The organism is Pseudomonas kairouanensis (genome assembly GCF_004682055.1).
Taxonomy (GTDB): Bacteria; Pseudomonadota; Gammaproteobacteria; order Pseudomonadales; family Pseudomonadaceae; genus Aquipseudomonas; species Aquipseudomonas kairouanensis.
Window position 1 is genome coordinate 1 of the sequence record NZ_QUZU01000016.1, and the last position, 112,744, is coordinate 112,744.

The 112,744-nt window shown below is 60.4% G+C and carries 110 protein-coding genes and 2 pseudogenes (1 of these 112 cut by a window edge); 56 read left to right on the top strand and 56 right to left on the bottom strand.

Translation table 11 applies throughout. The features are described from left to right. Positions 1-161: 161 nt before the first annotated feature. The 8 genes from fliM to fliF form a co-directional block, all read right to left on the bottom strand. Positions 162-1,217, bottom strand: a complete 1,056-nt coding sequence (fliM, locus tag DYL59_RS14480) for a flagellar motor switch protein FliM (protein WP_135289811.1) — start codon at positions 1,215-1,217, stop codon at positions 162-164. A 3-nt stretch (positions 1,218-1,220) separates the two neighbouring features. Then, on the bottom strand, positions 1,221-1,682 hold the full coding sequence (gene fliL, locus DYL59_RS14485; RefSeq protein ID WP_135289812.1) for a flagellar basal body-associated protein FliL: 462 nt from the start codon (positions 1,680-1,682) through the stop codon (positions 1,221-1,223). Between the two features lie 123 nt (positions 1,683-1,805). Further along, positions 1,806-2,975 (bottom strand): flagellar hook-length control protein FliK, encoded by a 1,170-nt coding sequence (locus tag DYL59_RS14490; RefSeq protein ID WP_135289813.1) that lies wholly within the window; start codon positions 2,973-2,975, stop codon positions 1,806-1,808. A gap of 8 nt (positions 2,976-2,983) precedes the next feature. After that, entirely contained in the window at positions 2,984-3,454 is a 471-nt protein-coding gene (gene fliJ, locus DYL59_RS14495; RefSeq protein WP_135289814.1) for a flagellar export protein FliJ, read from the bottom strand. A gap of 19 nt (positions 3,455-3,473) precedes the next feature. Next, positions 3,474-4,790, bottom strand: a complete 1,317-nt coding sequence (gene fliI / locus DYL59_RS14500; RefSeq protein WP_238340688.1) for a flagellar protein export ATPase FliI — start codon at positions 4,788-4,790, stop codon at positions 3,474-3,476. A 26-nt stretch (positions 4,791-4,816) separates the two neighbouring features. Then, on the bottom strand, positions 4,817-5,494 hold the full coding sequence (locus DYL59_RS14505) for a flagellar assembly protein FliH (protein ID WP_135289816.1): 678 nt from the start codon (positions 5,492-5,494) through the stop codon (positions 4,817-4,819). Next, positions 5,487-6,485, bottom strand: coding sequence for a flagellar motor switch protein FliG (fliG, locus tag DYL59_RS14510; RefSeq protein ID WP_135289817.1), 999 nt, complete (start codon positions 6,483-6,485; stop codon positions 5,487-5,489). The genes DYL59_RS14505 and fliG overlap by 8 nt, the downstream gene beginning before the upstream one ends. After that, complete coding sequence (gene fliF / locus DYL59_RS14515; protein ID WP_135289818.1) at positions 6,475-8,187, bottom strand: flagellar basal-body MS-ring/collar protein FliF; 1,713 nt, start codon at positions 8,185-8,187, stop codon at positions 6,475-6,477. The genes fliG and fliF overlap by 11 nt, the downstream gene beginning before the upstream one ends. A gap of 198 nt (positions 8,188-8,385) precedes the next feature. On the opposite strand from fliF, the gene fliE reads away from it, so the two are divergent. The 13 genes from fliE (at position 8,386) to DYL59_RS14580 (ending at position 20,468) form a co-directional block, all read left to right on the top strand. Next, complete coding sequence (gene fliE / locus DYL59_RS14520) at positions 8,386-8,700, top strand: flagellar hook-basal body complex protein FliE (protein ID WP_135289819.1); 315 nt, start codon at positions 8,386-8,388, stop codon at positions 8,698-8,700. Positions 8,701-8,769: 69 nt separating this feature from the next. Beyond that, on the top strand, positions 8,770-10,176 hold the full coding sequence (gene fliD / locus DYL59_RS14525) for a flagellar filament capping protein FliD (protein WP_135289820.1): 1,407 nt from the start codon (positions 8,770-8,772) through the stop codon (positions 10,174-10,176). 22 nt (positions 10,177-10,198) lie between these two features. Next, positions 10,199-10,600, top strand: coding sequence for a flagellar export chaperone FliS (fliS, locus tag DYL59_RS14530; protein ID WP_135289821.1), 402 nt, complete (start codon positions 10,199-10,201; stop codon positions 10,598-10,600). 2 nt (positions 10,601-10,602) lie between these two features. Then, positions 10,603-10,974: a flagellar protein FliT gene (locus tag DYL59_RS14535; RefSeq protein ID WP_135289822.1), complete on the top strand. Its 372-nt coding sequence runs from the start codon at positions 10,603-10,605 to the stop codon at positions 10,972-10,974. A 330-nt stretch (positions 10,975-11,304) separates the two neighbouring features. Next, the gene (gene flhD, locus DYL59_RS14540; protein WP_135289823.1) at positions 11,305-11,640 is read left to right on the top strand and encodes a flagellar transcriptional regulator FlhD; all 336 of its coding nucleotides are present in this window, start codon (positions 11,305-11,307) and stop codon (positions 11,638-11,640) included. 3 nt (positions 11,641-11,643) lie between these two features. Then, a complete protein-coding gene (gene flhC / locus DYL59_RS14545) occupies positions 11,644-12,195 on the top strand; it encodes a flagellar transcriptional regulator FlhC (RefSeq protein WP_101272902.1) in 552 nt (183 codons plus the stop codon). Positions 12,196-12,423: 228 nt separating this feature from the next. After that, a complete protein-coding gene (gene motA / locus DYL59_RS14550; protein WP_135289824.1) occupies positions 12,424-13,281 on the top strand; it encodes a flagellar motor stator protein MotA in 858 nt (285 codons plus the stop codon). Continuing rightward, entirely contained in the window at positions 13,278-14,138 is an 861-nt protein-coding gene (gene motB, locus DYL59_RS14555; RefSeq protein WP_135289825.1) for a flagellar motor protein MotB, read from the top strand. The genes motA and motB overlap by 4 nt, the downstream gene beginning before the upstream one ends. A gap of 62 nt (positions 14,139-14,200) precedes the next feature. After that, positions 14,201-15,370 carry a flagellar biosynthesis protein FlhB gene (flhB, locus tag DYL59_RS14560; RefSeq protein WP_135289826.1) on the top strand — a complete coding sequence of 390 codons (1,170 nt, stop codon included), beginning with the start codon at positions 14,201-14,203 and terminating at the stop codon, positions 15,368-15,370. Then, positions 15,367-17,463 carry a flagellar biosynthesis protein FlhA gene (gene flhA, locus DYL59_RS14565; protein ID WP_135289827.1) on the top strand — a complete coding sequence of 699 codons (2,097 nt, stop codon included), beginning with the start codon at positions 15,367-15,369 and terminating at the stop codon, positions 17,461-17,463. The genes flhB and flhA overlap by 4 nt, the downstream gene beginning before the upstream one ends. Beyond that, entirely contained in the window at positions 17,460-19,172 is a 1,713-nt protein-coding gene (locus tag DYL59_RS14570; RefSeq protein WP_135289828.1) for a flagellar biosynthesis protein FlhF, read from the top strand. The genes flhA and DYL59_RS14570 overlap by 4 nt, the downstream gene beginning before the upstream one ends. Next, a complete protein-coding gene (locus DYL59_RS14575; RefSeq protein ID WP_135289829.1) occupies positions 19,165-19,572 on the top strand; it encodes a hypothetical protein in 408 nt (135 codons plus the stop codon). Before DYL59_RS14570 ends, DYL59_RS14575 begins: the two co-directional genes overlap by 8 nt. 203 nt (positions 19,573-19,775) lie before the next feature. After that, positions 19,776-20,468, top strand: a complete 693-nt coding sequence (locus DYL59_RS14580) for an RNA polymerase sigma factor FliA (protein ID WP_122512439.1) — start codon at positions 19,776-19,778, stop codon at positions 20,466-20,468. A 140-nt stretch (positions 20,469-20,608) separates the two neighbouring features. Here DYL59_RS14580 and DYL59_RS14585 read toward each other — a convergent pair whose 3' ends face one another. Together DYL59_RS14585 and DYL59_RS14590 are read right to left on the bottom strand one after the other, a co-directional pair. After that, positions 20,609-23,914 (bottom strand): O-linked N-acetylglucosamine transferase, SPINDLY family protein, encoded by a 3,306-nt coding sequence (locus DYL59_RS14585; RefSeq protein WP_135289830.1) that lies wholly within the window; start codon positions 23,912-23,914, stop codon positions 20,609-20,611. Between the two features lie 279 nt (positions 23,915-24,193). Further along, entirely contained in the window at positions 24,194-25,246 is a 1,053-nt protein-coding gene (locus tag DYL59_RS14590) for a flagellin N-terminal helical domain-containing protein (RefSeq protein ID WP_135289831.1), read from the bottom strand. A gap of 241 nt (positions 25,247-25,487) precedes the next feature. Here DYL59_RS14590 and DYL59_RS14595 point away from each other — a divergent pair, with 241 nt between their 5' ends. The 3 genes from DYL59_RS14595 to DYL59_RS14605 all read left to right on the top strand — a co-directional run bounded on the left by DYL59_RS14595 (position 25,488) and on the right by DYL59_RS14605 (position 27,466). Further along, complete coding sequence (locus DYL59_RS14595; protein ID WP_135289832.1) at positions 25,488-26,303, top strand: motility protein A; 816 nt, start codon at positions 25,488-25,490, stop codon at positions 26,301-26,303. Next, positions 26,300-27,064: an OmpA/MotB family protein gene (locus tag DYL59_RS14600; protein ID WP_135289833.1), complete on the top strand. Its 765-nt coding sequence runs from the start codon at positions 26,300-26,302 to the stop codon at positions 27,062-27,064. The genes DYL59_RS14595 and DYL59_RS14600 overlap by 4 nt, the downstream gene beginning before the upstream one ends. A 72-nt stretch (positions 27,065-27,136) precedes the next feature. Then, on the top strand, positions 27,137-27,466 hold the full coding sequence (locus tag DYL59_RS14605; RefSeq protein ID WP_135289834.1) for a hypothetical protein: 330 nt from the start codon (positions 27,137-27,139) through the stop codon (positions 27,464-27,466). On the opposite strand, the gene DYL59_RS14610 is transcribed toward DYL59_RS14605, so the two are convergent. Continuing rightward, entirely contained in the window at positions 27,428-28,063 is a 636-nt protein-coding gene (locus DYL59_RS14610; protein WP_135289835.1) for a LysE/ArgO family amino acid transporter, read from the bottom strand. The genes DYL59_RS14605 and DYL59_RS14610 overlap by 39 nt on opposite strands. A 151-nt stretch (positions 28,064-28,214) precedes the next feature. Here DYL59_RS14610 and DYL59_RS14615 point away from each other — a divergent pair, with 151 nt between their 5' ends. Continuing rightward, a complete protein-coding gene (locus DYL59_RS14615; protein ID WP_135289836.1) occupies positions 28,215-28,895 on the top strand; it encodes an NBR1-Ig-like domain-containing protein in 681 nt (226 codons plus the stop codon). Between the two features lie 6 nt (positions 28,896-28,901). Here DYL59_RS14615 and DYL59_RS14620 read toward each other — a convergent pair whose 3' ends face one another. Then, complete coding sequence (locus DYL59_RS14620; protein ID WP_135289837.1) at positions 28,902-29,537, bottom strand: LysE family translocator; 636 nt, start codon at positions 29,535-29,537, stop codon at positions 28,902-28,904. Between the two features lie 127 nt (positions 29,538-29,664). Here DYL59_RS14620 and DYL59_RS14625 point away from each other — a divergent pair, with 127 nt between their 5' ends. Continuing rightward, on the top strand, positions 29,665-30,036 hold the full coding sequence (locus tag DYL59_RS14625; protein ID WP_135289838.1) for a PH domain-containing protein: 372 nt from the start codon (positions 29,665-29,667) through the stop codon (positions 30,034-30,036). A 150-nt stretch (positions 30,037-30,186) separates the two neighbouring features. Here DYL59_RS14625 and DYL59_RS14630 read toward each other — a convergent pair whose 3' ends face one another. Then, positions 30,187-30,486, bottom strand: a complete 300-nt coding sequence (locus DYL59_RS14630; RefSeq protein WP_135289839.1) for a DUF3077 domain-containing protein — start codon at positions 30,484-30,486, stop codon at positions 30,187-30,189. Positions 30,487-31,148: 662 nt separating this feature from the next. On the opposite strand from DYL59_RS14630, the gene DYL59_RS14635 reads away from it, so the two are divergent. Genes DYL59_RS14635 through DYL59_RS14645 form a run of 3 tightly spaced genes read left to right on the top strand, consistent with a single transcriptional unit; the run spans position 31,149 to position 34,511 of the window. Beyond that, the gene (locus DYL59_RS14635) at positions 31,149-32,291 is read left to right on the top strand and encodes a PP2C family protein-serine/threonine phosphatase (protein WP_135289840.1); all 1,143 of its coding nucleotides are present in this window, start codon (positions 31,149-31,151) and stop codon (positions 32,289-32,291) included. Between the two features lie 22 nt (positions 32,292-32,313). Next, positions 32,314-33,381, top strand: coding sequence for a protein kinase domain-containing protein (locus DYL59_RS14640; protein ID WP_135289841.1), 1,068 nt, complete (start codon positions 32,314-32,316; stop codon positions 33,379-33,381). Beyond that, entirely contained in the window at positions 33,378-34,511 is a 1,134-nt protein-coding gene (locus DYL59_RS14645) for a protein kinase domain-containing protein (protein ID WP_135289911.1), read from the top strand. The genes DYL59_RS14640 and DYL59_RS14645 overlap by 4 nt, the downstream gene beginning before the upstream one ends. 91 nt (positions 34,512-34,602) lie before the next feature. On the opposite strand, the gene DYL59_RS14650 is transcribed toward DYL59_RS14645, so the two are convergent. Beyond that, complete coding sequence (locus tag DYL59_RS14650; protein ID WP_135289842.1) at positions 34,603-34,836, bottom strand: hypothetical protein; 234 nt, start codon at positions 34,834-34,836, stop codon at positions 34,603-34,605. A 399-nt stretch (positions 34,837-35,235) separates the two neighbouring features. Here DYL59_RS14650 and DYL59_RS14655 point away from each other — a divergent pair, with 399 nt between their 5' ends. Genes DYL59_RS14655 through DYL59_RS14665 form a run of 3 tightly spaced genes read left to right on the top strand, consistent with a single transcriptional unit; the run spans position 35,236 to position 37,115 of the window. Next, on the top strand, positions 35,236-36,372 hold the full coding sequence (locus DYL59_RS14655; protein ID WP_135289843.1) for a colicin E3/pyocin S6 family cytotoxin: 1,137 nt from the start codon (positions 35,236-35,238) through the stop codon (positions 36,370-36,372). After that, positions 36,369-36,593, top strand: coding sequence for a hypothetical protein (locus DYL59_RS14660; RefSeq protein ID WP_135289844.1), 225 nt, complete (start codon positions 36,369-36,371; stop codon positions 36,591-36,593). The genes DYL59_RS14655 and DYL59_RS14660 overlap by 4 nt, the downstream gene beginning before the upstream one ends. Before the next feature lie 54 nt (positions 36,594-36,647). After that, positions 36,648-37,115: a hypothetical protein gene (locus DYL59_RS14665; RefSeq protein ID WP_135289845.1), complete on the top strand. Its 468-nt coding sequence runs from the start codon at positions 36,648-36,650 to the stop codon at positions 37,113-37,115. Between the two features lie 96 nt (positions 37,116-37,211). On the opposite strand, the gene DYL59_RS14670 is transcribed toward DYL59_RS14665, so the two are convergent. Both DYL59_RS14670 and DYL59_RS14675 read right to left on the bottom strand, forming a co-directional pair. Continuing rightward, positions 37,212-37,781 (bottom strand): hypothetical protein, encoded by a 570-nt coding sequence (locus DYL59_RS14670; protein ID WP_135289846.1) that lies wholly within the window; start codon positions 37,779-37,781, stop codon positions 37,212-37,214. Between the two features lie 193 nt (positions 37,782-37,974). Beyond that, on the bottom strand, positions 37,975-38,349 hold the full coding sequence (locus DYL59_RS14675) for a c-type cytochrome (protein WP_135289847.1): 375 nt from the start codon (positions 38,347-38,349) through the stop codon (positions 37,975-37,977). Positions 38,350-38,730: 381 nt separating this feature from the next. Here DYL59_RS14675 and DYL59_RS14685 point away from each other — a divergent pair, with 381 nt between their 5' ends. The 8 genes from DYL59_RS14685 (at position 38,731) to DYL59_RS14720 (ending at position 47,812) form a co-directional block, all read left to right on the top strand. Then, positions 38,731-39,111: a response regulator gene (locus tag DYL59_RS14685; protein WP_135289848.1), complete on the top strand. Its 381-nt coding sequence runs from the start codon at positions 38,731-38,733 to the stop codon at positions 39,109-39,111. Between the two features lie 195 nt (positions 39,112-39,306). Beyond that, positions 39,307-39,900, top strand: coding sequence for a biliverdin-producing heme oxygenase (locus DYL59_RS14690; protein WP_135289849.1), 594 nt, complete (start codon positions 39,307-39,309; stop codon positions 39,898-39,900). After that, the gene (locus DYL59_RS14695; RefSeq protein ID WP_135289850.1) at positions 39,897-42,140 is read left to right on the top strand and encodes an ATP-binding protein; all 2,244 of its coding nucleotides are present in this window, start codon (positions 39,897-39,899) and stop codon (positions 42,138-42,140) included. Before DYL59_RS14690 ends, DYL59_RS14695 begins: the two co-directional genes overlap by 4 nt. A 122-nt stretch (positions 42,141-42,262) precedes the next feature. Beyond that, positions 42,263-42,460, top strand: coding sequence for a hypothetical protein (locus tag DYL59_RS14700; protein WP_135289851.1), 198 nt, complete (start codon positions 42,263-42,265; stop codon positions 42,458-42,460). 110 nt (positions 42,461-42,570) lie between these two features. Beyond that, on the top strand, positions 42,571-44,454 hold the full coding sequence (locus tag DYL59_RS14705; protein WP_135289852.1) for an alkaline phosphatase D family protein: 1,884 nt from the start codon (positions 42,571-42,573) through the stop codon (positions 44,452-44,454). A 137-nt stretch (positions 44,455-44,591) separates the two neighbouring features. Then, on the top strand, positions 44,592-45,605 hold the full coding sequence (locus tag DYL59_RS14710) for a sensor domain-containing diguanylate cyclase (RefSeq protein ID WP_135289853.1): 1,014 nt from the start codon (positions 44,592-44,594) through the stop codon (positions 45,603-45,605). Positions 45,606-45,737: 132 nt separating this feature from the next. Beyond that, entirely contained in the window at positions 45,738-46,991 is a 1,254-nt protein-coding gene (locus DYL59_RS14715; RefSeq protein WP_135289854.1) for a 2-aminoadipate transaminase, read from the top strand. A 116-nt stretch (positions 46,992-47,107) separates the two neighbouring features. After that, entirely contained in the window at positions 47,108-47,812 is a 705-nt protein-coding gene (locus tag DYL59_RS14720; protein WP_135289855.1) for a hypothetical protein, read from the top strand. A gap of 73 nt (positions 47,813-47,885) precedes the next feature. On the opposite strand, the gene ptaA is transcribed toward DYL59_RS14720, so the two are convergent. The 8 genes from ptaA to hmpA form a co-directional block, all read right to left on the bottom strand. After that, on the bottom strand, positions 47,886-48,980 hold the full coding sequence (gene ptaA / locus DYL59_RS14725; protein ID WP_135289856.1) for a pyoverdine biosynthesis transaminase PtaA: 1,095 nt from the start codon (positions 48,978-48,980) through the stop codon (positions 47,886-47,888). Positions 48,981-49,126: 146 nt separating this feature from the next. Further along, positions 49,127-50,014, bottom strand: a complete 888-nt coding sequence (gene cyoE / locus DYL59_RS14730) for a heme o synthase (protein WP_135289857.1) — start codon at positions 50,012-50,014, stop codon at positions 49,127-49,129. An 11-nt stretch (positions 50,015-50,025) separates the two neighbouring features. Beyond that, the gene (cyoD, locus tag DYL59_RS14735; RefSeq protein ID WP_010206434.1) at positions 50,026-50,367 is read right to left on the bottom strand and encodes a cytochrome o ubiquinol oxidase subunit IV; all 342 of its coding nucleotides are present in this window, start codon (positions 50,365-50,367) and stop codon (positions 50,026-50,028) included. After that, positions 50,367-50,993: a cytochrome o ubiquinol oxidase subunit III gene (locus DYL59_RS14740; RefSeq protein ID WP_010206435.1), complete on the bottom strand. Its 627-nt coding sequence runs from the start codon at positions 50,991-50,993 to the stop codon at positions 50,367-50,369. The genes cyoD and DYL59_RS14740 overlap by 1 nt, the downstream gene beginning before the upstream one ends. Positions 50,994-50,996: 3 nt before the next feature. Continuing rightward, a complete protein-coding gene (gene cyoB / locus DYL59_RS14745) occupies positions 50,997-53,015 on the bottom strand; it encodes a cytochrome o ubiquinol oxidase subunit I (protein ID WP_135289858.1) in 2,019 nt (672 codons plus the stop codon). Between the two features lie 3 nt (positions 53,016-53,018). After that, positions 53,019-53,960: a ubiquinol oxidase subunit II gene (gene cyoA / locus DYL59_RS14750; RefSeq protein WP_135289859.1), complete on the bottom strand. Its 942-nt coding sequence runs from the start codon at positions 53,958-53,960 to the stop codon at positions 53,019-53,021. 791 nt (positions 53,961-54,751) lie between these two features. Beyond that, complete coding sequence (locus DYL59_RS14760) at positions 54,752-55,258, bottom strand: disulfide bond formation protein B (protein WP_135289860.1); 507 nt, start codon at positions 55,256-55,258, stop codon at positions 54,752-54,754. A gap of 212 nt (positions 55,259-55,470) precedes the next feature. After that, positions 55,471-56,652, bottom strand: coding sequence for an NO-inducible flavohemoprotein (gene hmpA / locus DYL59_RS14765; protein WP_135289861.1), 1,182 nt, complete (start codon positions 56,650-56,652; stop codon positions 55,471-55,473). Between the two features lie 147 nt (positions 56,653-56,799). On the opposite strand from hmpA, the gene norR reads away from it, so the two are divergent. Then, a complete protein-coding gene (norR, locus tag DYL59_RS14770) occupies positions 56,800-58,323 on the top strand; it encodes a nitric oxide reductase transcriptional regulator NorR (RefSeq protein WP_135289862.1) in 1,524 nt (507 codons plus the stop codon). A gap of 21 nt (positions 58,324-58,344) precedes the next feature. On the opposite strand, the gene DYL59_RS14775 is transcribed toward norR, so the two are convergent. Beyond that, positions 58,345-59,247 carry a DMT family transporter gene (locus DYL59_RS14775; protein ID WP_135289863.1) on the bottom strand — a complete coding sequence of 301 codons (903 nt, stop codon included), beginning with the start codon at positions 59,245-59,247 and terminating at the stop codon, positions 58,345-58,347. Between the two features lie 138 nt (positions 59,248-59,385). Here DYL59_RS14775 and DYL59_RS14780 point away from each other — a divergent pair, with 138 nt between their 5' ends. Further along, positions 59,386-60,261 carry a helix-turn-helix domain-containing protein gene (locus DYL59_RS14780; protein ID WP_135289864.1) on the top strand — a complete coding sequence of 292 codons (876 nt, stop codon included), beginning with the start codon at positions 59,386-59,388 and terminating at the stop codon, positions 60,259-60,261. Here DYL59_RS14780 and DYL59_RS14785 read toward each other — a convergent pair. The 8 genes from DYL59_RS14785 to DYL59_RS14820 form a co-directional block, all read right to left on the bottom strand. After that, the gene (locus tag DYL59_RS14785) at positions 60,258-62,750 is read right to left on the bottom strand and encodes a LuxR C-terminal-related transcriptional regulator (RefSeq protein ID WP_135289865.1); all 2,493 of its coding nucleotides are present in this window, start codon (positions 62,748-62,750) and stop codon (positions 60,258-60,260) included. The genes DYL59_RS14780 and DYL59_RS14785 overlap by 4 nt on opposite strands. Before the next feature lie 239 nt (positions 62,751-62,989). After that, positions 62,990-64,348, bottom strand: a complete 1,359-nt coding sequence (locus DYL59_RS14790) for a DUF1329 domain-containing protein (protein WP_135289866.1) — start codon at positions 64,346-64,348, stop codon at positions 62,990-62,992. Between the two features lie 26 nt (positions 64,349-64,374). Continuing rightward, entirely contained in the window at positions 64,375-66,165 is a 1,791-nt protein-coding gene (locus DYL59_RS14795; RefSeq protein ID WP_135289867.1) for a DUF1302 domain-containing protein, read from the bottom strand. Positions 66,166-66,648: 483 nt separating this feature from the next. Then, positions 66,649-67,560 carry an SDR family oxidoreductase gene (locus DYL59_RS14800; RefSeq protein ID WP_135289868.1) on the bottom strand — a complete coding sequence of 304 codons (912 nt, stop codon included), beginning with the start codon at positions 67,558-67,560 and terminating at the stop codon, positions 66,649-66,651. A 256-nt stretch (positions 67,561-67,816) separates the two neighbouring features. Continuing rightward, positions 67,817-68,719: an alpha/beta fold hydrolase gene (locus tag DYL59_RS14805; protein WP_135289869.1), complete on the bottom strand. Its 903-nt coding sequence runs from the start codon at positions 68,717-68,719 to the stop codon at positions 67,817-67,819. Then, entirely contained in the window at positions 68,719-69,501 is a 783-nt protein-coding gene (locus tag DYL59_RS14810) for a class II aldolase/adducin family protein (RefSeq protein WP_135289870.1), read from the bottom strand. Before DYL59_RS14810 ends, DYL59_RS14805 begins: the two co-directional genes overlap by 1 nt. A 150-nt stretch (positions 69,502-69,651) precedes the next feature. Beyond that, on the bottom strand, positions 69,652-70,338 hold the full coding sequence (locus DYL59_RS14815) for an LrgB family protein (protein ID WP_135289871.1): 687 nt from the start codon (positions 70,336-70,338) through the stop codon (positions 69,652-69,654). Continuing rightward, entirely contained in the window at positions 70,328-70,699 is a 372-nt protein-coding gene (locus DYL59_RS14820; RefSeq protein ID WP_135289872.1) for a CidA/LrgA family protein, read from the bottom strand. Before DYL59_RS14820 ends, DYL59_RS14815 begins: the two co-directional genes overlap by 11 nt. Before the next feature lie 97 nt (positions 70,700-70,796). On the opposite strand from DYL59_RS14820, the gene DYL59_RS14825 reads away from it, so the two are divergent. Next, positions 70,797-71,693 carry a LysR family transcriptional regulator gene (locus DYL59_RS14825; RefSeq protein ID WP_135289873.1) on the top strand — a complete coding sequence of 299 codons (897 nt, stop codon included), beginning with the start codon at positions 70,797-70,799 and terminating at the stop codon, positions 71,691-71,693. On the opposite strand, the gene DYL59_RS14830 is transcribed toward DYL59_RS14825, so the two are convergent. Next, complete coding sequence (locus DYL59_RS14830) at positions 71,674-72,129, bottom strand: flavodoxin (RefSeq protein WP_135289874.1); 456 nt, start codon at positions 72,127-72,129, stop codon at positions 71,674-71,676. The genes DYL59_RS14825 and DYL59_RS14830 overlap by 20 nt on opposite strands. Positions 72,130-72,270: 141 nt before the next feature. Here DYL59_RS14830 and DYL59_RS14835 point away from each other — a divergent pair, with 141 nt between their 5' ends. Beyond that, a complete protein-coding gene (locus DYL59_RS14835; RefSeq protein WP_135289875.1) occupies positions 72,271-72,738 on the top strand; it encodes a PAS domain-containing protein in 468 nt (155 codons plus the stop codon). 58 nt (positions 72,739-72,796) lie between these two features. Then, on the top strand, positions 72,797-73,402 hold the full coding sequence (locus tag DYL59_RS14840; protein ID WP_135289876.1) for a hypothetical protein: 606 nt from the start codon (positions 72,797-72,799) through the stop codon (positions 73,400-73,402). Positions 73,403-73,404: 2 nt separating this feature from the next. On the opposite strand, the gene DYL59_RS14845 is transcribed toward DYL59_RS14840, so the two are convergent. Next, a complete protein-coding gene (locus DYL59_RS14845; protein ID WP_135289877.1) occupies positions 73,405-74,352 on the bottom strand; it encodes a MerR family transcriptional regulator in 948 nt (315 codons plus the stop codon). A 212-nt stretch (positions 74,353-74,564) separates the two neighbouring features. On the opposite strand from DYL59_RS14845, the gene DYL59_RS14850 reads away from it, so the two are divergent. Genes DYL59_RS14850 through DYL59_RS14875 form a run of 6 tightly spaced genes read left to right on the top strand, consistent with a single transcriptional unit; the run spans position 74,565 to position 77,501 of the window. Continuing rightward, positions 74,565-75,125, top strand: coding sequence for an antibiotic biosynthesis monooxygenase (locus DYL59_RS14850; RefSeq protein ID WP_135289878.1), 561 nt, complete (start codon positions 74,565-74,567; stop codon positions 75,123-75,125). Between the two features lie 56 nt (positions 75,126-75,181). After that, entirely contained in the window at positions 75,182-75,892 is a 711-nt protein-coding gene (gene folM / locus DYL59_RS14855) for a dihydromonapterin reductase (protein ID WP_135289879.1), read from the top strand. A 20-nt stretch (positions 75,893-75,912) separates the two neighbouring features. After that, positions 75,913-76,473, top strand: coding sequence for a GTP cyclohydrolase I FolE (gene folE / locus DYL59_RS14860; protein ID WP_135289880.1), 561 nt, complete (start codon positions 75,913-75,915; stop codon positions 76,471-76,473). A gap of 2 nt (positions 76,474-76,475) precedes the next feature. Next, entirely contained in the window at positions 76,476-76,847 is a 372-nt protein-coding gene (gene folX / locus DYL59_RS14865; protein ID WP_046026786.1) for a dihydroneopterin triphosphate 2'-epimerase, read from the top strand. Between the two features lie 23 nt (positions 76,848-76,870). Next, positions 76,871-77,167, top strand: a complete 297-nt coding sequence (locus DYL59_RS14870; protein ID WP_065908484.1) for a DUF1244 domain-containing protein — start codon at positions 76,871-76,873, stop codon at positions 77,165-77,167. Further along, entirely contained in the window at positions 77,160-77,501 is a 342-nt protein-coding gene (locus DYL59_RS14875; RefSeq protein WP_135289881.1) for a HopJ type III effector protein, read from the top strand. The genes DYL59_RS14870 and DYL59_RS14875 overlap by 8 nt, the downstream gene beginning before the upstream one ends. A gap of 182 nt (positions 77,502-77,683) precedes the next feature. Here the strand turns inward: DYL59_RS14875 and trxB are convergent, their stop codons facing one another. Further along, a complete protein-coding gene (trxB, locus tag DYL59_RS14880) occupies positions 77,684-78,646 on the bottom strand; it encodes a thioredoxin-disulfide reductase (protein ID WP_135289882.1) in 963 nt (320 codons plus the stop codon). Positions 78,647-78,774: 128 nt separating this feature from the next. After that, the gene (locus DYL59_RS31385; protein WP_167496682.1) at positions 78,775-78,930 is read right to left on the bottom strand and encodes a hypothetical protein; all 156 of its coding nucleotides are present in this window, start codon (positions 78,928-78,930) and stop codon (positions 78,775-78,777) included. Here DYL59_RS31385 and cysZ point away from each other — a divergent pair. Beyond that, positions 78,929-79,678 (top strand): sulfate transporter CysZ, encoded by a 750-nt coding sequence (gene cysZ, locus DYL59_RS14890; protein ID WP_135289883.1) that lies wholly within the window; start codon positions 78,929-78,931, stop codon positions 79,676-79,678. The genes DYL59_RS31385 and cysZ overlap by 2 nt on opposite strands. 54 nt (positions 79,679-79,732) lie before the next feature. Further along, on the top strand, positions 79,733-80,935 hold the full coding sequence (locus DYL59_RS14895; RefSeq protein WP_135289884.1) for a glycosyltransferase family 4 protein: 1,203 nt from the start codon (positions 79,733-79,735) through the stop codon (positions 80,933-80,935). Here DYL59_RS14895 and DYL59_RS14900 read toward each other — a convergent pair. Then, the gene (locus tag DYL59_RS14900) at positions 80,904-82,007 is read right to left on the bottom strand and encodes an NADH:flavin oxidoreductase (RefSeq protein WP_135289885.1); all 1,104 of its coding nucleotides are present in this window, start codon (positions 82,005-82,007) and stop codon (positions 80,904-80,906) included. The genes DYL59_RS14895 and DYL59_RS14900 overlap by 32 nt on opposite strands. Before the next feature lie 104 nt (positions 82,008-82,111). On the opposite strand from DYL59_RS14900, the pseudogene DYL59_RS31670 reads away from it, so the two are divergent. Then, a pseudogene (locus DYL59_RS31670) lies at positions 82,112-82,216 on the top strand (outer membrane lipoprotein carrier protein LolA); the annotation flags it as partial. Positions 82,217-82,227: 11 nt separating this feature from the next. On the opposite strand, the gene DYL59_RS14905 reads toward DYL59_RS31670, so the two are convergent. From DYL59_RS14905 to rplU, 6 genes are all read right to left on the bottom strand, one after another. Then, positions 82,228-82,710 carry a glutathione peroxidase gene (locus DYL59_RS14905; protein ID WP_135289886.1) on the bottom strand — a complete coding sequence of 161 codons (483 nt, stop codon included), beginning with the start codon at positions 82,708-82,710 and terminating at the stop codon, positions 82,228-82,230. A gap of 101 nt (positions 82,711-82,811) precedes the next feature. Beyond that, positions 82,812-83,276: a CreA family protein gene (locus tag DYL59_RS14910; protein ID WP_034100556.1), complete on the bottom strand. Its 465-nt coding sequence runs from the start codon at positions 83,274-83,276 to the stop codon at positions 82,812-82,814. A gap of 14 nt (positions 83,277-83,290) precedes the next feature. Continuing rightward, complete coding sequence (gene proB / locus DYL59_RS14915; RefSeq protein WP_135289912.1) at positions 83,291-84,409, bottom strand: glutamate 5-kinase; 1,119 nt, start codon at positions 84,407-84,409, stop codon at positions 83,291-83,293. Positions 84,410-84,520: 111 nt separating this feature from the next. Beyond that, positions 84,521-85,744 (bottom strand): Obg family GTPase CgtA, encoded by a 1,224-nt coding sequence (cgtA, locus tag DYL59_RS14920; RefSeq protein ID WP_017735024.1) that lies wholly within the window; start codon positions 85,742-85,744, stop codon positions 84,521-84,523. 193 nt (positions 85,745-85,937) lie between these two features. Further along, entirely contained in the window at positions 85,938-86,195 is a 258-nt protein-coding gene (rpmA, locus tag DYL59_RS14925; RefSeq protein ID WP_003176049.1) for a 50S ribosomal protein L27, read from the bottom strand. Between the two features lie 34 nt (positions 86,196-86,229). Continuing rightward, positions 86,230-86,544, bottom strand: a complete 315-nt coding sequence (gene rplU, locus DYL59_RS14930) for a 50S ribosomal protein L21 (RefSeq protein WP_007950961.1) — start codon at positions 86,542-86,544, stop codon at positions 86,230-86,232. 239 nt (positions 86,545-86,783) lie between these two features. Between rplU and DYL59_RS14935 the strand changes: the two genes are divergently transcribed. From DYL59_RS14935 to DYL59_RS14945, 3 genes are all read left to right on the top strand, one after another. Continuing rightward, a complete protein-coding gene (locus DYL59_RS14935) occupies positions 86,784-87,752 on the top strand; it encodes a polyprenyl synthetase family protein (protein ID WP_032885595.1) in 969 nt (322 codons plus the stop codon). Positions 87,753-87,960: 208 nt separating this feature from the next. After that, positions 87,961-88,302, top strand: coding sequence for a zinc ribbon domain-containing protein YjdM (locus DYL59_RS14940; protein WP_017254008.1), 342 nt, complete (start codon positions 87,961-87,963; stop codon positions 88,300-88,302). A gap of 157 nt (positions 88,303-88,459) precedes the next feature. Continuing rightward, positions 88,460-88,717, top strand: a complete 258-nt coding sequence (locus DYL59_RS14945; protein ID WP_003194088.1) for a PA4570 family protein — start codon at positions 88,460-88,462, stop codon at positions 88,715-88,717. 135 nt (positions 88,718-88,852) lie between these two features. Here DYL59_RS14945 and DYL59_RS14950 read toward each other — a convergent pair whose 3' ends face one another. After that, complete coding sequence (locus DYL59_RS14950) at positions 88,853-89,470, bottom strand: BamJ family beta-barrel-assembly machinery protein (RefSeq protein ID WP_135289887.1); 618 nt, start codon at positions 89,468-89,470, stop codon at positions 88,853-88,855. Between the two features lie 181 nt (positions 89,471-89,651). Here DYL59_RS14950 and DYL59_RS14955 point away from each other — a divergent pair, with 181 nt between their 5' ends. From DYL59_RS14955 to DYL59_RS32100, 3 genes and pseudogenes are all read left to right on the top strand, one after another. Continuing rightward, positions 89,652-95,345, top strand: coding sequence for a membrane-targeted effector domain-containing toxin (locus DYL59_RS14955; protein ID WP_135289888.1), 5,694 nt, complete (start codon positions 89,652-89,654; stop codon positions 95,343-95,345). Between the two features lie 300 nt (positions 95,346-95,645). After that, positions 95,646-96,575, top strand: a pseudogene (locus DYL59_RS32095) (methyl-accepting chemotaxis protein); the annotation flags it as partial. Continuing rightward, entirely contained in the window at positions 96,567-97,430 is an 864-nt protein-coding gene (locus DYL59_RS32100) for a methyl-accepting chemotaxis protein (RefSeq protein WP_475513845.1), read from the top strand. The pseudogene DYL59_RS32095 and the gene DYL59_RS32100, both read left to right, overlap by 9 nt. A 102-nt stretch (positions 97,431-97,532) precedes the next feature. Here DYL59_RS32100 and DYL59_RS14965 read toward each other — a convergent pair whose 3' ends face one another. The 4 genes from DYL59_RS14965 to DYL59_RS14980 are packed head-to-tail and all read right to left on the bottom strand — an operon-like array spanning position 97,533 to position 101,633. Beyond that, the gene (locus DYL59_RS14965; RefSeq protein ID WP_135289890.1) at positions 97,533-97,901 is read right to left on the bottom strand and encodes a glyoxalase superfamily protein; all 369 of its coding nucleotides are present in this window, start codon (positions 97,899-97,901) and stop codon (positions 97,533-97,535) included. 30 nt (positions 97,902-97,931) lie between these two features. Next, positions 97,932-99,395 (bottom strand): N-acyl-D-amino-acid deacylase family protein, encoded by a 1,464-nt coding sequence (locus DYL59_RS14970; protein ID WP_135289891.1) that lies wholly within the window; start codon positions 99,393-99,395, stop codon positions 97,932-97,934. A 1-nt stretch (position 99,396) separates the two neighbouring features. Further along, a complete protein-coding gene (locus DYL59_RS14975) occupies positions 99,397-100,257 on the bottom strand; it encodes a MurR/RpiR family transcriptional regulator (protein ID WP_135289892.1) in 861 nt (286 codons plus the stop codon). Positions 100,258-100,283: 26 nt separating this feature from the next. Next, positions 100,284-101,633 carry a GntT/GntP/DsdX family permease gene (locus DYL59_RS14980; protein ID WP_238340687.1) on the bottom strand — a complete coding sequence of 450 codons (1,350 nt, stop codon included), beginning with the start codon at positions 101,631-101,633 and terminating at the stop codon, positions 100,284-100,286. Positions 101,634-101,881: 248 nt separating this feature from the next. Between DYL59_RS14980 and DYL59_RS14985 the strand changes: the two genes are divergently transcribed. Continuing rightward, positions 101,882-102,262 (top strand): lysozyme inhibitor LprI family protein, encoded by a 381-nt coding sequence (locus DYL59_RS14985; RefSeq protein ID WP_135289894.1) that lies wholly within the window; start codon positions 101,882-101,884, stop codon positions 102,260-102,262. Here the strand turns inward: DYL59_RS14985 and DYL59_RS14990 are convergent, their stop codons facing one another. The 5 genes from DYL59_RS14990 to DYL59_RS15010 all read right to left on the bottom strand — a co-directional run bounded on the left by DYL59_RS14990 (position 102,263) and on the right by DYL59_RS15010 (position 107,297). Beyond that, positions 102,263-103,708: a SulP family inorganic anion transporter gene (locus tag DYL59_RS14990; protein WP_135289895.1), complete on the bottom strand. Its 1,446-nt coding sequence runs from the start codon at positions 103,706-103,708 to the stop codon at positions 102,263-102,265. It abuts the gene before it with no gap. 192 nt (positions 103,709-103,900) lie between these two features. Further along, positions 103,901-104,794, bottom strand: a complete 894-nt coding sequence (locus DYL59_RS14995; protein ID WP_135289896.1) for an NAD-dependent epimerase/dehydratase family protein — start codon at positions 104,792-104,794, stop codon at positions 103,901-103,903. Between the two features lie 103 nt (positions 104,795-104,897). After that, positions 104,898-105,794: a LysR family transcriptional regulator gene (locus DYL59_RS15000; protein ID WP_135289897.1), complete on the bottom strand. Its 897-nt coding sequence runs from the start codon at positions 105,792-105,794 to the stop codon at positions 104,898-104,900. Positions 105,795-105,824: 30 nt separating this feature from the next. Continuing rightward, positions 105,825-106,415 (bottom strand): NADPH:quinone oxidoreductase MdaB, encoded by a 591-nt coding sequence (mdaB, locus tag DYL59_RS15005; RefSeq protein WP_135289898.1) that lies wholly within the window; start codon positions 106,413-106,415, stop codon positions 105,825-105,827. Between the two features lie 117 nt (positions 106,416-106,532). Beyond that, a complete protein-coding gene (locus DYL59_RS15010) occupies positions 106,533-107,297 on the bottom strand; it encodes a sulfite exporter TauE/SafE family protein (protein WP_135289899.1) in 765 nt (254 codons plus the stop codon). Positions 107,298-107,485: 188 nt separating this feature from the next. Here DYL59_RS15010 and DYL59_RS15015 point away from each other — a divergent pair, with 188 nt between their 5' ends. The 3 genes from DYL59_RS15015 (at position 107,486) to DYL59_RS15025 (ending at position 110,345) form a co-directional block, all read left to right on the top strand. Beyond that, entirely contained in the window at positions 107,486-108,403 is a 918-nt protein-coding gene (locus DYL59_RS15015) for a LysR family transcriptional regulator (protein ID WP_135289900.1), read from the top strand. A 74-nt stretch (positions 108,404-108,477) separates the two neighbouring features. Beyond that, positions 108,478-109,878 carry an amino acid permease gene (locus DYL59_RS15020; protein WP_135289901.1) on the top strand — a complete coding sequence of 467 codons (1,401 nt, stop codon included), beginning with the start codon at positions 108,478-108,480 and terminating at the stop codon, positions 109,876-109,878. A gap of 122 nt (positions 109,879-110,000) precedes the next feature. After that, positions 110,001-110,345, top strand: a complete 345-nt coding sequence (locus DYL59_RS15025; RefSeq protein ID WP_010206533.1) for a cupin domain-containing protein — start codon at positions 110,001-110,003, stop codon at positions 110,343-110,345. Between the two features lie 99 nt (positions 110,346-110,444). Here DYL59_RS15025 and mmsB read toward each other — a convergent pair whose 3' ends face one another. Together mmsB and DYL59_RS15035 are read right to left on the bottom strand one after the other, a co-directional pair. Next, positions 110,445-111,329: a 3-hydroxyisobutyrate dehydrogenase gene (gene mmsB, locus DYL59_RS15030; RefSeq protein ID WP_135289902.1), complete on the bottom strand. Its 885-nt coding sequence runs from the start codon at positions 111,327-111,329 to the stop codon at positions 110,445-110,447. Between the two features lie 15 nt (positions 111,330-111,344). Beyond that, positions 111,345-112,744, bottom strand: partial view of a CoA-acylating methylmalonate-semialdehyde dehydrogenase gene (locus DYL59_RS15035; RefSeq protein ID WP_135289903.1) — the 3' portion only. Its footprint extends 118 nt past the window's final position; 1,400 of the gene's 1,518 nt are visible here — the last part of the coding sequence; its start codon lies beyond the right edge, outside the window; it ends in the stop codon at positions 111,345-111,347.

Below are 112,744 nucleotides of genomic sequence, written 5' to 3' on the forward strand. Positions count from 1 at the left end.
GCTTGAACAGGCTGGCGCCCACGCTCGGCGCCGGGGCTTCAGCCGCCTCTTGTTCGGCCAGGGCGATGGCCCAGGGGTCGTCGTCCGCGCCTTCGGCAATCGTCTGTTCGGCCAGGGCGTCGGCCCATTCGTCCGGCGCTTCGGGCGGAGTGGTGTTTGAATCAGTCATGGTCGGATTCCTTGGCAGTGGACACGTGGCCCTTCACGAATCGGCTGGTAGAAGAGGAAGAAAGGCTCAGGGAGTGATCGACCAGGTCCTTCACAAGTAACGCGCGCAGGCCGTTCTGGCTGCCGTATTCACAGGTCATGACCGGCACGCCATCGACCCGCGCATTGATGATGTCGGGCAGTTCGATGGGCAACACATCGCCCACCTTGAGCGCCATGACCTGCCCCACACGGGCATCCATTTCGACAAAGTCGGCGATCAGTTCAATTTCCGAATGGGTGATCTCGCCGGCCATGCGCTTGTTCCAGTTGCGCTCTTCTTCCGGGTTGGTGTCGGTGAGCGGGCCGTTGAGCAACTGGCGCATCGGCTCGATCATCAAATACGGGATCACGATGTTGAAATCGCTGGAGAGGTTGCCCACCTCCAGGTGGAACGTGGCGTTGACCACGATTTCATTGGGGGAGCTGGTGATGTTGGCGAACTTGGCCTGCATCTCCGAGCGCAGGTATTCGATCTCCAGCGGGTACACCGACTTCCAGGCGTCCTTGTAGGCGTCCACCGACAGGCCCAGCAAACGGCGGATGATGCGCTGCTCGGTGTGGGTGAATTCGCGGCCTTCGGACTTGGTGACAAAGCGCCCGTCGCCGCCGAACAGGTTGTCCACCACCATGAACACCACCGCCGGCGGGAACACCACCAGCGCCGTGCCCCGCAGCGGTTTCATCGCCAGCAGGTTGATGTTGGTGGGCATTGGCATGTGCATCGAGAATTCGCTGTAGCTCTGGTAGCGCACGCTCTTGACGGTGATGTCGATGCTGCGCCGGATCAGGTTGAACAGCGCCATGCGAAAGTAACGGGCAAAGCGTTCGTTGATGATGTCCAGGGCGTGCAAACGCTCGTGGATCACCCGGTGCTGGGTCGCCGGGTCGTAGGGGCGTACCCGTGAAGCGTCCAGGGTACCGGCCTCTTCGTGGGCGGCGTCGGTTTCGTCGCTGCCGCGAAGCAGCATGTCGATCTCGTCCTGGGAGAGCAAATCGTCGATGGCCATGGGTTACTGCACGATAAAGTCGGTGTACAGCACGCGCAGCACCGAGGGTTCAGGCTGCTGCGGCGCCAGGGGCTGCTTGAGGGTGTCCAGGATGCGCGCGGCAAGCGCCGCCTTGCCCTGGGGGGTGATCACCTGAGTGGTGTTTTGCCCGCTGAGCAGGGTCAGCAACTGGCTGCGTACCTGGGGCATGTAGGCCTGCAGTTGGGTCTGGGTCGCGTCGTCGGCCACTTCCAGGGCAAAGCCTACGTAGAGCAGGCTGGGCTCATCGCGCTCGTTCACCAGGTTGACGGTCATCGGGGCGATGGTGACCAGCCGTGGCGCCTGGGGCTTGGGCTGGGCTTTCACCGGTTCATCGGCATGCACGTTCTGGCTGATGTACACGTAGGTGCCAGCGCTACTGCCCGCGACGACGACCAGCGCCAGCAGCAGAATCAAGAGCCAGGGGGTTTTGCGGGGGGTGGTCATTGGCGAAAACCATCGAATAGAGGAAAGCGGTTAGGCAGGGCTCAAGTATGAACACCGCCCTGCCCCGCCCATGGCGCGATAAGACCAGGCTAACGGCGGTATCTCGCTGTTTTGATTTGGGATTCAGACGTACAGGTCAATCGCTGAGCCGCTCAGCACCACCTGCTGGACGGGTGCCGGCTCGGTGCGCCTTACCGGCGCGCTTGCCGACTGAGGTTGCGGATCACGCTGGGGCTGCTGGCGCGAAGACTGATCGCTCACCGACGCCTGCCCCAGCGCGATGCCCTGGCTGGCCAAGGCTTCGCGCAATTGCGGCAACGCCTGCTCCACTGCCGTCCGCACCGACGCATGGGCCACTTGGAACTGGGCCTGGGTGGTGCCGTCGTTCAGGTTGAGGCTGATGGACAACGGCCCTAGCTCGGCGGGGTGCAGGCGCAGGTCCACCTGTTGATCACCACGGGTGACCATACCGACCATCTGTTGGCCCAAGTCCGCCGCCCAATCGGTGCTGCCGATGGCGGCGGTGAGGACCAGGCTGCTGTTCGCCACGCTGTTGGTTGCGACGGTGCTCGCCGGGGCGAACGACGCGGGCGCAAGGTTGAAGACTGTTTGTGGGTCCGGCTGGCTATTGGACTGGCTATCCGGCTGCCTGTCATCGGTTTGCGCCTGCACCGCTGGGATGCTGTCGGCGACACTGGCAACCAATGTCGGCAGGGCATCGGGCAGGTCCACAGGGTCGGCGGTGTCGTCAGGTTCGTCATCAGCCACAGGCAGGCTTTGGCTGTGCACCGGTGTGCTGCTGACCACGGGAGCAGGGTCCGCCGCAGCAACACTGACCGGCACCGGCACGTTGACCGGAATCGGCGGCACCACGATCACCGCTGCGGCATCCAACTGGCCGGCGCTTTCGATGAGGGCCATGCGCTGGCGGATATCGTCCAGGCTGCTGTCGGCTTTGGTGGTCGGTTTGGGTTCTTCAACCTCGGATGCCGGCTCAGCAGGCAGCACACTTACAACCTCCTCCACCGCCACCGTTTGCGGCTCAGCCACTGGCAACGGTTGCACGGTTACCGGCGCAGGTGTTGCCACCGGTTCAGGCGCGACGGCCACCTCCGGCACCACCGCAACCACCGGTAGCGGCTGCGCCACCGGCAATGGCTCCGGCGCGGCGCTGGTCACTTGGCTCAACACCGCCGAAAACGATTGCTCGGGCGTCGTCGCGGTGTCGGTGGTGGCAGTACTGGCCTGCACCGGTGCGGCAGCCTGAGGCACTAACGTCGCGAGAATATCCATGGTGTTCCTTAGAGGCCGCTGTCGAGGGAGGAAGGAAACGTCGCCGTGCGACGGCGTAACTGGCTGGCCATTTCATCGGACTGGCGTTGCTCCACCCGCCCGAGACGCACCTGTTCCTGCTGGGCACGTCGGTCCAGCAAGGCCTCGATCGAGCTGACCTTGCGCCACTGCGCCATCCAGGTGAGCTGGTGGTGGGCCACTTGTTTGCGGTGGCGCTCCAGGCTTTTTTGCGCCCGTTCTACCGCCTCTTCCAGCGACTGCAAAAAGCCCCGGTAATTAGTGAGTGCCGAGGGGCTCATGCCGTCCTTGGCCAGTTCCAGTTGCAGGTTCTGGCGGTACTCCTGCTGGTACTGGTCCAGAGTGCGCAACTGGTTGATCACCTGCTGTTCAGCCGTGCGGCTTTGGGCCAGGGCACGGGCCGCGACGTCGCGGGCCTTGGCGGCGATTTCGATCAACAGGTGCAGGGATTGGTTAGCCATCGATGCTTACTCGAAAAGGTCAGTTGCCGGGGAACAACAGGTTGAGGCCATGCAGGGTTTCATCGACGCTGGCGCGGTCGTCGATGCGCTGTTGCAGGAAGCGCTCGATATGCGGGTACAAGCCCACCGCCCGGTCCAGTTGCAGGTCATGGCCCTGGGAATAGGCGCCAACGCTGATCAAGTCGCGGTTGCGCTGGTAGCGGGACAGCGCCTGCTTGAGTTGGTTGGCCTTGCGCTGCTGGGCATCGCTGGCAATAGCGGTCATGGCCCGGCTGATGGACGCCTCAATGTCGATGGCCGGGTAGTGCCCGCTTTCGGCCAGGTGGCGCGACAGCACGATGTGCCCGTCGAGGATCGCCCGCGCCGAGTCGGCAATCGGGTCCTGTTGGTCGTCGCCTTCGCTGAGCACCGTATAGAACGCGGTGATCGAGCCACCGCCGGGCGGGCCATTGCCGGTGCGCTCCACCAGCTTGGGCAGCTTGGCGAACACCGACGGCGGGTAGCCTTTGGTGGCCGGCGGCTCGCCCACCGCCAAGGCGATTTCCCGTTGGGCCATGGCGTAGCGGGTCAGGGAGTCCATGATCAGCAACACGTCCTTGCCCTGCTCGCGAAAATCCTCGGCCACCCGCGTGGCGTACAGCGCGCCTTGCAAGCGTTGCAGCGGCGACGTATCGGCAGGCGCTGCGACCACCACCGAACGGCGCAGGCCCTCTTCGCCGAGGATGTTGTCGATAAAGTCCTGCACCTCGCGGCCCCGCTCGCCGATCAGCCCCACCACGATCACATCGGCCTGGGTGTAGCGGGCCATCATGCCCAGCAGTACCGACTTGCCCACCCCGGACCCGGCAAACAGGCCCAGGCGCTGGCCGCGCCCCACACACAGCAAGGCATTGATGGCGCGGATGCCCACGTCGATCTGCCGATCAATTGGCGCTCGCTTGAGGGGGTTGAGCGGCTGGGTATGCAGCCCAGCGTGATGGGCGCCCGGCAGCGGGCCTCGCCCGTCCAACGGCTGGCCGCCGCTGTCGAGCACACGACCGAGCAACCCCATGCCGAGGGGAAAGCTGCGATTACCATCGCCCTCGGCGGCGGCAAATACCCGTGCGCCCGGTTGCAGGCCGTGGATTTCCACCAAGGGCATCAGGTACAGGGTCTCACCGGCAAAACCGACCACTTCGGCTTCGGCAAACACATCGGTGAGTTCAATCCGGCAGGCCGCCCCCAGCGGCAGGCGCAGGCCCACCGCTTCGAGCACCATGCCGGTGGCGCGGGTGATGCGCCCGCTGCGCAGGTGCGGCGCGATCTGCAACGGCTTGCCCTGGCAGGCGTCCAACACCCGGCTCCACCGAGCGATATGCGGGTTCACGGCAATTCATCCAGGGCGCGCTCGACGTTGCGCGTGAGCAGGCCCAAACGTGACGGCCGCGTGGCGTCCAGCTCACCGCTGGCGCTGGCCACCCGGCAACCGCCGGGCAGCATCGCGGTGTCGGCCTGCAACACCCAGCCCGCTGCTTCGACCTGTTCGCCGAGGCTGTCCTGCACGCGCTGCAAATCCTCGGGGTTGAGCCAAAGTTTGGGTTTGCCGGTGAGTTCCAGGTCGCTGTCGAGCATGCCCTGCACCAGCACCAGCACTTGTTCGGGCTGGGCGCTCAGTGCGTCGCCAGCCAATTGCCGCGCGGCGTCCAAGGCAATACGTACCAGTTGGTGGGCGATGTGCTGGTCCATTGTCTTGAGCGCATCGTCAAAGTTGCGACACAGCGTCAGCAAGGGTTGCAGGGCTTGCACCCGCTGCTGCTGCAACTCCACCGCAGCGGCCTGGCGCCCTTCGTCCAGGCCCTGTGCATAACCTTGTTCCACACCTTGGGCATGCCCGAGTTGCTGGGCCTCGGCGATGGTTTTCTCGCGCAGCACCTGCATTTCCAGCTTGTGCTGGAAGGCTTGCTTGCGCAGGCGCTCGCGGTGGGTGGTCTGGGGGTCGTCGTTGGGCGTGGCCGGGCTGCCCAACGGGTCCATCTGCCAAGGCTGCCAGCGGTCAGACATAGGTGTCGTTACCGCGTGCCGTCACGATATCGCCGCTGTCGGACAAGCGTCGCACCACCGCCAGGATGGCCTTCTGCTCGGTTTCGATCTGCGACATACGGATCGGCCCACGCGCTTCCATGTCTTCGCGGAACAACTGCCCGGCACGCTGGGACATGTTGTGCAGGAAGCGTTCGAGCAACGCCGGCGGCGAGCCCTTGAGGGCGATGGCCAGGGAGTTTTGATCCACCTGCTGCAACAGGGTCTGGATGCCACGGTCGTCCACGTCGATCAGGTTTTCGAACAGGAACATTTCGTCGAGGATCTTCTGCGCCAGGTCGTCGCTGTGTTCGCGCACGGTGCCGATGGCCAGTTCTTCGTGGGCCGAACTCATCAGGTTGAGGATCTCGGCCGCCGTGCGTACGCCACCCATTTTGCTGCGCTTGAGGCTTTGGCCGTCGAGCATCACACCGAGCACTTCGGTCAGTTCCTGCAAGGCCACCGGCTGTACGCCGCTGAAGGTGGCGATACGCAGGATGATGTCGTTGCGCAGGCGGTCGGGCAGCAATTGCAGGATGTCCGAGGCCTGGTGCCGCTCCAGGTGCACCAGGATGGTGGCGATGATCTGCGGGTGTTCGTCGCGGATCATCTCGGCCACCATTGAGGCTTCCATCAGGTTGAGCTTATCGATGCCCGAACCGGTGTTGGTGTTCTCCAGGATGTCGTCGATCAGGCTGGCGGCGCGTTCGCTGCCCAGGGCCTTGGTGAGCACGGCGCGGATATGGTCGCTGGTCTGGATATTGATGGCCGCGTATTGGTCGGTCTCGTCCATGAACTCTTCCAGCACCAGGCGCATTTCTTCATGGGACACCTGGCTCAGGCGCGCCATTTCCATGCTGATGGCTTCTACATCGCTGCTGGGCAAGAACTTGAACACTTCCGCCGCGCTGTCGGCGTCCAACGACAGCAGCAAGATCGCACTGCGGCGCGAGCCGGTCATTTTACTGGTCATTTTTTTTCATCCATCCGCGCACGATCATGGCCACCAGACGCGGGTCTTCGGCGGCAATCTGTTGCAGGCTCTGCATGTTCTGCTCATACACCGCCGACTTGCGCGGCAAGGTGTGCGGCGTGTTATCGCCACCGGCAACGACCATGGCGGTACTGGTGCTGGTCGGCACCAGCGCGGTGCCTGGCTCGGCAGTGGCCGCGAGCATTTGCGCCTGGTGCTGGGCATTGCGTTTTTGCATCGGGCGCAGTACCCACCACCACAGTGCCAGCGCGGCAAAGGCCACCAGCAGGTAACGCAGGCCACTGCTCAGCAGGTTGTAGGCCTCGGGAGTTTTCCACCATGGCTGTTCGGTGACCGAAAGGTCTTCGGTCACGAACGGGCTGTTGATCACTTGCAAGGCATCGCCACGGCTTTCGGTGAAGCCCATGGCCTGGCGCACCAGGTTGTTGATGTTGTCCAGCTCTTCCTTGCTCAGCGGCTCGGTGCTCGCGACGCCGTCCTTGAGCACGCTGCGGTAGTTGACCACGACGGCGGTGGTGAGGCGTTGGATCGTGCCCAGGCTCGACTTGACGTGCTCGACGTTGCGGTCGACCTCGTAGTTGATCATGTGCTCGCTTTGGGTGGCGCTCTTGGCGGCTTTGGTGTCAGCGGCAGCGGGAGCAGCGCCAGCTGGCGTCGGCGCATTGGCCTTGGTCGGCGCAGGCGTATTGGGTGGCGAGTTGGTCAGCGCACCCGGTACGCCTCGGCCGGCGTCGTCGCCTTGCACGACGTGTTCGGAGGTTTGCTTGCTGCGCACGGCCGCTGTGTTCGCATCCTGGTTGGGCGCGTAGCGTTCGGCGGTACTTTCACGGGTAGAAAAATCCACCTGGGCGACCACCTGGGCATGCACGTTCTGGCTGCCGAGCAACGGCGTGAGGATGTCTTCGATGCGGCGCTGATAGGAGCGCTCGATCTCATGCACGTAGTCCAGATGCGTGCCGTCCGGGCCGTTGCTGTCGCCTTGGACCTGGGACAACAGGCGGCCGTTCTGATCGACCACGGTCACCGCATCCACGCTCAGTTCCGGCACGCTGGAGGTGACCAGGTGCACAATCGCGCTGGCCTGGCTTTGCCCCAGCTCACGGCCGGGTTGCAGGGTGAGCACCACCGAAGCACGGGCGGCTTCACGGTCGCGCACAAACACCGATTGCTTGGCCATCACCAGATGCACCCGCGCCTTGGCCACCGGGCCCAGGGACTCGATGGTGCGCGCCAACTCGCCTTCCAGGCCGCGCTGGTAGTTGAGGTGTTCAGCAAACTGGCTGACGCCGAAGGCCTGTTTATCGAGCAATTCAAAGCCGACGCTGCCGCCTTTGGGCAAGCCCTGTTCGGCCAGCTGCAGGCGCAGGGCGCTCATTTTTTCACCGGGCACCAGGATGGTGTTGCCGCCTTCGCTCAGGCGATAAGGAATGGCGCGCTTGTCCAGCTCGCCAATGATTTGCCCGCCGTCCGCCTCGCTCAGGCCGGAAAACAACACGCGGTATTCCGGTTCACGCGCCCACAGCAACAACGCCACCACCACCGCAATCACGGTGGCGGCGGCCAGCAGCAAGGGCAACAGGGGCTGGTTGCGAAACAACGTGGTCAACGCCTCCAACGGCTTGACCTTGGCGGGAGGAGCCAGATTCTTTTGCGCGCCTTTGGCCAGGACTGCGGTACTCACGAACACCTCGATGGCGAGGGTAGGGCCTGTACAAAAGACATTGCAGCGTCCGGTAACTGTAGTAAGGGCTTCATTCTGGCGAAAATGCCCAAAGCCAAACTCCGGAAAAGCCACCGCTTTTGTGCTCAATTGGGCGAATGTGCAGGCTGGCCCCCTTGGTAATCTGCTGGCCTGATCGCTGCCTATGAGGCCTGCACCATGAATTCATCCGCCCTCACCAACGCCCTGCAACAACTGTCGCTGCTGGCCGAACAGGCCGAAGGCGCGAGCAGCCAGCGCATGGCCCCGGCCACCGGGTTTGCCGGCGAATTGCAGTCGTCGTTGCAGCGCATCAACCAGTTGCAACAGACCGCCACGCGCCAGTCCAACGCGTTCCAGGCGGGCAGCGAGTCAGTGTCGTTGAGCGATGTGATGGCCGACTCGCAAAAAGCCAGCGTGGCCTTCCAGATGGGCGTGCAGGTGCGCAACCGCCTGCTCACGGCCTACAAAGACGTGATGGCGATGCAGGTTTAAAAAAGCCCTAAAGACGGGCTGCTCGTTTGCCGATGTTCGGTTCAAGCGCACAAACCAGGACAGGCACACATGGCAACCACTACCTCCAGCACGTCGACGGCAACCATCACTTCCCTTGGGGTCGGCTCCGGCCTTGACCTGGACAGCATCCTGACCAGCCTGGAGGAATCCAAGGAAGCCAGCCTGCTGACCCCCATCACCAACCAGGAAACCTCGGTCAACGCCGAGATCACCGCCTACGGCACCCTGACCAGCGCCCTGACCAAGTTGCAAACCGCTGCCGAAGCCCTGGCCGATTCGAGCCTGTACGATTCGCTGACCACCAGCCTGTCCGGCAGCGGTGTCACGGCCGCCACCACCAGCGACGCGGTGGCCGGCACCTATAAGCTGGAAGTGACCCAACTGGCCCAGGCCCAAAGCCTCACCACCGATGGCGTGGCCAGCAAAACCACGGCCCTGGGCACCGGCACCCTGACCCTGCAAGTGGGTTCCGAAGACGCGGTGTCGATCACCCTGACCAGCAGCAACAACACCCTGGAAGGCATTCGCACCGCTATCAATGCCTCCGGCGCCGGGGTCACTGCGTCCATCGTCAACGACGGCAGCGGCACGCCGTATCGCCTGGTACTCACCTCGGACAGCACCGGCACCGCGTCGGAAATGACCGTGAGCTACACCAGCGACGACAGCACCGACGCGGCCTCCAGCCTGTTTGGCTACGACGGCAGCACCGGCAACATGACCCAGACGGTAGAAGCCCTCGACGCCGAGCTGACCATCAACGGTATTTCCATCACCAGCCAGACCAACACCGTCGAAGACGCACTGCAAGGCATCACCCTGAACCTGAGCGCAACCGGCAGCGCGCAAACCCTGACGATTTCCCAGGATACCGACGCCATCTACGACGCCGTTTCGGCATTCGTCACGGCCTACAACAGCTACGTGTCCACCGTGGATACCTTGACCTCTTATGACGCGGACGCTGATACCGCAGGCGAATTGCTGGGCGACTCGACCACCCGACGCATCAGCACCAAGCTGAGCAGCGACCTGTACAGCGCCGTCGGCAGTGGCACCTTCAGCTACCTGTCGCAACTGGGCATTTCCCTGGAAGTGGACGGTACGTTGCTGATCGACGAAGACACCCTGACCAGCGCCATCACCGACAACATCGACGCCGTGTCGGAGTTCTTCACTGGCACCGATGGCACGTCCGGTTTTATCGGCCAGATAACGACCGACCTCGACACCTACCTGGACGAAGACGACGGCCTGATCGTCGCGCGCACGGACAGCCTGGCCACCAAGCTGGAACAGTTGGAAGACCGTTACGAGGAAAAGCAGGCATTGATCGACTCCGAGATGGCGCGCTGGACCGAACAATTCACCCAGCTCGACACCTTGATTTCGTCGCTCAATTCCACGGCCGACTACCTGACCACCCAGTTCGATGCACTCAACAGCAGCGATTGAAGAACCACGCGGAGCACACTCAATGAATGCCTATCGGGACGCGAACGCCTACGCCAAGGTCGGCGTGGAAAGCGGCATCTTGGCGGCCTCCCCCCACCAACGCATCGTGATGCTGTTCGACAGCTACCAGGCGTCGATCCGCATTGCACGCCTGCACCTGCAGGCTGGCCGCATTGGCGAAAAAGGCCAGGCCATTACCAAGGCAATCAACATTGTGAGCCAGGGTTTAAGGGCCTCGTTGAATCTTGAACAAGGAGGTGAAATTGCCGTGCAACTGGACCAACTCTACGACTACATCGTGCGCTTGCTGCTGCGCGCGAACCTGAACAACGACGACACAGCACTGACTACGGCCGCCGCGTTGCTGGAAAATGTCGCCGCCGCCTGGCTGGCCATTGGATCGCACACCGAGGAAGAGCGGTAGCCATGATGCAATCACAACTGATCGCCGCTTACGAACAATTGCTCGAACAATCCCAGCGTCTGCTCGAATGCGCCAAGCAAGCGGATTGGGATGGGATCTTCGCGTTAAAGTCCCAAGGCCTGATCGACGCGGCTTACTTGCGCCGCGCACAAGACCAAGTTGATCTGGATGCAAATGGCCAACAATACAAACTTGAACTACTTAGCCAGATACTGGCCCTGGAAGAGCAAGTAAATTCGTTCTTGCATGCGCGACAAAATGACCTGGGCGAGTTGATGCAGATCAATCGCAAGAAGAGCAATTTGAATAACGCCTACCGCGCATCTTCGAATCAAGTGATACCAATAAGCCATTATTTGTATCGAAAGAAATAACAAGCACCTACACGCTGTCTCTACGCACGACACATTAGTGTGAAAATATCTTTGAGGTACGATAAATCACTGAAAACAGACAAGAAATAACACCCCTCAGTCTGTTATCGTACGGCGTTCTTGATACTTTAGAAAAAATTAAAAATCTCGGTATTCACGACCAGCTAGCGGATGGTCGGGAGCATGAATAACCGAATAACGCTACAAACAGGCACTCGTTGTACAACCCTAAACGCCTGACTTTAGTACTTGTCGATTTGCAGCACTGTCTGCCAGAGGTCACACCATTAGGTGTGCCGAACTGTAGTACCCAACGGGAGGGGTAGAAAGTTGCCAAATACCAACACTGAGCTTGAAGACATCCAGGACCTGAATCTTACGTATTTATTGCTGGCCCAGAATTTATTGCGCAAAGATCGCGAGATCGCCATTTTTCGCCTGAAACTCAGCGAACAAATGGCCGACTTGCTGACCAAACTAAGCAGCAAGCAAATGACCCAACTGGCACGGGTTAACCAACTGATTTGCCGACCGGTTTTTGAAGAGACCGAGCGCCTGTCCAAGGTGCTGGGCAACGCCCGCGAACTGGGCATGGTGGAGATCCATTCCGCACTGCTGATGGCGGCCGCTGATCGCACAGGCGATTTGCGTATCGGGGAAGGCTGACCCATGTCAGACAAAAGCCTGGTCACCGAAATGCAGCAAGTGCAACTGGCAATCGAACTGATTGAACTGGGTGCACGGCTGCAGGTGCTGGAAACGGAGACCTCGCTGAGCCGGGGTCGTCTGATCCGTCTCTACAAGGAAGTGCGAGGCGCCTCGCCACCCAAAGGCATGCTGCCCTTCTCCACCGACTGGTTCGTGACATGGCTGCCCAACATTCACTCGTCGCTGTTCTACGGTATCTACCGCAGCCTGATGGAAATCGGCGGGCATCGCATCGATGCGTTCGTCAAAGCCTATCGGCTGTACCTGGAACAAGTCGGCGACCAGGAAGGCGAACTGGTGCTGGGCCTCACGAGGGCCTGGACCTTGGTGCGTTTTTTTGAAAGTGACATGTTGGAGCTGATCCGTTGTTCGTGTTGCTCCGGCGAGTTCGTGGCGCACTCCCATGCGCCGGCGCAGCATTATGTGTGTGGCATTTGCCAGCCGCCGTCGCGGGCGGGGAAGACCCTCAAGCGCCGGGATATCGATGCACAGTTGCTGATTCGCAAGGCCTGAGCGGTCTTCAAGTCAAAGCAGGTCCAATGTGGGAGGGGGCTTGCTCCCGATGATGGTGGGTCAGCTACCTATTAGTTGACTGACACACTGCCATCGGGAGCAAGCCCCCTCCCACATTGGACCTGTGTTGGTTTGTCTTTAGCGCATGTTCAAAAAGCCCTCAATTGAGCCCCCGCCGTTGCCGATATTCAGCAAGTCACCCATTGCTTGAATCTAAGGAACGACCTCGTGCTCATCGTCTCCGGGCTTATCGTTGTACTGCTCTCCGTGTTCGGAGGCTTCGTCCTGTCCGGCGGCAGCCTTGGCCCGCTGTACCAACCCACCGAACTGCTGATGATCGCCGGCGCCGGTGTGGGGGCCTTTATCGCCGCCAATAACGGCAAGGCCATCCGCGCCACCCTCACTGCCATTTCGCGCTTCAAGCGCAGCGCCAAGTACGACAAAACCCTGTACCTGGAATTGATGGGCATGCTCTATGCCCTGCTCAGCAAGGCCCGTCGCGAAGGCATGCTGAGCCTGGAGCGGGATATCGACGATCCCACCCAAAGCCCGATTTTCACCCAATACCCGCGCCTGGTCAGCGACCCGCTGATCATCCTGTTTATCACCGATTACCTGCGCCTGCTGGTGAGCAGTGCCATGCAGGCCCATGAACTCGATGAACTGATGCTGCATGAAATTGAAGGCTTTGAGCACGAGGCAGGTTTGCCCTCCGATGCCCTCTATAAAGTCAGCGATGCTTTGCCCGCATTCGGCATCGTTGCGGCGGTGATGGGGGTGGTCAAGGCGTTGAGTGCGGTGAACGTGGGGCCGGACTTGATGGGCCAGATGATTGCCCACGCGCTGGTCGGCACCTTCCTTGGCATTTACCTGGCCTACGGCTTGGTGGCACCGCTGGCCAGTCGCATCGACCGCCAGGCCGCCGAGTCGGTGAAGATGCTGCAATGCATCCGCGTCACGCTCTTGGCCAGCGTGCAAGGCTTGCCGCCGCAACTGGCGGTGGAATTCGGTCGCAAGGCCCTGCACACCAGTGAACGCCCCGGCGCCCTGGAGTTGGAAACCTACGTACGTGGCAGCGGCGCATGAGCGACCGCCCGATCATCATCCGCCGCAAAAAAGCCGCCAAGCACGGCCACCACGGTGGTGCCTGGAAGATCGCCTTCGCCGACTTCATGACCGCGTTGATGGCGCTGTTTTTGGTGTTGTGGGTGCTGTCCAACGCCAGCAAAAACGACAAGGATGCGATTGCCGACTACTTCAGCACCCCGCTGCTGGCAGCCATGAGCAAAGGCGATCGCAACGCCAACAGCGCCAGCGCCATCCCCGGCGGCGGCCCGGACCCACGCACCACCGAAGGTGAAAAAACCCGCTACACACCGCGCCTGTCCGGCGAAGAGCGGCGCCACCTCGAATCCCTCAAGCAACGCCTGGACAACGCCGTGGACCACGACCCGCAGCTGCGCGAACTCAAGCAGCAGATCGCGATTGAACTGAGCCCCGAAGGCCTGCGCGTGCAACTGCTCGATACCGACAAGCGCCCGATGTTCGAACTGGGCAGCGCCAATGTGGCGCCTTACCTGCGCAAGCTGCTCAAGACCTTCGCCCCGGTGCTCAATGAGTTGCCCAACCGCATTCAAATCAGCGGGCACACCGACAGCCACCCCTACCCTGGCGGTGATGCGGGCTACAACAACTGGGATTTGTCTGCCGACCGCGCCAAGGCCTCGCGCCAGGAACTGGTGGCCGGCGGGTTGGACTCCGACAAGTTGCTGCGGGTGTCCGGCATGGCCGATCGTATTCGCTTCTACGGTGCCGGGCCGTATGACGCGGCCAACCGGCGCATCGAGATCATCGTGCTCGACAAGCGCGTGGCCGAGCGCATTTTGTCCCAGGAGGAATACGGCCCAGCGGAGCCATCTGCACAAGAACCATCTGCCCAATAACGCGGGATTTTGCCGGGTGTTTGCGCGATAGGTGAACAGGCCGTCTACGCACAATACCGGCCATGGCCGAGACCAGCAGAGAAGACAAGACCGAAGCGGCGACCCCGCGACGAATAGAGAAGGCCCGTGAAGAAGGCCAGGTCGCCCGTTCCCGCGAAATGAACACCTTCGTCATGCTGCTGGCCGGCATCGGCGGGCTGTGGCTGCTTGGCGGCCATCTGTATGACGAACTGGGCCAAGTAATGGAACAGGCGTTGCTGTTCGACCGCGCCCAACTGTTCGACACCGCACGCATGCTCAGCACCCTGTGGGTGTTGGCCCAGACCGCGCTGTTTGCCCTGGCGCCGTTTTTTGCCCTGATGGTGCTGGCCGCCCTCGCCGCACCGGCGTTGCTCGGCGGGCTGGTGATCACCCTCAAGGCCGTGCGCCCGCAGTTCTCGCGGGTCAACCCCATAAGCGGGTTGGCGCGGTTGTTCTCGGTGCAGGTGCTGGTGGAACTGGCCAAGGCCATCGCCAAGGCCAGCCTGATCGGCCTCGTCATCTATATGTTCCTGCGCAGCCATCTAGACCAATTGCTGACCCTGCCCCACATGCCCGCGCAAAAAGCCCTGGCCGCGATGATGAGCCTCACCGCCAGCGCCTGCGCCATGTGCGTGGCCTCGCTGATTATCGTGGTGGGCATGGACGTGCCCTACCAGCTGTGGACCTACGCCAAGAACCTGCGCATGTCCAAAGAGGAGCAACGCCAGGAACACAAGAATTCCGACGGCGACCCCCACGTAAAAGCCAAGATCCGCCAGGTACAACAGGCCCGCGCACGCCGTCGCATGATGAGCAAGGTGCCCAAGGCCGATGTGATCGTCACCAACCCCAGCCACTTTGCGGTGGCCTTGTCGTACCAGAAAGAAAAGAACGGTGCGCCCCGCGTGGTCGCCAAGGGCGCCGATGACGTGGCCCTGCGCATCCGCGAAATCGCCACCGAGCATCACTTGCCCATTCTTGAAGCCCCGCCCCTGGCGCGGGCCCTGTATTTCCACGTCGATCTGGACCGTGAGATCCCCATCGAGCTGTACACCGTGGTCGCCGAAGTGGTCGCTTGGGCCATCCGCCTCAAGCGCGTCGGCGAACAAGGCGGCGACCTGCCCCCCACCCCGGTCAATCTGAACGTACCGCCCGGCATGGACCAGCGTGGCCCGCGCAACCCGACACCTGAGGATGAACCGAACACATGAAAGGCATGACCGATTTATTCGGCCCCGACTCCTGGCTGGCCAACACCGACTTGAAGGTCATGACCGGCCCCGTGCTGATCGTGCTCATCTTGTCGATGATGATTTTGCCGCTGCCCACCTTCATCCTCGACCTGTTGTTCACCTTCAACATCGCCCTGGCAATCATGGTGTTGATGGTCAGCATGCTCACGCAAAAGCCCCTGGACTTCTCGGCGTTCCCCTCGGTGCTGCTGTTTACCACCTTGCTGCGCCTGTCGCTGAACGTGGCCTCCACACGGGTGATTTTAATGGAGGGCCATACCGGCCCGGACGCCGCCGGCAAGGTGATCGAGGCCTTCGGTGAGTTCCTGGTGGGCGGCAACTTTGCCGTGGGCCTGGCGCTGTTCCTGATTCTGGTGACCATCAACTTCATGGTGATCACCAAGGGTGCCGGGCGTATCGCCGAAGTGGGCGCGCGCTTCACCCTGGACTCGATGCCCGGCAAGCAAATGGCAATCGACGCCGACCTCAACGCTGGCCTGATCGGCGAACCCCAAGCCCGCCAGCGCCGCAAGGAAGTGGCCCAGGAAGCGGACTTTTTCGGCTCCATGGACGGCGCCAGCAAGTTCGTGCGCGGTGACGCCGTGGCAGGCTTGGTGATCATGGGCGTGTGCATCATCGGCGGCCTGGCCATCGGCATCCTGCAACACGGCATGGCGTTTTCGGACGCGGCGCACACCTACACCATGCTCACCATCGGCGATGGTTTGGTGGCGCAGATCCCTGGGCTGGTGATTTCGATTGCGGCCGGTGTGACCGTGTCCCGCGTCAACACAGAACAGGACGTGGGCCAGCAGATGATGGGCCAGCTGTTCAGCCGCCCCAAGGTGCTGATGATGACCGCCGGGGTCATGGGCCTGCTGGGCCTGGTGCCGGGCATGCCCAACCTGGTGTTTTTGCTGCTCACCGGGCTGTTGGCCGGGCTGGGCTGGTGGTTCTCCAAGCAGGAAGAACTTGAACCAGAGGGCTCGCCCACCCAAACCCTGCTGCCCAAATCCGCCTCCCAAGGCAGCGAAGCGTCCTGGGACGATGTGCAGTTGGTCGACACCCTCAGCCTGCGGGTCGGCCATCGGCTGATCCAACTGGTGGACGCGCGCCAGCAAGGCGAGCTGATCACGCGCATCAAGAGCCTGCGCAAGAAGTTCGCCCAGGACATGGGCTTTCTGCCGCCGGTGGTGCATGTGCGCGACAAGCTGGAGCTGGCCGCCAACACCTACATCATCAGCCTCAAGGGTGTGGAGATCGGCCGTGGCGAGGTGTTCCCCGGCAAGTGGCTGGCGATCAACCCCGGCAAAGTCACCCACGAACTGGAGGGCACCGCTGCGGTAGACCCGGCGTTCGGCCTGCCGGCGATCTGGATCGAACCCAACCTGCGCGAGCACGGGCAGATCTACGGCTACACCGTGGTCGATGCCAGCACCGTCACCGCCACCCACCTCAACCACCTGCTGCACCAGCACGCCAAAGACATGCTCGGGCGCGGCGAAGTGCAAAAGCTGCTGGACAAGCTCGGCCCCGACAGCAAGGGCCTGATCGATGAAGTGGTGCCCAAGCTGGTGTCGCTCACGGTGCTTCAGCGCGTGCTGCAAAACCTGCTGGAAGAGAACGTGTCGATCCGCGACATGCGCACCATCCTCGATGCCCTGGCCGAGCACGGTGGCGTGCAGCAACCGCCGGATGTACAGGAACTGACCGCCGTGGTGCGCATCGCTTTGGGCCGCTCCATCGTCAACCAGCTGTTTGGCAACAAGACCGAGCTGAAAGTGATCGGCCTGGATTTCAACCTCGAACAAGTGCTGATGCAGGCCGTCGGCAACGGCGGTGCACTGGAGCCAAGCCTGGCGGACAACCTGATGCAACAAACCACCCTGACCCTGCAACGTCAGGAACACAGCAGCGAGCCGCCGGTGCTGGTGGTGCCCAACAAGCTGCGACCGGTGTTGTCGCGCTTCCTGCGTCGGCGTTTGCGCCAGCTTACGGTGATCGCCCTGAGTGAAATCCCCGACGACCGCACCCTGCGCATGACTAACGTGATCGGAGGCAAACCCAAGTGAGTGCGCAACGCTTTATCGGCGCCAACAGCCGTGAGGCCATGAACCAAGTGCGGGCGGCCTTGGGTGAGGACGCGCTGATCTTGTCCAGCCGCATGACCGATGACGGTGTGGAGATCATGGCTCAGGGCGAAGACGCCCCAAGCCCCCCGCCACTGTTGGAATGGCTGCTGGAGGCGGGCTTCAGCACCGCATTCAGTCAAGAACTGCTCGGCCGTGGGCCCGCCCAATTGCCCGATGCCACGCCCGCCCGTCTAAAAGCCTGGCTGATGAACCGTCTCGACAGCCACTTGAACCAACTGACCCATGAAGCCGAGTTGTTCAAGGCGCCCACGGTGATCGCGCTGGTCGGCCCCACCGGTGTGGGCAAAACCACCACCACCGCCAAGCTGGCGGCGCGTTATGTAATGCGCCACGGCCCGGACAACGTGGCGCTGGTGACCACCGACAGCTTTCGGGTCGGCGCCCATGAACAACTGAATATCTATGCCGGGTTGCTCGGCGTCGACCTGCATGCCCTCGGGCCGCAGGCAACCCTGGCTCCGCTGTTGAACCAGCTGGCTGGCAAACGCCTGGTGATCATCGACACCGTGGGCATGAGCCAGCGCGATCAACGCCTGCTCAGCCATATCCAGCAACTGAGCGGTGTACGCCTGATGCTGGTGCTCAACGCCGCCAGCCACGGCGACACCCTGGACGAAGTGGTGCACACCTACCGCGAGGCCGCCCACGCCGCTGGTTGCCGGCTGGACGACTGCATCATCAGCAAGTGCGACGAAGCGGCGCGCTTGGGGCCGGTGCTGGAGACGGTGATGCGTCACGGGCTGCGCCTGAACTATCTGTCGGTGGGCCAGCAAGTGCCGGAGGATTTGCAACTGCCGGGCAATTCAACGGTGTTGCAGCAGGCTGTGGATATCTCACGCCCGTCGCGGTTTGCAGCGGCGCCGGGCAAGGTGACACGCCCACATCTGGATGCCCTGGTGCGCGGTCTGCTGGGGCAACGCAAGGCGGTGTTCGCGCTGCGCGACAGCCTGATCACCCACGTCGAGGGCTTTGCCTTATTGGCGCAGGTCTGGCCGTTGATGGCCCAGCCGCAGGCGTGTTGGGATGGCTTTCTCAACGAGCCACCAACCCCGTTGTCCGCAACATGGGTCACCCCAGCCAAGGCGGGCCAGCGGGCTGTGTATAACACTGAGCGCCACCCGCTGGGCACCCTCGCCAAACAGGCCAAAATTTTTAGCGTACGCGAACTGCGCTACCGCAACCGACACGCACGGATAAGCCTGAGCCACTTGCCGGTGACGTTCAAAGGCGCCGCCGTGCGTGCCTGGTTCGCCACCCTGCAAGACAGCCACAGCGGCCAACACCTGGGCCAACGCTATTGGCTGGTCGAAGAACAGCACGAACTGAATGAACAAGGCGCCGAACTGCTGCACCAGGTGCAACAGGACGAACTGGCCAGCCTGACCGCACGCGGCTCAACCCTGTTGCTCGACCTGCACCCGCACCTGCACACCGAACCGCGCCACTACCTAGCCGCAGGCCTCGCCGCCAGCGCCGTCCGCCTGACCCAGGCCCGCGAGGACTGGGCGTTCCAGGCGCGAGCACAACTGCTGGGGCTGCTGCCGAAAAAACCACGTGGGCATGCCGGGGACATTCTTGAGGGTTTGTTGCACTTGTCCGCCGTGGTCGGCAGCTTCGAGCATGCATGACCAGGCGGCGGGGTTGCGTCAGTGGGCCCAAACCAATCGTCGTACGTTGATGCTACTGGGCTCTGAGCAGGAAGCTGTTCTGGCCCATATGGCGCTGGAGCGTTGGCACCGGCAAGGCCAACGCTGGGTCGGTGACCCGACTCGTTGGCGCGTGCAGGCTGTGGATAAATATCACAGTGATCTGGCGCAGTCGCGCTGGGGGATTTGGCTGGGCAGTGACCTCGATGCGTTTCGGCGGGCGTTCAACACCTTGAGTGTGTTACGTGACAGTGGCGGGCCGACGCAGGTGTTGGCGCTACATGCAGGCTTGCCCCGAGAAGGCCTGCTCAACAATCTGCACGAAGCCGCCCAGCGCTACCTGGCCATGCGCTTACTCCTGATCAATGAGCCTCCCCTGTAGGAGCGAGCTTGCTCGCGAAGAACGCACAGGCACCGCGTCACCCAGGAAGCACGCATCATCGTTAACGACTTTCGCGAGCAAGCTCGCTCCTACGGCGGCTTAAGCGGCGAATACCTTGTGTGGTGCACAGCTGTTCCGCGCTTAAGCCCCCCACCCCAACAGTAATAATCCCGTGGATTTTCTGTCTTTCGCAGGCGCGCACCATGTATACGGCACAGGGCAAGATTAACCAGCAAGAAGTGCTGCAGCAGTACCTCCCCATGGTCCGGCGCCAGGCACTGGGGTTGAAGACCCGGCTGCCCGCCAATATCGAGTTGGACGACTTGATCCAGGCCGGCAGCATCGGCCTGCTCGATGCCATGACCCGCTATGACTTGAGCGTCGGCGCCACCTTCGCCACCTTTGCCTCGCAACGTATTCGCGGCGCGATGATCGATGAGCTGCGCACCCGCGACTGGGTGCCGCGCAGTGTGCGACGCAATGCGCGGGCGGTGGAAGATGCCATGCACCGCGTGGAGCAAAGCCTGGGCCGCCCGGCCAAGGAACGCGAAGTCGCCTCGGCCATGGGCCTCACACTCACCGAATACCAAAAGGTGCTGGACGACACCAACGGCAGCCAGATGCTGCCCTTCGACGACATCGACGAAGAACATAGCGAAGGTTCCAGCTCACGCCTGCAAACCCCGTTCGCCGAACTGCTCAACGACCGTAACCGCGCCAACCTCACCCGCGCCATCGACGCCCTGCCCGCACGGGAGCGGTTGCTGCTTGCGTTGTGTCATCACGAAAAGCTCAACCTGCGGGAGATTGGCGTGGTGCTGGAAGTGAGTGAGTCGCGGGTGTGTCAGTTGCATGCTCAGGCGATTGCCAGGTTGCAGGTGAGCATGAGGGACTGACCCACCCCCTTCCAACTATCAATGAAGATCAAATGTGGGAGGGGGCTTGCTCCCGATAGCAGTGGATCAGCCAATACATGTGTGACTGATACACCGCTATCGGGAGCAAGCCCCCTCCCACATTTTTACCTGCATTTCAATCAGGCGTCGGCGTAGGCCACCTCATTGAAACTCGCCACCAGCCAGGTGAGCTCTTCTCGCGGCAAATGATCAAGCGGCCGCACATCAAACCGCGCCATCCGCCCCACAAACTCCGTGGGCGTCACCAGCCGCTCCACCACATGGTAATGCGGCCGGTCCACATAGTCGTCAAACAGCACGATCATCGGCTTGGTCGCCCGCAGGTACGCCGTCACAAAGCACGCAATGCGAAAACGCCCATCGATCAGAATCACATCCGGCTGTTCGAAGTACGGCTCATCCCAGACCTTGAGCGGATAAGTGTGAAAGCGCTTCCACTGCCGGGCATTTTTAGGTCGCGCCCATTTGCCGGTTTCGCCTACGTCGATGGGGTAGATGCGCGGCTTTGAGGGCAGCGTGGCGTTGGCGATCCAGCCTTGCATATCCTCGGCCCAGCGGGCGTCGTTCTCTACCGAAATCACGGTTTTGCCTGGCATGTTCGCCGCCAGCAACGTGGAACCGCCGCTGCCGTATTCGAGGATCACCGAGGCCTGGGTATAGAGGCCTTTCACGTAGGCGGCGACTTCGGCCGGGAACGTGACCTGGGGCTCTTGCATCGGTGCGCGGGGCAGCTCTGCCGGTTGCGGGTTGTCCCGGTATTTGACGTATTGCGCGGCCAGCTCCGGGTCAATGGCACTCAACAATTCGCTCGCCACATCATGGGCGCCGTAGGCGGTGTGCAACAGGAACGCGAGTTTCAGGCGCTGGTTATCCGACAGCGTGGCCATGCGCGAGGCGTCCGGCAAAAACAGCGCATCGGCGCACACCAAGTGCGAGGCGTTGGCCTGGTTCTGCAGGTTATTCAAGCGGTAGAAACTGAACCCCCGCCGCGCCAGGCAGCGGCTGATCAAGCCCACATCGGCCTGGTGGTCGTGGGTCGGTGTGAAGTTGACCCGCGCCTGCACCAGCAGCGTATCGGCCAGGGCGCGCTGGCCGTGTTCGACCACCGCCAGGCTGTCGTTGAGGTTGTCCAACAACAGCCAATCCACCGGCGGCAGGCCGTTGATGGCATCGAGCTTGAGGGTGGGCAACGGCAACTTCGTGAGTACGCCAGACGCCGACAGCGGCGCCAAGGTGGCGCTCATCGCAGGGTCGAGGCAGGCGTAAAGCGTGGCCGGTTGACCACTGCCCAGCGCCGCATGGGGGTAGTAATGCAGCTCGCCAAGCTGGGCCAATTGCCGGGCGTTATCGATACGGCTGGCGGGGTCGAAGGCGACGGTTGAGAACGCGGCGGTTTTTTGCAGGGCCACGAACTGCGCGGAGGCGATCAGCGTGCCGCCGTGGTCCAGGGTCACCACTTTGCCCTGGAACTTGAAGCTGAAGTCGGGGGCTTGGGCTGGCGCCTCGGGGTGTTGCAGGTCAACCGGGCGGGCCTCGCCGTCGAAACGCGCCTGCCCTTGGGCATCCAGGCTCAACGGCGCCGCCGACTTGCCTTCGCAATAACGCTGCCAGATCGCCCGCATGGCGCTGGCGAAGTGGTTGGCAAAGCGTTGGCTGTCGCACACCGGCGAGTTCATCAGCACGTCGCGCAGATGGCCGCGAATACGCTTGAGACTCTCCAGGTCACTGGCCAATTCGATCACGCGCTGCTGATAGTGCTCCCAGCTGTTGACCACCAACTCCGGCAACCCGGCGTTGACCAGGTGCGTGGCCGAGTGGCGCCCAGCAAAGGTCGGGCCGGGGAAGGTCACCACCGGCACGCCCATCAGCAGCGCTTCGCAAGTGGTAAGGCCACCGGAATACGGCCAAGGGTCCAGGGCGATATCGATGCGGTTGTAGGTTTCCAGCAGGCTCTTGTGGCCCACCGGCCCCTCAATCAACACGCGCTCCTCGGCAACACCGTGGGCAGCCATCACGCTGTGCACATGGGCGCGCAACTCGCTGTTGCCGAACGCGCCGCCCTTGAGCAGCAGACGCGAGGTGGGCGTGGCCCGCATCAACTCGGCCCAGCGCGCCAGCAGCACATCGTTGACCTTGGTCGGGTTGTTGAAGCAGCCGTAGGTAACGTACCCGTTGGCCAACGCCGGCAGCGGGCGGATGTCTGGGGTGTAGGGCGGTGGGTCGTAGCAGATGTAGTCGTCGGGCAGGCGGATAAGTTTTTCGGTGTAGTACGGGTCTTCACCTTCCGGGGATTCGATGCGGTCGGTGAGCAGGTAGTCGATAGCATCCAGGCCCGTGGTATTGATCAACCCGCCGACCCATTTGACCAACAACGGCGCAGGTTGCAGGGCCATGGCGCCCATGCGGTTGCCAGCGTTGTGGCCGCACAGGTCGATGAGGATATCGATGCGGTCATCGCGCACGCGCTGGGCCAGCGCGGGGTCATCCATGTGCTTGATGCCCAGCCACTGGTGCGTCACGGCCTGGATGCGTCGGGTCAGGTGGTCGCACACTTGGCTGGTGCTGTAGGCGAACAACTCGAATTGATGACGCGGCAGTTTTTCCAACACGCCGACGATCATATTGCCCACCGGGTGCTGGCGCAGCCCATCGGACACCAGGCCGATGCGCAGGCGGCGGTTTGGGGTGCGGTCCTTGATGTCGGGACGAGGCGGTACGGATTTGGGGCCGAAACGCGACTGCCACTCCTTGCAGACGCCGAAGATATAGTCGCGACTGCGCTCGGGGTCGTAGTGCAGCGAGGTCAGGCGGTTGGAATACGGCAGCACGTCCTTGCGCTTGGCCAGGGCCACGGCCTTTTGGTAGTAGGTGTCGGCCGTGGCCAGTTGGCCGATGTCTTTATAGAGGTTGGCCGCGTTGTTCCAATGGCTGTAGTCGCCGGGTTCGCGCTCAATGAGTAGATCGAACACCGCGATGGCTTCGCTGTGACGCTCCAGGCGGTTGAGGATCAAGCCCTTGCGCGACAGCATGCGGCCGTTATTGGGTGCCATCTCCAGCGCTCGTTCAATGTGCGGCAAAGCTTTGGCGAACTGGCCCTTCTCGAAATAGAGCGTGGCCAAGCGGTGCTGGCCGGCGACGAAATCTTCATTGATACGCAGCGCCTTGAGCACCAGCTCCAGGGCACGGTCCGCCTGGCCGAGTTTTTGCGCAGCCTTGGCCACCAACTCCAACGCCTCAGGCTCATCGGGCAACAGGCGCAACGCCTGCTCGAAACTGCACAGCGCTCGCTCGGGTTCAGCGTGCAATTGCAGGTTGCCCAGGTCTTTCCACACTTGCGGGTCGTTGGGGCGCTGTTCGCTGAGGCGTCGCAGTTGGGCGAGGGTTGGCGTATTTCGATGGGAACTAGGACGTAGGGGCTTGGGCATCAAAGGGCAGCCTTGTGGGTGAGTGCCTTGGTGTAGGAGCGAGCTTGCTCGCGAAAAACGCACAGGCACCGCGCTTATCCAGGATGCACGCGTAATCGTTGAGGTTTTTCGCGAGCAAGCTCGCTCCTACAGTGGCCTTGTGGGATGACCCAATGCTAGCGCGCCAACCCCGTCGTCAAAGCCCGGATAAGCCCGCCCCAGCAGGGTGATTACCGGCGTTTGCATGCACAAAAAAAGGGGCTCAGCGTACGCTGGCCCCTTCGTGCTACGTGCCGGGTGTTATTGCAGCAGCGACAGCATTTGTTGCGGCATGGAGTTGGCTTGGGCCAGTACCGAGGTACCTGCTTGTTGCAGGATCTGGGCGCTCGTCATGGCCGATACTTCGGTGGCGTAGTCCACGTCCTGGATACCGGAACGGGCAGACGTCAGGTTAGTGGTGGTGGTGGAGATGTTGGTGATCGCCGAGTCGAAACGGTTTTGCACCGCACCCAGGTCCGAACGCATGGAGTCCACGGTGTTCAGGGCGTTGTCCAGGGTGGTCAGGGTGCTGGTGGATTTCTTGGTCACCGCGTTGTCGGTGTCGATGCTGATGCTGGCCGTGGTGGTGGTGCCATCGGTGGTGGTGGTCACTTCCGCCGCGTAGGTCTTGCCGCCCACGGTCAGGAAGTAGTTGCCTTTGGCGTCGGAGGACAGGGTGCCGCCGCTGATGGTGGTGCCGGATTTGTCGACGTAGCTGGTGTTGGTGGAGGTGATGGCGGTGCCCGAGGAATCCGACAGGGTGGTGGCGGTCAGGGTGGTGTCGTAGCCGTTCACGTTGAAGCTGCTCAGGCCCAGGGTATCGGCGTTGATTTCGCTGAGTTTGATGTCGATGGTTTCGCCATCGTTGGCGCCGACCTGGATGGTGATGGTCTGGTCTTTGGACAGCACGTCCACGCCGTTGAACGCGGTTTGCGAGGAGATACGGTCGATCTCGTCCAGACGCTGGGTGATCTCGTCCTGGATCGACTGCAAGTCGGACTGGGAGTTGGTGCCGTTGGCCGCTTGTACCGACAGCTCACGGATGCGCTGCAAGTTGTCGTTCACCTGGTCCAGCGCGCCTTCGGTGGTCTGCGCCAGGGAGATGCCGTCGCTGGCGTTGCTGCTGGCTTGTTCCAGGCCGGTGATCTGGGAGGTCATGCGGTTGGCAATGGCCTGGCCTGCGGCGTCGTCGGAAGCGCTGTTGATTTTCAGGCCCGAGGACAGGCGCTCGATCGAGGTGCTCAGGCTGCTCTCCGAGGAGTTCAGGTTTTGCTGGGCAATCATGGACGTGATGTTGGTATTGATAACTGACATGGTGCAGTTCCTTTCGTGGGTGAGCCGCTTGGGACAGGTTAGAGGCCCGTCGCCGGTGCATCCGGCGCCGTTGCCGTACAGACAAAGCGAACATCGGCGATTGGATCTGCCGTCTTTAGGCAGCCCCTGAAAAAATTTCTGCAGCCACCGGATTTCACCTAGAAAAGTGCCTGTATTAGCCGATTTGAATCCGCACTCGCCGCGCTATAAAGCCTGCCTTGGCCCATAACCGGAGTGCTGCATGAACCCCTCAACCCTGATCGGCATGCTTGCCAGCCTGCTACTGCTGGCCGTGTTGCTGGTGTTCAGCGCGCAACAACCGGGCTTGTTCGTCGACCTGCCCGCGTTGGGCATTGTGGTGGTGGGTACCTTTGCCGCGACCTTCATCAGCTACCCGCTGCGCGAAGTGCTGCGCATTTTCAGCCTGATCAAGACCGTGGTGCGCCACGAGCGCGAATACACCCAGGAAGACATCGACGAGCTGGTGAGCATCTCGCGCCTGTGGATCGATGGCGACTTGCGAGCCGTGGAAGAAGTGCTCGACCGCGTGAAAAACCCGTTCCTGCGCTCCGGTGTGCAATTGGTGATCGACAAGACGCCGCTGGACGACATCCTCGATTTGCTGCAATGGCGCATCGCACGGCTGCGAGCCAAGGAACATGCCGAGGCCCAGCTGTTTCGCGTAATGGCCAGCTACGCCCCGGCGTTCGGCATGCTTGGCACCCTGGTGGGGTTGGTGAACCTGATGTTCGTGCTGGGCGACGGCGACATGGTGACCATCGGCCGGCAAATGGCGGTGGGCCTGATGACCACGCTGTACGGCGTGCTGCTGGCCAACCTTTTGTGCAAACCGGTGGCGGTGAAACTGGAGCGCCGCACCGAACAGCGGGTGGTGGTGATGAACATGGTGCTGCAAGGCGTGGCGATGATGGCCAACAAACGCAGCCCTGGGTTGATGCGCGAGACGCTTAAATCCTTTGTCGCCCATTACCAGAACGAGCTGCGGGACGGGCCGGTGCATGCGCCACTGCGCCTGAGTTGGAAAGCCCGAACGTGAGGCCTGTTTCGCGGATCCAGGCGGCTGCGATTGCCAGCGGCATCCCGCCGGTAGAGGACGCGTCGGGTGAGGCCTGGATGATGACCTACCTGGACATGATGACGTTGTTGCTGGTGGTGACCATGGCCATGCTGGCGTTGGCGGGCAAAGGCCACGCACGCACCCAGCACAGTAGCGAGTTCAGTGTGCCGCCGGTGTTTACCGCCAAAAGCCTGACCTCGGTGGAAGCGCCTGGCGCCTTGCTGTTGGTGCCACAACCGCCTGCGCCTGAGCCCGTCGCTACCCCGGAGCCTGAACCTATCGCGGTCGTTGAACCCGAACCACCAAAACCCACCACACAAGACCTGCTCAACGAACTGCCCCTGGATCAGTTGGGCAATGACATCGAAGTGGTCACCAACGACAGCAGCGTGAGCTTTCGCATCAGTAGCGAGATTCTGTTCCCCTCTGGCCAGTCCAACCTCAACCTCGGCGGCCTGGCGGTGCTGCGCAAACTGGTGCCGGTATTGGGCAGCGTGCCGCACAAACTGATCGTCGCCGGGCATACCGACACCCAAGACATTCGCAGTGCGCGCTTCCCCTCCAACTGGGAACTCTCCGGCGCCCGCGCTGGCAGCGTGGTGCGTTATCTGCAAGCCAATGGCATCCAGCCCGAGCGCCTGGCGGCGATTGGTTATGCGGACACCCGGCCGCTGGCGGACAACGGGACGGTTGAAGGCCGCGCGCGCAATCGGCGCGTGGAGTTGATATTGGAGCGCTGATGAGCGGGGTTGTGTTTAGCGCGCCAGAACAGTGATCATCGCCCTCCCCCTGACTGTTGAGGAACCGAAACCATGGAATTGACGCTGGAAGCTGTGGCGCTTTTTGCACTGAAGCTGGTGCACGAGGTGGACGGCGGCAGTCCGGTGTTGCGCGACGACCCGGTGATGGTGGGGTATGACCGCGAGGCGTTTGGGTTGTTGGTGCGCCAGGGGGATTTGGCTGGGGTTTTGGTCAAGGTGGATGAGTGTGTGCAGCAGGCGCTGCTAGCCGTGGGTGGGGCGGATACCGTGTTGGGGCGGGAACTGCAAAGGTTAGCCGTTGAGGTGCAGAAGGTTAATCAGTTGCCTGAGTTGCCTGCGCCGTTAACCCGCCTTAAGGATTATTTGAAAGACATCCAGTGAGTCGGTGATCAGCATCGCGGCCAGGTACACCATCAACATCGCCACGCCTGCGTCCAGCCAACGCCACACCACTGGCGCACGAAATAGCCGAGTTAATCGCTGACACCCCAAGGTCAAGAATACGAACCACAGCAGCGAGGCGGTCATGGCGCCTGTCGCAAAGAAGGCCTGTTGGTTTAACGGCTTGGCGGCGCCGATAGAACCGATCAACACCACAGTGTCGAGCCAGGCGTAGGGGTTGGCGAACCCCAGCACCACCGCCGTACGCAATAGCCCGCGTGGCGAGTCGACGCCTTGAGTGTCCGGCATCGACTGGTCCCGCAGGCAGGCCAAGAGACGTTGGGCGCCAAACCAGAGCAAGTACGCCGCACCAAAGATCAGCAAGAGCGCAACCAAGGTTGGGCGGCTTTCCAGCAGCGAGCCTAAACCGCTGACGCCCAGGGCGATCAACAGGATATCGGCGAACACACAGACGGCGACCACACGCCAGATGGGACCGCGGCTGACACCTTGGCGGATGACCAAGGTGTCTTTGGGGCCGGGGGCGGCGAATAGGCCGAGGCCCAGCACCAGACCTTCGGTGAAATAAGGCGTCATGGCGACTCTTCAAGGCAGATGTAAAGGAATGCAACACACGCCGGATTCGCAAGCCTGCGGCAAACGACGACACTGGCGGCGGTTTGCAGTGTGCATCACCCGCTAACCGTGGCGGCGTGCGGGGTGTCCTTTTTGACGAACAAGGTGGTCCATGAACATCAGTCTCAGGGCGCTGATCGCCCGACGCAGCCGCGAACTGGGTAAATCCATGACCGAGTTGGCCAAGGAATCCGGCATATCCCGAACCTACCTCTACGGCCTGGCAGGCGGCGTCTCTCAGGACCCTTCGGTGCGCACCTTGATCAAACTGGCCAAGGCACTTCAGGTTTCCCCGCTGCTGCTATTTCGCTACTTCGCCGACCTGGCGGGCGCGCCTATTGATGCTTACTCAACGGCAACCACCAACCGCGCCATCGGCCTGCAGAACCGCAGCGACATAGCCGTCTTCAATGCTGACGTCACCACCCCCGACCAAACCGTGGTGCTACCCGGCGAAACTTTTGAAAAGACCTGGGAGATCCAAAACCTCGGCACACACCCTTGGCGTGGTCGCCGGTTGGTGCGGGTCGACGGTGAATACGTCATCGCCCGCCGCAACGACGCAGGCGCCCCGCTGGAAGTGGTGATGGACAGCCACCTGCGCAGCCTCACCCACGAAATCCCCATCGCGCAAACCCTGCCCGGCCAGCCGGTGCACCTCACGGTGACCTTCGCCGCGCCCAAGGAAACCTGCACCGTGATGTCCATTTGGCGGATCGAAGATGAACACGGCCAGCCCTGCTATGGGCCGGCGTTTATCCTGCATGTGATCGTCAACGTCATGGCACGCTGAGTAGCCTCAGCGCCGCCCCTCCACCGCCATCCGCACCGCCAACCCCATCAACACCGAGCCCATCAGCCAACGCTGCACCACCTGCCAACCGGGCCGGGTGACGAAGAACACCGCGATGGAACCCGCCATGGTGGCAATCGCCGCGTTCACGCTCACGCTGATGAAAATCTGGGTAAAGCCCAGCACCAACGATTGCGTCAGCACACTGCCGTGGCCGTTGGGGTCGATGAACTGGGGCAGCAACGACAAATACATCACCGCCACCTTGGGATTCAGCAGGTTGGTCACAAGGCCCATGGTGAACAGCTTGCGCGGGCTGTCCTTAGGCAAGTCCCGTACCTGGAACGGCGAACGCCCACCCGGCCGGATCGCCTGCCAGGCCATATACGCCAAGTACAACGCACCGCCAAACCGCAGCGCGTCATAGGCAAACGGCACCGCCATCACCAACGCGGTGATCCCCAAAGCCGCGCACAGCATATAAACCAAAAACCCCAACGCCACGCCGCCCAGGGAAATCAAACCGGCGGTGCGCCCTTGGCAGATCGAGCGGGAAATCAGGTAAATCATATTCGGGCCGGGGGTGAGCACCATGCCGAGGGAAATCAGCGCATAGGCAAGCCAGCTGGACAGTTCAGGCATGGTTCGGCTCCGTTGGTTGAAACATCTGGCCAAGGTTGTAAGGTGGGCCGTCATGGTAGGGCGTTCAAAATGCCCGCGTTAGATACAGATCCGCGAGCAAAACGGCATACACCCACGAGGCAGGCACATGATCGACTTCAACAACAAAGGCTTCTTCAAACTCAAGCAAAACAACGAATACGCCGAACGCGTCACCGCCCTGCTGCTGGACGGCGAAACCGTGATCGACGCGTATAAATCCATGCGCGACGGGGTGGTGTTTACCAACAAGCGCATCATCGCGGTGAACGTGCAGGGGATTACCGGCAGCAAGAAGGACTTCACGTCGTTGCCGTACAAAAACATCGTGGCGTATTCGGTGGAGACGTCCGGGACGTTTGACCTGGATTCAGAGCTGGAGATTTACTTTTCGTCGTTGGGGAAGGTGAAGTTTGAATTTACGGGGAAGACGTCGATTGTTGAGATTTCGCGGTTGATTTCCAAGCACCTGCTGGGCTGATCGGCGGGCAAAAAAAGACCTTGGCGTACCAAGGTCTTTTTTACTGCTTACACGATTCAACTGATGCACTGGCTCAAAATGTGGGAGGGGCGGTGCGACGATTCGACTTGCCCCCGATGACGGCCTCCCCCACACCATCAACCTTCAGCCTTACACCCCACCCTCTTCAGCAACCCCATTCGGCAACATCCCCTTCGCCAAATCATCCACCACCGCCTTGGCCATCTCCCCCAAATAATGCGCAGCCCAGGCATAGCGGTCGGCGCTCTTGTCCATCGCAGCATCCATTGCCAGCAGTTTTGAACAGTGGAGAAGCTCAGAGGCATGCTCCAGCGCATCGCGGATGGGCACGCCGGAGTTGACGCGGAAAAGGTGGTGCAGCGCAGGCTGAGTGCCGCAGGTGGAGAAGGTGATGACGCCGAGGGTTTTGTTTGGGGGTGGGTTGATCATTGGGCACCTCCGGGCTGAGCGGGGGTGTTGATGCCAGGGTTACGAAGGGACGACCTATCAGAAACGCTCATTGCTTTAGCTCCTAATGTAGTGAGCTGCCACGTTCGTTTCTCATGCGAATGGGTGGCAGCTATGCGCGGGCTGAGAAACCGGGACAATAGGAACCCGGCAGACCCGAAGGTCTCCCACGCATAGCCGCCATGACACAGACAATGCGGGCACAAAAAAGCGCCAACAGTCTAATGGATGGTGGCGCCTATGCGCCTATTGTTTCTCGGATTCTCAAGTCCGGTCCCCCATTGAGGTGACGGGAAAAAGGTAGCGGGAAAGGTTCAAAGCAGAAAGCAGCCATTTGTAGCAAGACTTTTCCCGCCTAACCCATGCTGACTCTCAGGAAAATTACTTACCTGTCGTGTTTTGAGCTTTACATCGCCATTGCTTTGCCCTTAGCCTCTAGAATTGATACAAGCTTAGGACGAGCCATTATGTATCCTCCAAAATTTCTAAAGTTCGCAAAACCTACATTTAGTAGTGGACAGCGCAACATAAATATCGCGAAAGCCTATGGCTCACGAGATGCGTATACCAAATTAATCCCAGAAAGCCGGTAACATGAATTTAACATCGATACAGATTTTTTCGAATATAGGTATAGGCAAAAAATGTCAGAGCGCTTAAGCAGCCTACTTCTAGATGAATTGTTTTCGGTGGATTGGAATCAGCCGAAAATGCAACACATTGACGACTTAAAACTAACAATGGGCTCGCACTTAGGCCTTGTACGAAAACGAAATGAAGACAGAGTTGCTTCTGCAAAAATAAGAGCCGCGAATGGTCAAACTTATTTCGCAGGGATTGTTTGCGACGGCGTTGGCGGATCTGAATTCGGCGACATAGCGGCTAGCATTGCTATAGCTACTTTTTTCTCAGAGTTAGCTCGCACCAAGGTTGCAATATCCACATACGATCTAACCCCCCACTTACTAAGAAAAATGGATGACGCGGTAAGAGCAGAACTTAAGGGCAAAGGCACTACCACTGCTAGTGTTATTTTAGCGTCGTCAAATCGCGAGTTTGTTTCTGCGAACATAGGCGATAGTAGAATTTATTCGCATGGCAATGGACCAACAGACTTCAAGCAGCTTAGTACAGACGACACTCTTGAAAACGAACTAAAACGGCTTTCAATAGGTGATGCATCTGCGCTTAACGCGAAGGGGTTACTCGGCAGCCTATCGCAAGCTTTAGGCGAAAGCAGTCGCTCATCGAAAGACTTAAAAGTTCGAGCCCAAAACAACAACCCAAAAGTACCGGGGCTTCTGCTCGCGTCGGACGGCGCATGGAAAGTTGATTCAATCGGTTTCGACTCAATAATTGCAAACTCCAAATCAGGACTTGACTCTGCAAAAAGGGTAATCGCTTTTTCCAATTGGGTAGGTGGCGTTGACAACACATCAATACTAATAATAGAAGACTGTCAACTAATAATGGACACCTGCCAAAAAGATGCACACTCCGCGACGGGGGACGTAAAAATCACTGCATGGTTTGGTGAGACCAAACTGATAATATGCGAGCAAACTATTTTCACATCATCAAGCATGGAAAAAAACAAAGTCGCCAACGACGCACAGCAAAAAACAAAGCCAAAAAGGTCGTCACCCAGAAATAAGAAAGAAGCCTCCACAACAAAAGAACAAATAAAACCTGAACAATTTAAGCTTGAATCGATGCAAAGTAGCCGTTCTCGAGCCGAGCGGCCTAAAGCTGAAATATCGGTAGATTCCACGCAACCTGAAGACTAACCACATTGAAACGGAATTCATAATGTTACCTCCCCGCTACAACCCTATATCCGCTAGTATTATGCCTGGCGGATTCGGCACGGCCGAATCGGTACATGATAGCTATCTCGATAGAGTTGTCATTTACAAGTCAATGAAAGACGAAAAAAACAACAAACAATTAACAAACGAAATACGACTACTTTCACACGCCCGATCGAGACATATTGTTGAGATTTATGACGTAATCATAGATAAAGACGGCCTAACACAAGGCATTATTATAGAGAAACTGACCGGCCAAAGCTTTCACAACTTCTACAAAGAAGCCAAAAACTCACCAAAACTCTTTCTACTTTATCTATATCAAATTGCGACAGCCCTTGCTGATCTACATGAATCGAACATAATTCACCGCGACCTAAAACTTGACAACTTTAAAGAATCCGAATCGGGAATACTAAAACTTTTTGACTTTGGCATCTCCGTTGACAGCGAAACGTATAAAACTCGCGAAAACAGAGGAACACTAGTTTACGCCGCACCCGAACTATTCCTTGACAATGTCACGATCACAAAAGAGATGGACATATACGCCTTAGGTGTCTGTGCATGGGCACTTTGCTCTCAAGAAATGCCAAAAGAACTGCATGAACTTCCTCCACAAACTAGTTCGAGTGCTCCCTCTATAATGACGATACTAGGCGGACTAATAGACAAAAAAGTAATCACCCTAATAGATAATTGTTTGTCTCCAGAGCCGTCATCCAGACCAAAATCTCGCGAAATTAGCAACGCTCTTGCAAACTACCTTGTTCAGGGCCAGCACAAAGGTATTTTTGTACATGGCTCGGCAAACATATACGAACTATCCAATAAAAACCAAAATGTAAACATAAATCTCAAGGGCCTAGGCGGGATAAAAATAATTTATGACGGGCTTGACTTCATAATAGACGACGTAACTGGAAACGTCTCAATAAACAATAAAAGCGCTACAATTGGCTCTATTCTACCGGCGTCTTGTGTATTGGCATTTGGCGCTGAAGAGCTTGGCTATGGCAGGGAATGGATAACGTTCTCCTCCTCACAACCGGAAGTAGTGATATGAGCAAACATAGGTTTAAAAAAGGTGACCTGCTAGCCAATCGATATGAAATAAAATCATTCCATGCTGCTGGCGGCATGCAGGAAGTTTATTTAGCCCATGATAAAACATTAAGCAGAGACGTCGCGCTCAAAACACCTAAACCAGGGATTACAGATCGACGGTTTCGAAGAGGCGCAGAAATGGGGGCCCGTGTAAAACACTCCAACGTTGCCGCAACATTTGATTACTTCGAAAATGAAGAAATAACTTTCCTTGTTGAAGAATTTATTTCCGGGCAAGATCTTGGCAAAAGATTAGAAAGCGACTTTACATTCATGGACCCTTATCTAGCAGCACGAACTTTACATCACATCTCAAAAGCCTTGTACGAAGCCCACAAAGTAAACATATGCCACCGAGACCTTAAACCAAGCAATATAATGACATCCAATGATATCGGACTTCAAAATATAAAGCTGACAGACTTCGGCATTGCCAAACTTGCAGAAACCGAAATTGCTATTGAGATGGAGTTATTTGATAAAGACAACTCTACACTTACATCGTCAAATACTCTTCTTGGTGCGGTCCCCTACATGTCTCCAGAGTGTTGGACTGACTGGAAAGGTGCTGGTCAGCCCATGGATATTTGGGCATTTGGTTGTATCGCCTATCATCTTCTTGCAGGTGAACCACCTTTTGGGGAAGGCCGTTTAGCAATTATGAATGTCGCTAGGCTATTCCATTCAAAACCTAACCTTCAAAAACCAAAGTGGTATGGTCGCCACCCATCTACCGCACCACTAGAAAATGACCTTTGGAATATAATATGTGAGTGCATACAAGTTGACCCACTGGAGCGCCCGTCAGCAGAAAAGCTGTTACAACTGTGTAACGAACTATGCTATTCACTCACACCAAGACGAATGGGTACGGTACAGCAATTCCCCGGAAGATATAAAAATGGAAATGCGGGAAACTTTGGATTTATTAATGACAAAGACATTTCTAAAAGTTGGTTCTTCCATGGCACAGAAGTTTTCGGGGCTGAAAAAATCAAAACTGGCGACACAGTTTGCTTTAGTATCTTCCCAGGACGCCCCAACGATAGATGCTCCCCAATACTGGTATTAAAACAAAAAACCCAATAGGCAATATTAATTAAAGGACCACAAGATTAAACTTGTGGTCCAAACACCACATATCATTTACAAATACAAATTAACTCACTCCAACTCACATCTACTCTCCCATAATCCCCCGAAGCCTCAGTAGATAACTGCAATACCAAACCACCGCGCCCACAACCACCACCACATTCCCCACCAACCAAATCCCAAAATTCCGACTCTGCTCCGCATCACTTACATAAAACGGCCCAAAGTACGCCGACACTGCCACCAGCAGCCCGTTAAACACGCCAACCGCCACCATAACTACCAACATCACAAACACCACGCCTTTAACCACCTTCATACAACCCTCCAAAACCAAATCTCCTTGGAATTTTGGTAATCCGAAAACGTCCCTTTCAATCGAAAATCCCTACTGAATGCACGTGTAGCTCAGCCAATCCGTCGACGCCTCATATTTCAGGGTGGCTTTTCCATAGGGTGTGGAAGGTAAGCATTCGGTATTTCCATCGCGTTTTTTCGCGCGACCGTAGCAAACGCTCCGCTACGGGTGAGGAAGCCGGCGAGAAATCAGAGCGGTCCTACTTGCCTGTAAGTTTTGACTGAAAGGCAACACGCACACCACTGCCCTCTGCGATAAAACCAGCTGAGTTTTCCCACGAAATCCATCGAACAAGTCCGATTACGGGCCTTGATCACAAGCTCATAGGCTCACTCCCCCACACAAGGAAGTGAGCCCGCCATGTCAGAACGCGCCTACCCCCTCACCGAAGAGCAACAACTCAAACAGCGAATCCTGACCCCGCAACCGACGCGGCGGCCTGACTCGCCGCCCATCCAGCTATTCGACCCTCCCCCTGCCCCAACACCTACGCTCACCAAGCCTCCCGGCTGCGTCTTCACCAAACCCTGCCAACTGCCCGATGGCATTACCCACTACGCCGATCCCACCGGTTTCGTACCCATGGAACTGGTGAAGGAATACGGCCATTTCTGCCTATTGGGTGGGCGTGAGGTGGACGCCCAGGGCGACGTGGCCTTGCGCAAGATCAGCGGCAGCGCGCTGCCCATTGGCCTGGGGCAACTGGCCTTGCGTACGGCGGCGGTGGAATCGGCGACCGCCGCTGTCGGGACGGTTGTGGGTGGGTTGTTGACGGGGTTGGTGGCGTTGGCCTGGCCATCGGAACTGGGCGATAGCGCGCTCTACTCCGATGAGCAATTGCGCTCGATGCAGCGGGCGCGTTCGCAGATGCGTTTGCAGGTTGAGCAGTTGGAGGACGGCACGCTCAAGGGTTATGGGTTTTACACCGGTAACAACGCCGACTGGCAGATGATTGATGTGGTGCAGTTTCAAAGCCGTGGCGATCAGTTTGTAGCGGATTTGGGTGAAGAGATGGAGTTGATCTGGACGCCTTCGGTTGATCCGGGTGACACCCTGGGGATTCCGGCGTTGGAGGCTGCGCCGCAAGCGCCGGTGATTTGGATTTATCCGCCGAACGAGAAGGCTGCACAGATTTTGGTTAACCCGGTTTATCCGCCGGAGTATCGGGATTTTATTCTGGTGTTCCCGGTGGGGTCGGGGGTTCGGCCGTTGTATGTGGTGGTGAGTGTTCGGGCTGGGGATCACAAATACCACCCGAGCCCGACGTCTTTACCAGCCTTTCCCGATGCAGTTCGCGCACCATCCAAATCCCGCGTTAAAGGAGGAGGCAGACTTAGGCCCCGCTGGAAAGACCCTCATAGCTATATTTACGAATGGGACTTCGAACGAGGCAAGGTGGAGAAGTACAACAAGAGAGGCAGGCACTTGGGCGAGTTTGACCCTAATACAGGCGAACGAACCAAGGAAGCTGATGACACCAGAAGGATAGAACCATGAAACATCTGATCTACGTAGTCCCAACAGGAAGCGAGAATATTTCGACTGAAATTCCGCTTAACCTGAATGCTGCCGACTTACTGCCAATTATGGGTTGGGAGGATGAGAGCGACTGTGTCTATGACTACTTGCTAACACCTGAGCAAATTGAAGGCATCGAAAAAATAACCTCATTGGTCTTCCCGAAGAATGCGTCGCTGTATCTGGCATGCGATGCGTAGTGCCGACGTTTTCAACTTTCGTTCGACGCAACCCAAGAACCCATGAGGCCAACCATGAAAAAGCCCATCCTCTACCGCTCAGTCAACACCCGTACCCACGGCGTGCGCCACGGCAGTTGCCGCGCCTATCGATACGAACGAAACACCAAAAAAGAAAAGCTCGCGCAATCCACCCGCAGCTCCATGCACAGCCACCATCGCCACGGTTTCGATTACACACCGCTGTTTCGCTTCCTCCTATCCAAGGTAGGCCAACCATGGGACCCCGTTTTCAGCGAGGCCAACGCCCGCGTGGACCGCCCCGATCCAATCTTCTGGATGGTCGCGCTCCACGAAAGCGACAAACGGGAATACGTGAGCACGGGTGAAAACACCTACTACAGCGGCTTATGGGTCGACGACGCTGGCCTGCTGCAAAAGGTAAACCCACAGCTGACACCTGAGCGCATGCCAACCTTTTGCGACTGCTGCACCCACACTTTCAACGGTGTGGTTTATGCGCACGCTTTGCCTATTGGTTGATGTCAGGGGCATTGATGTTGGCTGAACCACTGCCATCGGGGGCAAGCCCCCTCCCACATTTTGTTCGGTGTGGTGCAGTTACTCTGCGATGGGTAATCAGCTCGCCTTCACCCCACTCCCCGCCCCTTCCACCGGTACCCGTTGCGCCGGGTCTGTCACGTCAAACACATGCTGCTCACACATCGAACCCTTGAACTGAAACTCCACCAGATACACCTTGGCCTTTTCCGGGCTAAACGTGCTCATCACCGGCCCACAGTTGTAGTACACCCCATTGCCCTGGCTGCCCGCCGTGCTCGCGACGGTGAGTTTCTTGCCAGGGTCAGCCAATGTTTCCAACTGTGGAAAACGCTTGAACCCGGCGCTGGCGACGGTCTGGTTGAGCTTGGCGATCCAGTTGAAAACCTTGCCTTCGCCGGTGTCCATCACGGTGCCGAGGGTTTCCATGCGTTGGTCGGGGTCGCCTTCGCGGCGGATGGCGAATTCGACGGGGTTGGTGCCGCCGCTGGCTTTCATGATGACTTTGGCGTGCTCGGCGTCGACGGCCACGGTCTTTTGGCGCAGTTGAATACCGTCGTTGAGCAGGGTGGGGGATGAGTTGCGCTGGTTGGAGTTGCAGCCGCAGAGGGCCAGGGTGATGAGGGAAAGCAGGGCGATTCGCTTCACAGGGGGGATGTCCTTATCGGTGTGAATGGGGTGATGACTGGACCTGGAATTAGACAGAATGTTCCGCATTGGAGCAGTTGAGATACAGGCGCTGCGGTTTGTCAGGTGCACCGAGGTTATCCCTTCGCAGCCTCGCTGCGGCTCCAAAGCTCCCACATTGGCCCTGCTTACACCCATTCAAATGTGGGCGGCGTCATTTGGGCTGGAAGGTTTCGAGGTAGGCCAGAATGTTTTCGATCTTCTCTTGGTCGCTGATGCCCCAGAAGATCATGCGCGTGCCGCTCACTACTTTCTTTGGCGCTTCGATATAGGCGGCGAGCTTGTCGCGGGTCCAGACCACGCCGGAGTTTTTCATCGCGTCGGAATATTGATAGTCGGTGGTAGTCCCGGCGGGCCGACCGATGATGCCGTTGAGCTCAGGCCCAAAGCCACCCCGTGCACCTTCACCAATGCTGTGGCAACCACCGCAGGTCTTGGTGAAGAGCTTGCCGCCCGCCTCGGCATCGCCCGCCGCAAAGGCAGGGCCGGTAGTGAACATCAGGGCAAGGGCGAACACGGCGTATTTCATGGGAGGCTCCACAGCAGGTGTAGCGGGCGATTATGCCTGTTTGTCAGGAGCGCATGCCCATCCTTCACTCAACCGCCCGGGCCATACAGCCCATAACCGCACCGTTGCGACTCGGCCTGGGACAAATAGTCGCGCCATGAACAGTTGGCTGCCGTAGACGCACAGGGCGCCATGCTCGCCGGCAGGGTCGACTTTGATCATGCGGCTGCCTGAATCCGGGTGGTTTATGGGTTACTGCCAGGGGCGAGGGCCGTTAGAGGCGAGGGGCAGTACCGTGCAACCTCACTCTTATGACCACCCATCGCCTTAAACACATCCAATCGAACCTATCCAGACATGTTCTACTCCACGTTAATGAACCCTGATGGTGGAGTAAGGATCATGGCTCAGCCATCGATTTTAGTGCTGGAAGACGACGAGATCATTCGTTCGTTAATGGTGGGTGTGTTGGAGGATTTCGGCGCGGTGGTGACGTCGTTTCCTTCGGCAGATGAAGGGATGATTTACCTGGAACGGGGCGATGACCCGGTGGACCTGATTGTCAGCGATATCCAGATGCCGGGTTTGCTCAATGGCTATGACTTGAGCCGAGTGGTGGCCCATCGCTGGCCCACGGTGCCGGTGGTGTTGACCTCTGGCAATACCAAGCTGGCGGCGCAGCTGGGCAGTTCGGTGCGGTTTTTGCCCAAGCCTTGGAGCAGTGAACACCTGATTGAGTGTGTGCAAACGGCACTGACCCAACAGGGTATGTCGCTGCATTGATGGCGTCGAGACATCATTTAAACCGAACTTCGTAACAGGCTCTGCGGTCATTTATGATGCATGGAGCGACTTTTCTGATCCGCTGGTCAGCCTTTTCGCTTAGTGCGCACGGTTACCGGCCTTGAGGTGTGTAGAATCGTCGCCCATTTCCACGCGTCATTCATGGCCGCAAGGCCCACAGTTCGAGCTTATTGAATGCATTCACTGGCCGCGCCCTCTTTGCTGGAAGCCCTACGCACAGGCACCGCCTTGCTGCACGTAGGACTGGAAAAGCGCCTGCCGTTTTTCTCCGAGCATCTGGACGCCGATTGGTACCAGCGTTTGCTCCAAGCCTATTACGGGTTTTACGGGCCAATGGAAGTGGCGCTGTATGACAGCGGCTTGATCCCTGAAGGCTATGACGCAGTGCTGCGCGTGAAAACGCCAACTTTGCTGAGCGATCTTGGCGCCTTGGGCGTTGATGAGCGCGCCCTACCCCGCTGCACCGAACTGCCCCTCTTTGACACCCCTGCCGCCTGCCTTGGCGCCCTGTATGTGCTGGAAGGCGCAACACTGGGCGGCCAGGTTTTGCGCCGGGAAATGGCCCAGCGCCTGGACGTGAATGCCGATAACGGCGGCGCGTTCCTTGATATATACGGCGCCGAGACCGGTCGACGCTGGAAAGACTTTCTCGACTACCTGGGCCGCCAGCCGCTGGACACTAGCGCTAAACAGCGCGCGGTGGATGCCGCCCGTTCGACATTCAGCTGCTTTGAGCAATGGCTCGACAGCCAGGAGGTACTGCTATGAAACCCGACGATTTTGAAGAACTGCTTGCCAACTGTGCCGACGAGCCCATCCGCTTTCCGGGGGCGATCCAGCCCCACGGTGTGCTGCTGACCTTGTCAGAGCCAGACCTGACAATCATTCAGGTCAGCGCCAACGTCACCAGCTTGTTCGGCCATGAACCCGAGGCGCTTCTGGGCCAGCCGCTGCACACGCTGGTGGGCGCCGAGCATGCCAAGGCTGTCGCGGCCATGGCCGAGAACAACACATTTTTTGATGCGCCACCGCTGCACGTCACCTTTGCCGACGCAGAGTTCGAAGGTTTGCTGCACCGCCATCAGAACGTGCTGGTGCTGGAGTTCGAACCCCTGCTCAAGGATTTTCGCCCACGCGCGCTCAACGGTCGCACCAGTGACCTGGGCAAGATGCTGCAGCGTTTGCAGTCAGCAAAAACCCTGCAAGCGCTGTACGAAATCAGCGTGAATGAAATCCAGGCCATGACCGGCTACGACCGCGTGCTGATCTACCGCTTTGAAGAGGAAGGCCACGGCCAGGTGATCGCCGAAGCATCGGCACCGTCCATGGAGCTTTTCAACGGGCTGTTCTTCCCCGCGTCCGACATCCCGGAGCAGGCCCGCGAGCTGTATCGCACCAACTGGCTGCGCATCATCCCCAACGCGGCCTATGAGCCAGTGCCGCTGCTGCCCAAGCTGCGCCCGGACACCGGCCAGCCGCTGGACTTGAGCTTCGCGACCTTGCGCAGCGTGTCACCGATCCATTGCCAGTACATGCAGAACATGGGCGTGTTGTCGTCCATGAGCATCTCGCTGATGAAGGGTGACAAGCTGTGGGGCTTGATCAGTTGTGGTAACCGCGAGCCGCTGCTGGTACCCAACGACCTGCGTACCGCCTGCCAGACCATTGGCCAGGTGCTGTCATTGCAAATCAGCGCGATGGAAGCCTTGGACCTGAGCCGCCAGCGCGAAGAGAAAGTCGAGGCCCTGGCCCTGCTGGACCAGGCGATGAAGCGTTCGGAAGAAAACGTATTCGACGGCCTGGCCCAGCAGCCTCAAGTGTTGATGGAACTCGCGTTGGCTGGCGGCGTAGCGATCATCGAAGACAAGCAACTGCATCGCTACGGCAACTGCCCGGAGCCGGCGCAGATCCGTGCGTTGCACAAGTGGCTGCAAGAAGGCGGCGAGCCGGTGTTCTCCAGCCATAATCTGGCGTCGGTCTACCCGCCCGCCGAGGCATTCCAGCAGGTGGCCAGTGGCGTGTTGGCCATGAGTTTGCCCAAGCCTGTGGATAACGGCGTGCTGTGGTTCCGCCCGGAAGTCAAAGAGAACATCAACTGGAGCGGCGACCCGAAAAAGCCGCTGGACCTGGAAACCTCCGACGCAGGCCTGCGCCTTCGCCCACGCACTTCGTTTGAGATCTGGAAAGTCGAAATGGCCGGCATTTCCACCAAGTGGAGCCACGGCGACCGTTTTGCCGCCAACGACCTGCGCCGCTCGGCGCTGGAAAACGACCTGGCTCGCCAGGTGCTGCGCGAGCAACAGGCCGTGCGCGCCCGTGATGAGTTGGTGGCCGTGGTATCCCACGACCTGCGCAACCCGATGACGGTGATTTCCATGCTGTGCGGCATGATGCAAAAAGCCTTCAGTTCCGACGGCCCACACACTTCACGACGTATTTCTTCGGCCATCGACACCATGCAGCAGGCCGCTGGGCGCATGAATGTGCTGCTCGAAGACCTGCTCGACACCTCGAAAATCGAGGCCGGGCGTTATGTGGTCAAGCCTGTGGCGCTGGATGTGAGCCAGATCTTTGAAGAGGCCTATTCACTGCTGGCACCGCTGGCGATGGAGAAGGGCATCGACCTGTCGTTCAATGCAGAACCCGGCCTGCAGATCAACGCCGACCCGGAGCGCCTGTTCCAGGTGCTGTCGAACCTGATTGGCAATGCCATCAAGTTCACCCCGCGCCAGGGCAATATCGGTATCAGCGCCATGAGCAATGGCGAGGAGATCGTGTTCTCGGTGCGCGACTCTGGCGAAGGCATTGCGCCGGAGCAACTGCCCCATGTGTTTGATCGCTATTGGACACAGACCGAAAACAACCCCACCGGCAGTGGCCTGGGGCTGTATATCACCCAGGGCATCATCCAGGCCCATGGCGGCAAAATCGTTGCCGAAAGTGAAGTGGGACGCGGCAGTGAGTTCAGGTTTACGGTGCCCAAGGTGGAAGGGGACTCCCATACCTGATTGCGCAACGTTTTGTGATAAGGCGTTTATAGCTGCTGCGTCCAGCGCTCTGTAAGTTCGGCCCTCGCCGCGCAGCTTCAATTAAGCGGCGCGTCGAGCCCATACAGTCAGAGGAATGCGTCATGGATTTTCACTACAGCACCTACACAAGTTTCGTCAGCAGCATTCATCGGTTGAACAGCCAACCGGCACAGCACAATGCTTCGCATCAGCCAAAGGCTTCAGAGACTGCCTTGCATGTGCCTAATGCACAGCACCCTGCCAAGAAGACTAACTATCGCAGCGGCATGGACAACCTCAATCGCAATTCGCCGCTTTAACCCCCTCCATGTTCAGGGCTGCTTGTGCAGTCCTGATCACTTTCATCAACAAAATACTGACATCCGCTGGGCTACCCTGCGTGTCTTTCTTGCACAGAGTCACTGCCCTTATGCTGCACCCCGTCCTTGCCGGCCCCCTTTTACGTCGTTTGGAACCCCGCCGCTTGGTGTTGTGGCTGGTGGGCAGCCGCGAATTGGCGCTTACGTTGAGACTGGAGGTGGCCGGCCAGGCGCGGGACATCGTCCTGGCCCCAGACCAGTGCTCTGTGGTGCCGGTGGGTCGCCGGGCCTTTATCCATCTGATCGACGTGCCACTGGAAGACGCCCTGCCCCAAGACGTAGTCATCAACTACGACCTGCTGATCGATAACCTCGGCATCGCCGATTGGGCGCCCCACCTGCTGTACGCCCGCGCACAAACCCCGAATTTCGTTCTGCATAGTCGCATCCACCAGTTGGCGCATGGCTCATGCCGCAAGCCCCACCACCGCGCCGATGAAGGCCTGCTGTGCGTGGACCGCCTGTTGGCCGACGCCCACACGCCAGCCGAACGCCCGGCCTTGCTGATGATGAGCGGCGACCAGGTGTACGCCGACGATGTGGCCGGCCCCATGCTGCGGGCCATCCACGCGCTGATCGAGCGACTGGGCCTGTTCGACGAGTACCTGGAAGGCGCCGTGGTGGATGACAGCGCCAGCCTCTATGGCCACCGCGCCAGCTATTACCATCGCGCCGACCTGCTGCCGGCGCTGGACAGCAACGAAACCCTGCGCGAGCGCTTCTTCGGCGGGGTGAAAAAACCCATCTTCACCAGCAGCACCGCCGACAACCACCTGGTGACCTTTGCCGAAGTGCTGGCGATGTACCTGCTGGCCTGGTCGCCCACGCCCTGGACGCTGATCGCGCCGCAACCACCGCAATTGAGCAGCGAAGAACAGGCGCGGTATGCCCAGGAGCAGGTCCACATCGATGCCTTTCGCGATGGCCTGCCGGGTGTCGCGCGGGTGTTCGCTCACCTGTCTACCTTGATGATCTTCGACGATCACGACATCACCGATGACTGGAACCTCAGCGCCCAATGGGAACAAACCGCCTACGGCCACCCCTTCTCCAAGCGCATCATTGGCAACGCCCTGCTGGCCTATATGCTGTGCCAGGGCTGGGGCAACCAGCCGGATGCATTTGGCGAACTGGTCGGCCGGACACAGGCGCTTGCCGGCAGAATGCAGGCCAATCACCTGGACGCCGCCGCCCAGGATGACTTGATCGACACGCTGCTGACGTTCCAGCGGTGGCACTACGTACTGCCCACTACCCCCGCCCTGGTAGTGCTCGACACCCGCACCCGCCGCTGGCGCAGCGAGTTCACCCTCAAGCAACCGTCCGGCCTGCTGGACTGGGAAGCCTTAAGCGAACTGCAACAGGAACTGCTCGACCACCCTTCGGCCATCATCGTCTCGCCCGCGCCGATCTTTGGCGTCAAGCTGATCGAGACGGTACAAAAGGTGTTCAGTTGGTGTGGCCACCCACTGTTGGTAGACGCCGAAAACTGGATGGCCCATCGCGGTGCCGCCCAGGTGATCCTCAATATCTTCCGCCACTCACGCACGCCGGGTAACTACGTGATCCTCTCGGGTGATGTGCACTATTCGTTCGTCTACGAGGTGCTGATCCGGCATCGCAACGCCGGCCCGCGGATCTGGCAGATCACCAGCAGCGGCATCAAGAACGAATTCCCTGCGCGCTTGCTGGAATGGTTCGACCGTCTCAACCGCTGGCTCTACTCCCCCCGTTCACCCCTTAACTGGTTCACGCGCCGACGCACCATGCAGGTGGTGCCGCATATCCCGGAACATGCCGAGGCCGGGGAGCGCCTGTGGAACTCGGCGGGAATAGGTCAGGTGTTTTTCAATGAACAGGGCCAACCGGAGGCGATTTACCAACACAACGCGGATGGGCGGGAACGAACGCGGATGGTGGCGCCGAAACAATAGCCCATTGCCACTCCCCAAAAGCATCACCCGCACCCTATTCAAAGCCCCCAGGCCCCGTTGTACAGTAGCTCCAGCCAAGGAGTATCGGCGCCAATTTTGACTGGCCTTGGACGCCAGCACAGGCAGGGAGCACGAAGATGGACGATATTTCCGACAATAGCCCGCTGCACAATGATTTTTCTCACCTCAATGCCGACATGTTGCACACGGTCCTGGAGCTGGTCAGCGATGGGATCTGGGACTGGAACGCCAACACCGGTTTTGTGTACCGCAATCCGGGGTGGTACGAGATGCTGGGCTATCCCCGCCACTCCCTTGAAAACAGCGTGTTCACTTGGGAAAACGTGATCCACCCGGAGGATTACCCCCTGGTGATGCAGCGGTTTGATGACTACATCAACCGTCGCGCGCCCCACTATCAGATCGAATACCGTTGCCGCAGGCAGGATGGCAGCTACCTGTGGATCGAAGACCGCGGCTATGTGATTGCGCGCAATACCGACGGTTCGGTGGCGCGGATGGTGGGGGCGCACCGTGATATTCATGCACGCAAATGCTCCATCGAACAGTTGGAGCGACGTAACCAATCCCTTGAGGCTCTGGTGGCCGAACGCACGGGCGAGTTGTCACGGGTCAATCAACAGTTGCAATTGCAGCTTGATGAAAACCGCGCCCTGTCCGAGCGCGACCCCCTGACCTTGGTCGCCAATCGCTATCGCCTGGAAAAGGTGCTGCTGGAAGAATGCGAGCGTGCCCAACGCTTTCGCCTGCCACTGGCGTTGATCGCCATGGATATCGATGACTTCAAGCCGATCAATGATCAGCACGGCCACGGCGTGGGCGACCAGGCCCTGGTGCGGGTGGTGGCGTGCCTGGAAAGCTGCATACGCCCCGACGACCTGGTGGCCCGCTGGAGAGGCGATGAATTCATGGTGGTGCTGCCCAAAAGCTCACTGGCGGTGGCAAAAACCCTGGCTGCAAACATCCGCCAAGCACTCAAGAATGTGCCGGTAAGGCCGGGCCTGAGCGTGACCCTGAGCCTGGGCGTGGCCGAGCGCCAGCCGGGTGAGTCACCCATGGCCCTGATGGCGCGTGCCGATCAAGCGCTGTACCGCGCCAAGGCAGCGGGAAAGGATGGGGTGTCGGAGTGACTGCCCGGCGCAGATGCTGCTGACGGCACATCCCGACTTTTAATAATGACCCGGCGACTTTATTTCGTTTGCGGCAGGGCCCGGCCTACGGCTTAGATAAAAAACAGCCCGCCACTGCCGAGTCCAGGATTCATGAGCCGCGAAACCATCAGCCAGTCGATTTCCATCGTTCACCCCATCAGCCTCAGCCATGGCAAAAACGCCGAGGTGTGGGATACCTCGGGTAAACGCTATATCGATTTTGTCGGCGGTATCGGCGTGCTCAACCTCGGGCATTGCCACCCAGGTGTGGTCGAGGCGATTCGCGAGCAGGCCACCCGGCTCACCCATTACGCCTTCAACGCCGTCCCTCACGCGCCTTACATCGAACTGATGGAACGTCTGACGGCCTTTATCCCGGTGAGTTACCCCGTCAGCGGCATGCTTACCAACAGCGGCGCGGAGGCGGCGGAAAACGCCCTGAAGATCGTGCGCGGCGCCACCGGCCGTACAGCGGTAATTGCCTTCGACGGCGCATTCCACGGCCGGACCCTGGCCACCCTCAACCTCAACGGCAAGGTGGCGCCCTACAAGCAAAAGGTCGGTGTACTGCCGGGCCCTGTGTATCACCTGCCCTACCCTAGCGCCGATAACGGCGTGAGCTGCGCCGAAGCGCTAAAAGCCATGGACCGTCTGTTCAGCGTGGAAATCGACGTTAACGACGTCGCCTGCTTCATCATCGAGCCCGTGCAGGGCGAAGGTGGTTTCCTGGCCCTGAGCAGCGAGTTTGCCCAGGTACTGCGGCGTTTTTGCGACGAAAACAACATCCTGCTGATTGCCGATGAAATCCAATCGGGGTTCGGCCGCACGGGCCAGCGCTTTGCCTTCTCGCGCCTGGGCATTGAGCCGGACCTGATCCTGCTGGGCAAAAGCATCGCAGGGGGTGTGCCGCTGGGTGCAGTGGTGGGGCGCAAGGCACTGCTCGACAACCTGCCCAAGGGCGGCCTGGGTGGCACCTATTCCGGCAACCCCATCGCATGTGCGGCGGCGTTGGCGACGCTGGATGCGATGACCGATGAGCACTTGAACACCTGGGGCTCGCAACAGGAAGAGGCCATCGTGCGCCGTTACCAAGCCTGGCGTGAACAGGGGCTTTGCGTCTTTCTCGGCCGACTGACTGGTGTCGGCGCCATGCGCGGCATCGAACTGGCCAACCCTGACGGTACGCCCGCGCCCCAGCAACTGACGCAACTGCTCGGCCTGGCGCGGGACGCCGGTTTGCTGCTGATGCCCAGCGGCAAGTCACGGCATATCATCCGCTTGCTGGCGCCCCTCACCATTGAACCTGCGGTATTGGATGAAGGGTTGGATATCCTTGAGCGCTGCCTCAAACAATTGAAGGCCTAGCTCGTTTGCACTGACAACGCCGGCAAGGTGGGCAACGTGCCGCCTTGACCTGATCCCCCTCCCCCCTGAAAATGCCCGACGCTTTTTTGTCCCCCGTTTACTGAAGTGAAATTTCAATGTCCGATTCCCACCACGAAGAATCCGTAGTCGCCTTGCCGTCCAAAGCTGAATACGAAAACGCCATCAATCTTTCACAGCATGTGCCAGCGGCCAAGATCATCAGCGAGATGGTGTTGGACGCGTTCCACACCTCCAAGGAAAGCGACCAGATCCGCGAACTGCGCGTCGCTATCCGCCAGGCCCACGATGCCTTTGACGACGACAAGGCCTATGACCTGATGGGCCAGCTCAAGCAACTCAAGGACGCCGAGGCCGCTGACAACATTGCCCTGGAAGACCTGAGCAGCAAGTTCTCCATCAGCCGCATCCTGTCCAGCTTCAAGGATGACCCCGAGTTCCAGGAACTGGTCTACGGCCTGGCCCTCAAGGTGCTGAACCAAAGCCACCTGGCCATCAGCAACCCAAGCTCGGGCAAGAGCAAGGCCGCACGCCCCAAGAAAGAGGCCGAAGTGTTTGTGATCAGCAAGGACGGCATCAGCGTCACCCTGCCGCTGCGCACGCCGCGCTCCAAGTTGAATGTGGACCGCGAAGCGTTCGAATTCCTGGGTTTCAGCTTTGTGGGTGAGGGCGAAGAGGCCGAGCTGGAGGTGGAAAGCTTTGTGGATAACTCGGGGGCCGAGCAGCCGTTGAGTCGCAAGAGTGTGATTACGGCGTTGCAGCAGCAGAGCGCGTTTGACGGTTACAGCATCGCGCAGCAGTAACCCATTCTCAGCAACACCGCTAAACCCAATGTGGGAGGGGGCTTGCTCCCTCCCACATTTGATCTGTGTTGTGTCAGTTACTACCCACCACCTGCGCTGCAAACACCTCCCTAAACCGCGCCATCTCCTGCTTGTTGCCCACCGTCACCCGTACCCACTGCGGCCAGTTTTTCCACACCCGGCCAATCAACACGCCGTGCGCGGCCAGTTTCTCGATCACCTGCTCAGCCGGTTGCTTCACATCGATCATGAAGCAGTTGGCCTGGGACGCGGTGCAGGCGAATCCCCGGCCTTTCAACCAGGCAATGGTTTCATCGCGCAGTTGGTTGTTGAGCGCCTTGCGTTGGGGCAGCAACTTCACGTCTTCGAGGCTGGCCAAACCTGCCAGCAGCGTGGGCCCCGCTGGCACGTTGTCGCCGCCAAACACCGCCAGCCGCTCCAGCAGACCTGGATGGCCGATCGCCAAACCCAGGCGAGCACCGGCCATGCCGTAGATTTTCGAGAAGGTGCGCAACACCAGCAGGTCGTCGTGGTCCTTGACCCAACTGACCACGCTGGGCACATCGGCAAAGTCGATATAGGCCTCGTCCACCACGAGTACGCTGCCTTTGGGTTTGTTCGCCAACGCCTGGCGGATGGCATCGGTGGGGGTGACGGTGCCGGTGGGGTTGTTGGGGTTGCACAGGTAAAGCATGCCCGCGCTGGAATCAGCGGCGAGCATGGCCGGTACGTCATGGGCGTGCTCGGCGTTCAAGTCCACTTCCTTGACCGGCGCCTTGTTCGACTCGGCCGCCTGGCGCGGCACTTCATAAGACGGCGTGGCCATCACCAGCCCATGGGTTTGATCGGTAAATGCCAGCACCGCGTAGCGCAGAGCGGCCATGGAGCCGGCAAACACCGCCACCTGCTCCTCGGCAATCCCTTGCTGCTGGGCAAACAGCCCGGCCAGGGCATACATGTGCTTGTAAGGGTAGCGCCCGGAGGTGGCGATGCCGCGTTGCATCGCGGCACGGGCGGCCTGTGAGGGGCCGTAGGGGCTTTCGTTGTAGTTGAGCAGCACCGTGTCAGTCTTTGCCGGCGGCGGGGCCGCTACCGCCCAATCAAGGCGCCCCAGCAGAGGCAGGGCAGCGCCCAGGGCGAGAAGGGACCGACGACTAACGCTGACCATGGCGCAACTCCTTGTAAGGGGGGTGATGGATTCGCACAGCTCGTACAGAGGGGTATGACGAGAAAATCGGCACGCGATTTAAACGATCGCCCAAGAAAAAGCCCCGCGCTTCTCTCGAAGGCGGGGCTTTTTCACTGCGTTACCACTCAGTGAGCGTAGGTCAGCAACAGCTCTTTCGGCACTTGGAAATCCAGGGACATCATCACGCTGAGCGCGGTAATGGTGAAGATCGAGAACACGAACAGCTTGCGCGCCCAGACGGTGTCATCCACCGCCTTGTAGCCGGTCCAGGCCATGTACAACCAGTACATGCCCATGGCGGCGGCAACGGCAAGGTAGCTCATGCCGGCGTAGCCACTGAAGGTCAACATCAAGGTCGCCACGAGGAAGGCCAGGATGTACAGCAGGATGTGTTTCTTGGCGACCTGGATGCCACGTTTTACCGGCAGTACCGGAATCGAAGCAGCCAGGTAGTCGTTGAAACGGAAGATCGCAATGGCGTAGGAGTGCGGCATCTGCCACAGGCTGAACATCACCAGTAGCGTCAGCGCGGCCATGTCGAAGCTATTGGTTACAGCCACATAACCAATCACCGGCGGCATCGCCCCCGACAGACTGCCCACCAGCGTGCCGTGAACCGACTTGCGCTTGAGGTACAGGCTGTAAAGGCCAACGTAGATGACAAAGCCGATCACGGCAAACAGCGCCGCCAACGGGTTGGCCACCTTGTACAACAACGCCACGCCGGCAACACCCAAAACGGTCGCGAACAGCAGTGCCAGCTTCAGGGAGATAAGCCCCTGCACCAGCACGCGGTTCTTGGTGCGCTCCATCTTGATATCGATGTCACGGTCGATGCAGTTGTTGAACACACATCCGGAAGCTACCACCAGGGAGGTGCCGATCATCGCAGCCAGGAAGATGGCCAGATCGACATGTCCCTTGGAGGCCAGGAAGAAACCGCCCGCCACAGAAAGCACGTTACCGAAAATGATCCCCGGTTTGGTGATTTGGATAAAGTGCTTAAGCGACATCGGGTCTTACCTCACTTCGCCATCATGAACGTATGGATGCTGAACATGATCCATATCGACAGGCCAACCAACAGCAGGATTACCAACCCTGCGAACACGAACGCAATCACGTTATCGCGTTGCTCTTTCGAGCGATCCAGGTGCAGGAAGTACACCAGGTGAACCAGAACCTGGATCACTGCGAATGCCAGCACGATCATCAAAGTGATCGACTTTGGCAGGGTCGGGTACATCACCAGACCAAACGGGATAAGCGTCAGGATTACCGACAGGATGAAGCCGATAGCGTAGGACTTAACGCTGCCGTGGCTCGCATCATGGCTGTCATGGTCATGGGAGTGTGCATTAGCCATTACAGAGTCCCCATCAGGTAAACAACGGTGAAGACGCAGATCCAGACCACGTCCAGGAAGTGCCAGAACAGGCTCAGGCAGCTCAGGCGGGTCTTGTTGGTGTTGGTCAGGCCGTGCTTATTGACCTGATACATCATCACCGCCATCCACAGCAGGCCGGCTGTTACGTGCAGACCGTGGGTGCCTACCAGCGTGAAGAACGCAGACAGGAAGCCGGAACGGTGCGGGCCGTAGCCTTCGGAGATCAACAGGTGGAACTCGTTGATTTCCATGCCGATGAAGCCCAGGCCGAACAGGAAGGTCAGTGCCAACCAGCTCAGTACGCCTTTCTTGTTGCCTTTGTAGAAGGCCAACATGGCGAAGCCGTAGGTGATCGAACTGAACAACAGCAAGGCGGTTTCGCCAAGCACGTAAGGCAGTTCGAAGATGTCGTGGCCCGACGGGCCACCCGCTACGTTGTTTACCAGTACCGCGTACACCGCGAAGATCGACGCAAACAAGATGCAGTCGGTCATCAGGTAGAGCCAGAAACCGAAAACGGTCATCGGCCCCGAGTCGTGGTGATGGTCATCGTGCCCATGGTCATCGACATGGGCGTGTCCAGCATTGGTCACTAAGTTCGACATGGTTTAAGCCTGTTCCAACGAGGTTTCTACACGGTTGGCCGGGATTTTCTTCTCGGCGACCAGGCGAGCGTGTTGCTCGGCTTCGATGCGCTCGATCGTTTCGACCGGGACCATGTAGCCTTGATCATCACGCGCTGCGTGGACAATGAAGTAGCCGATGGTGCCCACCAGGCTAACGATTGCCAGCCACCAGATGTGCCAGATCATCGCGAAACCGAACACGGTCAACAGCGCGCCCATCACCACGCCAGTGGCGGTGTTGTTCGGCATGTGGATCGGTTCATATTTGACCGGCTTCTGGTACGCAGTACCGTCTTCCTTGGCTTCGGTGAACGCATCAATGGTGTTCGCAGTAGGGATCACGGCGAAGTTGTAGAACGGAGGTGGCGACGAGGTCGACCATTCCAGGGTGTGGCCATTCCATGGGTCGCCCGAGTCGCAAGCGTTCTGCTTACGGTCACGGATACTCACGTACAGCTGGATCAGCTGGCAGGCGATACCCACAGCGATCATCACCGCACCGAACATGGCAACGTACAGGTACGGTACCCATTCAGGGTTGGTAGTGGCGTTCAGACGACGGGTCATGCCCATGAAGCCCAGTGCGTAGAGCGGCATGAACGCGACGAAGAAGCCCGAGATCCAGAACCAGAATGCAGCCTTGCCCCAGCCTTCGTGCAGCTTGAAGCCGAATGCTTTCGGGAAGTAGAAGCTGAAACCTGCGATGTAGCCGAATACAGCACCACCGATGATCACGTTGTGGAAGTGAGCGATCACGAACAGGCTGTTGTGCAGCACGAAGTCAGCACCCGGAATGGCCAGCAGTACGCCGGTCATGCCGCCGATGGCGAAGGTCACCATGAAGCCCAGGGTCCACAGAACCTGGCTGGTGATACGCAGACGGCCGTGGTAGATGGTGAATAGCCAGTTAAATAGCTTCACCCCCGTCGGGATGGAAATCAGCATCGTCGCCAGGCCGAAGAAGGCGTTGACGCTGGCCCCCGAGCCCATGGTGAAGAAGTGGTGCAGCCAAACCATGAAGCCCAGTACAGAGATCGCGCCCGATGCATACACCATCGAGTGGTGACCGAACAGGCGCTTGCCGGTAAAGGTCGAGATCACTTCGGAGAAGATACCGAACGCTGGCAGGATCAGGATGTACACCTCAGGGTGACCCCATGCCCAGAACAGGTTCACGTACATCATTGGATTACCACCAAGTTCATTGGTGAAAATGTGGAAATCCAGGTAACGGTCAAGCGACAGCAGCGCCATGGTAGCGGCCAGGATCGGGAACGAAGCCACGATCAGGACGTTTGCCCAGGTGCAGGTCCAGGTGAAGATCGGCATGTCCATCAGTTTCATGCCAGGGGCGCGCATTTTCAGGACGGTGGCCAGGAAGTTGACCCCCGTCAGCGTCGTCCCGAGTCCTGATAACTGTAGCGCCCAGATGTAGTAGTCCACACCCACGCCAGGACTGTACTGGATGCCCGACAGCGGCGGATACGCAACCCAACCGGTCTTGGCGAATTCGCCGACGCCCAGGGACACGTTGATCAGCACCACGCCGGAAACCAGCAGCCAGAAGCTCAGGGAGTTCAGGAACGGGTAGGCAACGTCACGCGCACCGATCTGCAGCGGCAAGGCAAGGTTCATCAGGCCGGTGAAGAAAGGCATCGCCATGAAGATGATCATGATCACACCGTGAGCGGTGAAGATCTGGTCATAGTGTTCAGGCGGCAGGTAGCCAGGCGAACCCTCGGTGGCCATGGCCAACTGGGTACGCATCATGATGGCGTCGGCAAAGCCACGCAGCAGCATGACCATGGCAACGATGACGTACATGACACCGATTTTCTTGTGGTCGACAGACGTCAGCCACTCGGTCCACAGGTAGGTCCACTTCTTGAAGTAAGTGATTGCTGCAAACAGGCCCAGACCACCCAGCGCGATCATGGCGATGGTCACCATCACGATCGGCTCGTGGAACGGGATCGCATCCCAACTTAATTTACCAAACATCGTTTACTCCTCTGCCCCAGCAGTTGAATGCGAGCCCGTGTCAGAACCTTCAACCGCGGCCACTTCTTTCTTCTCGTGCTTGACCGGCTTGCCTGGCTTCATACCTTCGTACTTGTCGACGATTTTCTGAAACAGGTTCGGCTCGTACGTGGAGTACAGGGCGACTGGGTTGTTCTGGCTTGGTTTGGTCAGGGCGTCGTATTCAGCTTGATCAAGCTGTTTAGGTGCGGCCTTGACTTCGGCTACCCAGGCGTTGAAATCTTCCTGGCTCGTCGAGATCGCTTTGAATTTCATGCCGGTGAAGCCAGCGCCGCTGTAGTTGGCGGAGATGCCTTCCATTTCGGCTTTTTCGTTGGCGATCAGGTGCAGACGGGTCTGCATGCCTGCCATCGCGTAGATCTGGCCGCCCAGCGCAGGGATGAAGAACGAGTTCATCACGGCGTCGGAGGTGATCCGGAAGTTAAGCGGAGTGTTCTCCGGGAACTGGATCTCGTTGACCGTGGCGATACCCAGGTCCGGGTAGATGAACAGCCACTTCCAGTCCAGCGCGACCACTTCGATGTTGATCGGCTTGACGTCGGATTCCAGCGGACGGTAAGGGTCCAGCTCGTGGGTCGACTTATAGGTGATGTAACCCAGGGCGATGATGATGAGGATCGGGACCAGCCACACCGCGATTTCGATCTTGGTGGAGTGCGACCACTTAGGCGCGTAGGTCGCGCTGGTGTTCGACGCACGGTATTTCCACGCGAAGGCGAAGGTCATGATGATCACAGGGACCACGACCAGCAACATCAGCAGGGTGGCGGTGATGATCAGGTTTCGTTGATCCAGACCGATCTGTCCTTTTGGGTCCATCAAGGTCCACTTGCAGCCTCCCAGCATTAACATCATGCCAAGCAGCGGCAAAAAGCCTAGTAATCGGGGGTACCTGTTTTTACTCATCTCACGACCTCTAAAGCAGCTTGCGCAATGCAGTTGGGTTTTGATCGCCAACACTTCACCCTGCCAAGGGTTGGCATTTCTCTTCGATTGAATAAGAGCCTGCCCGTCACGCCATAAAGCTACGTTTCACGGACCTGCGGTGAGTTCTTATTCGATTTCGTGGTTAAAGGCCTTGTTACAGACCAATTCCATTTGGTGCGGATAGTTGAAAGGCTGCCGGAACCTTGGGGTCGCACAGAGCCATCCATCTGCCCCTCGACCGCTCCAGTGCTCAAATATTGAACAGCACCGGACATTCAGTGCGGGCGATTGTAGTTAGCTAGCGATGTATAAACCATGTCTTATAAAGAAATAATTTTTATCGATTACAGCAATAATCCTTCACCAAAACCGCAAAGGTTCGCGATCTTATCGCGTTCGATTCTCAACAAAAACCACAAAAATTGCCCTGTTATAGGCTAATCCGTCGCATCCCCTACACCCTGTAAGGGCATGCAAAACCCATCCAACCCCCCATAAAACAAGGCATTCAGACATCACTGAATGGCACACGCGGTGCGCGTTCCGTGGCGTCGCCCAAAGCACGAATTGACAGCACAATTTGGCCGCCGGTTGCAAATTTAAGCGCCGGTTTGGCAGGTCAGAAACGTCCTGCGGCAACGTCCGTGTGACAACATGTCGCACGCTGCGCACCCCCGAAATTGCTCCGCGTCACGCTCTGTTCACAAAACCCTACAAACGAAAACGCCCCGGGCTTCCCTGAGGAAGACCGGGGCGTTTGCCGTGAACAGCTAGGCTTTGCGTTGGCGATTGCGGTAGATGCCCAGGGGCACCAGGATCACCGTCAGCACAAATGCCACCAGTGCCCACTGCGCCAGGGAGAGGCCCAGCACCGGCGGATAAGGCGTGCTGCAAAAGCCATCGACCTGAAAGCCCAGCGGGAACAGCTTGGCCAGGGGCAGGTCGTCGACGATCGGTTGCAGCACGTCCACGCCACAGCTGACTTGCGGGAAGAACTGGGTGTACACATGGTGACCGGCCGCCGCCACACCGCCCAGGGCGCTGAGCACCACCAGGCCTTCAAACAGCGTGATCGCACCTTTGCGCCGCATGGCCGCGCCGATGAAGGCGAAGATCGCAATCAGCAGCAAGGCGTAGCGTTGCAGGATGCACAGCGGGCATGGAGCCTCGCCCAGCACCACCTGCATATAAAGCGCACCGCCGATCAGCGCCAGGCAGATGATGCCCAGCAACACCAGAAAGCGCCGCTCCCTGCCTAAACGCAATTCATCACTCATTCTAAGGTTCCCTTTGTCTGGTCAAGCCAATGGCCGCAAGTTTACACACCGAGAGTGGTTTAACCAGAGGGGGTTAACAGCAGATTAATCAGAAGGAACACAGAGCCAAATGTGGGAGCGGGCTTGCTCGCGAAAGGGGTGGATCAGTCGCCTGATGCATTGGCTGATACGCCGCCTTCGCGAGCAAGCCCGCTCCCACATTATTGACCGCGTTACTCCAGCGCCGCCGCCGGGCCAAAGAACTCATACCGGCTCTGCTTCTCCGGCACACCCAACGCCTTGAGGTGGCGCTTGATCGCGGCCATGAAACCCTTAGGCCCCAGGAAGTACGCGTCCACATCCCGCTGCTGGGGCAGCCACGCCGCCAATTGCTCCTGGCTCAGCAGGCCCACCTTGTCCGCCGCCGGGCTCACGCCATCATCCTCGGCGTAGCAGTAGAAGCGCTTGAGCTGCGGGTGCTGCGCCGCCAGGCCGTCCACCCAGTCACGGAAGGCGTGCACCCCACCGTTACGCGCACAGTGGATAAAGTGCACCGGGCGCTCGGTGGCCAGGGCCGCTTCGAGCATCGGCAAGGTTGGCGTAATGCCCACGCCGCCGCTGATCAGCACCAGCGGTTTGTCACTGGCCGCCAGGGTGAACTCCCCCGAGGGCGGGAACAGGTCGAGGGTGGCGCCAACGTGCAGCTGGTCATGCAGGTAGTTGGACACCCGGCCCCCCGCTTCGCGCTTGACGCTGATGCGGTACACGCCCGCATCGGTCAGGGCCGACAAAGAGTAGTTACGGCGCACTTCCTCGCCGTCCAGCAGCAACTTCATACCGATGTACTGGCCCGGCGCGGCAGCCAGGATCGGGCCGTTATCCACAGGGGCAAAATAGAAAGAGATGATCTCGTTGCTCTCCTCCACCCGCTTGACCACCCGGAACGCCCGCGCACCGCGCCAGCCACCAGGGGCCTGGGCTTTTTCTTCGTAGATGGCCGCTTCTGCGCCAATCAGGATATCCGCCAACTGACCATAGGCCGCGCCCCAGGCATTCATCACCTCAGGTGTGGCGATCTCGCTGCCCAGCACTTCGCTGATGGCTCGCAGCAGGCACGCGCCCACGATCGGGTAATGCTCTGGCAAAATCTGCAAGGCCACATGCTTGTTGATGATCTTGGCCACCAGGTCGCCCAGTTGGTCCAACTGGTCGATATGCCGCGCGTACATCAGCACGCCATTGGCCAGGGCGCGGGGCTGGTCGCCACTGGCCTGGTGGGCCTGGTTGAACAGCGGGCGTACCTCGGGGTACTCCGAAAGCATCATGCGATAGAAATGGGTGATCAGCGCTTCGCCGCCGCTTTCCAGCAGGGGTACGGTGGATTTGACGATGGCACGGTCTTGGGCACTAAGCATGGGAGCCTCCTGGGCTTCTTGACTGATTACCCTGGCTTACTCAGTATTCGTGCCAACTTTAAAATCGTTATTTTTCAATAACTTAAAACAAATATAGTCAGTATGACTTCCTACACCTTATAGTCACAAGGACTACAAGGAGTCATTATGACTGCGCAATCGCTGCTCACCACCCTGCTCCCCCTGGTCGCCGACCTGTCCCGCGAACTGCCCGAAGGCGAGCGCTACCGCCGCCTGTTGCAAGCCATGCGCGCCCTGCTGCCCTGCGATGCTGCCGCGCTGTTGCGCCTGGACGCAGAATGGCTGGTGCCGCTGGCGGTGGACGGCCTGAGCCCCGACACCCTGGGCCGGCGCTTCAAAGTCAGCGAACACCCGCGCTTCGCTCTCCTGCTGGGTAGCCCAGGCCCCACCCGCTTTGACAGTGACAGCCCATTGCCCGACCCCTACGACGGCCTGGTGGCGGGCGTGCATGGGCAGTTGGAAGTGCACGATTGCATGGGTTGCCCGCTGTTTGTCGACGATCAACCCTGGGGCCTCCTGACCCTCGATGCTCTCGACACCGAGCGCTTCGAACGTGTGGAACTGGACGCCCTGCAAGCCTTCGCCAGCCTGGCCGCCGCCACCGTCAAGGTGGCCCAACGCATCGAAAACCTGACCTTGCGCGCTGAAATCTACCGTGAGGCCAGCGGCCAACAGCACAAGGAAATGATCGGCCAGAGCAAACCCCACAAGCGCCTGGTGGAAGAGATCAAATTGGTGGGCGGCAGCGACCTCACCGTGCTGATCACCGGCGAAACCGGGGTGGGCAAGGAGTTGGTGGCCCAGGCCATCCACGCCGCGTCCCCCCGTGCCGACAAACCGCTGATCAGCCTCAACTGCGCCGCCCTGCCGGAAACCCTGGTGGAAAGCGAGCTGTTTGGCCACGTACGCGGTGCCTTCACCGGCGCGTTGAATGAGCGGCGCGGCAAGTTCGAACTGGCCAATGGCGGCACCTTGTTCCTGGATGAGGTGGGCGAGTTGTCCCTGAGCGTGCAGGCCAAGTTGCTGCGTGTGCTGCAAAGTGGCCAGTTGCAACGCCTGGGGTCGGACAAGGAACATCAAGTGGATGTGCGCCTGATCGCCGCCACCAACCGCGACCTGGCCGACGAAGTACGCAATGGCCGCTACCGCGCCGACTTCTACCACCGCCTCAGCGTGTACCCGCTGCAAGTGCCGGCCCTGCGTGAGCGCGGGCGGGATGTGCTGCTGCTGGCCGGCTACTTCCTGGAGCAGAACCGCTCACGCATGGGCCTGGGCAGTTTGCGCCTGACCAGCGACGCCCAGGCGGCGCTGCTGGCCTACAACTGGCCGGGCAATGTGCGCGAGCTGGAGCATCTGATTGGGCGCAGTGCGCTCAAAGCCTTGGGCAACTGCCGTGAACGGCCGAAGATTCTCAGCTTGAGCGCACAGGATCTGGATTTACCCGACGTGAGCGCCCCGGTGATCGAGGAACAGACCGACGTGGCGCCCATCGTCACCGGCGACCTGCGCCAGGCCACCGAGCATTTTCAGCGCCAGATCATCAGCGCCTGCCTGGAGCGCCACAACCACAACTGGGCCAGTGCGGCCCGAGAGTTGGGGCTGGACCGGGCCAACCTGGGGCGCATGGCCAAGCGGCTTGGGCTCAAATAGAAAGGTCAACCCGCCCCCACATTAGGCCTGCTTTGCTCTGAAGACCGGGTTAGCAGGCTTGGGCTTTCTGAACACCAACACATTCCCCAACATCACCAGCACCAACCCCGCCAACGCCGGCGCGGTCCACTGGTAGCCCTCGGCAAACGCCGACACATTCAACGCCACCACCGGGAACAACACCGTGCAATACGCTGCACGCTCTGGCCCCATGCGCCCCACCAGGGTCAGGTACGCGGTAAAGCCGATGACCGAGCCTGGAATGACCAGGTACCACAGGGCGCCGATGTACCGCGCGCTCCAATCCATCTCGAAGGGGATGCCGCGCACCGCGCAATAGGTCGCCAGCATGGCCGAACCATAAGCCATGCCCCAGGCATTGGTGGTCAGCGGCTTGAGTCCGGCCTTCTGTTGCAGGCTCGACAGCATATTGCCGGCCGAGAAGCACATCGTGCCCAGCAACGCCAAGCCCAGGCCCAGCAAGGTCTGCGGGCTGGCGGTGTGCCCAACCAGTTCCGGCCAGAACAGCAACCCCAAGCCCGCCAGGCCAAGGCCGCCGCCCATCAACACGTTGCGCGCCACCCGCTGGCCAAAAAACACCCGGGCATTCAGGGCGTTCCACAGCGTAGCCGTGGAAAACACCACCGCCACCAGGCCGCTGGGGATCCACTGGCTGGCAGTCAGAAAGCACATGAAGTTCACACAAAACAGGCACAGCCCCTGAGCCAGGCAGATCAAATGCCCGCGCCGGTTCATCACCTGCAACTTGCGGCTCAGCAGCAACAGCGCAAACAGCACCAGCGCCGCCAGGCCGAAGCGATAGACGATCGACACGGGAATTGCCACCACGCCCAACTGCCATTTAAGGGCGATCCAGGTGGTGCCCCAGATCAGCACAGTGAGTAAATACAGGGAAAGGTTCATAGCGGGCTCCATCGATTGAGCCACAGTGTTGCGCTGAACCCGTGGCGCGCTCTTGCACAATCTTGCGCTTTTGTCGGGCGGCGGGATCACAGCGCCAGCATCCGAGAGTAGGATGCAAGGCGTCAAAGAGAACTCACCATGCCAGACCTGGAATCCCTGCAAGTCTTTCAAGCCCTTAACCGCTCGCCCAACGCCCGCCTTGAGGCCTGCGCCGAGCTCGGTGACGGCTTGTCTGCGGCCTTGTGGAGCAACCACCACGATGCCCAGGACTACCAGGCGCCCAGCCATCACACCCTGTCGTGCTATATCGGCGGCGGTACCGGCACCTTCCGGCGTGACCAACCGGGCACCAAGGGCGGGCCCGACAAACTGTGCATCCTGCCGGCCGAGCATCAGTCAGCCTGGGTGATCAACGGCGAGATCCGCCTGGCCCATGTGTATTTCAGCCCGGAGCAATTTGCCCTGGGCTGCGTCACCCTGCTGGACCGCGAACCACGCACCCTGCAACTGCGCGAAAGCACCTTTCTGGAAGACGCCAGCCAGGCCCGGCGCTTCCACCAGTTGATTGCGCTGAACTGGCACGAGCCCGCCGAACGCCTGCTCACCAGCAGCCTGGCCCATGAAATGCTCAGCCACACCCTGCTCAGCCAGGTCGGTGCCCGCGAGGGGCTACGGCTCAAAGGCGGGCTGGCCGCGCACCAACGGCGGTTGTTGGTGGAGTTTATCGACCAGCACCTGGAAGACCCTATCAGCCTGGGGCAACTGGCCGGGATGTGCGCGCTGTCCGAATACCACTTTGCGCGGATGTTCCGCCAAAGCTTCGGCCTACCTCCCCATCAATACCTGCTGGCACGCCGCCTGACCCGCGCCCAGGCTCTGCTGCGCAGCGGCGCCCTGGCGTTGAGCGAGATCGCCTTGATCTGCGGTTTTTCCAGCGCCAGCCACTTCACCCATCGTTTCCGCCAGGCCATGGGCGCCACACCCGGCGAGTACCGCCAGGCGTTCAGCGCCTAGATCATCAAACCCAGGGTCTTGGCCTTGGCCACCGCCTGTGTGCGTCGCTCCACGCCGAGCTTGCTGTGGATACGCCGCGCGTGGGTCTTGACGGTATGCAGGGAGATAAACAGGCGATCGGCGATTTCCAGGTTGGAGTTGCCCAGGGCGATCAACTGCAACACCTCCAACTCGCGCTGGCTCAGGGGGCTTTCTACAGTGCCCGGCGTGGCGGCCTGGGGCTCCAGGCCCAATTCACTCAACAGCCCCGGCGAACGCAGGCGCAACTCGCGAATCGCTTGCTGCACCTGACAGCGCGCCGCCAGCTCCAGCCCGGTTTGCAGCGAGCGCCGCGCCAGGGCAGGATCGCCCACTTGCCAGGCCACCTCCCCCAGCACCAGGTGCAGCTCGGTGGCCAGGCACAGCATGCCGCGCTGATGGGTGATTTCCAGCAAGGTACTGAGCCGCGCCACCGGCTGTTCGGCACAGCCAAGCTTCACCTCTGCCAATACCAGCAGGTATTCCAGACGCGGGATCAGTTCCAGGGTCGCCGGTGGCGCTTGCTTGGCCTGGGGCCCGCGAAAATGGCGCAGCACCCGACGCACCGCTTCCACGGTCAATTCGGCGCGGCCCTGTTGCAACCAGAAGTGCCCACTGACCAACAGCAGCACCGCGCGGTACACCGTTTCCGGTACCTGGCGTTGTTGCATCAGGCGTTCGGCTTCACGCAGCTGGAAAAATGCCTGGGCGTAGTCGCCACGGTTCGCCGCCAGCAATGCCAGGCCGAGGAAGCCGTACAGTACGCGCTTGTCCTGGCTGTGCAGGCACATCTTCAAGCCGGTTTCGAAGCACTCGGCCGCCAGGCTGTCCTGCCCCTGGCGCAAGGCCAGATGCCCACGGCGCAGGGCGATGCGCCCTACCAGTGGCCCGGCCTTGAGGCACTGCTTGAGTAAGATCGCCTGCACGTTCTCCAACAAGCTTTGCGCCCGGTACGGCGCGCCGCGCTGTTCCAGTAACTGGGCATGGTCCAACTCAAGCAACGCCTCCAGCAGCAACGAGCCATGGGCGCGGGCCAGGCACAACGCCTCACGGTTGAGTGACTGGGCCAAGTCCAGCTCGCCGCGCAGCAAGGCTTGCTGGGTGAGCCCCGACAGGCACATCACCCGCGACGTCCAGGCGCTGTCGGGCAAGGCTTGCAGTGCTTCCAGGAAATGCACGCGGGAGCGCTCGGCATCACCGCCCAAGTGCAACAGCCAGCCCCATTGCGCCTGCCAGCGCGCCAGCAGGTAGCGTTGCAACGCCGCCGTCGGTTGCGGGGCAAACCGCGCCAACTGCTGGATACACTGCGCGGCCTGGTCGAAGCGCCCGGCAAACAACAACGCCGCCGTGACCAACCCCACCAGTTGCGCAGAACCCAGCATCAATTCATCGCCATGCTGTTCATGCAGGCGCAGCAACAGCACGGCGTTTTGCTGACGGAACAGGTCCTCGAAACTGAAGTGCTGCAACAGGCTCACGGCCACTTCATATTCTTCGGCCAGCAGCGCCTGCTCGAACGCGGCCTGCCAGTCCTGCTCGGCGGTGAACCACTGGCAGGCGCGCCGGTGCCAGGAGCGTTTGGCCGGCCAGGGTTCATCGCGCAGCAATTGGGCCAGCGGCGGGAAAACCTGCAGCCAGTCGGTGTCTTCCCAGGGTTGGATAAACGCCCCCAGGGCCTGCAAGTCGCGCAGGTATTGATCACCGTCGCCAAAGCCGAACAGGTGCTCACACAAGCCAGCGTTGAAACGCGGCAGGTGGGCAAGCACACGCCAGGCTTCGGCCAGCTCGGCCGGCAAGGTGCTGAACAGTTCGTGTTGCAGGTAGTCGAGCAAGGTCTTTTCGGGGTGCCCATCCCCCAACAAGGCGATGCGTACACCGGCGCACCAGCCGGCGCTGAATTGCAGCACGCGGTCGATAGGCTGGCCCGGCAGCAGTTGCTGGATCTCCGACGGGGTGAAGGCCAGCTCGGCGCCGCACTCCAGCAACTCGTCATCCAGCAGCAAACGCGGCCAATTGCACAGCGGTCGCCGCCGCGCCCCCAGCCACCAGGTCAGCGCCGGGCTGCTGGCGGTGAGCAGGCGGTCGAGCAAGGCATCGGTGTCTGGCGTGGGCAGGCGGCAGAAATCATCAAGGAACAGCCACGCAGGGCTTTGCCAGCGGGCAAGGTCCTGCAACAAGGTGGCTTCATCGGTGTACGAAAGGCCCAGGTTTTGCGCCAGGCGCTGGCAAAGATCGAGGGGGCTCAAGGCCACCCCGTTGAGCGGCAACCAATGCACTTGGCAACCGCTGGGGGCCTGCAACGCGCATTCGGCCAGCAAGGCGCTCTTGCCACTGCCGCCGGGGGCGCACAGCAATTTGACCCGGGCCTGCGCCGCCAACAATGGCGCGGCCAGACGCGGGCGCAGCAAATGATGGGAGGACAGCCGGGGCATGAATCCAGGACGGTCCAGGCAGCGTGTCATGGCGGTCATTGCTGCATCCTGCTTTTTTATTGTTTTGCAACCTGGCGCCTACCCTAGTCCTGTGGCTGGCGGTTGTTGAAGAAGTATTCAGCGGGGTGATTGGTGCCCATAAAATTCAAGCCGTACACAACTCAATGTGGGAGCGGGCTTGCTCGCGAATACGCAGTATCAGTCGCCTGATTCTTCGACTGACCCACCGCTTTCGCGAGCAAGCCCGCTCCCACAGTTGATTGCATTTCAGCTCAAGGTTAGCGAATGCCTTCAGACCGCAGGGCCGCAGGCGTGTAGTCCGCTGCCTTGGCCTTGAAGCCGAACACGAAGCTGCTCTTCTCTTCGTTCTTCATGCCCAGGGCGATATAGCGACCGGCAATGATGTCGTACAGGGTCTCCACGGTGTAGGCCGGGGTTTGGTGGTCGTAGTAGAACTGTGCATGGCCTTCGGCGACGCGCCACAGTTGGCCACGGCCGTCGTAGTGGTCCACCAGCGCGACTTGCCAGCTGTCTTCGTCGATGTACATGTGGCGCTTGGCGTAGATGTGCCGCTCGCTCGGCTTGACCGTACCCACCACTTCCCACACGCGGTGCAGCTCATAGCGGGTGAGGTCCTGGTTGATGTGACCGGCCTTGATGATGTCGTCGTACTTGAGCGTTGGCTGGTCGAGCTTGTAGCTGTTGTAGGGGATGTACATCTCCTTCTTGCCCACCAGTTTCCAGTCGTAGCGGTCGGGGGCGCCGGAGAACATGTCGAAGTTGTCGGACGTGCGCAGGCCGTCGGACGCAGTGCCCGGCCCGTCATACGCCACTTGCGGCGCACGACGTACGCGGCGCTGGCCGGCGTTGTAGATCCACGCCAGGCGCGGCTCCTTCACCTGGTCCAGGGTTTCATGCACCAGCAGCACGTTACCCGCCAGGCGCGCTGGCGCGGTTACCGACTGCTTGAAGAAGGTCAGCACGTTGGCTGCCTTGGCCGGGTCCATGTCCGGGATCAACTGCGGCACCGCCACTTCTTCCTCGAAGCGGATCGGCGTGTAGCTGCCGTTGGTCTGCGGGGTGGCCTGGGTGATGATGCGGCGCAGGTTGCCGCCGTGGTAACGGGTGATGTGGTTCCACAGCACTTCCACGCCATTTTTAGGGATTGGGAAGGCGTAGTAGCGGTTGCCGGTGAAGTTTTCCAGGCCGTTGCCATCGTTGATCGGCTTGACGTTCAGCGCACTGCGCTTGATCGACTCGTAGATCTCCGGCGGCAGGTTGACCGTGCGGTGGCTCGGGTACACCGGGATCTTGTAGGTCTCGGGGTAGCGCTTGAACATCGCCACCTGGCCGTCGGAGAGCTTGTCCTTGTACTTGTCGACGGTGGCGGCGGTGATCACGAACAGCGGTTTTTCATTGGCGAACGGGTCGGCCAAGAAACCCTTGCTGTCCACGGCGCCAGCGTTTTTGGGGATGCCACCGGTCCAGGCCGGGATCGAGCCGTCGGCGTTGCCGGCTTTTTCGGCGCCCACCGGGGTCAGCGTGGTGCCGAGCTTGGCGGCTTCTTCCGGTGATACGGCGGCCATCACATTGACTGCCAACAGGCTGAGGGCCATTACCGCAAATATCTTACGCATAGAGTCTTGTCCTTCTTTAAGCCAAATCAGAAGTTCGCGCCAAAGCTGAGGGCGAGGAAGTCACGGTCAGTCAGGGTGTTGTAGTCGCCACCGAAGAAGTCGGTGTAACTCAGGCTGGCGGTGTAGGTGTTGCGGTAGTCCGCATCCACGCCGACGCTGATGGCCTTGGCACCTTTGTTGAACAGGCCGTTGGGGCCGTAGCCGGCCACGTCATGGGACCAGGACAGGTTGGGCTTGAGGTTGATCCCGCCAATCACGTTGTTGTAATCCAGGATCGCCCGTGCGCGGTAACCCCAGGACGTGGAGGTGACAAAACCGTCGGTGTCACCCTCGAACCCATAGGCGCCATATACCGAGTCACGGCCGTAGCGAAGCTTGGATTTATCTTCCAGGCCGCCAACATGGACGATGGCCGCTTCACCCACCACGGTGAGCCGCTCGGCGCCCAGCACCTGGTCGAAGAACTGGGTCATGGAGCTTTGGACCTGGGTGATTTCCTTGCGGCGGTAGCCTTTGTTGTCGTCGCCGAAGTTGCTGCGAATCGGCGAGGCGGCCTGGCCGGCAACCGGGTTGATCAGGGCCAGCGTCAGGTCGGTGGTATTGAGTTGCACCGGCGCATTGGGGCGGTAGCTGATCTCGCCGGTCCACGCTGTGCCAGTGGACAGGGTGGTGGAGAAGCTCGCACCGAACAGGCGGATATCTTCCGGGTAATCCAGGTAGTACTGGCCGCGGCCGAGCATCAGGCTTTGGACCAGGCCTGCACCCGAGCCGGGCGCGATGCCGTTGGCAGCGCCGGAAATCGCGCCGAGGGTCGCCAGGCTTGTATTGTTGGTGATAGTGCCTACGGTCGGCGTGCGGCTGTGGTAGTTCATAAAGTACAGGCCGTACTCGGTGTCATCCCCCAGCCAGCGCAAAGCGGTACCAAACTGACCGGAATCGCGTGCATCACGGTCCCCGGCACGACGAACGATCACCCCTTCGTTGGTGGTATTGAACCCTTGGCCAAACGCCGCCGCCACCGGTTGCAACGGCGCAATCGCCGGGTTCCCCACGGTGTAGTTATTGTTGCAACCATCGGCCGCTACATCACCACCGAAGAAGGTGCCGCAGTTATCCAGCACTGTCTGGTCCCACTCCAGCTGGTAGAAGCCTTCCACGGTCAGTTGGTTGGTCAGGCTTTGGGACGCGAACAGCATGTTGACCGGAATCAAACCCTCCTTGATCTCGGCCCCAGGGCGGCGGAACGCCGACACGTCGATGGGGTTGATGCTGTTGATGGAGTTGCCGATGAAGGTACTTTCACCCCAGCTCACCACCTGTTTGCCCACACGCACGGTGCCCGGCAGGTCGCCCAACGAGTAGTTGTGGTAGACGAACGCATCGAGGATCTGCGCGCCGCTGGATTTGGCGCCTTCCTTGCGGTTGTGATTGCTGATGGGCTTGAACTCGCGGTCCTCGTCCTGCAATTCGAAGTCGTACCAGTACTTGCCGCGAACGAATACGCCGGTATCGCCGTATTTCAATTCCAGGTCGTGCAGGCCCTTGAAGATCTTGGAAAAGGTCTCGCCCTTCTTGAAGTTCAGACGCCCGTCATCCCCGGTAGACGCCTGCCCGGTGCCACCGTTGACGGTGCCCACCAGCTTCTTGTCGGCATCGCGCATGCCCCAACTCGCGCCCACCGACAGCGAGGAGTCGAATTGCCCTTCGATCTCGCCAATGTTGAACGAAACAGCCTGTGCCTGAGCACAGCAACCCAATGCAACCGCAGCGGCCAGCGCCTGTGGCCTGAAGATGGCGCGCATTGTTGTTTTTGTCATGCGTCTTCCCCGGTGAGTGACAGAAGACCTCACCCTACTGCCGCGCACCAGGAGCGATAAGCGCACAAAGGAGGGATTCGTGTTGTCGCCCAAAAGGATTACCGGGCGCTCTGGCCGGGGTCTGGGCGCGAGCATGCACCGAGTGGATGGTGGGTTATCAGGGGGATGGATGTTGCCGCGCCAAACTGTTGCTGTTTACGCAACAGTCCTTGTCATGAATCGGCATTACTCATTTTGTTACAAGCGACTATTCTTAGCGGGCTTTCAGGGCAAACAGCCCGCTTCCCCAACCGGAAGAAAAGCCATATTCAAATGGATTGATGCCTGTTTTCAGTCTGTTACCGCTGTTCACTGACGTTGATTTGTCGCTCCTTGATCCAACGTCTTACTTCGGCCGCTGCCTATGCAGCGGCCTTTTTTATGCCAAAAATAAAACGGGGCGCCATCAGCGCCCCGCAGGATTCAAATCTTTTCTGGCAACGATCAGAGGCTGTACTTCTGCAAATTGGCCATCATCTCCTTCAAAGACTCGATAGTGTCATTGGGGTGAGCCGCCCCTTCGAAGTCACAGATCTGCTGCCAATGCGCCGCTACATCGTCAGGGGAGAAACCAGCCTCCGGATCAAAGCCCACCCCCAGGCTGCGCTCCCAACGGGTCTTGCCGATCCAACCACCGCCCACTTCAAACAACCCTGAGGTTTCCTGGCAGGCGTCGCTGCCCAGGTACACCACCAGCGGACTGACCAGTTCCGGCTTGAGGCGCTCGAACACCTGCGGCGGAATCAGGCCTTCGGTCATGCGCGTGCCGCCGGTAGGGGCAATGGCGTTGACCAGGATGTTGTTCTTGCGCCCTTCCAGCGCCAGGGTGCGGGTCAAGCCGTACAGGCCCAGCTTGGCCATGCCGTAGTTGGACTGGCCGAAGTTGCCATAGATGCCCGAAGTGGAGGCGGTAAAGATCACTCGGCCATAGCCTTGCTCACGCAAGTGCGGCCAGGCGGCGCGGGTGACTTTGTAAGCACCTTCGACATGCACCCGGTACACCAGGTCCCAGTCGCCGTCTTCCATTTTGTGGAAGGTTTTGTCCCGCAAGATCCCGGCGTTGTTGACCACCACGTCGATGCGGCCAAAAGCATCAAGGGCGTTCTGCACGATCTTGTCACCGTCGGTCACCGAGTCGTAGTTGGCTTGGGCGATACCACCGGCTTCGCGGATTTCGGCCACGACCCGGTCGGCGGCCGATGCATTGGCGCCTTCACCCTGGGTGGAACCGCCCAGGTCATTGACCAGCACCTTGGCCCCGTGCCGGGCGAACAGCAGTGCATGGGCCCGGCCCAATCCGCCGCCGGCACCGGTGACGATCACGACCTTATCCTGGAACTGCACTGACTCACTCATACCGAACTCCGAAGGTGACAATGGGAATGGGTTGAGTGTCGGGCACAGCGAGTTTGGTCACAATAACTACGGCTAGGGCTGAATGGTGCGCGATAAGGCTAGGGGATGATGGCCGATGAACCACTGATGCTCTAATTGTGGAGCGAGCTTTTTGTGGAGCGGTCTTGCTCGCGAATGCGGTGGATCAGTAAATGAATATTTAGCTGACGCACCGCATTCGCGAGCAAGCCCGCTCCCACAGGGGGACCGTGTTCAATCAGGAATAGGCAAGGCGTGCCGCAGGCTGCCCGATGCCCTCCCGAAACGCCACGTAGTGCTTGAGCACCTGCACCGGCGCCTCGATCTGCGGGTAATGCCCGATATGGGCCAGCAACACCGTGTCGGCATGAGGCACCAACTCGCGGTAGCGCGCCACCATATGGGCGCCGGAAATCGGGTCGACTTCACCGTCGATCACCCGCAGCGGCACATCACCCTGCTGCATTGCGTGCACCCAACGGTCACGCAGCCGTCGGCGCTGGGGGATGTAGGCGATGAGCTTGTGCAGGATGCGCGGGCCGGCATTGCAATCGATCAGGCTCCAGAAATCATCCAGGGCACTTTCGCTGGGCCGGGTGCCGGGGCCGAAGATCTGGCTGAAGCTGTCGGACAGGGCATTGCGCCCGAAGGCTCGGCCAACCATCCAGCCGAGCGGGCTGAGCAGGAGTTTCTGTACCAGCGCCGTGCGATGGGTTTCGGGGAACAGGCCACCGTTGAGAAACACGCAGCTGGCCATATCAAATCGACCTTCGTAGTGCCGGGCCAGCAGTTCCTGGGCGACGCTGTCACCGTAGTCATGGGCCAGCACATGCACCGGCTGGTCCACGCCCAGGTGCTCCAGCAACGCCTGTTGCAGGTCCGCCTGCTCCAGCAGGCAATAGGTGTGATCCAACGGCTTGTCCGAGTCGCCAAAGCCCAACATGTCGCAAGCGATCACCAGGTTGCGCTGGGCCAGGGGTTGCCACAGGTAATGCCAATCCCAACTGGCCGTGGGAAAGCCGTGGATCAGCAGCAACGGCTCGCCCTGCCCCGCCACCCAATAACGGATGGTGCGGCCGCGAAAGACGAAGTCCTGGCCGCGCTTGCGCCAGGCTCTAAGCGGGATCTCGGCGAGTGGCATCAGGTTTTATACCCAGGATCAAGGCTGTCCAATTTACGCAGCAGCGCCGGCCAGGCCAGCGCGCCCCCCATACCTTGTGCACTCTTGGTCACGGCGGCCACCATTGCCTTGGCACCGGCCAGAATCGGCTGGCCGATCGGAATAAGCTCTGCGCCACCCGTTTGCGCCAGCACCTGGATATCGCAGGCACGCTGGAAGGTGAACATCATCAGGAAGGTGTCGGCGATGGTGCTGCCACAGGTCAGCAACCCGTGGTTGTGCAGCATCAGGAAATTGCTCTCACCCAGGTCGGCCTGCAAGCGGGCCTTCTCTTCATGATTGAGCGCCACGCCTTCGTAAGCGTGATAGGCCAGGCTCGATAACACGAAGATCGATTGCTGGCTGATGGGCAGCACGCCCTGCTTCTGCGCTGCCACCGCGACACCCGAGGCGGTGTGGGTATGCAGCACACAGGTGACATCGTGGCGCACTTCGTGGATGGCGCTGTGGATGGTGTAGCCCGCCGGGTTGATTTCGTAGGGGCTGTCCATCAACTTGGTGCCGGCCTGGTCGACCTTGACCAGGCTCGACGCGGTGATCTCGTGGAACATCAGCCCATAAGGGTTGATCAGGAAATCTTCGGTACCCGGCACCTTGGCCGAGATGTGCGTGAAAATCAGGTCGTCCCAGCCGTGCAATGCCACCAGGCGATAGCAGGCTGCAAGGTCGACGCGGGCCTGCCACTCGGCAGCACTGACCTGATCTTTGACATTTTGTGGCGATGGGACAGGGGCTAGGCTCACGACAATGACCTCCTTGGCGCACGTTCTTATTGTTTTTTTAAGTGATGGGCCAGTCTAGTCAGACACCCTGGCCGCCGGAGTAGCGTTGGCAGCCAGCTTGATGACCGTACGAGTCAGCTTGGAGAATAGTTCAAGTCGGTGTAAGCGGCGTCAGAGAAGCGCCGCCAATAAAGGTGCTGCAAACAGGTTGAGCAGCCCGGTGAGGACCATCACCAAACCGGCCACCGAGCCTTCTTCGCCCCCCACTTCCCGCGCACGGCTGACGCCCGCACCGTGGGCGCCCACGCCAAACAAGGCGCCGCGTGCCAGCGGTGTGCGCAGCGGCAGCCACTTGAGCAGCACGCCGCCGAGCATGGCCCCGAACACACCGGTAAACATCACGAACACAGCGGTGAGTTCCGGCACGCCGCCAAGGTCGGACGACACCGGCATGGCGAACGGCGTAGTGATGGAGCGTGGTACGAGGGACATCGTCACCGAGCTGTCCAGCGCCAAAGCTTTAGCCAAGCCAAACGAGGTGGCGATGGAGGCCACGCTGCCCGCGACCATCCCCAGCAGCAGCGCCGACCAGTGCCGCGCCAGCAAGCGGCGCTGCTGCCAGATCGGCACGGCGAAGGCCACGGTGACCGGGCCCAGTACCAGCATCAGCCAGTGGGTATCGGCGGCGTATTCGGCGTAGGCAGTGTTCATCGGCACCGCGACGGCCAGCAGCAGCACCGGCACCAATATCAGCGGCGACAGCAGGTAGCGCCCGGTGCGCCGGTAAATCCAGCGGCTGAACACGTACGCCCCCAGGGTGAGGGCGAGCCAGAACACCGGCATCAGCTCAAGCTTCATGGCGCAATTTCCAACGGCATACCCACTCGACGGTGAACGCGGTCACCAGCATCACGGCCAGGGTGCTGAAGGCGATCACCAGCAGGATGCGCCAACCGTCATTGCGCAACAGGCCGCCGTAGTCGAGCAAGCTCATCAGCGCGGGAATAAAGAACAGCAGCATCTCCGCCATCAACACACCGGCGCCCAGCTGCAGGGCAGCCGGTTTGACCAGGCCGCTGGCAAAGGTTGCCAGCAGCAGGCCCAGGCCCACCACCCCGCCGGGAATCGGCCACGCCAGCCATACGGCCAGTTGGCAACCGAACAGGTAAATGGCCAACAGCACAACCAGTTCAATCAGCAGACGGGTGAAACGTTTCATGGGCTTTGGGTCCTCGCAGGGGCTCATTTTAAAGAGCCGCCTGCCATCCCCACAGCGAATTGTTAGACTGCCAGCTATTCCAAACAGGAATTGAGCGATGGAATTCAAACAGCTGCGCAGCTTTGTCGAAGTGATCCACCGTGGCGGTTTTACCCAGGCCGGGAAAACCCTGCATATCAGCCAGTCCGCCGTCAGCAAGCAGGTGGCGCAGTTGGAGCAAAGCCTGGGCACGCCTTTGCTGGAGCGCACCGGTTCGCAGATTCGCCTGACGGCAGCGGGCGAGGTGGTGTTGCAACGGGCCGAGGCCATGCTGCGCCTGCAAGGTGAATTGCTCAGCGAGCTGGACGATATGCAGCAACTCACCCGTGGTGAACTGCGCCTGGGCTTGCCGCTGCTGGCGGGCGACACCCTGTTCGCCGGGCTGTTTGCCGAATACCGCCGACGCTATCCGAAGGTCACCATCCAACTGCTCGAAGGCGGCAGTCGCACCATTGAGCAGGCGATTCTCAATGGCGAACTGGACGTGGGCGGCAGCCTGATGCCCAGCGACCCGGCCTTCGCCTGGCAAGCCTTTTGCGATGAACCCTTGGACGCCCTGCTGCCGATGGATCACCCGCTGGCAGAAAACGCCCAGGTGCGCCTGGAGGAATTGGCGGACACGCCGTTCCTGATGTACCAACGCAGTTTTGTGCTCAACGACCGGCTGCTGCAGGCCTGCCAGGGCGTGGGTTTTACGCCCAGGGAAGTGGGCCGCAGTGGCCAGGCGGATTTCCTCGTGGCGCTGGTTGCGGCTGGCCAGGGCGTGGTGCTGCTGCCCAGTGTGGTCGCCCGTGGGCTGGTACGACCGGGGGTGGTGCGCCTCACGCTCAAGGCGCCCGACTACCTGCGCTGGGACATTGCGTTTATCTGGCGTGAGGGCGCCTATCTGTCCAAAGCCGCCCAGGCCTGGCTGGCGTTGCTGCGCGAGTTTCCGGTCAAGCGCGCAGTGCAGTGACCAGCTCGGCCAGCCAGGGTTCGGCATCGGCTTCGGGGGTGACGCTTTCGCTGGCGTCCAGGCGCAGCATCGGCAGCACTTCGCGTACGCCCAACTCGCCGAACAGCTCGCGCATTTGCTCGCCGCCGCCACAGAAGGTGTCGCCGTAGCTGGCGTCGCCCAGGCCGATGACTGCACCGGGCAGGCCACGGAAGGCGGCGGGCAGTTGATCGCGCAGGGTCGAATACAGAGGCTGCAGGTTGTCGGGCAGCTCACCCATGCCGGTGGTGGACGTCACTGCCAGGAAGGCCTGCGGCGCAAAGGCCTGCACATCGGCCAGGGTCGCGCGGGGGTTGTGCCAGGCCTCGAACCCGGCCGCGTTGAGGATACCGGCGGCATGGCGGGCAACTTCTTCGGCAGTGCCGTAGACCGAGCCGGAAAGGATGGCGACTTTCATCAATCTGATCCTGTAGTTGAGCGAAAGCGTGGGATATTACCAGCTCAACCCCGGCACACGAAAAAACGTCGCGATGACGTGGACAGATCGACACGGTGCCTTAGACTTGCGTCACCTCAAATGGATGGGTTACCCCCTGCAATGATTAACGCTCAATTGATGCAAATGGTCATCGACGCCTCCAACGACGGCATCGTGATTGCCGAACGGGAAGGCAAGGACTTGCCGCTGATCTACGTGAACCCGGCGTTCGAACGCATGACCGGGTATACCCGCGATGAAATCCTCTACCAGGACTGCCGGTTCCTGCAGTCCGGCGACCGCGACCAACCGGCACTGATCGCCATCCGCGAGGCCCTGGGCCACGGCGCGAACTGCCGCGAGACCCTGCGTAACTACCGCAAGGACGGCACGCCTTTCTGGAACGAGCTGTCGCTCTCCACCACCTACAACCCGGCCGACAAACAGACCTACTTCGTGGGCGTGCAAAAGGACGTGACGGTGCAGGTCAAGGCCCAGCAACGCGTGGCGCAGTTGGAAGCACAGGTGGCCGAGCTCAAGGCCGAATTGGCCACACTCAAGGCGACGAGTGGATCAAACAATAATTAGGAAAAGTGGTCATTAAGAGGATAATGGCGTTTTAACACCTACCCGCTGAGCAAGCCCCATGCAACGTGACGCACTGCTGACGCAGGACGAGCTGGATTTCATTCAGATGATGCACCACAACCCGCAGCTCAACCTGCGGGATGCCACGCCGAGCCTGACGGTTAACGGCGGCGCGCAGATCCGCGATTTGCTCACCCGGCTGGCCGCCCACGACCACGTCACCCTCCAGGCGCAGTTCGACAATCAGCAGCTCACCTTCCCCCTGCATCTGGTGGAGGACGAGTTTCATGCCGTGCACTTGCGCTTGGGTGTGCCGACGATCTTTGAAGATGGGCCGATGATCCGCCCTTGGCGCCTGGCGCTTGAAGCGCCGGTGGCCCTGGAGAACGTCAAGGGCCATGCTGGCGCGCTGTGGGTGCATGAGGTGTCGTTCAAGGGCGTGCTGGTGGAGATTCGTGGCCGAATCCGCCCGCCCAAGAGTTTTTCCCTGTGGTTCAGCCCCTCAGGCTATGAGCGCATTGCACTGCGGGGCACCTTCGAGCGAGAAACCGCGCGCGGCCTGTTTGCCTATCGTTTGAACCCCAGCGATGCCGACGAAACCGAGCGTCTGCGCCAGTTCATCCTGCACCAGCATCGACTGGCACACCCCGAAGTGCACGCCTGAGGTCAGGTATCCAGGCGGCCACTCAAAAATTGCTGCAAGCGCCGGCGCATCAGCGCGCCTTCATTGCCCAGGCAGCCAATCGACGAGCCTGCCAGGCTTTCTTCGGCCAAATCCGAGGCGTCACCGGCCAACAACAACGGGCAGTCCAACGTCAGCGCCAGGCGCTTGAGCCGCAGCGGCAATTCGCTGGCCGGTGAGCGGTTGGAAAACAGCACCAGGGCCTGGGGCCGGGTCTTTTCGCAGATCAACGTGAGTTCATCAAAGGGCTGGCCGACGCCGATCACTTTGACGGCCTGCTGTTCACCCGAAAGCAGGACGCCCGCCACCAGCAACTCCAGTTCACGACACTCTCCGGCGATGGCCGCCAGTAGCACCCTGGGCACTGGCGCGGCGGCCGCCGTTTGCAAACGTTGCGCCGTACGTGCGCGCAGGAAGTTGTCGAAGAACAGCCACTCGCTGGCCTGGCCGAAACGCCCCTGGTGGCGCAACAGCTGCTGCCACAGCGGCATCAGGATGTCCTGGAACACCACGGCGAGGGGGTAGGCGGCGAAGATCTGGCCGTAGAGCCGGTCCAACTGCCGGTCGTCGAAGGCGCTGATGGCGGTGCGCAATTGACCTTGCCATTGGCCCCACTCCACATCGGCGTCGATGCCGGCGTTTTCAATGTGCAGGTCGTCACGGGCAAGGATCCTGCCCACCTTGCTCACCGCCACGCCACGCTCGATCCAGTCGAGGATGCGGTGCACGGTCTCGATATCGGTGCTTGAGTACAGGCGGTGCCCGCTTTCGGTGCGCACCGGCTGGATCAAACCATAGCGCCGCTCCCAGGCACGCAGGGTGACCGGGTTGACGCCAGTCATGCGGGCGACTTCGCGAATGGGGAATAGCACCTCGGCATCAGCCTCGATGGCGTGGGCGGTTTCGCGTTGAGGGGCAATGATCTCGGGCATCTGGAGTCGCAAACTTCCATGTAGGGAGGGTCGCATTTAACGCTGATTAACGCGCTTGATTCAAGGTTTTCGGCTTGCGGTCCGAAGTGTCTGGCGTATTTTGGCAAAACAGGAATAATCCTTGCCTGTTTTTTCCACGTCGCTGCAACACCCCGCAGCTTCGTTTGTGCGCCACCTACCCGGCAGTGCACCCGTTTATTTGGAGATACACAATGTCTACCTCTCCCGTCACCCTGATGGTTGCGCGCCGCGTGGCCAAGGGTCGCTATGAAGAATTGATGGCCTGGCTGCGCGAAGGCGAGCAATTGGCTACCGACTTTCCCGGCTACCTGGGCTCCGGCGTGCTTGCCCCTCCGCCCAATGACGATGAATTCCAGATCATTTTCCGCTTCGCCGATGAAAAAACCCTGCACGCCTGGGAGTTTTCCGCGTCCCGCAGCGCCTGGCTGAGCCGTGGCAGCGACTTGTTTGCCCACCCGCACGAACATCGCGTGCAGGGTATCGATGGCTGGTTTGGTGCCGCCGGTGCACGACCGCCGCGCTGGAAGCAGGCTGTGGCCATCTGGCTGGCGTTTTTCCCGGTGTCGCTGATCTTCAACTTCGTACTGGGCCCGCTGCTGGGCGAACTGGACCTGGTGCCCCGCGTACTGGTCAGCACCCTGGCGCTCACGCCATTGATGGTTTACCTGTTCATACCGCTGTCGACCCACCTGCTGGCCAACTGGCTGCACCCCGCCCCCGCTCCGCGAAAGGCCACCGAAGCCGCCGCGTGAGTACAGGGGGCCCGGTCGCTGGTATGATTTGAGCCTGCCAGCGAATCGAGCCCCCCATGACTGCTACAGCCGCCCCGATCCTGATCACCGGCGCCGGCCAACGTGTCGGCCTGCATTGCGCCCAGCGCCTGCTGGACGAGGGCCATGCGGTGATTTTCAGTTACCGCAGCGAACGTCCCGGTGTGCAGGCCCTGCGCGAACGCGGCGCAGTCGGTGTGTTTGCCGATTTCTCCAACGAGGCCGGGATCCTGGCCTTTATCGCCGAACTGAACACCCACACCCACAGCCTGCGCGCCATCATCCACAACGCTTCGGCCTGGATCGCGGAAGCGCCTGACCATGAAAGCCAGGCCTTCAGCGACATGTTCAGCGTGCATATGCTTGCGCCGTACTTGATCAACCTGCATTGTTCACCCTTGCTGCAACGCTCAACGCCCGCCGACATCGTGCACATCAGCGATGACGTGGTGCGCAAGGGCAGCCGCCAGCACATCGCCTATTGCGCCACCAAGGCCGGCCTGGACAGCCTCACGCTGTCGTTCGCCGCGCAGTTGGCGCCGTCGATCAAGGTCAACGGCATCGCCCCGGCCATGGTGATGTTCAACGAAGACGACGACGCGGCCTACCGCGCCAAGGTGCTGGCCAAGTCGGCACTGGGCATCGAGCCCGGGCCTGAAGTGATCTACCAGAGCGTGCGTTACCTGCTGGATAACCCCTATGTCACCGGTACCACCCTGACCGTCAACGGCGGGCGGCATATCAAGTAAGCCGTTTGTGAGGATGTTGTATGACCTTGTCCCTGCCCCAACACTACCGTGAAATTCTCAAAGGCCTGGGTGAAGACCCGGAGCGCGAGGGCTTGCTGGATACGCCCAAGCGTGCCGCCAAGGCGATGCAGTACCTGTGCCACGGCTACGAGCAGAGCCTGGATGAAATCGTCAACGGCGCGCTGTTCACCTCCGACAATGACGAAATGGTGATCCTCAAGGACATCGAGCTGTACTCGCTGTGCGAGCATCACCTGCTGCCCTTTATCGGCAAGGCCCATGTGGCCTATATTCCGACCGGCAAGGTGCTGGGCCTGTCGAAACTGGCGCGCATCGTCGACATGTACGCGCGGCGCCTGCAGATCCAGGAAAACCTTACCCGGCAGATCGCCGACGCCATCCAGCAAGTCACCCAGGCCGCCGGCGTGGCGGTGGTGATCGAAGCCAAGCACATGTGCATGATGATGCGCGGCGTGGAAAAACAGAATTCAACCATGAACACCTCGGTGATGCTCGGCGCGTTCCGCGAGTCGAACACCACGCGCATGGAGTTCCTGCAACTGATTGGACGGAGCAAGTAGCAATGCCACAACTTCAACCAGGCATGGCGCGCATCCGGGTCAAGGACCTGTGCCTGCGCACCTACATCGGCATCAATGAGGACGAGATCCTCAACAAGCAGGATGTGCTGATCAACCTGACCATCCTGTATGCCGCCCAGGAAGCCGTGCGCGACAACGACATCGACCACGCGCTGAACTACCGCACCATCACCAAGGCGATCATTGCCCACGTCGAGGGCAACCGCTTTGCCCTGCTGGAGCGCCTGACCCAGGAACTGCTGGACCTGGTAATGACCAATGAATCGGTGCTGTACGCCGAGGTCGAAGTGGACAAGCCCCACGCGCTGCGCTTTGCCGAGTCGGTGTCGATTACCCTGGCGGCCAGCCGCTAACCCTTGAGATTTGCGTGAACCCTATGAACGACCAACAACGCCTCGAACTCGAAGCCGCCGCCTTCCGCCGGCTGGTAGCGCACCTGGACAGCCGCAAGGATGTGCAGAACATTGACCTGATGAACCTCTCCGGTTTCTGCCGCAACTGCTTGTCCAAGTGGTACAAGGCCGAGGCCGATGAGCGCCATATCGAGCTGAGCCTCGATGACGCCCGCGAAGTGGTGTACGGCATGCCGTACGCCGAGTGGAAAGCCCAATACCAGAAAGAAGCCAGCGCCGACCAACAGGCCGCGTTCGCCAAAGGAAAAACCCATGACTGATCTGAACACCCTGCGTGCGAGCCTCGAGAGCGGCGAACATGTGTTTGCCGATACCCTGGCGTTTATTGCTGCAGGTTACGACTACCAGCCGCAAGCCTTCACCAATGGCGATGTGGAAAACGCCGCCGGGCAGAATGAAGGATCGTGCAAGACCTTGGGCTTGGCCTTGTTGGAAGGCTTGGGTGACCAGGAGGCATTGCTGGCGTTTGGTGAGCATTACCGCTCGGTGGTGGCCACGCCAGAAGGCAGTGACCACGCCAATATCCGTGCACTGATTGCCCACGGCCTGGCAGGTGTGAAGCTCACCGCGCAGCCCCTGACCCGCAAATCCTGAGTCGGGCATAGATCAAAATGTGGGAGCGGGCTTGCTCGCGAAAGCGGTGGATCAGTCGATACATAGAGCGCCTGACACTCCGCTTTCGCGAGCAAGCCCGTTCCCACATTTGTTCTGCGTTGATCATTAAATCGCGGGCATAAAAAAACCGGCCTCGCAGCCGGTTTTTTTAGCTCAACGATTTAGAACGAAGCGTCCTTCAAACCGTCGAGGTAACGCTCGGAATCCAGTGCCGCCATGCAACCGGCGCCGGCCGAGGTAATGGCCTGGCGGTACACGTGGTCAGCCACGTCACCAGCAGCGAAGATGCCTTCAACGCTGGTGGCAGTGGCGTTGCCTTCGCGGCCACCCTGCACAATCAGATAGCCGTCTTTCAATTCCAGCTGACCTTCAAACAACGAGGTGTTCGGCGTGTGGCCGATGGCGATGAACACGCCGTCGACTTTCAGCTCGTCGAAGCTGCCGTCGTTGTTTTTCAGGCGGGCACCGGTCACGCCCATGGTGTCGCCCAGGACTTCGTCCAGGGTGGCGTTGAGCTTGAGGATGATCTTGCCTTCGGCCACACGGGCGTGGAGCTTGTCGATCAGGATCTTCTCGGCGCGGAAGGTCTCGCGGCGGTGAACCAGGGTCACAGTGCTGGCGATGTTGGCCAGGTACAGCGCCTCTTCCACCGCAGTGTTGCCACCACCCACCACAGCCACGGGCTTGTTGCGGTAGAAGAAACCGTCGCAGGTCGCGCAGGCGGACACGCCCTTGCCCATGAACGCTTCTTCCGATGGCAGGCCCAGGTAACGGGCGCTGGCGCCGGTGGCGATGATCAGCGCGTCACAGGTGTACACGCCGCTGTCGCCGACCAGGCTGTAAGGCTTCTTGGAGAAGTCGACCTTGTTGATATGGTCGAAGACGATCTCGGTTTCAAAGCGCTCGGCGTGTTCTTTCATGCGCTCCATCAGCACCGGGCCGGTCAGGCCGTGGACGTCGCCCGGCCAGTTATCGACTTCGGTGGTGGTGGTCAACTGACCGCCCGCCTGCATGCCGGTGATCAGCAGCGGCTTGAGGTTGGCCCGGGCAGCGTAGACCGCAGCACTGTAACCGGCAGGGCCGGAACCGAGAATAATCACTCGCGAATGACGGGTATCAGACATGACTCACTCCTGTCGACCGCCCGGACAACAAGGCGGCTGGAATAAAAAAGGGACCACGAAGCACTTGGGGAAGGCTTTAACTCGCAGGCCCTGAAAATAATGGGTGCAGCGTATAGAGGGGGGCAAGATTAAGGAAATACGCAATAACAATCCACCTCATAGGTGGTCTCTATGCAGTCGGGATGGTTGATCGACGCCTTTGTTACTGCTGATGTCGCGGCTTTCCCCTGTGCTGCAAAGCCGGTAAGGTCGGCGCGTTCGCCCCTTTGCTCGGAGTTTTCCATGCCCGCCCCTGCCCTTTCCGGCCCGCAATACCTGCGTGAAGGCCTAAAACTGGTACTCAGCCCAGGCCTGCGCCTGTTTGTGCTGCTGCCGTTGGCGATCAACCTGGTGCTGTTCGTCGGCTTGATCTATTTCGCCGGCCACCAGTTCAGCCTGTGGGTCGATCATTTGATGCCGACGCTGCCCAGTTGGCTGAGCTTTCTGAACTACCTGCTGTGGCCCTTGTTTGTGGTGCTGGTGGTGTTGATGGTGTTTTTTACCTTCACCATGCTCGCCAATATCATCGCCGCCCCGTTCAATGGTTTTCTCTCGGAGAAAGTCGAAGTGGTGGTACGTGGCACCGATGACTTCCCGGCGTTCAGCTGGGGCGAGTTGATCGCCATGGTGCCGCGCACCCTGGCGCGGGAAATGCGCAAGCTGGGCTATTTCCTGCCACGGGCCATCGCCCTGTTTATCCTGTCGTTCATCCCGGTGGTCAACCTCATCGCCGCGCCGCTGTGGCTGTTGTTCGGCGTGTGGATGATGGCAATCCAGTACATCGACTACCCAGCCGACAACCACAAGTGGGGCTGGAACGAAATGCTCGCCTGGCTGCGCCAGAAACGCTGGCAGAGCATGAGCTTCGGCGGCATCGTTTACCTGGTGCTGCTGGTGCCAGTGGTCAACCTGCTGATGATGCCGGCGGCCGTGGCCGGGGCCACGTTGTTTTGGGTGCGTGAGCAGGGTGCCGAGGCGATGGCCAAGTCATAAATCCATCATCCCAATGACACAATGACGACATGGCCCACGGCGACACTGTGGGTCATGACGATAGCCTCGCTTCACATCACCCTGATTACCGAAACCTTCCCGCCAGAAATCAACGGGGTGGCCAACACCCTTGGCCGTCTGTGCGATGGTTTGCGCGCGCGCGGCCATCAGGTCGAATTGGTGCGCCCGCGTCAGGGCGTAGACCAGAGCCGCCCCAGCGATGATCAATTGCTGCTGTGTCGCGGCTGGCCGCTGCCGGGTTACCCGGGATTGCAGTGGGGCCAGTCATCGATGCACAAATTGTTGCGCCGCTGGACCCGGCAGCGCCCGGATGTGTTGTATATCGCTACCGAGGGGCCGCTGGGTTTGTCCGCCTTGCGCGCAGCGCGGCGCCTGGGGATAAGTGTGGTGAGCGGCTTCCACACCAATTTCCAGCAGTACTCGAACCAATACGGCTTGAGCCTGCTGAGCCGGATGGTCACCCACTACCTGCGTTGGTTTCATAACCGCTCCACCCTGACCCTGGTGCCCAGCGCCAGCCAACGCCTGGAGCTGGAACGCCGGCATTTCGAGCGCCTGGGCATGCTGTCGCGCGGGGTAGACGGCCAATTGTTCCACCCGGCCAAACGCGATAACGCCCTGCGCGAGTGCTGGGGTTTGGGCAACGATGATATTGCGGTGCTGCATGTGGGTCGGTTGGCGCAGGAAAAGAACCTGGGCCTGCTCAAACGCTGCTTCCAATCCCTACGCACGACGTATCCACAGCGCCGGTTGAAATTGATCATCGTCGGTGATGGGCCGCAACGCCCACAGCTGGAACAGGCTCTGCCCGATGCCGTGTTCTGCGGCACCCAACGTGGCGAGGAACTGGCACGGCACTACGCATCAGGGGATTTATTCCTGTTCCCCAGCCTCACCGAAACCTTCGGCAATGTGGTACTGGAAGCCATGGCCTCAGGCCTTGGTGTGGTGGCCTACGACCAGGCAGCCGCCAGCCAGCATATCCGCCACGGCTACAACGGTGTGTTGGCGATGCCAGGGGATGAAGACGCGTTTTGCGATGCAGCCATCTGGCTACTGGAGGAGCGGGAAACCTTGCGCAGGGCTCGCCTGAACGCGCGCCAGCAGGCGAGCCGCCAGGGCTGGCCGGCGATCATCGAACAGTTCGAGCGCCAGTTGCGCGGAGTGTGCAAGGACGGGCACCCAGTACCCGCCCTCTCGCCCCTTACACCAGGGTCGTCAACGCCTCACGACTGAACGGCAGGATGTCGCCCTCGCGGCCTTCGCGCACCTTCACGGCCCAATCCGGGTCCACCAACAACGCACGCCCCACGGCGACCAGGTCGAATTCGTCGTTGTTCAGGCGCTCCAGCAGTTTCTCGAGACTGGCAGGCTGGGCCACCTTGTCGGTGTTGACCATGAACTGCAGGAACTCACCATCCAGGCCAACGCTGCCCACGGTGATGGTGGGCTTGCCGGTGAGCTGGCGAGTCCAACCAGCCAGGTTGAGGTCGGAACCTTCGAATTCCGGCTCCCAGAAACGACGGGTGGAGCAGTGGAAAATATCCACACCCGCCTCAGACAACGGCTTGAGGAACTCAGCCAATGCTTCGGGGGTTTGCACCAGGCGCGCGGTGTAGTCCTGCTGCTTCCACTGGGAGAAACGGAAGATGATCGGGAAGTCCGGGCCCACAGCGGCGCGAGTGGCCTGGATCAACTCGATGGCAAAGCGCGACCGGTTGGCCAGGCTGCCGCCGTACTCGTCCGTGCGCTGGTTGCTGCCTTCCCAGAAGAACTGGTCCACCAGATAACCATGGGCGCCGTGGATTTCGACGCCGTCCATGCCAATGTCCTGGGCATCCTTGGCGGCTTGGGCGAAGGCGTTGATCACGTCCTTGATGTCTTGATGGGTCATGCCGTGGACGACTTCTTTGCCGTCCTTGAGTTTTTCCATCGGCCCGTAGGCTGGCACGCTGGCGTCCGGCTCAGTACCGATACGGCGCACGCTGCCCACATGCCACAGTTGCGGCACGATCTTGCCGCCTTCGGCGTGTACCGCGTCGACCACTTTCTTCCAGCCAGCCAAGGCGGCTTCGCCGTAGAAATGCGGGACGTTGGGGTAACCGTTGGAGGCTTGATGCCCGACTACGGTGCCTTCAGTGATGATCAGGCCTACACCCGCAGCGGCGCGGCGGCGGTAGTATTCGATGACCTTGGAGTTGGGCACGCCGCCTGGCGAGAACGAGCGGGTCATTGGTGCCATGACTACGCGGGTCGACAGTTGCAATGCACCGAGCTGAAAGGGTTTGAACAAGGCTTGGACTGGCATGGGTGTGCTCCACGTAAGGCGGGTTTATGACGTGGATAATATTGGCCGCACGCTGGCCTGAATAGCACTATTGATCTGAGTGATTAAAGGGTAAAAGTGCCCACATAACTGTAGGAGCGAGCTTGCTCGCGAAAGTAGCCAGTGCTGACGCGGGCGTTCTGGATGAACGCGGCGCTCTCAGGTTTTTCGCGAGCAAGCTCGCTCCTACAAGGGAGCGGTGTTAGCTCAGGGCTTTTTCGATGGCCTGGACGATGGTGGGGTCATCCGGCGCGGTACGTGGCGAGAAACGCGCAAGCACACGGCCATCCTTGCCCAGCAGGAACTTTTCGAAGTTCCAGGTGATGTCCCCAGGAAACTCCGCCCCCTCGCCCGCCAGCAAGCGGTAAAGCTGATGGCGATCAGGACCGTTGACGTCGAGCTTGCTGCCCAGGGGGAACGTCACCCCATAGTTGAGGCTGCAGAATTCGCGGATTTGCTCTTCGGTACCCGGTTCCTGGCCAGCAAATTGATTGCAAGGCAGGCCAAGCACCGTAAACCCCTGGTCCTTGTATTGCTGGTAGAGGTTTTCCAACGCCGCGTATTGCGGGGTCAAGCCACATTTGGACGCCACATTGACCACCAGCACGACTTGCCCCTTGAAAGGCGCCAGTGGCAGCTCTTGTCCGTCCAAAGCTTTGAGTTTCAGGTCGTGGAAAGCACTCATGACGAACTCCAGATATCCCATGTTCTTTGCATTGCGGCCGTTCGAGATTACAGCCCACAAGCCTGCAATCATAGACGCCGATTGCAAAACCCGCCTGCAGGTTACTGAGCGGTCGGCCAGGGCAGAATCGGGATCGCGGTCACGGCATTCTGCGGGCTGCCTTCGATCAGGCGGTCGCTGTACACCAGGTAAACCAGGGTGTTGCGCTTCTTGTCGAGGAAGCGCACCACTTGCATGGTCTTGAACACCAGGGAGGTGCGCTCCTTGAACACTTCGTCGCCATCCTTGAGCTCGCCCTTGAAGCGGATCGGGCCCACCTGGCGGCAGGCAATCGAGGCTTCGGCGCGGTCTTCGGCCAGGCCCAGGCCGCCTTTGACGCCGCCGGTCTTGGCGCGGGACAGGTAGCAGGTCACGCCGTCAACCTTGGGGTCGTCGAAGGCTTCGACAACGATCCGGTCGTTGGGGCCGACGAACTTGAACACCGTCGACACCTGGCCGACTTCTTCGGCCGACGCCAACAGCGGCATGGCCAACAGCAGGCCGAGCAATCCCTTCATTACGCGCATCGTGTATTCCTTTGTTAAACCAGGATCAGGTTGTCGCGGTGCACCAACTCGGGCTCCGCCATATAACCCAACAGACTCACAATCGCGTCAGACGACTGCCCAATGATTTTCTGCGCTTCCAGGGCGCTGTAGTTGGCTAGGCCACGGGCAATCTCACGACCGTCGGGCGCGACGCACACCACCATCTCGCCACGGCGGAAGCTGCCCTGCACCAGCTTGACGCCCACCGGCAGCAGGCTCTTGTTGCCCTGGGACAATGCTGACACCGCGCCATCATCCAGCACCAGCGTGCCACGGGTTTGCAGATGACCGGCCAGCCACTGTTTGCGCGCCGCCAGCATGCCGCGTTCTGGCGACAACAGCGTACCGATGCGCTCGCCGGCCTTGAGACGGTCCAGCACGCGCTCGATGCGCCCGCCGACGATGATGGTGTGGGCACCGGAGCGTGCAGCCAGGCGAGCCGCGCGCAGCTTGGTCTGCATGCCACCACGGCCCAGGGCACCGCCCACGCTGCCCGCCACGGCGTCCAACGCCGGGTCATCGGCGCGGGCTTCATAGATCAGCTGGGCATCGGGGTTGTTGCGCGGGTCGGCGTCGAACATGCCGTCGCGGTCGGTGAGGATCACCAGCAGGTCGGCTTCCACCAGGTTGGCCACCAGGGCGGCCAGGGTGTCGTTGTCGCCAAAGCGAATTTCGTCGGTGACCACGGTGTCGTTTTCGTTGATCACCGGGATGACTTTGAGCTCCACCAGCGCGCGCAAGGTACTGCGGGCGTTGAGGTAGCGCTTGCGGTCGGACAGGTCGTCATGGGTCAGCAGGATCTGCGCCGTGTGGCGGCCGTGCTCGGCAAAGCTGGATTCCCAGGCTTGCACCAGGCCCATCTGGCCGATGGCGGCGGCGGCTTGCAGTTCGTGCATCGCGCTGGGTCGCGCGGTCCAGCCAAGGCGGCTCATCCCGGCGGCAACCGCCCCGGACGACACCAGCACCAACTCCACACCGGCCTCATGCAAGGCCACCATTTGCTCGACCCAGACGCTCATGGCTGCGCGATCGAGCCCCTTGCCATCTGCCGTCAGCAGCGCACTGCCGATCTTTACGACCCAGCGCTGCGCACCTGTCACTTTGCTCCGCATCATCTTCAACCTTAGATTGAGGGCTGCGCGACCCAGCGCGGCCCATAACGTTAAACCCGGATACTAAAACGCCGCTCTATAGAGAGCGGCGTTCAAGTTTACTGCAACGGATCAGTCACGCACGTAAATGATTTCCGGACCGTCTTCATCATCCACGTCTTCTTCGTCCCAATCGTCGTCGCCGATGTCATGAACCGACTTCACGCCGCTGCGGCGCAGGGCACGCTGGTCGTCCAGGGCCTGCAGCTGGGCGCGGGCTTCGTCTTCGATCTGCTGATCGAGTTCGGCCAGTTCTGCCTTGAACACCGGGTCGGCCGCCAGGCGGTCGGCGCGGTCTTCGAGGTAGCGCATGATGTCGCGGGTCAGGCGCTCGGTGCCTTCTTTGGCGATGGCCGAGATCACGTAGACCGGGCCTTCCCACTCCAGGCGGTCGACGATTTCCTTGACGCGCTCTTCGTGCTCTTCTTCAAGGATCTGGTCGCATTTGTTCAGCACCAACCAGCGATCACGCTCGGCCAGGGCCGGACTGAACTTGGTCAGTTCGCTCACGATCACTTCGGCGGCGTCCGGTGCGCTGGTGTCGTCCAGCGGCGCCATGTCGACGAGGTGCAGCAGCAAACGGGTACGGGACAAGTGCTTGAGGAAGCGAATGCCCAGGCCTGCACCGTCGGAAGCACCTTCGATCAAGCCGGGAATGTCGGCGACTACGAAGCTTTTCCAACGGTCGACGCTGACCACGCCCAGGTTTGGCACCAGGGTGGTGAACGGGTAGTCGGCCACTTTCGGCTTGGCGGCCGACACCGAGCGAATGAAGGTACTTTTACCGGCGTTCGGCAGGCCCAGCAGGCCCACGTCTGCCAGTACTTTCATTTCCAGTTTCAGGTCGCGCTGTTCGCCCGGCTTACCAGGGGTAGTCTGGCGCGGCGCACGGTTGGTACTGGACTTGAATCGTGTGTTACCCAGACCGTGCCAACCGCCCTGCACAACCATCAGCTTCTGGCCAGCCTTGGTCAGGTCGCCGATCACTTCTTGAGTAGCGGAGTCGATGATGGTGGTGCCGACCGGCACGCGCAGTACCAGGTCTTCGCCTTTTTTACCGGTGCAGTCGGTGCTGCCGCCGTTGGAGCCACGCTCGGCATCGAAGTGCCGGGTGTAACGGTAGTCAACCAGGGTGTTGAGGTTTTCGTCGGCCATCATGTAGATGGAACCGCCGTCACCGCCGTCACCGCCGTTGGGGCCACCGTTTTCGATGAATTTTTCGCGACGGAAACTCATGCAACCGTTACCGCCGTCGCCTGCTTTTACTCGGATGGAAACTTCATCAACGAACTTCATAACAAAACGCCTCTCGCCGCATGGACGAGCTTAAAAAACCAAGACATAAGACTCTTGCAAAAATGAGCGTAGCGACCTCAATCAGCGACCGCAAATTCGCTGCCGGGGCCTGTCACAAACAGCTTTGCAAGAGACTCACCCCACAAACGAAAAAGCCCCGTCGCAAGACAGGGCTTTTCCAGCGATCTCGCAATTAAGCTGCGACAACGCTCACGTAACGGCGGTTGAACGCGCCTTTTACTTCAAACTTGATCACGCCTTCGATTTTCGCGAAGAGGGTGTGATCTTTACCCATGCCTACACCGTAACCGGCGTGGAATTGGGTGCCGCGCTGACGCACGATGATGTTGCCCGGAATGATTTTCTGGCCGCCATACATCTTGACGCCAAGGCGTTTGGCTTCTGAATCGCGACCGTTACGGGTACTACCACCAGCTTTTTTGTGTGCCATGAGTCAATTCTCCTAGTGAGGAATTAGGCTGAAATTAAGCCTGAATACCGGTGATTTTGATCTCGGTGTACCACTGGCGGTGGCCCATACGCTTCATGTGGTGCTTACGACGACGGAACTTGATGATGCGGACTTTATCGTGACGACCTTGGGAGATCACTTCAGCCACAACGGTAGCGCCAGCAACAACTGGAGCGCCGATGTTCACGTCATCGCCATTGGCGACCAACAGAACGCGATCAAAAGTAACGGATTCGCCAGTAGCGACTTCCAGTTTTTCGATCTTCAGGTATTCACCTGGGGCGACTTTGTATTGCTTGCCACCAGTAACAATTACTGCGTACGACATGGTATTTCTCCGATAATCCTGCTCACCCAGCTCTTTATAAGAAGAGGTATTGGCTGGCATGGCTGCATGGGATGGACGTCCCGAATGCAATTGCGTAAGGCAGGTGCTGCCCAGGAAGTTCAGGGTGCGCGATTGTACGCAAGGCTTTGGCGCGTTGCAAGTGGCCGCCCATCGCGCCTTGACACCCGGGGGTCAGGGTCCTAGCATGCCGCGCAACCCTTCTGGAGCGACTGTCGCTGATGCAACCCCAAGCTTTCTACCGCGCGGTCGCGGACGATTTTAGCGCCGTCGACGGCATCATCAAGCAGCAGCTGACTTCTAAAGTGCCGCTGGTCTCCAAAATTGGCGACTACATTACGTCGGCTGGCGGCAAACGCCTGCGTCCTTTATTAGTGTTGCTGTGCGGCAAGGCCCTGGGCCGCGAGGGCGACGACTTGCGCCTGCTGGCCGCCACCATCGAATTTTTGCACACCGCGACCTTGCTGCATGACGACGTGGTCGACATGTCCGGCATGCGCCGTGGCCGCGAGACCGCCAATGCCATGTGGGGCAACGCCCCAAGCGTGCTGGTGGGTGACTTCCTGTATTCGCGCTCGTTCGAAATGATGGTCGAGCTGGGCTCGATGCCGGTGATGAAGATCCTTTCGCAGGCCACGCGCATCATCGCCGAAGGCGAAGTGTTGCAGTTGTCCAAGGTCCGCGACGCCAGCACCACCGAAGAAACCTACATGGAAGTGATTCGCGGCAAGACCGCGATGCTCTTCGAGGCCTCCACCCACAGTGCCGCCGCGCTATGTGGCGCCACCGCCGAACAGGCCGAAGCGCTGCGCACCTTTGGCGATCATCTGGGCGTGGCGTTTCAACTGGTGGACGACCTGCTCGACTACCGTGGCGACGCCGAGACCCTGGGCAAGAACGTCGGTGACGACCTGGCCGAGGGCAAGCCGACCCTGCCACTGATTTACACCATGCGCGAAGGCACGCCGGAACAGGCTGCCCTGGTGCGCAAGGCGATCCAGAAAGGCGGGATCGAAGACCTGGAAAGCATTCGCGCCGCCGTGGAAGCCTCCGGCTCGCTGGACTACACCGCGCAGTTGGCGCGTGACTATGTAGCCCGTGCAATCAAATGCCTGGAAGCTTTGCCGGCCAGCGAATACCGGGATGCCTTGGTTGAGCTGAGTGAGTTTGCGGTCGCGCGTACGCACTAAGAAATACCTGCGAACGCTTACCAATGTGGGAGGGGGCTTGCCCCCGATTGCGGAGTATCAGTCAACACATTCAGTGGCTGGCACACTGCCATCGGGAGCAAGCCCCCTCCCACATTAGGTTTGCATTGCCAATTCAGCATCCCGCCTCAGCCACAAAACCCTATATAATGTGCGCCCTTTCGCCATCCCTGACTCCCAAGGAGCTTTAGTGAGCACGTTGCCACCCTGCCCGAAATGCAATTCCGAATACACCTACGAAGACGGCGCCCAGCTGATCTGCCCGGAATGCGCCCACGAATGGTCCGCCAATGGCGAAGCCGAAGCAGCCGGCGATGAAACCGTGAAGAAAGACTCTGTGGGCAACGTCCTGCAAGACGGCGACACCATCACCGTGATCAAGGACCTCAAGGTCAAGGGCACGTCCCTCGTGGTGAAGGTCGGTACCAAGGTCAAGAACATCCGCCTGTGCGATGGCGACCACGATATCGATTGCAAGATCGACGGTATCGGCCCGATGAAACTCAAGTCCGAGTTCGTCCGCAAAGTCTGATTTGCTACACCCATCCCGCGCCCGCCGCGGGATGGCGCTTTGCCCTCTCCCTTGACCCCGCGCAATATCCACACAGAAAAACCCACAAACCGCCAATAGGCACTTGCTATTCTACGAATAAGAATTATTCTCATTGAACTCATCAAGGAGAACGACCATGACTTATTTGATAGATGCCTGGCTGGATCGCCCACACCCTTACCTTCGGATCCTGCATCGGGAAACCGGTGAAGTCTGTGCGGTATTGGAAGAGGAAGCACTCAACGAGTTGCAGGATCAGGGTGACCTGGACGTAAACGGCTTGAGTTCGAGTGAACCTGGGGTGCTGAAGGAAGTGGTGCGCAATCTGTTTCTGTTCTGCTATGCCCGAGCGTTGCGCCCGGCCACGGAGCTCAATGGTAAATTTCATCCATGAGCCACCCAGCCAAACCCTGTAGGAGCGAGCTTGCTCGCGAAGCCTCTGAATCCGCCGCGTTAATCCAGACACGCGGCGTTATCGTTGACGTCTTTCGCGAGCAAGCTCGCTCCTACAGGTAATCAACAGCAGGCCTTACAGAACGTCGAGCAGCTCGACGTCGAACACCAGAACGCTGTGCGGCGGGATGCTGCCAACGCCTTGAGCGCCGTAAGCCAGTTCGCTCGGCACGTACAGGCGCCATTTGCTACCGGCATTCATCAGTTGCAGGGCTTCGGTCCAGCCGGCAATCACGCCGCCAACCGGGAATTCTGCAGGCTGGCCGCGCTCGTAGGAGCTGTCGAACACAGTGCCGTCGATCAGGGTGCCGTGGTAGTGGGTACGCACCTGGTCTTCACGGGTTGGCTTGGCGCCATCACCGGCAGTCAGTACTTCAAATTGCAGGCCCGAAGCCAGAGTGGTGATGCCATCGCGCTTGGCGTTTTCAGCCAGGAAGGCCAGGCCTTCGCCAGCGGCCGCTTCAGCCTTGGCAGCCGCTTCGGCTTGCATGATTTCGCGGATGACCTTGAAGCTGGCGGCCATTTGCTCTTGGTCCACACGGCTTGGCTGGCCAGCGAAGGCGTCAGTCAGGCCAGCCAGGATAGCGTCCAGGCTCACGCCCGGTGGCGGGTTGTCGCGCAGTTGGTCGCCCAGTTGACGGCCAATACCGTAGCTGACGCGGGTTTCGTCGGTGGACAGATTAACGTCGGACATGAAGGTGCTCCGCTGTAGGACGACACGATTTCCCGTGCCCTCCTGATCAAAAAGGGCCGCCAGACTAGCACACAACACCCCCCCTTGATGAACGCCCCTGTCCTGTATAGCTATCTACAGCCGGGCCCCCAACGCCGTTCTCCATGCTGATGATTCCATTCATCATCCAGGGACCGTGCCGATGAGTACGCCGAACCAACCATCCACCCTGCAGCAACGCCACCGTCATCTGCTGGAAATCGCCCCTACGCTGCGCCCTCATAACCAGCAATCTGGCACCCTGCCAGATGAGCGGCTAGCACTCGACACCCTCAACGCCACCCTCAAGCGCATCAACCTGGCCTATAAGACCGAGGCCAGCGCGTTGTACCAGGCGCTGGACCTGAATGACGCCAACCAGTTGACCCAACTGAAAACCCGCTTGGTCACCCAGTTGCAAACCCTGGATGAAACCAGCACCGTCAATGGTCAGAGCCGCAAGACCTACCTGACTGACACTGCCGGCATCAAGGCGCTGGAACAGGAAACCCGACTCAACGTCAGCGATGCCCTGCTGTCCGCCGCCGATCAGCTGATGCTGGAGGATTGCTCCCGCGGCCCGTCGTTTCGCCCAGGCATGTACGCCTTGACCTTCAACTACCAGGATCAAAGCGTCCCATTCGCCGGGGCGTTCGTACTCACACGACAGGCCAGTCCGACCGTCGACAACACGACCAGCGACGCCACTGTAGGCCCTGTGCTGCTGTTCACCCCCTTACGCGGGCTGGAAGCCTTTGCCTCGCTGAAGGACCTCGACAGCGGCCTGCTGGAAGCCATGACCCAGCGCAGCGGGCATGCCGAATTCAGCCGACAGTTGCCCGTGAAGTATCAACACTTGGACGTCACCGCTATTTGGCCCTTGGTGCTTGAGCCCATCACGGGGCAACCACTGTTCGAACACGTTTACCAGGCCCAGCTCGACAAGCGCGAAAACGACATCCATCACGCCCTGAGCCAAGTCGAAAACGGTCAGATCAATGCAACCCTACTCAAGCAGCACCTTGACGATGCCATCAACGCCGCACTGCCCGACCTGACCCCGCGCCTGGACGTTCGCAGCCAACGTCTGCTGGAGCGTGACCTGTTCAGCACCCTGCCCGACTGGTATCGCAGCGCAGCCAAGCCCCAGCGCGAAACTGTCGACCAGCACCTGCGCAGCTACAACCAGGCGCGCCAGGCCTTCATCGACCTACTCGGCCCGGCCGGTACTCCTCACGCCCTGGCCCGCCATCAATGGGCCGAGCAGTTGGCCGATGAGTTGGATATCCACGACCTGGACCCAGACCTGCTGCACATCAGCACCCTTCGTACGGTGCCCCATGTCGGCACCTATGAACAGCAACGCTCACTGGTGGAACTGACGCTGCGCGGCCTGCATCCGGGTGACAGCACGCCCGGCTCAGCGTTTCTTGAACGCAGCACCCTGAGTTACGCGGGGGCGCCGCTCGGTGCAGCCCATACTGGCTTGAACATGCAGACGCTGCTCACGTTGCTGCAAAACCTGCAACCACGTCTGGACTTCGCCAGCACCCAGAAAGCCGCTCTGGCCACTGCGCAGATCAAACAGGCCGCACAAAAGTTCTTTGATCTACGCCTGCTGGCATTGGCCTATGTGGCCAAGCTGCAAGGCCATCTGAGCGCCCTCGACTTCCAGCGATTCGAAGACTTGCGGGAACGCCCGCACCCTCTATTACGCGCCCAAACTGTCCTGCTCCACGGCGCACAGCTCAACAACCTGTGGGTGCTGCGCGAAGATGACGAGCAAGGCCAGATCAAACGGTTGTTGCTGTGTACGCCCGATGCGCCGAGCGCCCAGCAGTTCATCACATTCAGTACCCTGCGCGAGTGCCAGACCCACATCATCGGCTGGACGGACAACATGGTCCGTATCAAGGGGCCCACCCTGTCCGATTACCTGCTGGAACAGGTACCCCTGCGCTTCAAGCCAAAGATGCGTGATTTCCTGCTGGGCATCAGCTTGCGCCCTGATGCCAACGAGCATCTGGAAGTGACCTTTGGCCCCCCCTGCACCTACACCGACTGTCTGGAAGCGATGGCCTCCCATCGGTTGGCAATGCTGCAGGATGATTACGCGTTCAGCTCACCGGCCTGGTACCGCGCCGCCTCAATGCCGGATCGCATGCGCCTGGCAAGCCTGGCAGATAACGCAGCGGGCGCCTTGCGTATCTACAACGCACGGCCGGATGCCGAAGCCCGCGTGCCCTCTTTCGAAGAGTACCTGCATCAACAGGCCAAGCTCAGCCTCAACAGGTTGTTGGGCCGGCGACAGAACGATGTCGACCCGGACACAGTGTTTGCCTACGCCCCCACACCGCTGTTCAGCGCGCCACCCGCGCCGGTGTCCTACACCACCTTGTATCGCGACGGCTATGAGGACGGCATCGGTTTTCTCAATGAAAAATTCTCGGCCTCGGCGACCTTTCGCGGCCCGGCCGATGTGGACCTGAGTGCGCTGACAGCACAGAACGTTGCCCGCTCCGTCACTGGGGTATGGATCGGCCAACGCTACACCGACGAAATCCGCCGGCGCCTGCAAAACAGTGACAGTCCAGGCTATGACGAGCGACGCGACGCCGTGCTGGCAATTGTGCAATTACAGATGAAAAGCGCCGCGCTGGAGTCCCGCCTGCAAGGGCATATCGCCAGTGCCGACTTGGTCTGGCTGGACAAGGCCATCGACAGCCTGTCGGACACAGGCAATACCGCACGCAACACTTATAAGGTCCACCGGCTATCCATCGACGGCGATTGGGTGATCGGCAACTACCTGTTCAGCCACGGCAACAACCCGGTACTGCTCTACACTCCTGATGCGCCGGACGGTATCGGTTTTCGCGAAGCCAGGCTGTTCAACTACCTGCTCAAGAAAGTCGAGGGCATGCCCGCATACTGGTGCGGGCGGGTCGCATTGTCATCCATGGCACGGGTCACGATGTTCCTGAAAACCGCCCGCGAAGGCCTGCCCGCAGAGATCAACCGATCCACCCCAAGCCCCGCACGGCATGACAGCATCCAGCACGTCACGCCGCTGACCGATCTGCGTCATGAGTTCTACAACATGAACCTGCAACGCAAGATCGATGACGTGCACGCCACTACGGTCAATCGGTTGCAGATGATCACCGGCATTCTCTGGACTTGCGTCGAGTGGCTGACCGCCGTGGCCACCATGCCGTTTCCACTGCTCAGCCTGACACTGGGCGGGTTGCTGGCCTTCAAGGACGCCATGCTCGCTCTCAACGCCTACCACCAGAACGACAAAGGCGGCGCCCTGCAGCATTACCTCGGCTTGCTGGCCAACGTCGGCGGTGCGCTGTTGTTCGACGTGCGTCCGGCCTTGAAGAGCGGCTTCAAGTCGCTGCGTCCGATGATCCGCACCAGTACCCAAGCCGCCGACAGTGCCTTGATCAGCCAGGTGGACATACTCAAGCCCGAGGGGATGCAGCCAGTGCTGTTCGATGGGCGCTCATTGTGGGCACCGCACGCCCCGGACGCCCTGGGCCGCTATGTGCTGTATCGCCACGACCCACTCAGCGGCCAGCTACAATCCACCGCCAGGCTGGTCAACCGTAACGCGGATGGCCAGTGGGTGCGTACCGGAGTGGCCGGTGGTGGGCGCAAGAAGTACGAAAAACTGCTGGCCGATGAGAGCAGTGCACTGGAAGCCTTCGACGTCGCACCCGACCAGGCCAAGACCTTCCGCAGCCTGCTCGACCCAGCGTTCAAACTCAAGCTTCAGGGCATGGAGCCCACCTTCAGCGGTGCGGCCCAAGGCAATGCCTTCACCGAGGCTGCGCCGTTACGCACGGCCTACGCCAAGCAGGTCGAGCAATTGACCCAACACACCGATGCGTTCTACCAGGCATTACCCGCACCCGCCCCGAAATCGCCCTTGCCCATGCTCGCCACCGACGCAGCACACGGCGATATCCTCAAGGCCCTGTTCACCCCCAATAAGCGCCTGATCATCGGCGCCGTCAGCAACTCCATCGCCAGCAAGCAACTGCTGATCGAACAACTGCCCACGCTCGCCGAACTGGGGCTCAAGCGGGTGTACATCGAAAACCTGCCCCGCGACCTGTTCCACCGCAAGCTGAAAATCCTCAACGGCCAGCTCGGCGGCAGCAAGGCCCACGCCTTGGCACAGATCGAACAGCACCTGATCCAGGTGGATCAAGCCCTGGGGTTTGCAGCCGACGCGCCGTTCACCTACCGCAAATTGCTGCTGGAAACCCAACGACTAAATATCGCCATCGACGGGCTCGATGGGGCCGCCTCGTACCATATGGAACACATACTGGCCTTGGGCGATGGTGCGCGCTTTATCCCGCGCAGCAGCAAACTGCGTAATTTCTACGCACAGCAGGTGATCGAACAAAACCTGAAAAACACCCCCGACGAGGGCTGGGTGGCACTGGTGGAATCAAACCGCCTGGGTACTTATGAACAGGTCCCCGGCCTGGCAGACCTGCAAAACACCCCTGCCCTGCGTGTCGAAGACGTCGCTGCCGGCCAACACATCGGCGTGAGCCCCGACACCATAAGCAGCGCGCAATCGCGAGGTGACTACACGCTGGCAATGCCAACCTCCCATGCCGCGCTGCACACACCCAGTACACCCATCAGCCCGCTGACAGCGGTTACGCATTACGCAGAGTTCGACTTGCCCCAGGCCATCCGCAGCGATATCGACGTGATCAGGCAAAGCCGGCGTGGCCTCGACACCCACTACTCACACGCCAACCCCCGTCACGCTACCGCGCAGTACACCTTCAGCCAAACCCGGCGGCGCTTGCTGGACAACGCCCAGGCGTATTTCAACGACCTCACGCTGCCTTCACACGAGTTGCCGGAAAGCCTGGCCACAGCCACCAATGAAACAATATTTGTTGAGCGGCTGTATCAACACAAACTCGGCCTGGTCATTGGCGAAGCCCACAGCGCACGCGCCAGCAAACGGCTGCTGATCGACACCTTCAAGCATTTGAAGCAACAGGGTGTCAGGACCCTCTACATAGAGCATCTGCTCACCGATCTGCATCAGGAGGCCCTGGACACCTACCGGCGCACCTTGAAAATGCCAGCCATTCTGGAGAACTACCTGCTCAGCCTGGATGCCGGGCACATGCCGCGATACCACGGCCCGGACACCTTCACCAATGTGGTCAAGACGGCCAATAAATATGGGTTTCGCGTGCGCGCGCTGGACTGCACCGCCAGCTATCACGTCAAAGGGCTGAGTGGGGTCAAAGACCGCGAGCATCTGTTCAGCTATTTCGCCAACCAAGTGATCACGGCCGACCAACGGACCTTGGGCTCCCACAAATGGGTCGCGTTCATGGGCAGCGCGCACACCGATATGTATGTCGGTGTGCCGGGGATCGCGCAGCTGCAGGATGCTGTCAGCCTGCATGTGCGCGATACCGCCCCCGAGCTGGCAAAACCGTTGCACAGCGCAGGCTGGCAAGCCATTGACGAGAGCCAGGGTGTGGCCCTGCGCAGTGACTTCAGGATTGAAGTGGGTGTTCCCGGGCGGGCCCTTCCCCCCGCCGCGCCGCTGCCGGACCGGTCCCGGCTGACGGAACCCGGCCAGTTCTTCATCGAGCGTCCAACCGCCGGCGAGGTTAGTCTTGTGCACTTTTCGCGTAGCAATGAAATCCTGACCACACCGATACAAATCAATGAAAAAGGCCAGTTTTTCATTGAGCGCTGGGAAGGCTTCAAGCAGCTGCGCTTCGACTATTTGTCGCAACTGATCGAGGCGCTCAAAAGCCTTCCTCCAAGAGGCATGGGGATGAAACACATGGCCAGTTAACCCTCCGGCACGCTGCCCGTTCATCGGACAGCGTGCCTGTTTTCCCTCTGCGCCAAAAAAGCCATTTCAGATTCACCTGCCGCCGCCGATATGCACCTACACACCTTTGGCTGGCTCAAACAACAACACCGTCCAGCAGACAAACATCAACTTGCGGAGCATTCGATGAATAGCTGGTTCGGCAACATCAGCGTCAACCTCAAACTGGGCCTGGGCTTTGGCCTGGTGCTGGTCCTTACTTCCATCCTGGCCCTGACCGGCTGGACCAGCCTGGGCGGCCTGATCGATCGCAGCAACTGGATGAGCGATATCACCCAGCTCAATGCGTCCCTGACCAAATTGCGCGTCGCCCGCCTGCAGTACATGCTCGCCAACGGCGACGAAACCGCGGCGCAGAATGTACAAACCAACCTTGACGGCTTCATTGCCCAACAGCAAAAACTGCTCAACAGTTTCAAGAGCCCGGAAAACCTCAAGCTGCTCAACGAGCAGAAAGCCATCATCACCGCCTACCAGCAGTCCCTGAACAAAATGCGCGAGGCCTACCGTAACGGCGCCGCCTCGCGCCAGACCATGGGCGACAAGGCGGACATCGCCAATGCCCAGATCGAAACCCTGGAAGCCAGCGTGAAGCAAATGGCCGACAGCCCAGAGCACCTGGCCCAGTTCCAGGCGGTGGCTGACGCCAAAATGCAGTTCCAGCTGTCGCGCTATGAAGTGCGTGGCTACACCGGCAACGTCAACCCGGAAACCGAGGCACGCGCCGCTGCACAAATCGAAAAAACCATCGCCGGTCTCAAAGACCTCAGTAGCGTATTCGGTGCCAGCCAGCAAAGCGCACTCACCGCACTTGAAACAGCCCTGGGTGCCTATCGCACGGCCGTACAGAACTACAAGGTCGCCAACGCCAATATCGTGTCCGCCCGCGCCGAAATGACGGTGCAGGGCAACGATATCGTGACCATCAGCGACAAGCTCTACGAGATCCAGCTTGAACGCCGCGACGTCGAAAGCGCCCAGGCGCGCAGCCTGCAATTGATCAGCACCTTGCTGGCGTTGCTGGTGGGCATCATTGCGGCATTGGTTATTACCCGCCAGATCACCCGCCCGCTGCAGGAAACCCTGGCCGTGGTAGAGCGCATCGCCTCTGGCGATCTGAGCCACAACATCCAGGTCACCCGCCGGGACGAGCTGGGTGTGCTGCAACAAGGTATCCAGCGCATGGGCACCACCTTGCGCGAGCTGATCAGTGGCATTCGTGACGGCGTTACCCAGATCGCCAGCGCCGCCGAAGAACTGTCCGCCGTGACCGAGCAGACCAGCGCCGGCGTCAACAGCCAGAAGATCGAGACCGACCAAGTCGCCACCGCCATGCATGAAATGACCGCTACTGTGCAGGAAGTGGCGCGCAACGCCGAGCAGGCCTCCCAGGCCGCTTCCGACGCCGACGGCCAAGCCCGCGAAGGAGACAAGGTAGTGGCCGAGGCCATCGCCCAGATCGAGCGCCTGGCCGCTGAAGTGGCACGTTCCACTGATGCCATGTCGCATCTGCAGCAAGAGAGCAACAAGATCGGCAGCGTGATGGACGTGATCAAGGCCGTGGCCGAGCAGACCAACCTGCTGGCGCTGAATGCCGCAATTGAAGCGGCGCGTGCAGGTGAAGCCGGTCGCGGGTTTGCCGTGGTGGCCGACGAAGTACGCGGGCTGGCCCAGCGCACGCAAAAATCCACCGAAGAGATCGAAGGCCTGGTGGCCGGTTTGCAAAACGGCACCCAGCAAGTGGCCAATGTGATGAACAACAGCCGCAGCCTGACCGACAGCAGTGTTGAACTGACGCGCAAAGCCGGTGTGTCACTGGAAAACATCACCCGCACGGTGTCGAATATCCAATCGATGAACCAGCAGATTGCCGCCGCTGCCGAACAACAGAGCGCCGTGGCTGAAGAGATCAGCCGCAGCATTGTGAATGTGCGTGATGTGTCGGAGCAGACGGCGACGGCGAGCGATGAAACCGCCAAGTCAAGCGTGGAACTGGCGCGCCTGGGTAGCCAATTGCAGCAGATGGTCAGCCACTTCCGGGTGTAAGCGGCATCATTGTGGCGAGGGCGCTTGCTCCCTCGCCACAGGCAAACACTAAGATTGCAATAAAAACCGCCTTAACCAAGGCGGTTTTTTATTGCCTGCGGCTTATTCCTCACCCTCCTCAACAAACACCACCCGATTCCCAAACGGGTCCTTGATGCTCATCTCCCGCGAGCCCCAGGGCGTGTCTTCAACCTCAGGCTTGGCATACCGGTAGTCCTTGCCCTGCAACTGCTGCTGGTATCCGTCCACCCCTTGTGCCTGGATCCGCACCGCCGCGCCAGGTGAGGCATCACCGTGGTGCTCGGACAAATGCAGCACGCACTCGCCCAGCGACACTTGCAGGTACAGCGGGAAATTCGCCTCGAAGCGATGCTGCCAATCCACCTTGAACCCCAGGAAGTCGACGTAGAACTCCAAGGCCTTGGTCTCGTCGAAAATCCGCAGAATGGGAATAACTTTTCCTAAGTGCATGGCAACAACTCCGTGTATGAAAGGCGCCCACTATAGAGACGAAAAACCGCGGCGCAAATCCCCGCTGCGCGCCAGAAAGCGGCCCGGACGCTGACCGTTCGCCTGCCCATCGCTGTAGCTCAACACCCCGTTGACCCACACCCCGTCAATACCCTCGGCGGCCTGCTGTGGCGCCTTGAAATCAGCCACATCGCGCACCCGCACGGGATCGAACAACACCAGATCGGCCCAATGGCCTTCACGGATCTCACCGCGTTCTGCCAGACCAAACCGCGCCGCCGACAACCCGGTCATCTTGTGCACCGCCGTGTGCAGCGGGAACAACCCCACGTCCCGGCTGAAATGCCCCAGCACCCGGGGAAACGCGCCCCACAAGCGTGGGTGGGGGAACGGGTCTTCAGGCAGGCCATCGGACCCGACCATCGACAACGGATGCGCCAGGATGCGGCGTACGTCGGCCTCATCCATCCCGTAATACACCGCCCCCGCCGGTTGCAGCCGGCGGGCGGCGTCCATCAATGAAACGTTCCACTCGGCGGCAATATCCTGCAAATCGCGCCCGCCCATCTCCGGGTGCGGCGTGGACCAGGTGATGGTGATGCGGAACGCATCGGTGACTTGCTTGAGGTCCAGGGTCGAAGAACTGGCGGCATAGGGATAACAATCACACCCCACTGGATGGGTTTTCGCCGCCAACTCCAGCGACGCCAACAACTGCGGACTACGCCCCCAGTTACCCGCCCCGGCACATTTGAGGTGGGAAATGATCACCGGCGCCTGGGCATGCCGACCGATCAGAAAGGCCTCGTCCATTGCCTCCAGCACCGGCTCGAATTCGCTGCGCAAATGGGTGGTGTACACCGCGCCGAAGGCCGTAAGTGCTTCACTCAGTTGCAGCACTTCGTCGGTGTCGGCACTGAACGCGCTGGCGTAAGCCAGGCCTGTGGATAAACCAAGGGCGCCGTGCTCCAGGCTCTCTTGCAACTGCACGCGCATGGCCGCGATTTCGTCCGGCGTTGCCGTGCGGTGCAGGTCGTCCATATGGTTGCTGCGCAGCGCCGTATGGCCGATCAACGCGGCAACGTTCACTGCCGGGTGCGCGCGTTCCACTGCGGCGCGGTAGTCGGCAAAGCGTGGGTAGGCGAACGCCTCACGCGTGCCCAGCAGGTTCATCGGGTCCGGCGGGTCACGGCGCAAACTCACCGGTGATGCGCTGATGCCGCAGTTGCCCACAATCACTGTGGTCACGCCCTGGCTGAGCTTGGGCAGCATCTGCGGCTGGCGGATCACCACCGTGTCATCGTGGGTGTGTACGTCGATAAACCCCGGTGCCAGTACACGGCCATTGGCATCCACCTCATGCTCGGCCGTCGCTGTGGATAAGTCACCAAGGGTCTCGATACGCCCCTGGCGCAGCCCCACATCGGCGATGTATCCGGGGGTGTTGCTGCCGTCGATGATCAGCGCCTGGCGAATCAGCGTGTCGTACTTCATATCAGTCTCCAAGCGGCAGGCTGTCGGGACCGCCGCGATATTCGTCCAGCGCCAGCTTGATGCGGCGCAGGCGCTCCTGGTTGGCGTCCGGCATGGCCAGGGCCAGCTCGGTGGCGAGCAGGTCGATGGCCAGTAACATGCCGTAGCGCGCGGCGGTGGGTTTGTAGATAAAACTGGTTTCGGCCGGTTGCAGCGCCAGCAGTACATCTGCCAGTTGGGCCAGGGGGGAATCGGGGAGCGTGATGGCCACGATGCGCGCATCGTAATTGCGCGCCAGCGCCACCACGTCCAGCAGTTCTGGGGTCAGGCCAGTCAGGGAGCAGACGATCAACGCATGCTCGGGGCCCAAGGTGGCGGCCGTGACGCGCATCATCACCGGGTCATGACAGGCAGTAATCGGATACCCAAGGCGCACCAGCCGCACCTGCAACTCATCGCTGCACAGGCTCGACGGACCGCCCATGCCAAAGGCGTGGATCATCCGCGCCTTGCCCAGCAGGCTCACGGCATCGGCAAAGCGCGCCTGGTCGAAACCCGACAGGTGCTGGCGCAACGTGGCTTCGATGTCACCGAGGATCTGCCGGTGAAACGCCGACTGTTCAGGCAACCCTGCCGGATCCAGGAAACGACTGCCCACCCCGCTGGCCTGGGCCAGTTGCAGGCGCAAATCACGCAGGTCACGGCACCCCACGCTGCGGGCAAACCGCGACAGCGTGGCCGTGCTGACCTCGGCGCGTTGGGACAACTCTTCCAGGCTGGCCGACGCGGTAAAGCCCACGTCATCGAGCATCAGCCTGGCGATACGCCCTTCGCCAGCGCTGAACGAAGCCTGGCGGGCGCGGATCTGGTAGAGGATGTCCATGAAATCTCCGGGTTACAGAATGCGGCTCATAAAACAAGAGACAGGCCGTAGGTGAGACCGAAGGCGACTAAAGAAATCAGGGTCTCCAGCACGGTCCAGGTCTTGAAGGTCTGGATCACCGTCATATTGAAGTATTCCTTGATCAGCCAGAAGCCGCCGTCGTTGACGTGGGAAAAGATCACCGAGCCCGCACCGGTGGCCAGTACCAGCAATTCCGGGTGCGGATAACCCAGGGCCAGGGCAACGGGCGCGACGACGCCGGATGCGGTGGTCATGGCCACCGTGGCCGACCCTGTGGCGATGCGCATCAACGCGGCGAACAACCAGCCCATCACCAGCGGCGACAGATCGAAGGCATGGGCCAGCCCCAGGATTTCATTGGTCACGCCCGCATCCACCAGAATGCGATTCAAGCCGCCCCCGGCGCCTACCAGCAAGGTGATGCTCGCCGTCGGCGCCAGGCACTCGTTGGTGAACTTGAGGATCGACTCACGGTTGAAGCCTTGGGCAATCCCCAAGGTCCAGAAGCTGACCAACGTCGCCACCAGCAGTGCGATCACCGAGTTGCCGATAAACAACAGAAACTGGTTGAAGCCGCTGCCCGGTGTTGCGATCACGTTGGCCCAGCCGCCGATCATCATCAGCACCACCGGCAACAGGATGGTCCCCATGGTCAGAGCAAAACTCGGTAATTGGGTACGCGGTTCACGCTCGATAAACTGGCGTTCCAGCGGGTTTTCCGCCGGCAACTGAATACGCGGCACGATGTATTTGGCGTACACGGGGCCGGCGATGATCGCCGTGGGAATACCGATCAAAATCGCATACAGCACGGTCTGCCCCACCGACGCGTTATACGCCAGCACCGCCATCATCGCCGCCGGGTGCGGCGGCACCAGCGCGTGCACCACCGACAAACCGGCCACCATGGGCAGGCCCACCATCAGGATCGACACGCCCACACGCCGCGCCACGGTAAACGCGATGGGCACCAGCAACACAAACCCCACCTCGAAAAACAGCGGCAGGCCCACCAGGAACGCGATGCACACCATGGCCCAGTGGGCATTGCGCTCGCCGAAACGGTTGATCAGCGTACGCGCCACCTGCTCGGCGCCTCCGGACTCGGCCATCATCTTGCCAAGCATGGTGCCCAGCGCCACCACCAGGGCGATATGCCCCAGGGTCTTGCCGACGCCCGCTTCGTATGAGCCCATGATGGTGTCCGCCGGCATCCCGGCCATCAGCGCCAGGCCAATGGACACCAGGGTGATCACGATGAACGGGTTGAGTCGGTAACGTGCAATCAGCACGATCAAAGCAATGATGGCGATGGCAGCGTATGCCAACAGCCCGAAGCCCGGTGATGCGGCCATGCGGTACTCCTCGGAAAGGGTCACGTCGAATTGGTTGTGAAACTCATAAATCATTCCATAGAAGCAATTTCAATTTTTATGAAAGTAAGTTTCGCCCACAGATAAGCGCTGTCGCGTTGGGATATGCCCGACAGGCTTCAATGAAAATTCAGAGGGTGTTCTTACATGAAGATCAGACGCTGCCGGAACCTCATCGTCCGCCATCCAGTCATAGAATGCGCACCCACCCACGCCCAGGAAAACCGACCATGATCCGTACCTCCCTTGCCGTCAGCGCTCTGCTCCTCGCTGCGTGCGGCACCGCCTCGGCGGCCGATAACGTGGCGCTCAAAAAATGCATGGACAGCGCCAACACCACCGCTGACATGGTCAGTTGCAATGCCAAGGAAACCAAGGTGCAAGACAAGCGCCTGAACACGGCCTACAAGACCGCCCTCGCCGCCCAGGAGGGCGCGCGCAAACAGCAACTGCAAGACGTGCAGCGCCTGTGGATAAAGTACCGCGACGCCAATTGCGCTTTCGCGGGCAGTGCAACCGGCGGCAGCATCGACCGCGTCAATGGCTCCGGTTGCGTGCTGGACATGACCCAGACCCGCGCCCAGGAACTGGAAGACCTGGTCGGGCCGTGATCAGTCGTGGTGTACCTTGGCGCGCTTGAGCAGCTTCTTGCAGCGCTCCGACAAGTGCAGCACCCGCAGATGCTTGCCGGCCTTGGTGTAGCGCTCACGCAGGGTCATCAACGCGGCAATCGCTGAATAATCCACAAAACTCAGGTGACGGCAATCCAACGTCACCTGGGCCGGGTCGTTGGCCGGGTCGAACTGGTTCAGAAACGGTGTGGTCGAGGCAAAGAACAAGGTGCCGTGCAGGCGGTACAACTTGCTGCCATCGGCCTCCAGATGTTCATCGGCGTACAGCTCCCGCGCCTGCTGCCAGGCAAAGTTCAGCGCCGCAATCACAATCCCGCACAGCACCGCCGTGGCCAAGTCGGTAAACACGGTGATCACCGTCACCGCGATAATCACCAGCACATCGTTGAGCGGCACCTTGTTGACCACCCGCAAGGACGCCCAGGCGAAGGTCTGCTGGGACACCACGAACATCACCCCCACCAGCGCCGCCAGCGGAATGCGCTCGATAAACGGCGACAGGAACAGGATGAACAACAGGATCATCACCCCGGCAAACACCCCGGAGAAACGCCCGCGCCCGCCAGAGCTGAGGTTGATCACGGTTTGCCCGATCATTGCGCAACCGCCCATGCCGCCGAACACACCCGAAACCATGTTTGCTGCGCCCAGGGCCACGCTTTCGCGGTCGGGATAGCCACGGGTCTCGGTGATTTCGTCGGTGAGGTTGAGGGTGAGCAGGGTTTCCAGCAGGCCGACCATGGCCATCAGGAACGCGTAGGGCGCGATGATGCCCAGGGTTTCCAGGGTCCAGGGAATGTGTGGCAGGGCAAAGGTGGGCAAGCCACCGGCGATGTGGGCCATGTCGCCCAAGGTGCGGGTCGGCAGGCCCAACAGGTACACCGCCAGGCCTACCCCCAGGATCGCCACCAGTGCGGGCGGCACCGCACGGGTGATGCGCGGCAGCACGTAGACAATGGCCATGGTCACCAGCACCAGGCCAATCATCACGTACAACGGCGTACCGCTGAGCCAATGCTCACCGCTCTTGAAATGCTCCAACTGCGCCAGCGCAATGATAATCGCCAGCCCGTTCACGAACCCCAGCATCACCGGGTGCGGCACCATGCGCACGAGTTTGCCCAGGCGCAGCAGGCCGAAGGCGATCATGATCAGCCCGCCCAGCAGCACCGTGGCCAGCAAGTATTCGACGCCGTGCTGGACGACCAGCGCAACGATCACCACCGCCATGGAGCCTGCCGCACCGGAGACCATGCCCGGCCGGCCGCCGAACAACGCAGTGAGGGTGCAGATGATAAAGGCGCCGTAGAGCCCCATCAGCGGGTTGAGGTGGGCCACCAGGGCAAAGGCGATGCATTCGGGCAGCAACGCAAACGACGTGGTGAGGCCAGCCAGGGCATCGGCGCGCAGACGGGTGAGGTTCATGGGGTACCAGGGTAATGCGGGGGATAAGGCGGGGGATGGTACGGAATTGCGGGCTCTGGGGCTAGCCTAGGGGCCTGAGTCGCCCCATTCGCGAGCAAGCCCGCACACATTTGACCGAGTTCCAAAGTTGGAACGCAGTCTGTGTGGGAGCGGGCTTGCTCGCGAAGGTAGCGACTCGGTCTCAAGCGAACATCAAACCATCTCGCGACGAATCCACTCGACTACAGATGTGCGCTGCGGCGCCCATCCCAATAACTCACGGGCATGCTTACCACGCACCCGGCTGTTGGAACCCAAGCCATAGTTGGCCATTTCATAGCCCCACTCGGCCTCAGCCTCGGCCAGCGGCCAATCCTGCGGTTCACCCAGGTTCAGCGCCTGAGCAATGGCGGCGGTCATTTCGATAAACGCCGCTTCACTGCTTTCGACGAAGTAGAACGTGCCCGGCACGTTCTTGGTCAGGGCCAGCAGGTACAACGCCACCACATCTTCAATATGCACGTTGGACCAGATGTTCTGCCCGGTCCCTACATGGCGCACGACCCCACTCTTGCGCGCCTGTTTGAGCAAGCGCGGCAATTGCACGCTGTCACGTTTCACGCCCAGGCTGTGGCCGTAGATCAGGGTATTGCAGATCACCGCCGAATTCACGCCGTCGTTGGCGGCCGCGAGGATCAGGTTGTCGATGGCCACACGGGCGGCTTTGTCGACAGTGGGCTGTGGCAGGTTGTCTTCGAAATAGATGATATCGCTGGCCTTGCCGCCCGATGCGTCGCCCACAATGCTCGAACCGCTGGTGTGCAGGAACGGCTTGTTCGAGCCTTTCAAGGCGGCCAGCAAGGTTTCTACGCCAGCGCGATGGTCGCTGCTGGCGGCGTTGATCACCGCGTCGGCCTTTTGCGCTTGCTCGGTCAACACACTGGCATCGTCCAGGGTGCCAAGCACCGGGGTGATGCCGAGTGAAGTCATTTCAGCAGCCTGATCGGCGCTGCGCACCAGGCCGGTCACACGGTGGCCAGCCTTGATCAGGCCGGTGGCAATGGAACCGCCGATAAAACCTGCAGCGCCGGTAACGAATACATTCATGGAGGGTGCTCCTGACGGGGTAAGTAATAGGTCCAGTATCAAGGCCCCCTCCCCGCCGAATAAGCCCCTGCAGACCAATTGACTCTTGCGCTGCAATCACGAATCAGCAGGCATACCGCGCCAACTTGGCCTGGATAAAGTCCAGGAAGCACTGGATGCGCAGCGCCAACTGCGAGTTGCGGTAGAACACCGCGTGAATCGGCTGGCGATACCCGCTGTTGAACCCTTCCAACACCGGCACCAGGCGGCCGGCGTCGATGTCGTCGATGGTCATGAAGTTGGACAGGCAGCAAATACCCTGCCCCTCCAACGCCAACTGGCGCACGGTTTCGCCACTGGACGCGGCAATGCTCGGCAGGATCTGCCAGCGGTCGCCTTCCACATGACGCAGTGGCCAATGGTTGAGGGTTTCGGTCTGGGAGAAGCCCAGCAAGGTATGGTCGGCCAGCTCAGCCACCGTGGTCGGGGCGCCGAATTGTTCGATATAGCCAGGGCTGGCGAGGATATGCAGCGGCGTGCAGCCCAGGGAGCGGGCATGCAGGGTGGAGTCAGCCAGCACACCGATGCGAATCGCGATGTCGGTGCTCTGCTCCAGCAGGTCGATGATCAAGTCATCACTGTTCAATTCCAGCTGGATCTGCGGGTACAGGCGGCGAAACTCGGCAATGTACGGCACGATCCCGTGCAGCATGAACGGCACGGCCGCATTGATGCGCAGCCGCCCGGCGGGTTTTTTCTGACGCGACGACAGGCGCTCTTCCAACTCTTCCATCTGCGCCAGGATCACCTTGGCCTGCTCGAAGAAGTACTTGCCTTCCTCGGTCAGGTCCATGCGCCGCGTGGTGCGGTTGATCAGCGTGGTGTCGAGCTTGGCTTCCAGGCGCGACAAGGTGCGGCTGACCGCCGACGGCGTCTGCCCGACCTGCTCGGCCGCGGCGGAAATCGAGCCGCACTCAATCACGCTGACGAAGATTTGTAGCTCGTCGGATCGGGCTTTCACAGGCTGTCCTCGTTATCGGTTCGCAGCAGCTTACACCGACAGCTTGAACACCTGCGCCAGATGCTGCTCGTAGCGCGCTACGTCGGCTTCAATGGCCGGGCGTTTCATCACGTCCACACAGAGGAAGGTGGGCAAGGCGGTCATGCCGAGGAATTCGTTGGCTTTGTGGAATGGGAAGTACACGGCGTCCACGCCCTTGGCTTCGAAGAAGTCACTCGGGTCGTCGAAGGCTTGCTGCGGCGCGTTCCAGGTCAGCGACAACATGTACTGCTTGCCCTGGATCAGGCCGCCGCTGCCGTATTTCTGCGAGGCATCGGAGCGGGTGCGGCCGTCGCTGGCGTACAGGCTGCCGTGGCCTTCGGTGAACACTTCGTCGATGTACTTCTTGACGATCCACGGTGCGCCCATCCACCAGCCGGGCATCTGGTAGATGATCACGTCGGCCCAGAGGAACTTGGCGACTTCTTCGGCCACGTCGTAGCCCTCGTCGATATGGGTGACCTTGACGTCGATACCGCCACGGTCCAGCACGGCCAGGGCAGCGTCATGCAGGGTAGTGTTGTAGCGGCCATCGGAGTGGGCGAACTTTTTGCCGCCGTTGAGCAGGAGTACTTTTTTCATGGGAAGTGTCCAGAGGTTGAAAATGTCTGGACGCAGACTATCGACCCTGGGCCCTCGGAATAAGCGCCGGTGCGGCAAAATACATTTGACCTTAAAGCACGAATAGACCGTGAATTATTAACCTTCGATCAGCAGATGGCCGCCCAACAGCGCCATGCCGATAAAAAACACACGCTTGAACAACACCGCACTGATGCGTTGGCGCACGACCTGGCCCAGCCACATACCCAGCAACGCGGGCACCAGCGCCAGCAGCGAAGCATTGAATGCGCCCCCGCCCAGGCTACCGCGCCAAGCCAGCCCGGCGGCCAGGGCCAGGGTCGAGACGGTGAACGACAGCCCCAACGCTTGCACCAACTGATCGCGGTTCAAACCCAGGGCTTGCAGATACGGCACCGCCGGGATCACAAACACACCGGTTGCCGAGGTAATGATGCCGGTGATTACACCGCAGAGCGGGCCCAGCCAACGCTCGGTTTCAGGCTTTACGCTGAACGTTGGCAGGAACAACCCACTTAACCCGTACACCAACAACGCGCCGCCCAATGCGTGAACGACCCAACCGCCACCGTTCATGCCCAACCAAACCGTACCCAACCCGGTGCCGAGGAAAATCAGCAACAACATCGGCCACAGCCGTTTGAGCAGCGCGCTCAGGTGACCGCCGAAAGCCAGTTGCCAAAGGTTGGTGACGGTTGAAGGAATAATCAGCAGGGCCGCAGCCTGCGCCGGCAGCATAGCCAGGCCGAGCAAACCCATGGCAACGGTGGGCAGGCCGAGGCCGATCACGCCTTTGACCGTGCCGGCCAGCAGGAAGGTGCCGAACACCAGCAGGGTCAGGGCGGGGCCGATGTCTTGATAGAACGCTAGGAAGGTATTCATGGGGGGATTGTGCGGGGTTGGGGCGAGGTTGGAAATTCGCCATATACTGAGGCAGCCTCTTGTTTTGCGCGAGGCTGATACCGCCTTCGCGAGCAAGCCCGCTCCCACACTTGAATGTGTTCACACATCAACCTGTGGGAGCGGGCTTGCTCGCGAAGAGGCCAGCTCAGTCACCCGAGAACTCAGCCATGCACTTTGACCTGATCGACCTGCGCCTTTACCTGCACATCCTCGACACCGGCAACATTACCGCTGGCGCCGCCCGCAGCCATTTATCCCTGGCTGCCGCGAGCGCGCGCATCCGCGCCATGGAAGCCTCGTTGGGTGTCGAATTCCTGGAGCGCGGCCGCCGTGGCGTCACGCCCACACCTGCCGGCATTGCCCTGGCCCGTCACGCCCGCCTGCTGCTGCAACAGGCCGAGCATCTGCAACAGGACCTGGCCGAATACGCCAGCGGCAGCAAAGGCCAGGTGCGCCTGTTGTGCAACACCACCGCCCTCAGCGAATACCTGCCGGAACTGCTGGCGGATTTTTTGCGCGAACACCCCAACCTCGACATCGATCTGCAGGAGCTGCCAAGCCTGCGCATCACCCAGGCCTTGCGCCAGGGTACGGCGGACCTGGGGATAATTTCCGATGCCGTGGACACCCACGACCTACAGACCCTGCCGTTTCGCGATGACCCGCTGGTGCTGATCATGCCGTTGGATCATCCACTGGCCACCCGCAGCGCCAGCTTCATCGACAGCCTGCAACACGACTACGTGGGGCTCACCGCCCATAGCGCGCTCTCGGTGTACCTGGAGGAGCAGGCGCTGCACGTGGGTTTTCGCTTACAGACGCGTATCCGCGCCGAGGGGTTTGATGGCTTGATCCGCATGGTATCCGGAGGCGCAGGCCTGGGTATCGTGCCCCAGGCCGCACTGGAGCGCTGGCCACTGGCGCGCCGTTTCAAGGCACAGCCTTTGCGCGAGGAGTGGGCCTGTCGAACGCTGTTACTGTGTGCACGCTCGTTCGACCAACTGCCCGCCTATGCCGCCGCGCTGCTGGCAGTGTTGGCCAAAACAGCACGCGCCACGGTGTTACGAACAGATGACCCAGAGTAATATCAGCCCCCTCAGCAGTTCTAAGGGCAGATGCGGTGTGCATCACCCTCGCGAAAAAGTAGAAAGGAACGTTAATGGCGGATGACATGGTTAACCCGGTGGGCCTCAAGCGTGGCCTGAAGAACCGGCATATTCAACTGATCGCCTTGGGAGGGGCGATTGGCACGGGGCTATTTCTGGGCTCGGCGGGCGTGCTCAAGTCGGCAGGACCGTCGATGATCCTGGGCTATGCGATCGCAGGTTTCATTGCGTTCCTGATGATGCGCCAGCTCGGCGAAATGATCGTCGAGGAACCGGTGGCCGGCTCGTTCAGCCACTTCGCCCACAAATACTGGGGCGGCTATGCGGGCTTCCTGTCGGGCTGGAACTACTGGGTGCTGTATGTGCTGGTAGGCATGGCCGAATTGACCGCAGTGGGCAAATACATCCAGTTCTGGTGGCCGGAGATCCCGACCTGGGTCAGTGCGCTGGTGTTCTTTGCGGCGGTCAACCTGATCAACACCCTGAACGTGAAATTCTTTGGTGAGGCCGAGTTCTGGTTCGCAATCATCAAGGTGGTGGCGATTATCGGCATGATCCTGCTTGGCTGCTACCTGCTGTTCAGCGGCACCGGTGGCCCCCAGGCGTCCATCAGCAACCTCTGGAGCCACGGCGGGTTCTTCCCCAATGGCGGCATGGGGCTGTTGATGGCCATGGCCTTCATCATGTTTTCGTTCGGTGGCCTGGAGCTGGTGGGCATCACCGCCGCCGAGGCCAGCGAGCCACGCAAAGTGATCCCGAAAGCGATCAACCAGGTGGTCTACCGCATCCTGATTTTCTACGTGGGCGCCCTGACCGTGCTGCTGTCGTTGTACCCATGGGACCAGTTGCTGCAAACCCTTGGCGCGTCGGGGGATGCCTACAGCGGTAGCCCATTCGTGCAGATCTTCTCGCTGATCGGTAACGACACGGCGGCCCACATCCTCAACTTTGTGGTACTGACCGCAGCATTGTCGGTGTACAACAGCGGCGTGTACTGCAACAGCCGCATGCTGTTCGGCCTGGCCGAGCAAGGCGATGCGCCAAAAGCATTGATGAAGCTGAACAAACAAGGCGTGCCGCTGCGCGCGCTGGCGGTGTCGGCGCTGGTGACGATGCTGTGTGTGGTGGTCAACTATGTGGCACCCCAAAGTGCCCTGGAATTGCTGTTCGCGCTGGTGGTTGCCTCGTTGATGATCAACTGGGCACTGATCAGCATCACCCACATCAAGTTCCGCAAGGCCATGGGTGAGCAGGGCGTGACGCCGTCGTTCAAGACCTTCTGGTTCCCGTTCAGCAACTACCTGTGCCTGGCGTTCATGGCAGTGATCATCAGCGTGATGCTGGCGATTCCGGGCATACGCAACTCGGTGTTTGCGATGCCGGTGTGGGTGGGGATTATCTACGTTGCGTACCGGTTGCGCGTGAGAAACACGCCAGTCGCTACAACCCAATAACCCATGTGGGAGCGGCTGCGCACCAGGCAGCGCTTCTGGACATCCCGATGTCGAGTTCAGACCACTGTCGCCACGGCCGAGGCCTTAGGGTGCATCTCTGAATTCCCTGCCTCGGAGACATCATGTCCAAGCCCATCACCGTACTGCGCGACACCCATCCCCTGCCGGTCCTGGATGCCTGCAAATGGGAAAAGCTCGAAGGCGACCCCCACACCGTCAACCTCAACGCCTACACCAGCGAAGACGGCAGCAAGATCATGGGCACCTGGATCTGTACGCCGGGCAAGTGGTACGTGGACTACGTAAAGTGGGAATACTGCCACTTCCAGGAAGGCTACTGCATCATCACCCCGGAAGGCCTGGAGCCGATCCACTTGCGGGCTGGGGATATCTTCGTGGTGGAGCCGGGGATGAAGGGCACGTGGGAAGTGGTTGAGACCGTGCGCAAGTATTTCGTCTTCGCCTGAGCCTGCCCCCCCCTGTAGGAGCGAGCTTGCTCGCGAAGATCATCAACGAAAACGCGCTCATCCAGGATGAGCGCGGTTTTTCGCGGGCAAGCTCCGCTCCTACGGTTTGCGATAGCTGTTGATGATCGCCGAGAAGTCCTTGCCCCCCTCCCCACGCTGACTCATCGACTGGTACAACTGTTGCGCCACGGCGCCGAGAATCACCGGCTGGTGCACCTGGCGCGCCGCTTCAGTGGCCAACCCCAAATCCTTGAGCATCAGGTCGGCACCAAAGCCCCCGGTGTACCCCCGGGACGACGGCGCGGTCTCGATCACCCCCGGCCATGGGTTGTAGGTGTCGGAACTCCAGCAGCGCCCCGTGGAGCTGTTGATAATTCCCGCCAGCACCTGGGTGTCGATCCCCAACGCATCCCCCAACGCCATGGCTTCGCTGACACCGACCATGCTGATGCCCAGCAGCAGGTTGTTGCAGATCTTGGCGATTTGCCCGGTACCCACATCGCCGCAGTGCACGATGTTACGGCCCATTTGCGCCAGTACCGGTTGCAGGGTGGCGAACAATTGCGCGGTGGCACCGACCATAAAGGTCAACGTGCCCGCCTGTGCCCCCCCCGTGCCGCCGGACACCGGGGCATCGGCCACCGCCACCCCTTGCTTGGCTGCAGCCGCCGCTACATCGCGGATGGTTTGCGGGTCGATGGTGCTGCAATCCACTGCTGGCACACCTTGGCCGATACCTGCCAGCACGCCGTCTTCACCGAGCCACACGCTGCGCACGTGGGCAGCGGCCGGCAGCATGGTAATCACCAGTTCAGCGCCGCTGGCCGCATCGCGCGGTGAATCACTGATGGAGCCACCCAGTTCGGCCAGTTCCTTGAGCACGGTCTGGTTCAGGTCAAACAGGCTCAGCGCATGGCCAGCCTTGATCAGGTTGCGGGCCATGGGCGCGCCCATGTTGCCCAGGCCGATAAATGCAATCTTCATGGTCGTCTCCTGGAGTCAGCGCAGGTTGATGGTGGTGTTGACGCCATCGTTGACCGTGTCGTCGTCGAACCAGCGGCTGGTGACGGTCTTGGTCTGGGTGTAGAACTGCACCACTTGTTTGCCATACGGGCCGAGGTCGCCGAGCTTGGAACCACGGGAACCGGTGAAGCTGAAGAACGGCACCGGCACCGGGATCGGGATGTTGATGCCCACTTGGCCCACATCGATTTCGCTCTGGAACTTGCGCGCCGCCGCCCCGCTCTGGGTGAACAGGCCGGTGCCGTTGCCGAAGGGGTTAGCGTTGACCAGGGCGATGGCCTCATCAAGGGTCGCGACTTCGATCACCACCAGCACCGGGCCGAAGATTTCCTGGGTGTAGATTTGCATATCGGTGGTCACGCCCGAAAACAGGGTCGGGCCAACGAAGTTACCTTGCTCAAAGCCCGGCACCTGGATGTCACGGCCGTCCAGTTCCAGCTTGGCACCTTCTTTCACGCCGCTTTCGATCAGGTCCAGGATCCGCGCCTTGGCACGCTTGGAGATCACCGGGCCGACATCCGTGCCCGCCTCGCTGCCGGCGTTGACCTTGAGTTTTTGCGCCAGCGCCTTCAGGTCGGGCAGCCATTGCTTGGACGCGCCCACCAGCACCACCACCGAGGTGGCCATGCAACGCTGGCCCGCCGCGCCAAAACCGGCACCCACCAGGGCGTTGAGGGTATGTTCACGGTTGGCGTCCGGCAGTACCACGGCGTGGTTCTTGGCACCCATCATCGATTGCACACGCTTGCCGTGTTTGCCAGCCAGGTCGTAGACGTGGGTGCCGACCGCGGTCGAGCCGACGAAGGACACAGCCTTGATGTCTTTATGGGTGCACAGCGCATCCACCACATCCTTGCCGCCATGCACCACGTTGAGCACGCCGGCCGGCACCCCGGCCTCCAGCGCCAGTTCCACCAGCAGCAGGGTCGACAGCGGGTCTTGTTCAGACGGTTTGAGCACGAAGGTGTTGCCGCAGGCAATCGCCATCGGGAACATCCACAGCGGAATCATCGCCGGGAAGTTGAACGGGGTAATACCGGCGCACACGCCGATGGGCTGGCGCAGGGTGTAGGTGTCGACGCCGCCGGCAACGTTCTCGGCGAATTCGCCCATCTGCAAGGTGCCAATGGAGCACGCGTGCTCCACCACCTCCAGGCCACGGAAAATATCGCCTTCGGCATCGGCAATGGTCTTGCCCTGCTCGTTGCTCAGCACCACGGCAATGCGTTTGGAATGTTCGCGGATCAACGCCTGCAGCTTGAGCATGATGCGCATGCGCGCGCCGATGGGCGTCAGCTTCCAGGTCTGGAAGGCACGATGGGCGGCGTCGATGGCGGCGTTGACTTCATCGGCAGTAGCGAACGGGACTTTGGCCA

Coding starts and splice junctions, on each gene's coding strand:
- DYL59_RS14605 (WP_135289834.1), top strand. CDS start 27,137: ATGGAATTGACGCTGGAAGCTGTGGCGCTTTTTGCACTGAAGCTGGTG.
- fliM (WP_135289811.1), bottom strand. CDS start 1,217: ATGGCCATCGACGATTTGCTCTCCCAGGACGAGATCGACATGCTGCTT.
- DYL59_RS14535 (WP_135289822.1), top strand. CDS start 10,603: ATGATGCAATCACAACTGATCGCCGCTTACGAACAATTGCTCGAACAA.
- DYL59_RS14975 (WP_135289892.1), bottom strand. CDS start 100,257: ATGGACATCCTCTACCAGATCCGCGCCCGCCAGGCTTCGTTCAGCGCT.
- DYL59_RS14640 (WP_135289841.1), top strand. CDS start 32,314: ATGTTACCTCCCCGCTACAACCCTATATCCGCTAGTATTATGCCTGGC.
- DYL59_RS14595 (WP_135289832.1), top strand. CDS start 25,488: ATGAACCCCTCAACCCTGATCGGCATGCTTGCCAGCCTGCTACTGCTG.
- DYL59_RS14805 (WP_135289869.1), bottom strand. CDS start 68,719: ATGCCACTCGCCGAGATCCCGCTTAGAGCCTGGCGCAAGCGCGGCCAG.
- DYL59_RS14590 (WP_135289831.1), bottom strand. CDS start 25,246: ATGTCAGTTATCAATACCAACATCACGTCCATGATTGCCCAGCAAAAC.
- DYL59_RS15015 (WP_135289900.1), top strand. CDS start 107,486: ATGCACTTTGACCTGATCGACCTGCGCCTTTACCTGCACATCCTCGAC.
- DYL59_RS14835 (WP_135289875.1), top strand. CDS start 72,271: ATGATTAACGCTCAATTGATGCAAATGGTCATCGACGCCTCCAACGAC.
- flhA (WP_135289827.1), top strand. CDS start 15,367: ATGAAAGGCATGACCGATTTATTCGGCCCCGACTCCTGGCTGGCCAAC.
- DYL59_RS14685 (WP_135289848.1), top strand. CDS start 38,731: ATGGCTCAGCCATCGATTTTAGTGCTGGAAGACGACGAGATCATTCGT.
- mdaB (WP_135289898.1), bottom strand. CDS start 106,415: ATGAAAAAAGTACTCCTGCTCAACGGCGGCAAAAAGTTCGCCCACTCC.
- DYL59_RS14620 (WP_135289837.1), bottom strand. CDS start 29,537: ATGCCTGAACTGTCCAGCTGGCTTGCCTATGCGCTGATTTCCCTCGGC.
- fliG (WP_135289817.1), bottom strand. CDS start 6,485: ATGACCAGTAAAATGACCGGCTCGCGCCGCAGTGCGATCTTGCTGCTG.
- DYL59_RS14895 (WP_135289884.1), top strand. CDS start 79,733: ATGACGATAGCCTCGCTTCACATCACCCTGATTACCGAAACCTTCCCG.
- DYL59_RS14965 (WP_135289890.1), bottom strand. CDS start 97,901: ATGCACTTAGGAAAAGTTATTCCCATTCTGCGGATTTTCGACGAGACC.
- hmpA (WP_135289861.1), bottom strand. CDS start 56,652: ATGCTTAGTGCCCAAGACCGTGCCATCGTCAAATCCACCGTACCCCTG.
- DYL59_RS14945 (WP_003194088.1), top strand. CDS start 88,460: ATGACTTATTTGATAGATGCCTGGCTGGATCGCCCACACCCTTACCTT.
- DYL59_RS31385 (WP_167496682.1), bottom strand. CDS start 78,930: ATGGAAAACTCCGAGCAAAGGGGCGAACGCGCCGACCTTACCGGCTTT.
- DYL59_RS14580 (WP_122512439.1), top strand. CDS start 19,776: ATGTATACGGCACAGGGCAAGATTAACCAGCAAGAAGTGCTGCAGCAG.
- DYL59_RS14715 (WP_135289854.1), top strand. CDS start 45,738: ATGAGCCGCGAAACCATCAGCCAGTCGATTTCCATCGTTCACCCCATC.
- DYL59_RS14990 (WP_135289895.1), bottom strand. CDS start 103,708: ATGAACCTCACCCGTCTGCGCGCCGATGCCCTGGCTGGCCTCACCACG.
- motB (WP_135289825.1), top strand. CDS start 13,278: ATGAGCGACCGCCCGATCATCATCCGCCGCAAAAAAGCCGCCAAGCAC.
- rpmA (WP_003176049.1), bottom strand. CDS start 86,195: ATGGCACACAAAAAAGCTGGTGGTAGTACCCGTAACGGTCGCGATTCA.
- DYL59_RS14625 (WP_135289838.1), top strand. CDS start 29,665: ATGATCGACTTCAACAACAAAGGCTTCTTCAAACTCAAGCAAAACAAC.
- DYL59_RS15010 (WP_135289899.1), bottom strand. CDS start 107,297: ATGAATACCTTCCTAGCGTTCTATCAAGACATCGGCCCCGCCCTGACC.
- DYL59_RS14875 (WP_135289881.1), top strand. CDS start 77,160: ATGACTGATCTGAACACCCTGCGTGCGAGCCTCGAGAGCGGCGAACAT.
- DYL59_RS14695 (WP_135289850.1), top strand. CDS start 39,897: ATGAAACCCGACGATTTTGAAGAACTGCTTGCCAACTGTGCCGACGAG.
- folM (WP_135289879.1), top strand. CDS start 75,182: ATGACTGCTACAGCCGCCCCGATCCTGATCACCGGCGCCGGCCAACGT.
- DYL59_RS14585 (WP_135289830.1), bottom strand. CDS start 23,914: ATGCCCAAGCCCCTACGTCCTAGTTCCCATCGAAATACGCCAACCCTC.
- DYL59_RS14505 (WP_135289816.1), bottom strand. CDS start 5,494: ATGTCTGACCGCTGGCAGCCTTGGCAGATGGACCCGTTGGGCAGCCCG.
- proB (WP_135289912.1), bottom strand. CDS start 84,409: ATGCGGAGCAAAGTGACAGGTGCGCAGCGCTGGGTCGTAAAGATCGGC.
- DYL59_RS14995 (WP_135289896.1), bottom strand. CDS start 104,794: ATGAATGTATTCGTTACCGGCGCTGCAGGTTTTATCGGCGGTTCCATT.
- DYL59_RS14955 (WP_135289888.1), top strand. CDS start 89,652: ATGAGTACGCCGAACCAACCATCCACCCTGCAGCAACGCCACCGTCAT.
- DYL59_RS14950 (WP_135289887.1), bottom strand. CDS start 89,470: ATGTCCGACGTTAATCTGTCCACCGACGAAACCCGCGTCAGCTACGGT.
- DYL59_RS14740 (WP_010206435.1), bottom strand. CDS start 50,993: ATGTCGAACTTAGTGACCAATGCTGGACACGCCCATGTCGATGACCAT.
- DYL59_RS14970 (WP_135289891.1), bottom strand. CDS start 99,395: ATGAAGTACGACACGCTGATTCGCCAGGCGCTGATCATCGACGGCAGC.
- folX (WP_046026786.1), top strand. CDS start 76,476: ATGCCACAACTTCAACCAGGCATGGCGCGCATCCGGGTCAAGGACCTG.
- DYL59_RS14690 (WP_135289849.1), top strand. CDS start 39,307: ATGCATTCACTGGCCGCGCCCTCTTTGCTGGAAGCCCTACGCACAGGC.
- DYL59_RS14825 (WP_135289873.1), top strand. CDS start 70,797: ATGGAATTCAAACAGCTGCGCAGCTTTGTCGAAGTGATCCACCGTGGC.
- DYL59_RS14575 (WP_135289829.1), top strand. CDS start 19,165: ATGCATGACCAGGCGGCGGGGTTGCGTCAGTGGGCCCAAACCAATCGT.
- DYL59_RS14905 (WP_135289886.1), bottom strand. CDS start 82,710: ATGAGTGCTTTCCACGACCTGAAACTCAAAGCTTTGGACGGACAAGAG.
- DYL59_RS14705 (WP_135289852.1), top strand. CDS start 42,571: ATGCTGCACCCCGTCCTTGCCGGCCCCCTTTTACGTCGTTTGGAACCC.
- cyoD (WP_010206434.1), bottom strand. CDS start 50,367: ATGGCTAATGCACACTCCCATGACCATGACAGCCATGATGCGAGCCAC.
- DYL59_RS14660 (WP_135289844.1), top strand. CDS start 36,369: ATGAAACATCTGATCTACGTAGTCCCAACAGGAAGCGAGAATATTTCG.
- DYL59_RS14795 (WP_135289867.1), bottom strand. CDS start 66,165: ATGACAAAAACAACAATGCGCGCCATCTTCAGGCCACAGGCGCTGGCC.
- DYL59_RS14985 (WP_135289894.1), top strand. CDS start 101,882: ATGATCCGTACCTCCCTTGCCGTCAGCGCTCTGCTCCTCGCTGCGTGC.
- DYL59_RS14675 (WP_135289847.1), bottom strand. CDS start 38,349: ATGAAATACGCCGTGTTCGCCCTTGCCCTGATGTTCACTACCGGCCCT.
- DYL59_RS14845 (WP_135289877.1), bottom strand. CDS start 74,352: ATGCCCGAGATCATTGCCCCTCAACGCGAAACCGCCCACGCCATCGAG.
- fliL (WP_135289812.1), bottom strand. CDS start 1,682: ATGACCACCCCCCGCAAAACCCCCTGGCTCTTGATTCTGCTGCTGGCG.
- fliD (WP_135289820.1), top strand. CDS start 8,770: ATGGCAACCACTACCTCCAGCACGTCGACGGCAACCATCACTTCCCTT.
- DYL59_RS14700 (WP_135289851.1), top strand. CDS start 42,263: ATGGATTTTCACTACAGCACCTACACAAGTTTCGTCAGCAGCATTCAT.
- flhB (WP_135289826.1), top strand. CDS start 14,201: ATGGCCGAGACCAGCAGAGAAGACAAGACCGAAGCGGCGACCCCGCGA.
- DYL59_RS14790 (WP_135289866.1), bottom strand. CDS start 64,348: ATGCGTAAGATATTTGCGGTAATGGCCCTCAGCCTGTTGGCAGTCAAT.
- DYL59_RS14720 (WP_135289855.1), top strand. CDS start 47,108: ATGTCCGATTCCCACCACGAAGAATCCGTAGTCGCCTTGCCGTCCAAA.
- trxB (WP_135289882.1), bottom strand. CDS start 78,646: ATGTCTGATACCCGTCATTCGCGAGTGATTATTCTCGGTTCCGGCCCT.
- ptaA (WP_135289856.1), bottom strand. CDS start 48,980: ATGGTCAGCGTTAGTCGTCGGTCCCTTCTCGCCCTGGGCGCTGCCCTG.
- DYL59_RS14910 (WP_034100556.1), bottom strand. CDS start 83,276: ATGCGCGTAATGAAGGGATTGCTCGGCCTGCTGTTGGCCATGCCGCTG.
- folE (WP_135289880.1), top strand. CDS start 75,913: ATGACCTTGTCCCTGCCCCAACACTACCGTGAAATTCTCAAAGGCCTG.
- DYL59_RS14785 (WP_135289865.1), bottom strand. CDS start 62,750: ATGACCGCCATGACACGCTGCCTGGACCGTCCTGGATTCATGCCCCGG.
- DYL59_RS14870 (WP_065908484.1), top strand. CDS start 76,871: ATGAACGACCAACAACGCCTCGAACTCGAAGCCGCCGCCTTCCGCCGG.
- flhC (WP_101272902.1), top strand. CDS start 11,644: ATGTCAGACAAAAGCCTGGTCACCGAAATGCAGCAAGTGCAACTGGCA.
- DYL59_RS14775 (WP_135289863.1), bottom strand. CDS start 59,247: ATGAACCTTTCCCTGTATTTACTCACTGTGCTGATCTGGGGCACCACC.
- DYL59_RS15020 (WP_135289901.1), top strand. CDS start 108,478: ATGGCGGATGACATGGTTAACCCGGTGGGCCTCAAGCGTGGCCTGAAG.
- fliJ (WP_135289814.1), bottom strand. CDS start 3,454: ATGGCTAACCAATCCCTGCACCTGTTGATCGAAATCGCCGCCAAGGCC.
- DYL59_RS14980 (WP_238340687.1), bottom strand. CDS start 101,633: ATGGCCGCATCACCGGGCTTCGGGCTGTTGGCATACGCTGCCATCGCC.
- DYL59_RS14650 (WP_135289842.1), bottom strand. CDS start 34,836: ATGAAGGTGGTTAAAGGCGTGGTGTTTGTGATGTTGGTAGTTATGGTG.
- DYL59_RS14630 (WP_135289839.1), bottom strand. CDS start 30,486: ATGATCAACCCACCCCCAAACAAAACCCTCGGCGTCATCACCTTCTCC.
- DYL59_RS32100 (WP_475513845.1), top strand. CDS start 96,567: ATGGGCACCACCTTGCGCGAGCTGATCAGTGGCATTCGTGACGGCGTT.
- cyoB (WP_135289858.1), bottom strand. CDS start 53,015: ATGTTTGGTAAATTAAGTTGGGATGCGATCCCGTTCCACGAGCCGATC.
- DYL59_RS14780 (WP_135289864.1), top strand. CDS start 59,386: ATGCCAGACCTGGAATCCCTGCAAGTCTTTCAAGCCCTTAACCGCTCG.
- cysZ (WP_135289883.1), top strand. CDS start 78,929: ATGCCCGCCCCTGCCCTTTCCGGCCCGCAATACCTGCGTGAAGGCCTA.
- DYL59_RS14830 (WP_135289874.1), bottom strand. CDS start 72,129: ATGAAAGTCGCCATCCTTTCCGGCTCGGTCTACGGCACTGCCGAAGAA.
- DYL59_RS14615 (WP_135289836.1), top strand. CDS start 28,215: ATGAACATCAGTCTCAGGGCGCTGATCGCCCGACGCAGCCGCGAACTG.
- DYL59_RS14710 (WP_135289853.1), top strand. CDS start 44,592: ATGGACGATATTTCCGACAATAGCCCGCTGCACAATGATTTTTCTCAC.
- DYL59_RS14760 (WP_135289860.1), bottom strand. CDS start 55,258: ATGAGTGATGAATTGCGTTTAGGCAGGGAGCGGCGCTTTCTGGTGTTG.
- DYL59_RS14815 (WP_135289871.1), bottom strand. CDS start 70,338: ATGAAGCTTGAGCTGATGCCGGTGTTCTGGCTCGCCCTCACCCTGGGG.
- DYL59_RS14635 (WP_135289840.1), top strand. CDS start 31,149: ATGTCAGAGCGCTTAAGCAGCCTACTTCTAGATGAATTGTTTTCGGTG.
- mmsB (WP_135289902.1), bottom strand. CDS start 111,329: ATGAAGATTGCATTTATCGGCCTGGGCAACATGGGCGCGCCCATGGCC.
- rplU (WP_007950961.1), bottom strand. CDS start 86,544: ATGTCGTACGCAGTAATTGTTACTGGTGGCAAGCAATACAAAGTCGCC.
- DYL59_RS14935 (WP_032885595.1), top strand. CDS start 86,784: ATGCAACCCCAAGCTTTCTACCGCGCGGTCGCGGACGATTTTAGCGCC.
- DYL59_RS14850 (WP_135289878.1), top strand. CDS start 74,565: ATGTCTACCTCTCCCGTCACCCTGATGGTTGCGCGCCGCGTGGCCAAG.
- cgtA (WP_017735024.1), bottom strand. CDS start 85,744: ATGAAGTTCGTTGATGAAGTTTCCATCCGAGTAAAAGCAGGCGACGGC.
- fliE (WP_135289819.1), top strand. CDS start 8,386: ATGAATTCATCCGCCCTCACCAACGCCCTGCAACAACTGTCGCTGCTG.
- cyoE (WP_135289857.1), bottom strand. CDS start 50,014: ATGTCGCTTAAGCACTTTATCCAAATCACCAAACCGGGGATCATTTTC.
- DYL59_RS14900 (WP_135289885.1), bottom strand. CDS start 82,007: ATGCCAGTCCAAGCCTTGTTCAAACCCTTTCAGCTCGGTGCATTGCAA.
- DYL59_RS14800 (WP_135289868.1), bottom strand. CDS start 67,560: ATGAGTGAGTCAGTGCAGTTCCAGGATAAGGTCGTGATCGTCACCGGT.
- cyoA (WP_135289859.1), bottom strand. CDS start 53,960: ATGAGTAAAAACAGGTACCCCCGATTACTAGGCTTTTTGCCGCTGCTT.
- DYL59_RS14840 (WP_135289876.1), top strand. CDS start 72,797: ATGCAACGTGACGCACTGCTGACGCAGGACGAGCTGGATTTCATTCAG.
- DYL59_RS14645 (WP_135289911.1), top strand. CDS start 33,378: ATGAGCAAACATAGGTTTAAAAAAGGTGACCTGCTAGCCAATCGATAT.
- DYL59_RS14655 (WP_135289843.1), top strand. CDS start 35,236: ATGTCAGAACGCGCCTACCCCCTCACCGAAGAGCAACAACTCAAACAG.
- DYL59_RS14665 (WP_135289845.1), top strand. CDS start 36,648: ATGAAAAAGCCCATCCTCTACCGCTCAGTCAACACCCGTACCCACGGC.
- fliS (WP_135289821.1), top strand. CDS start 10,199: ATGAATGCCTATCGGGACGCGAACGCCTACGCCAAGGTCGGCGTGGAA.
- DYL59_RS14820 (WP_135289872.1), bottom strand. CDS start 70,699: ATGAAACGTTTCACCCGTCTGCTGATTGAACTGGTTGTGCTGTTGGCC.
- DYL59_RS14610 (WP_135289835.1), bottom strand. CDS start 28,063: ATGACGCCTTATTTCACCGAAGGTCTGGTGCTGGGCCTCGGCCTATTC.
- norR (WP_135289862.1), top strand. CDS start 56,800: ATGACTGCGCAATCGCTGCTCACCACCCTGCTCCCCCTGGTCGCCGAC.
- DYL59_RS15025 (WP_010206533.1), top strand. CDS start 110,001: ATGTCCAAGCCCATCACCGTACTGCGCGACACCCATCCCCTGCCGGTC.
- DYL59_RS14490 (WP_135289813.1), bottom strand. CDS start 2,975: ATGGATATTCTCGCGACGTTAGTGCCTCAGGCTGCCGCACCGGTGCAG.